Source organism: Bradyrhizobium sp. ISRA436 (assembly GCF_029910015.1).
GTDB lineage: Bacteria > Pseudomonadota > Alphaproteobacteria > Rhizobiales > Xanthobacteraceae > Bradyrhizobium.
The window spans coordinates 6,898,371-7,011,418 of the sequence record NZ_CP094519.1 but is presented as its reverse complement, the minus strand read 5'-3'; the positions used below and the strand labels follow the sequence as shown (position 1 = coordinate 7,011,418).

General features: G+C 64.2%; 105 protein-coding genes and 7 pseudogenes (2 of these 112 cut by a window edge). 67 read left to right on the top strand and 45 right to left on the bottom strand.

Annotation, left to right across the window (positions count from 1 at the left end; genetic code table 11):
- Positions 1-398, top strand: partial view of an FMN-binding glutamate synthase family protein gene (locus tag MTX23_RS32600; protein WP_280974178.1) — the final stretch only. 1,234 nt of this gene lie to the left of the window's left edge; 398 of the gene's 1,632 nt are visible here — the last part of the coding sequence; its start codon lies off the left edge, out of view; its stop codon occupies positions 396-398.
- 5 nt (positions 399-403) lie between these two features.
- Here MTX23_RS32600 and MTX23_RS36505 read toward each other — a convergent pair.
- The 4 genes and pseudogenes from MTX23_RS36505 to MTX23_RS32585 all read right to left on the bottom strand — a co-directional run.
- Positions 404-520: pseudogene (locus MTX23_RS36505) on the bottom strand (hypothetical protein); the annotation flags it as partial.
- 70 nt (positions 521-590) lie between these two features.
- The gene (locus MTX23_RS32595; RefSeq protein WP_280974177.1) at positions 591-2,579 is read right to left on the bottom strand and encodes a carbohydrate porin; all 1,989 of its coding nucleotides are present in this window, start codon (positions 2,577-2,579) and stop codon (positions 591-593) included.
- 297 nt (positions 2,580-2,876) lie between these two features.
- Complete coding sequence (locus MTX23_RS32590; protein ID WP_280974176.1) at positions 2,877-4,550, bottom strand: NRAMP family divalent metal transporter; 1,674 nt, start codon at positions 4,548-4,550, stop codon at positions 2,877-2,879.
- A gap of 481 nt (positions 4,551-5,031) precedes the next feature.
- The gene (locus MTX23_RS32585; RefSeq protein ID WP_280974175.1) at positions 5,032-5,337 is read right to left on the bottom strand and encodes a hypothetical protein; all 306 of its coding nucleotides are present in this window, start codon (positions 5,335-5,337) and stop codon (positions 5,032-5,034) included.
- A 330-nt stretch (positions 5,338-5,667) separates the two neighbouring features.
- Between MTX23_RS32585 and MTX23_RS32580 the strand changes: the two genes are divergently transcribed.
- Positions 5,668-5,937, top strand: a complete 270-nt coding sequence (locus MTX23_RS32580; RefSeq protein WP_280974174.1) for a metal-sensing transcriptional repressor — start codon at positions 5,668-5,670, stop codon at positions 5,935-5,937.
- A 74-nt stretch (positions 5,938-6,011) separates the two neighbouring features.
- On the opposite strand, the gene MTX23_RS32575 is transcribed toward MTX23_RS32580, so the two are convergent.
- Positions 6,012-6,836, bottom strand: a complete 825-nt coding sequence (locus MTX23_RS32575) for a creatininase family protein (RefSeq protein ID WP_280974173.1) — start codon at positions 6,834-6,836, stop codon at positions 6,012-6,014.
- A 172-nt stretch (positions 6,837-7,008) separates the two neighbouring features.
- On the opposite strand from MTX23_RS32575, the gene MTX23_RS32570 reads away from it, so the two are divergent.
- The 8 genes and pseudogenes from MTX23_RS32570 to MTX23_RS32535 all read left to right on the top strand — a co-directional run bounded on the left by MTX23_RS32570 (position 7,009) and on the right by MTX23_RS32535 (position 15,690).
- Positions 7,009-8,028, top strand: a complete 1,020-nt coding sequence (locus MTX23_RS32570) for an ABC transporter substrate-binding protein (RefSeq protein WP_280974172.1) — start codon at positions 7,009-7,011, stop codon at positions 8,026-8,028.
- A gap of 227 nt (positions 8,029-8,255) precedes the next feature.
- Positions 8,256-9,065 carry an ABC transporter ATP-binding protein gene (locus MTX23_RS32565; RefSeq protein ID WP_280978295.1) on the top strand — a complete coding sequence of 270 codons (810 nt, stop codon included), beginning with the start codon at positions 8,256-8,258 and terminating at the stop codon, positions 9,063-9,065.
- Complete coding sequence (locus MTX23_RS32560) at positions 9,062-9,850, top strand: ABC transporter permease (protein ID WP_280974171.1); 789 nt, start codon at positions 9,062-9,064, stop codon at positions 9,848-9,850. The genes MTX23_RS32565 and MTX23_RS32560 overlap by 4 nt, the downstream gene beginning before the upstream one ends.
- Positions 9,850-10,833 (top strand): 2-hydroxyacid dehydrogenase, encoded by a 984-nt coding sequence (locus MTX23_RS32555; protein ID WP_280974170.1) that lies wholly within the window; start codon positions 9,850-9,852, stop codon positions 10,831-10,833. The genes MTX23_RS32560 and MTX23_RS32555 overlap by 1 nt, the downstream gene beginning before the upstream one ends.
- The gene (locus MTX23_RS32550; protein WP_280974169.1) at positions 10,833-11,528 is read left to right on the top strand and encodes an AprI/Inh family metalloprotease inhibitor; all 696 of its coding nucleotides are present in this window, start codon (positions 10,833-10,835) and stop codon (positions 11,526-11,528) included. The genes MTX23_RS32555 and MTX23_RS32550 overlap by 1 nt, the downstream gene beginning before the upstream one ends.
- A 244-nt stretch (positions 11,529-11,772) precedes the next feature.
- Positions 11,773-12,168, top strand: coding sequence for a YciI family protein (locus MTX23_RS32545; RefSeq protein ID WP_280974168.1), 396 nt, complete (start codon positions 11,773-11,775; stop codon positions 12,166-12,168).
- Positions 12,169-12,199: 31 nt separating this feature from the next.
- Positions 12,200-13,483, top strand: a pseudogene (locus MTX23_RS32540) (RNA polymerase sigma factor).
- A 353-nt stretch (positions 13,484-13,836) separates the two neighbouring features.
- Positions 13,837-15,690, top strand: a complete 1,854-nt coding sequence (locus MTX23_RS32535; protein WP_280974167.1) for a methyltransferase domain-containing protein — start codon at positions 13,837-13,839, stop codon at positions 15,688-15,690.
- Between the two features lie 119 nt (positions 15,691-15,809).
- Here MTX23_RS32535 and MTX23_RS32530 read toward each other — a convergent pair whose 3' ends face one another.
- The gene (locus MTX23_RS32530) at positions 15,810-16,760 is read right to left on the bottom strand and encodes an oxygenase MpaB family protein (protein WP_280974166.1); all 951 of its coding nucleotides are present in this window, start codon (positions 16,758-16,760) and stop codon (positions 15,810-15,812) included.
- A 337-nt stretch (positions 16,761-17,097) separates the two neighbouring features.
- Here MTX23_RS32530 and MTX23_RS32525 point away from each other — a divergent pair, with 337 nt between their 5' ends.
- Positions 17,098-18,696, top strand: a complete 1,599-nt coding sequence (locus MTX23_RS32525; protein ID WP_280974165.1) for an FAD-binding oxidoreductase — start codon at positions 17,098-17,100, stop codon at positions 18,694-18,696.
- A gap of 238 nt (positions 18,697-18,934) precedes the next feature.
- Here MTX23_RS32525 and MTX23_RS32520 read toward each other — a convergent pair whose 3' ends face one another.
- The gene (locus tag MTX23_RS32520; RefSeq protein ID WP_280974164.1) at positions 18,935-19,090 is read right to left on the bottom strand and encodes a hypothetical protein; all 156 of its coding nucleotides are present in this window, start codon (positions 19,088-19,090) and stop codon (positions 18,935-18,937) included.
- A 1,134-nt stretch (positions 19,091-20,224) separates the two neighbouring features.
- On the opposite strand from MTX23_RS32520, the gene MTX23_RS32515 reads away from it, so the two are divergent.
- Genes MTX23_RS32515 through MTX23_RS32505 form a run of 3 tightly spaced genes read left to right on the top strand, consistent with a single transcriptional unit; the run spans position 20,225 to position 23,326 of the window.
- The gene (locus tag MTX23_RS32515) at positions 20,225-21,520 is read left to right on the top strand and encodes an ABC transporter substrate-binding protein (RefSeq protein WP_280974163.1); all 1,296 of its coding nucleotides are present in this window, start codon (positions 20,225-20,227) and stop codon (positions 21,518-21,520) included.
- A gap of 55 nt (positions 21,521-21,575) precedes the next feature.
- Positions 21,576-22,481, top strand: a complete 906-nt coding sequence (locus MTX23_RS32510; protein ID WP_280974162.1) for a sugar ABC transporter permease — start codon at positions 21,576-21,578, stop codon at positions 22,479-22,481.
- Positions 22,481-23,326, top strand: coding sequence for a carbohydrate ABC transporter permease (locus MTX23_RS32505; protein ID WP_280974161.1), 846 nt, complete (start codon positions 22,481-22,483; stop codon positions 23,324-23,326). The genes MTX23_RS32510 and MTX23_RS32505 overlap by 1 nt, the downstream gene beginning before the upstream one ends.
- 42 nt (positions 23,327-23,368) lie before the next feature.
- Here the strand turns inward: MTX23_RS32505 and MTX23_RS32500 are convergent.
- Positions 23,369-24,123, bottom strand: a pseudogene (locus MTX23_RS32500) (IS5 family transposase).
- A 246-nt stretch (positions 24,124-24,369) separates the two neighbouring features.
- Between MTX23_RS32500 and MTX23_RS32495 the strand changes: the two are divergent.
- Entirely contained in the window at positions 24,370-24,549 is a 180-nt protein-coding gene (locus MTX23_RS32495) for a hypothetical protein (RefSeq protein WP_280974160.1), read from the top strand.
- 628 nt (positions 24,550-25,177) lie between these two features.
- Complete coding sequence (locus MTX23_RS32490; protein WP_280972113.1) at positions 25,178-26,146, top strand: IS481 family transposase; 969 nt, start codon at positions 25,178-25,180, stop codon at positions 26,144-26,146.
- A 656-nt stretch (positions 26,147-26,802) separates the two neighbouring features.
- On the opposite strand, the gene MTX23_RS32485 is transcribed toward MTX23_RS32490, so the two are convergent.
- Positions 26,803-27,021 (bottom strand): hypothetical protein, encoded by a 219-nt coding sequence (locus MTX23_RS32485; RefSeq protein WP_280974159.1) that lies wholly within the window; start codon positions 27,019-27,021, stop codon positions 26,803-26,805.
- A gap of 110 nt (positions 27,022-27,131) precedes the next feature.
- On the opposite strand from MTX23_RS32485, the gene MTX23_RS32480 reads away from it, so the two are divergent.
- Complete coding sequence (locus MTX23_RS32480; RefSeq protein WP_280974158.1) at positions 27,132-27,260, top strand: hypothetical protein; 129 nt, start codon at positions 27,132-27,134, stop codon at positions 27,258-27,260.
- 68 nt (positions 27,261-27,328) lie between these two features.
- Here the strand turns inward: MTX23_RS32480 and MTX23_RS32475 are convergent, their stop codons facing one another.
- Positions 27,329-28,084 (bottom strand): GntR family transcriptional regulator, encoded by a 756-nt coding sequence (locus tag MTX23_RS32475; protein ID WP_280974157.1) that lies wholly within the window; start codon positions 28,082-28,084, stop codon positions 27,329-27,331.
- Positions 28,077-28,400: a hypothetical protein gene (locus tag MTX23_RS32470; RefSeq protein ID WP_280974156.1), complete on the bottom strand. Its 324-nt coding sequence runs from the start codon at positions 28,398-28,400 to the stop codon at positions 28,077-28,079. Before MTX23_RS32470 ends, MTX23_RS32475 begins: the two co-directional genes overlap by 8 nt.
- Before the next feature lie 110 nt (positions 28,401-28,510).
- Here MTX23_RS32470 and MTX23_RS32465 point away from each other — a divergent pair, with 110 nt between their 5' ends.
- Complete coding sequence (locus tag MTX23_RS32465; protein ID WP_280974155.1) at positions 28,511-29,872, top strand: adenylosuccinate lyase family protein; 1,362 nt, start codon at positions 28,511-28,513, stop codon at positions 29,870-29,872.
- A 117-nt stretch (positions 29,873-29,989) separates the two neighbouring features.
- Entirely contained in the window at positions 29,990-31,246 is a 1,257-nt protein-coding gene (locus MTX23_RS32460) for an aminopeptidase (RefSeq protein ID WP_280974154.1), read from the top strand.
- A 108-nt stretch (positions 31,247-31,354) separates the two neighbouring features.
- Here MTX23_RS32460 and MTX23_RS32455 read toward each other — a convergent pair whose 3' ends face one another.
- The 3 genes from MTX23_RS32455 to MTX23_RS32445 all read right to left on the bottom strand — a co-directional run bounded on the left by MTX23_RS32455 (position 31,355) and on the right by MTX23_RS32445 (position 34,626).
- The gene (locus MTX23_RS32455) at positions 31,355-32,287 is read right to left on the bottom strand and encodes a GNAT family N-acetyltransferase (protein WP_280974153.1); all 933 of its coding nucleotides are present in this window, start codon (positions 32,285-32,287) and stop codon (positions 31,355-31,357) included.
- Between the two features lie 11 nt (positions 32,288-32,298).
- On the bottom strand, positions 32,299-33,348 hold the full coding sequence (locus tag MTX23_RS32450) for an amidohydrolase family protein (protein ID WP_280974152.1): 1,050 nt from the start codon (positions 33,346-33,348) through the stop codon (positions 32,299-32,301).
- A gap of 462 nt (positions 33,349-33,810) precedes the next feature.
- On the bottom strand, positions 33,811-34,626 hold the full coding sequence (locus MTX23_RS32445) for an MBL fold metallo-hydrolase (RefSeq protein WP_280974151.1): 816 nt from the start codon (positions 34,624-34,626) through the stop codon (positions 33,811-33,813).
- A 48-nt stretch (positions 34,627-34,674) separates the two neighbouring features.
- On the opposite strand from MTX23_RS32445, the gene MTX23_RS32440 reads away from it, so the two are divergent.
- Positions 34,675-34,845, top strand: coding sequence for a hypothetical protein (locus MTX23_RS32440; RefSeq protein ID WP_280974150.1), 171 nt, complete (start codon positions 34,675-34,677; stop codon positions 34,843-34,845).
- Here the strand turns inward: MTX23_RS32440 and MTX23_RS32435 are convergent.
- Positions 34,826-36,346, bottom strand: coding sequence for a permease (locus MTX23_RS32435; protein WP_280974149.1), 1,521 nt, complete (start codon positions 36,344-36,346; stop codon positions 34,826-34,828). The two genes, MTX23_RS32440 and MTX23_RS32435, sit on opposite strands and share 20 nt — an antisense overlap.
- Positions 36,343-37,095 carry an ABC transporter ATP-binding protein gene (locus tag MTX23_RS32430; protein WP_280974148.1) on the bottom strand — a complete coding sequence of 251 codons (753 nt, stop codon included), beginning with the start codon at positions 37,093-37,095 and terminating at the stop codon, positions 36,343-36,345. The genes MTX23_RS32435 and MTX23_RS32430 overlap by 4 nt, the downstream gene beginning before the upstream one ends.
- 292 nt (positions 37,096-37,387) lie before the next feature.
- Between MTX23_RS32430 and MTX23_RS32425 the strand changes: the two genes are divergently transcribed.
- The 6 genes from MTX23_RS32425 to MTX23_RS32400 all read left to right on the top strand — a co-directional run bounded on the left by MTX23_RS32425 (position 37,388) and on the right by MTX23_RS32400 (position 44,251).
- Positions 37,388-38,263 (top strand): branched-chain amino acid ABC transporter permease, encoded by an 876-nt coding sequence (locus MTX23_RS32425; protein ID WP_280974147.1) that lies wholly within the window; start codon positions 37,388-37,390, stop codon positions 38,261-38,263.
- Positions 38,264-38,273: 10 nt separating this feature from the next.
- Positions 38,274-39,425: a branched-chain amino acid ABC transporter permease gene (locus MTX23_RS32420; protein WP_280974146.1), complete on the top strand. Its 1,152-nt coding sequence runs from the start codon at positions 38,274-38,276 to the stop codon at positions 39,423-39,425.
- Positions 39,422-40,180, top strand: a complete 759-nt coding sequence (locus tag MTX23_RS32415; RefSeq protein ID WP_280974145.1) for an ABC transporter ATP-binding protein — start codon at positions 39,422-39,424, stop codon at positions 40,178-40,180. Before MTX23_RS32420 ends, MTX23_RS32415 begins: the two co-directional genes overlap by 4 nt.
- A gap of 10 nt (positions 40,181-40,190) precedes the next feature.
- Complete coding sequence (locus tag MTX23_RS32410; protein WP_280974144.1) at positions 40,191-40,970, top strand: ABC transporter ATP-binding protein; 780 nt, start codon at positions 40,191-40,193, stop codon at positions 40,968-40,970.
- Between the two features lie 108 nt (positions 40,971-41,078).
- Positions 41,079-42,917: an AMP-dependent synthetase/ligase gene (locus tag MTX23_RS32405; protein ID WP_280974143.1), complete on the top strand. Its 1,839-nt coding sequence runs from the start codon at positions 41,079-41,081 to the stop codon at positions 42,915-42,917.
- 134 nt (positions 42,918-43,051) lie between these two features.
- Positions 43,052-44,251 (top strand): ABC transporter substrate-binding protein, encoded by a 1,200-nt coding sequence (locus MTX23_RS32400; RefSeq protein WP_280974142.1) that lies wholly within the window; start codon positions 43,052-43,054, stop codon positions 44,249-44,251.
- 105 nt (positions 44,252-44,356) lie between these two features.
- Here MTX23_RS32400 and MTX23_RS32395 read toward each other — a convergent pair whose 3' ends face one another.
- The gene (locus MTX23_RS32395; protein ID WP_280974141.1) at positions 44,357-45,106 is read right to left on the bottom strand and encodes a transglutaminase-like cysteine peptidase; all 750 of its coding nucleotides are present in this window, start codon (positions 45,104-45,106) and stop codon (positions 44,357-44,359) included.
- Between the two features lie 604 nt (positions 45,107-45,710).
- On the opposite strand from MTX23_RS32395, the gene MTX23_RS32390 reads away from it, so the two are divergent.
- The 9 genes and pseudogenes from MTX23_RS32390 (at position 45,711) to MTX23_RS32350 (ending at position 58,772) form a co-directional block, all read left to right on the top strand.
- On the top strand, positions 45,711-49,859 hold the full coding sequence (locus MTX23_RS32390) for a VCBS domain-containing protein (protein WP_280974140.1): 4,149 nt from the start codon (positions 45,711-45,713) through the stop codon (positions 49,857-49,859).
- A gap of 100 nt (positions 49,860-49,959) precedes the next feature.
- A complete protein-coding gene (locus MTX23_RS32385; protein ID WP_280974139.1) occupies positions 49,960-52,188 on the top strand; it encodes an adenylate/guanylate cyclase domain-containing protein in 2,229 nt (742 codons plus the stop codon).
- A gap of 104 nt (positions 52,189-52,292) precedes the next feature.
- A pseudogene (locus MTX23_RS32380) lies at positions 52,293-52,667 on the top strand (ABC transporter ATP-binding protein); the annotation flags it as partial.
- Positions 52,664-52,861 (top strand): hypothetical protein, encoded by a 198-nt coding sequence (locus MTX23_RS32375; protein WP_280974138.1) that lies wholly within the window; start codon positions 52,664-52,666, stop codon positions 52,859-52,861. The pseudogene MTX23_RS32380 and the gene MTX23_RS32375, both read left to right, overlap by 4 nt.
- Positions 52,858-54,270 (top strand): amidase, encoded by a 1,413-nt coding sequence (locus MTX23_RS32370; RefSeq protein ID WP_280974137.1) that lies wholly within the window; start codon positions 52,858-52,860, stop codon positions 54,268-54,270. The genes MTX23_RS32375 and MTX23_RS32370 overlap by 4 nt, the downstream gene beginning before the upstream one ends.
- Positions 54,267-55,244: pseudogene (locus MTX23_RS32365) on the top strand (ABC transporter ATP-binding protein). Before MTX23_RS32370 ends, MTX23_RS32365 begins: the two are co-directional and overlap by 4 nt.
- 110 nt (positions 55,245-55,354) lie before the next feature.
- A complete protein-coding gene (locus MTX23_RS32360; RefSeq protein ID WP_280974136.1) occupies positions 55,355-55,621 on the top strand; it encodes a hypothetical protein in 267 nt (88 codons plus the stop codon).
- A 98-nt stretch (positions 55,622-55,719) separates the two neighbouring features.
- A complete protein-coding gene (locus MTX23_RS32355; protein WP_280974135.1) occupies positions 55,720-57,465 on the top strand; it encodes a type I secretion system permease/ATPase in 1,746 nt (581 codons plus the stop codon).
- Entirely contained in the window at positions 57,462-58,772 is a 1,311-nt protein-coding gene (locus tag MTX23_RS32350) for an HlyD family type I secretion periplasmic adaptor subunit (protein ID WP_280974134.1), read from the top strand. The genes MTX23_RS32355 and MTX23_RS32350 overlap by 4 nt, the downstream gene beginning before the upstream one ends.
- A 108-nt stretch (positions 58,773-58,880) precedes the next feature.
- On the opposite strand, the gene MTX23_RS32345 is transcribed toward MTX23_RS32350, so the two are convergent.
- Positions 58,881-59,363: a CinA family protein gene (locus tag MTX23_RS32345; RefSeq protein ID WP_280974133.1), complete on the bottom strand. Its 483-nt coding sequence runs from the start codon at positions 59,361-59,363 to the stop codon at positions 58,881-58,883.
- A 159-nt stretch (positions 59,364-59,522) separates the two neighbouring features.
- Here MTX23_RS32345 and MTX23_RS32340 point away from each other — a divergent pair, with 159 nt between their 5' ends.
- The 3 genes from MTX23_RS32340 to MTX23_RS32330 all read left to right on the top strand — a co-directional run bounded on the left by MTX23_RS32340 (position 59,523) and on the right by MTX23_RS32330 (position 62,197).
- Positions 59,523-60,599 (top strand): amidohydrolase family protein, encoded by a 1,077-nt coding sequence (locus tag MTX23_RS32340; RefSeq protein ID WP_280974132.1) that lies wholly within the window; start codon positions 59,523-59,525, stop codon positions 60,597-60,599.
- The gene (locus MTX23_RS32335; RefSeq protein WP_280974131.1) at positions 60,596-61,705 is read left to right on the top strand and encodes an amidohydrolase family protein; all 1,110 of its coding nucleotides are present in this window, start codon (positions 60,596-60,598) and stop codon (positions 61,703-61,705) included. Before MTX23_RS32340 ends, MTX23_RS32335 begins: the two co-directional genes overlap by 4 nt.
- Before the next feature lie 78 nt (positions 61,706-61,783).
- On the top strand, positions 61,784-62,197 hold the full coding sequence (locus MTX23_RS32330; protein WP_280974130.1) for a Rieske (2Fe-2S) protein: 414 nt from the start codon (positions 61,784-61,786) through the stop codon (positions 62,195-62,197).
- A 243-nt stretch (positions 62,198-62,440) separates the two neighbouring features.
- Here MTX23_RS32330 and tcuB read toward each other — a convergent pair whose 3' ends face one another.
- The 4 genes from tcuB to MTX23_RS32310 all read right to left on the bottom strand — a co-directional run bounded on the left by tcuB (position 62,441) and on the right by MTX23_RS32310 (position 67,442).
- Positions 62,441-63,556, bottom strand: coding sequence for a tricarballylate utilization 4Fe-4S protein TcuB (gene tcuB / locus MTX23_RS32325; protein WP_280978294.1), 1,116 nt, complete (start codon positions 63,554-63,556; stop codon positions 62,441-62,443).
- 16 nt (positions 63,557-63,572) lie between these two features.
- The gene (gene tcuA / locus MTX23_RS32320) at positions 63,573-64,964 is read right to left on the bottom strand and encodes an FAD-dependent tricarballylate dehydrogenase TcuA (protein WP_280978293.1); all 1,392 of its coding nucleotides are present in this window, start codon (positions 64,962-64,964) and stop codon (positions 63,573-63,575) included.
- 88 nt (positions 64,965-65,052) lie between these two features.
- Positions 65,053-66,366, bottom strand: a complete 1,314-nt coding sequence (locus MTX23_RS32315) for an MFS transporter (RefSeq protein WP_280974129.1) — start codon at positions 66,364-66,366, stop codon at positions 65,053-65,055.
- A gap of 176 nt (positions 66,367-66,542) precedes the next feature.
- Positions 66,543-67,442, bottom strand: a complete 900-nt coding sequence (locus tag MTX23_RS32310; protein ID WP_280974128.1) for a transcriptional regulator GcvA — start codon at positions 67,440-67,442, stop codon at positions 66,543-66,545.
- A gap of 117 nt (positions 67,443-67,559) precedes the next feature.
- Between MTX23_RS32310 and MTX23_RS32305 the strand changes: the two genes are divergently transcribed.
- Positions 67,560-67,763: a DUF1127 domain-containing protein gene (locus MTX23_RS32305; RefSeq protein ID WP_280974127.1), complete on the top strand. Its 204-nt coding sequence runs from the start codon at positions 67,560-67,562 to the stop codon at positions 67,761-67,763.
- 72 nt (positions 67,764-67,835) lie between these two features.
- Positions 67,836-68,459 (top strand): GNAT family N-acetyltransferase, encoded by a 624-nt coding sequence (locus MTX23_RS32300; RefSeq protein WP_280974126.1) that lies wholly within the window; start codon positions 67,836-67,838, stop codon positions 68,457-68,459.
- A gap of 160 nt (positions 68,460-68,619) precedes the next feature.
- Here the strand turns inward: MTX23_RS32300 and MTX23_RS32295 are convergent, their stop codons facing one another.
- The gene (locus tag MTX23_RS32295) at positions 68,620-69,456 is read right to left on the bottom strand and encodes an oxidoreductase (RefSeq protein ID WP_280974125.1); all 837 of its coding nucleotides are present in this window, start codon (positions 69,454-69,456) and stop codon (positions 68,620-68,622) included.
- Between the two features lie 117 nt (positions 69,457-69,573).
- Here MTX23_RS32295 and MTX23_RS32290 point away from each other — a divergent pair, with 117 nt between their 5' ends.
- Complete coding sequence (locus MTX23_RS32290) at positions 69,574-70,464, top strand: LysR family transcriptional regulator (RefSeq protein WP_280974124.1); 891 nt, start codon at positions 69,574-69,576, stop codon at positions 70,462-70,464.
- Between the two features lie 192 nt (positions 70,465-70,656).
- Here MTX23_RS32290 and MTX23_RS32285 read toward each other — a convergent pair whose 3' ends face one another.
- Together MTX23_RS32285 and MTX23_RS32280 are read right to left on the bottom strand one after the other, a co-directional pair.
- Positions 70,657-71,487: an enoyl-CoA hydratase gene (locus tag MTX23_RS32285; protein ID WP_280974123.1), complete on the bottom strand. Its 831-nt coding sequence runs from the start codon at positions 71,485-71,487 to the stop codon at positions 70,657-70,659.
- 199 nt (positions 71,488-71,686) lie between these two features.
- Complete coding sequence (locus MTX23_RS32280; protein ID WP_280974122.1) at positions 71,687-72,388, bottom strand: SDR family NAD(P)-dependent oxidoreductase; 702 nt, start codon at positions 72,386-72,388, stop codon at positions 71,687-71,689.
- Between the two features lie 70 nt (positions 72,389-72,458).
- On the opposite strand from MTX23_RS32280, the gene MTX23_RS32275 reads away from it, so the two are divergent.
- Positions 72,459-74,240: an acyl-CoA dehydrogenase family protein gene (locus MTX23_RS32275; protein ID WP_280978292.1), complete on the top strand. Its 1,782-nt coding sequence runs from the start codon at positions 72,459-72,461 to the stop codon at positions 74,238-74,240.
- Between the two features lie 187 nt (positions 74,241-74,427).
- Complete coding sequence (locus MTX23_RS32270) at positions 74,428-75,516, top strand: Zn-dependent alcohol dehydrogenase (protein ID WP_280974121.1); 1,089 nt, start codon at positions 74,428-74,430, stop codon at positions 75,514-75,516.
- Between the two features lie 141 nt (positions 75,517-75,657).
- Here the strand turns inward: MTX23_RS32270 and MTX23_RS32265 are convergent, their stop codons facing one another.
- The 7 genes from MTX23_RS32265 to MTX23_RS32235 form a co-directional block, all read right to left on the bottom strand.
- Positions 75,658-76,011 (bottom strand): nuclear transport factor 2 family protein, encoded by a 354-nt coding sequence (locus MTX23_RS32265; RefSeq protein WP_280974120.1) that lies wholly within the window; start codon positions 76,009-76,011, stop codon positions 75,658-75,660.
- A 182-nt stretch (positions 76,012-76,193) separates the two neighbouring features.
- The gene (locus MTX23_RS32260) at positions 76,194-77,666 is read right to left on the bottom strand and encodes an amidase (RefSeq protein ID WP_280974119.1); all 1,473 of its coding nucleotides are present in this window, start codon (positions 77,664-77,666) and stop codon (positions 76,194-76,196) included.
- Positions 77,667-77,854: 188 nt separating this feature from the next.
- Positions 77,855-78,382 (bottom strand): cytochrome b/b6 domain-containing protein, encoded by a 528-nt coding sequence (locus tag MTX23_RS32255; protein WP_280974118.1) that lies wholly within the window; start codon positions 78,380-78,382, stop codon positions 77,855-77,857.
- Positions 78,379-78,870 (bottom strand): hypothetical protein, encoded by a 492-nt coding sequence (locus tag MTX23_RS32250; protein ID WP_280974117.1) that lies wholly within the window; start codon positions 78,868-78,870, stop codon positions 78,379-78,381. The genes MTX23_RS32255 and MTX23_RS32250 overlap by 4 nt, the downstream gene beginning before the upstream one ends.
- Positions 78,806-79,285, bottom strand: a complete 480-nt coding sequence (locus MTX23_RS32245; RefSeq protein WP_280974116.1) for a hypothetical protein — start codon at positions 79,283-79,285, stop codon at positions 78,806-78,808. The genes MTX23_RS32250 and MTX23_RS32245 overlap by 65 nt, the downstream gene beginning before the upstream one ends.
- 12 nt (positions 79,286-79,297) lie before the next feature.
- Positions 79,298-80,269 carry an iron exporter MbfA gene (mbfA, locus tag MTX23_RS32240; RefSeq protein WP_280974115.1) on the bottom strand — a complete coding sequence of 324 codons (972 nt, stop codon included), beginning with the start codon at positions 80,267-80,269 and terminating at the stop codon, positions 79,298-79,300.
- A 156-nt stretch (positions 80,270-80,425) separates the two neighbouring features.
- On the bottom strand, positions 80,426-81,580 hold the full coding sequence (locus MTX23_RS32235) for an alpha/beta hydrolase (protein WP_280978291.1): 1,155 nt from the start codon (positions 81,578-81,580) through the stop codon (positions 80,426-80,428).
- 209 nt (positions 81,581-81,789) lie between these two features.
- Between MTX23_RS32235 and MTX23_RS32230 the strand changes: the two genes are divergently transcribed.
- Positions 81,790-82,242: a hypothetical protein gene (locus MTX23_RS32230; RefSeq protein ID WP_280974114.1), complete on the top strand. Its 453-nt coding sequence runs from the start codon at positions 81,790-81,792 to the stop codon at positions 82,240-82,242.
- 134 nt (positions 82,243-82,376) lie between these two features.
- On the opposite strand, the gene MTX23_RS32225 is transcribed toward MTX23_RS32230, so the two are convergent.
- Positions 82,377-83,921 carry an acyl-CoA synthetase gene (locus MTX23_RS32225; protein ID WP_280974113.1) on the bottom strand — a complete coding sequence of 515 codons (1,545 nt, stop codon included), beginning with the start codon at positions 83,919-83,921 and terminating at the stop codon, positions 82,377-82,379.
- 86 nt (positions 83,922-84,007) lie between these two features.
- Positions 84,008-85,180: an acetyl-CoA C-acetyltransferase gene (locus tag MTX23_RS32220; RefSeq protein WP_280974112.1), complete on the bottom strand. Its 1,173-nt coding sequence runs from the start codon at positions 85,178-85,180 to the stop codon at positions 84,008-84,010.
- A gap of 162 nt (positions 85,181-85,342) precedes the next feature.
- Here MTX23_RS32220 and MTX23_RS32215 point away from each other — a divergent pair, with 162 nt between their 5' ends.
- The 8 genes from MTX23_RS32215 to MTX23_RS32180 all read left to right on the top strand — a co-directional run bounded on the left by MTX23_RS32215 (position 85,343) and on the right by MTX23_RS32180 (position 94,476).
- Complete coding sequence (locus MTX23_RS32215; RefSeq protein WP_280974111.1) at positions 85,343-86,005, top strand: TetR family transcriptional regulator; 663 nt, start codon at positions 85,343-85,345, stop codon at positions 86,003-86,005.
- Positions 86,006-86,109: 104 nt separating this feature from the next.
- Positions 86,110-86,868 carry an SDR family NAD(P)-dependent oxidoreductase gene (locus MTX23_RS32210; protein WP_280974110.1) on the top strand — a complete coding sequence of 253 codons (759 nt, stop codon included), beginning with the start codon at positions 86,110-86,112 and terminating at the stop codon, positions 86,866-86,868.
- 186 nt (positions 86,869-87,054) lie between these two features.
- On the top strand, positions 87,055-87,861 hold the full coding sequence (locus MTX23_RS32205; protein ID WP_280974109.1) for an enoyl-CoA hydratase/isomerase family protein: 807 nt from the start codon (positions 87,055-87,057) through the stop codon (positions 87,859-87,861).
- Between the two features lie 41 nt (positions 87,862-87,902).
- On the top strand, positions 87,903-89,774 hold the full coding sequence (locus tag MTX23_RS32200) for an AMP-binding protein (protein WP_280974108.1): 1,872 nt from the start codon (positions 87,903-87,905) through the stop codon (positions 89,772-89,774).
- A gap of 118 nt (positions 89,775-89,892) precedes the next feature.
- Complete coding sequence (locus tag MTX23_RS32195) at positions 89,893-91,020, top strand: acyl-CoA dehydrogenase family protein (RefSeq protein ID WP_280974107.1); 1,128 nt, start codon at positions 89,893-89,895, stop codon at positions 91,018-91,020.
- 114 nt (positions 91,021-91,134) lie between these two features.
- Entirely contained in the window at positions 91,135-92,382 is a 1,248-nt protein-coding gene (locus MTX23_RS32190; protein WP_280974106.1) for an acyl-CoA dehydrogenase, read from the top strand.
- 136 nt (positions 92,383-92,518) lie between these two features.
- Positions 92,519-93,763, top strand: a complete 1,245-nt coding sequence (locus tag MTX23_RS32185) for an acyl-CoA dehydrogenase (protein WP_280974105.1) — start codon at positions 92,519-92,521, stop codon at positions 93,761-93,763.
- 2 nt (positions 93,764-93,765) lie between these two features.
- Positions 93,766-94,476, top strand: a complete 711-nt coding sequence (locus MTX23_RS32180) for a nitroreductase (protein WP_280974104.1) — start codon at positions 93,766-93,768, stop codon at positions 94,474-94,476.
- 5 nt (positions 94,477-94,481) lie between these two features.
- Here MTX23_RS32180 and MTX23_RS32175 read toward each other — a convergent pair whose 3' ends face one another.
- Positions 94,482-95,486, bottom strand: coding sequence for a YafY family protein (locus MTX23_RS32175; RefSeq protein ID WP_280974103.1), 1,005 nt, complete (start codon positions 95,484-95,486; stop codon positions 94,482-94,484).
- Positions 95,487-95,567: 81 nt separating this feature from the next.
- On the opposite strand from MTX23_RS32175, the gene MTX23_RS32170 reads away from it, so the two are divergent.
- On the top strand, positions 95,568-96,221 hold the full coding sequence (locus MTX23_RS32170; RefSeq protein ID WP_280974102.1) for a glutathione S-transferase family protein: 654 nt from the start codon (positions 95,568-95,570) through the stop codon (positions 96,219-96,221).
- Between the two features lie 12 nt (positions 96,222-96,233).
- Complete coding sequence (locus MTX23_RS32165) at positions 96,234-96,668, top strand: DUF6157 family protein (protein ID WP_280974101.1); 435 nt, start codon at positions 96,234-96,236, stop codon at positions 96,666-96,668.
- 192 nt (positions 96,669-96,860) lie between these two features.
- On the opposite strand, the gene MTX23_RS32160 is transcribed toward MTX23_RS32165, so the two are convergent.
- Both MTX23_RS32160 and MTX23_RS32155 read right to left on the bottom strand, forming a co-directional pair.
- The gene (locus tag MTX23_RS32160; protein ID WP_280974100.1) at positions 96,861-97,646 is read right to left on the bottom strand and encodes an enoyl-CoA hydratase/isomerase family protein; all 786 of its coding nucleotides are present in this window, start codon (positions 97,644-97,646) and stop codon (positions 96,861-96,863) included.
- A 14-nt stretch (positions 97,647-97,660) separates the two neighbouring features.
- Entirely contained in the window at positions 97,661-98,773 is a 1,113-nt protein-coding gene (locus tag MTX23_RS32155) for a cyclic nucleotide-gated ion channel (protein WP_280974099.1), read from the bottom strand.
- 314 nt (positions 98,774-99,087) lie between these two features.
- Between MTX23_RS32155 and MTX23_RS32150 the strand changes: the two genes are divergently transcribed.
- Positions 99,088-99,756, top strand: a complete 669-nt coding sequence (locus MTX23_RS32150) for a Crp/Fnr family transcriptional regulator (protein ID WP_280974098.1) — start codon at positions 99,088-99,090, stop codon at positions 99,754-99,756.
- A gap of 31 nt (positions 99,757-99,787) precedes the next feature.
- Positions 99,788-100,666, top strand: a complete 879-nt coding sequence (locus MTX23_RS32145; RefSeq protein WP_280978290.1) for a DUF6537 domain-containing protein — start codon at positions 99,788-99,790, stop codon at positions 100,664-100,666.
- 232 nt (positions 100,667-100,898) lie between these two features.
- On the opposite strand, the gene MTX23_RS32140 is transcribed toward MTX23_RS32145, so the two are convergent.
- Positions 100,899-101,120, bottom strand: a complete 222-nt coding sequence (locus tag MTX23_RS32140) for a hypothetical protein (RefSeq protein WP_280974097.1) — start codon at positions 101,118-101,120, stop codon at positions 100,899-100,901.
- Positions 101,121-101,161: 41 nt separating this feature from the next.
- On the opposite strand from MTX23_RS32140, the gene MTX23_RS32135 reads away from it, so the two are divergent.
- Complete coding sequence (locus tag MTX23_RS32135) at positions 101,162-101,365, top strand: hypothetical protein (protein ID WP_280974096.1); 204 nt, start codon at positions 101,162-101,164, stop codon at positions 101,363-101,365.
- A gap of 54 nt (positions 101,366-101,419) precedes the next feature.
- Here MTX23_RS32135 and MTX23_RS32130 read toward each other — a convergent pair whose 3' ends face one another.
- Complete coding sequence (locus MTX23_RS32130) at positions 101,420-101,608, bottom strand: hypothetical protein (protein WP_280974095.1); 189 nt, start codon at positions 101,606-101,608, stop codon at positions 101,420-101,422.
- 314 nt (positions 101,609-101,922) lie between these two features.
- Between MTX23_RS32130 and MTX23_RS32125 the strand changes: the two are divergent.
- The 3 genes and pseudogenes from MTX23_RS32125 (at position 101,923) to MTX23_RS32115 (ending at position 104,212) form a co-directional block, all read left to right on the top strand.
- Positions 101,923-102,265 (top strand): annotated as a pseudogene (locus MTX23_RS32125) (PRC-barrel domain-containing protein).
- A gap of 138 nt (positions 102,266-102,403) precedes the next feature.
- Positions 102,404-103,148: pseudogene (locus MTX23_RS32120) on the top strand (Crp/Fnr family transcriptional regulator).
- A gap of 365 nt (positions 103,149-103,513) precedes the next feature.
- Positions 103,514-104,212: an ABC transporter permease gene (locus tag MTX23_RS32115; RefSeq protein WP_280974094.1), complete on the top strand. Its 699-nt coding sequence runs from the start codon at positions 103,514-103,516 to the stop codon at positions 104,210-104,212.
- Here MTX23_RS32115 and MTX23_RS32110 read toward each other — a convergent pair.
- The 3 genes from MTX23_RS32110 to arsC form a co-directional block, all read right to left on the bottom strand.
- Positions 104,186-105,001 carry a substrate-binding domain-containing protein gene (locus MTX23_RS32110; protein WP_280974093.1) on the bottom strand — a complete coding sequence of 272 codons (816 nt, stop codon included), beginning with the start codon at positions 104,999-105,001 and terminating at the stop codon, positions 104,186-104,188. The two genes, MTX23_RS32115 and MTX23_RS32110, sit on opposite strands and share 27 nt — an antisense overlap.
- Positions 105,002-105,163: 162 nt before the next feature.
- The gene (locus tag MTX23_RS32105) at positions 105,164-105,388 is read right to left on the bottom strand and encodes a hypothetical protein (RefSeq protein ID WP_280974092.1); all 225 of its coding nucleotides are present in this window, start codon (positions 105,386-105,388) and stop codon (positions 105,164-105,166) included.
- Entirely contained in the window at positions 105,388-105,798 is a 411-nt protein-coding gene (gene arsC, locus MTX23_RS32100; protein ID WP_280974091.1) for an arsenate reductase (glutaredoxin), read from the bottom strand. The genes MTX23_RS32105 and arsC overlap by 1 nt, the downstream gene beginning before the upstream one ends.
- 342 nt (positions 105,799-106,140) lie before the next feature.
- Between arsC and chrA the strand changes: the two genes are divergently transcribed.
- The 4 genes from chrA (at position 106,141) to MTX23_RS32080 (ending at position 109,997) form a co-directional block, all read left to right on the top strand.
- Positions 106,141-107,337, top strand: a complete 1,197-nt coding sequence (chrA, locus tag MTX23_RS32095) for a chromate efflux transporter (protein ID WP_280974090.1) — start codon at positions 106,141-106,143, stop codon at positions 107,335-107,337.
- A gap of 352 nt (positions 107,338-107,689) precedes the next feature.
- A protein-coding gene (locus tag MTX23_RS32090) for an IS5 family transposase (protein ID WP_280972604.1) occupies positions 107,690-108,444 on the top strand; the annotation gives its coding sequence in 2 pieces (ribosomal slippage) (positions 107,690-108,023 and positions 108,023-108,444; 756 coding nt in all).
- Between the two features lie 618 nt (positions 108,445-109,062).
- A complete protein-coding gene (locus MTX23_RS32085; protein ID WP_280974089.1) occupies positions 109,063-109,416 on the top strand; it encodes a DUF3307 domain-containing protein in 354 nt (117 codons plus the stop codon).
- A 173-nt stretch (positions 109,417-109,589) separates the two neighbouring features.
- The gene (locus MTX23_RS32080) at positions 109,590-109,997 is read left to right on the top strand and encodes a hypothetical protein (protein WP_280974088.1); all 408 of its coding nucleotides are present in this window, start codon (positions 109,590-109,592) and stop codon (positions 109,995-109,997) included.
- A gap of 20 nt (positions 109,998-110,017) precedes the next feature.
- Here the strand turns inward: MTX23_RS32080 and MTX23_RS32075 are convergent, their stop codons facing one another.
- Both MTX23_RS32075 and MTX23_RS32070 read right to left on the bottom strand, forming a co-directional pair.
- Entirely contained in the window at positions 110,018-110,335 is a 318-nt protein-coding gene (locus tag MTX23_RS32075; protein ID WP_280974087.1) for a YkgJ family cysteine cluster protein, read from the bottom strand.
- The gene (locus MTX23_RS32070; RefSeq protein WP_280974086.1) at positions 110,335-111,033 is read right to left on the bottom strand and encodes a YafY family protein; all 699 of its coding nucleotides are present in this window, start codon (positions 111,031-111,033) and stop codon (positions 110,335-110,337) included. Before MTX23_RS32070 ends, MTX23_RS32075 begins: the two co-directional genes overlap by 1 nt.
- Before the next feature lie 154 nt (positions 111,034-111,187).
- Between MTX23_RS32070 and MTX23_RS32065 the strand changes: the two genes are divergently transcribed.
- Both MTX23_RS32065 and MTX23_RS32060 read left to right on the top strand, forming a co-directional pair.
- A complete protein-coding gene (locus MTX23_RS32065) occupies positions 111,188-111,421 on the top strand; it encodes a hypothetical protein (protein ID WP_280974085.1) in 234 nt (77 codons plus the stop codon).
- Between the two features lie 64 nt (positions 111,422-111,485).
- The gene (locus MTX23_RS32060) at positions 111,486-112,214 is read left to right on the top strand and encodes a glutathione S-transferase family protein (protein WP_280974084.1); all 729 of its coding nucleotides are present in this window, start codon (positions 111,486-111,488) and stop codon (positions 112,212-112,214) included.
- On the opposite strand, the gene MTX23_RS32055 is transcribed toward MTX23_RS32060, so the two are convergent.
- The gene (locus MTX23_RS32055) at positions 112,211-112,846 is read right to left on the bottom strand and encodes a pyridoxamine 5'-phosphate oxidase family protein (RefSeq protein WP_280974083.1); all 636 of its coding nucleotides are present in this window, start codon (positions 112,844-112,846) and stop codon (positions 112,211-112,213) included. The two genes, MTX23_RS32060 and MTX23_RS32055, sit on opposite strands and share 4 nt — an antisense overlap.
- Before the next feature lie 118 nt (positions 112,847-112,964).
- Here MTX23_RS32055 and MTX23_RS32050 point away from each other — a divergent pair, with 118 nt between their 5' ends.
- Positions 112,965-113,048, top strand: the beginning of a protein-coding gene (locus tag MTX23_RS32050) for a LysR family transcriptional regulator (protein ID WP_280974082.1). The gene runs 810 nt beyond the window's last position; 84 of the gene's 894 nt are visible here — the first part of the coding sequence; it begins with the start codon at positions 112,965-112,967; its stop codon lies beyond the right edge, outside the window.

The following is a 113,048-nucleotide window of genomic DNA, read 5'->3' as shown; positions in this document are numbered from 1 at the left end:
GGGCGGACTGGTGCAATTCGGCGCGCGGCTTCATGTTCGCGCTCGGCTGCATCCAGTCCTTGAGCTGTCACACCGACCGTTGCCCGACCGGCGTCACCTCGCAGGATCCGATCCGCAACCGCGCGCTGTACGTGCCGGACAAGATCGAGCGCGTGTACAATTATCATCACTCGACCCTGCACGCGCTGACCGAGCTGCTCGCCGCCGCCGGCCTCGAACATACCCAGGAGCTGCGGCCGATCCACTTCTCGCAGCGGAGCTCGACCACCGAGGTCTGCTCCTTTGCCGAGCTTTATCCGGCGCTGCGGCCCGGCGAGTTGCTGGAAGGCACGCAGGACCGCCGCTTCCGCGACGCCTGGGCGATGGCGCGCGCGGATTCGTTCCAGCCGGCGGGCTAGCTGCGCTATGCCGCGACAGGCGCGCCGAACCATCTGGTCAGCGCGTCTCTGAGTCCCGGCTGGGCCGGGCCTCCGGCCCAGGCGACATCCCCGTCAGGCCGGATCAGCACGGCGGTGGGAGCGACTCGGTCACGCGTGCGGGTAAAGGAAAGGCTCCGGATTTCGCTGCGCTTCATCCGGGCTACGTCAGCATCAGAACTCGCCGTGCACCCGGCCCGAGAAGATGTGCACCGGGCCGCGGTCGGCGTTGTAGGCGGGATTGGCGATGAACTGGTAGTCCGCGGTCAGCGTCAGGTGCTTGTTCACCGAGTAGGCGTAATAGCTCTCGAAGATGCCTTCGTTGCGGTAGCTGAGCGCGCCGTCGCCGATCAGCAGGCCGAGGCCGCCGGCGGCGAGGAAGTCGCGATGCGAGGCGGAGAGTCCGTTGATCGCGCCGCCGATGCCGATCGTGTCGTCCGGCCGTCCCCAGTAGCTGCCCTTCACGGACACGCCGCCCGAAAGGCTGCGGTCGACATCGGTGAATGAGAGGATCTCGTTCCGGCCGTCGTTCCAGCTCAGGCGGCCGAACAGGCCGACATCCTTGGCGATCTGCTGCTCGGCATTGACGTAGAAGCCGTATTTCAGATTGTCCTTGCGGATACCGGCCATCACGCTGTTGATGTCGAGCGCCGGGTCGATGGCTTCGATCGCGAGCGCCTGGCTGTAATTGCCGGTGCTGCCGCGGTTGCCGAACACGCCGACGCGTAGCTTGCCCGGCTGGTCGAAGATCGAGTAGCGCCCCTCGAACTCGACGACGGCGCCGCCGGTCTTGAAGGTCAGGATGTCGCTGTTCGGCGCATCCGGCACCTGGAACAGGCCGGCGCGCACCGCCCAATCCTTGCGGTTGAGTTCGGCCACGGCACCGCGTGTATAGCCGGGCAGGTCGGCGGGGAAATCATAGGCGGCGGATGCCCACATCGCCCAATTCATGAAATCGGCGCGCGGATCCTTGGCATAGGAGTTGCCGTCGAAGAAGTCACCGACCGCGAAGCGGCCGACGATCAGCGTCAGGCGATCAATGTCGCGCTTGCCCGCGATCTGGTTGGGGCCATCAGGGACGTCTTCCTGCTCGCCGCCGAAGCCGAAGGTCTGCTTGATGTAGTAGCGCTGCGGCCGGATCCTCGGATACGCGGCGCCGGCCTTCTGGGCTTCGCCGTTCGAGAAGCCGGCAAGGCCGAGCGTGCCGTTGAGGCCAAAGCCCTGTGCGGTTTCCGGGTTGAAGTAGAGCTCGCCGCCCTCCCAGAGCCGCACGCCGAGGAACGCCGTCGTGGTCCAGGTCTGCTGCACCTGTCCGCCCGGCGGCAAGCTGTTGGTGCCGCTATAGGCGGCGCGGAACGCGGGGTAGCCTTGTCCGATCAGCGTCGTCTGCGCATGGACCGACCAATTGTCCGATTCCGGCAACCGGGGTTGGGTCGGTGTTGCCGACCAGGGCGTGTCGCCCAACTGATAGTTCAGGCCGAACTTCAAGAGATGGAGGCGCGGGTCGATGGTGACGCCGGGCATGCCGAAGTCGGCAAGACCAAGGGTCCGGCGCGACAGGTCGATATAGTCGTATTCGACCTTGGCGGTCCAATTGCCGCTCAACGCAAACTCGGCGCCGGTGCCGACGGTCCACCCGGTCAGGTACTGGCCCGGCTCGGACACGACCTCGCCCGCCGCGTCGTTCACCCTGGCCTGGGTGCGTCCCCAGGCGAAGCCGCCGGTGACATAAGGCATCCAGCCGCCGAAGGCGTAACCGATGCGGCCGCGCGCGGTGCCGACATAGTCGATCGAGCTGTTGAAGGGGCCCGGCGTCCGCCGTGGCAGGTCGGGAGGACTCACGAAAGTCGCGTCGGCCTCGACGCCGAGCACGAAGTGGTTGGCGAACTCGTGATTGTATCCGACCTGGAAGCCGCCGATCCCGCCGGTGATCGTGTGCGGAAAGAACACGCCCTGCAGCGCGAGCGGATTGGTGCCGGGACCGAGACTGCCATCGCCATAGCCGACATGGCCGCCCACGTAAAAACCGGTCCAGGTGTAAACCGCGCTCATGGCCGGCGACTTGACGGCCATGTCGGCTGCGGCCGCAGGCGTGCCGAAAGCGGCAGCGCCGAGCGCTGCGCTGGCGGCGATCTGGACACGGAAGAGGCGGACGCAGGTCATGACGCGGCGTTGCCCCGCGAGCGGTAGGAGGTATCGCCTGCCATCACTGCAGATTTGGCAGCCGCTCGCCACCCGAGATTTGAAGTCATCGCCCGCCGTCCCCGGTCCGATCTGTGTTGGTCCGAGCAAAGCCAGACCGGTCATCTTGACACCAGCCTTATTGCAAATGGTTCGCAATTGCAATTGAGGGCCGCCAACTACCTACCCGATTTGCACGGCACTATGACGGCCATGCAACAGCGGAAGGCCAGCAGCGCGACCGCACCCATCGCCGGCTGCGGCCTAAGAGCGTCCCGGTCACGCCCCGACCGTGGCCAGCTGGACAATGCGAATCAGCACGAGGCCAGCGGCGACGACCAGATAGCCACGCAGTACGATCATCCAGATCCGGCTCAGCGCACCGAGACGGGCCTTCGGAAGCTGATCGAGCGGCGGCATCCGCCAGCTGTCGCGGCTAAGCTGTAGCTGGTACGGCTTGAAGCGGAACACCGCGTTGCGGCGCGACGACATCTCGTACAGCTTGACGGCTGCGGTGAGTGCCAGGGCCAACAGGCTTCCGCCGATCAGGATTCCCATGATCCACTCCTCGCCGACGCCGGGGAACAGCACCGCGGCCGTCATGATCACCGACAGCATCACCAGCGCGGCGACCACCGCCCCCGTGAACAGGTTCAATCGGGTCGAATTGACCCAGGGCCCCAGGATGTGGCGATCGTTGCAGAGCAGCAGCAAGAACACCGTCGCGCTCGGCAGCAGCACGCCGGCCAGCGTCTGCACCGCGTTGGTGAGCAACCCGAGCGGCGTGCCCGGCGTCAGCACCAGCACGGCGGCGAGCACGATCAGGCCGCAATAGACGCCGTAGAAGCCTTTGGCGTCCCACGGCTTGCGATGCAGCGAATGCTTGACCGCGAACACGTCGCCGATCGCGTATGCGGTTGCGAGGGAGACCGCCGCCGCGCCGATGATGCAGGCGTCGAGCAGCGCGAGGGCAAACAGCACCGCCGGAAGCCTGCCGACATATTTCTCGAGCCCGCTCGCGGTCCCCAGCGCGTCGGTGTAGTTGCCGAACTCGGGCTGCCCCGCGAAGATCTCGGCGCAGAACGAGATCATCGCGACCGCCCCAACAACGACAAGCACGATGCCGATGCAGAGGTCCATCCGCTCGTAGCGGATGAAGCGCGGCGTGATCCGCTTGTCGACGATGTAGCTCTGCTGGAAGAACAATTGCCACGGCGCCACCGTGGTGCCGACGATGGCGACGATCAGCAGCATCACCTCGCTGAGCTTGGCGCCTTCGGGCATCCTCGGAACCAGGAAGTCGGTCGCGATCTGCCCGATTGGCGGATGCACCATCAACACCACCGGCACCAGCAGAAGGCTGCCCGCGACCAGCACGATGCCGAAGCGCTCGAAGCGGCGGAAGTTTCCGGTCGAGACCGCAATCATCACGATCGCCGCCGATGCCAGCACGCCCCAGAACTGCGACAAGCCAAGATAGCTCAGCGCGAGCGTGATGCCGATGAACTCGGTGACGATCGTCAACGCGTTCAACAGCAGCAGGTCGATGACGCTGAAGGCGCCCCAGAACTTGCCGAAGCGCTCGAATATCAGCCGCGCATGGCCGACGCCGGTGACGGCGCCGAGCCGCACCACCATCTCCTGGTTGACGTAGAGCACCGGGATCAGGAGCATCAACGTCCACAACAGGGTGGTGCCGTAGTTCTGCCCGGCCTGGGTGTAGGTGCCGAACGCGCCGGCGTCGTTGTCGCCGACCATGACGATCAGGCCGGGGCCGACGATCGCCAGCAGTGTCTTCAGCCGTGCGAGGAAGGTCGCGCGCGGCGCAACGTCGTCCCTGGCGATGCTGCCGAGCGCGCCGTGGATGTCGCCGAGATGGGCCTGGTCCAGGACGGCGGTCCGGATCGCCGGTGTTCTGGTTTCGCGGTTGTTCAAGTCATTGACGACGGCCATGACTCATTCCCTGTTTATTCGCGTGGTTTGGTATTTCGCAGGGCCGGAAAGCCGATGACGTTGTCTGTGTTCGGCGCGGGCAGGGGCATTGCGGCAGCTGACGACGCGCCCGGCCTGTCGTGGGGACGTCCTCCGGCCTGCCGGAGGAGGCGTCTCTGTCGACGGGATAATAGATCTGTCTCGAAGTGTCTGGGGCCTCTCTCATGCCTGCTCCAACCGTCTCCGCGCTGCCCGTCGGGCACGGCGCGAGGACGCGGAGCGGCTTTAAGCGCGCACGCAACCTCCGCTGCCGTGAGCAGCGGCTAGTCCAAACGTGATGTCGTTCCCCGAAGGGAGTCCCGTTGCCGCGCCGGGATGGCGCGCAACGGGACAACTAGGTCCTTCGTCCATGTCTGTCTCTTCGTTTGAGCATGATCTCCGCGCAAACGCGTTCCGCGCTTGTCGCGACGGAAAACCGGTCTCCGCTTTTCCGGATCATGCTCTAGGCACTCGCCGTTGTCTTCAACGCGGCGGGGGGCGCGATTGTTGCGCGCGGGCCGTAACCCAAGCCCGCGCGTCGCTGATGATCGAGATCATCGATGAATGAGCCGATGGTGTCTTCGACGGTCCATCGGCATTCCAGGCGGCCGTCGATCAGGACCCAATAACATGCCGGCGCCGAGGTTGGACGGCGGCGCTGGCCCTCCGGGCGGCGAAAACCCGGGAGGTTGTCATTGGCATAGGGAGCCGTCCACGGCGTCATCTGCCGCGGCTCGAATGGCCGAAATTTTGCGAGCTTTTCGAACATCGCTCACCTCCACATCCGCTGGTCGTGCGGCAGGCCGGTGAGGAGCGGGCGGTCAGCTAAGGCGCGACCACCTATCCACGCAGCGGGAGCCTGCGCGATCAGTCTTGCTGTCGTGCGGCGGCAGGAGTCCCGTCATCGTCGGGGTACTGTCGCCTGAGTTGCTACTGCCCATTTGCCTTCTTTGCTGGCTCGTGGTCGGGACGAATGCCCCGGTGCGGAACGGCTGTTCCGACAATCCGCCACTACGCCCCATGCAGCGGGCTGTCAAGCCGACTTCTCTATCCTCCGGGGAGGATCGTGATTATCCTTCGGGGAGGATAGGAGAACCGCATGTCCGACGACCACCCGCACGCCGCAATTGCCCGGCGCCTGAAGCGCGCCAACGGCCATCTCGAGACCATCGTCGAGATGATCGAGCAGGGCCGCCCGTGCGCGCAGATCGCCCAGCAATTGCAGGCCGTGGAGAGCGCGATCGAGAGCGCCAAGAAGGCGCTGATCCACGATCATATCGGCCACAGCCTCGAAGACACCCTGAAGGCCGCGGGCCCGAAGGGCCGCGCCGTGCTGAAGGATTTCAAGCTGATTGCGAAGTATCTCTGACCGTCCGCGTGCGGAGGTCGGCGCAAAGTGGCTGCCTGCGGCGGCTGGTTCCGTCCGATCGCCGGCCGGTCGCGCTACAGGGCCGGCCAGCGGGGCACGGCGGCCAGCGCGCTCATGTCGAATTTATCGACGTCTTCCAGCAGCTCGCAGAACGCGCGCGCGCCGTGGTCGAGCAGCGCCTCGCCCTTCTCGGCGGAGGCCTTGGTGGCATCGCCGATCGCGCCGCTCGGATGCAGGTCCTGCGCCTGCCAGGCGAACGGCGCCGGCCGCTGCGTGGACAGATGGCGGTGATCCTTTTCGATTCGTAAGCTCGCAGGATGGAAGTCCGCGATCGCATCCGTCCGCACATGCTGCGGATATCGGGCGAGCATGATCGAGGTCTCGACCGCCCCGCCATGGATGCCGTGACGCAGCTCGCTGGCCTCGAACAATCCGTCTGGCACGCCGAAGCGCGACCAGCTCGTGGTGACCGCGAGCATCCCGTGCCGTGCGCGCAGATCCTGCGCCACCAGCGACATCGCGGCGGAATTACCGCCATGGCTGGTCACCATCACGAGCTTTTTTAGGCCGGCGCGCGCCACGCTCTCGCCGAGCGCCGTCCAGGTGCTAAGCGCGACCTCGTTCGACAGCGTCAGCGTTGCCGGAAAATCGATGTGCTCGGTCGAGATGCCGACCGGCTGAAGCGGCAGGAACGTCACCGGCGCGGCCGCCGGCAACAGCTCGCGGACCCGCGCAAGGTAGGCCTCGCCGATCATGACGTCGGTTCCAACAGGCAGATGCGGCCCGTGCTGTTCGGTCGCGGCCAGCGGCAGCACCGCGATCCAGCGCGAAGGCGCTGATTTGCCGATGTCGGGCCAGTGGATGGCGGTCCAGTCGCGGGGCGGAAGTTGAGAAGTCATCAAGCGAAGCGTTTCATTGGATGAATTTGCAGGGTAGTTTGTCCATCTTTCGCGGGGATGCGAACCATGCCTCCGGGGCGTTCTACGCGCCTCGGGCGCGGCTCGATCCCTGGGGCGCGGTCCACGTCCTTCACCCTCCATCATGGGCCAGAATGATCGACGGAGTCCAACCATGAACCCGGCCTTTTTGCCGCGAGCGTTAACTATAGGCCTGCTTGCCGTCCTCGCGGCGCTCACCCCGGCCCGCGCACAGACCCTGGACAAGGTTTCGTTCGGCACCAACTGGGTCGCCGAGGGCGAGCATGGCGGGTTCTTCCAGGCGGTGGCCGACGGCACCTACAAGAAATATGGCCTCGACGTCACCATCGTGCCCGGCGGCCCCAACGAGAACAACCGCATGCTCTTGATCGCGGGCAAGCTCGACTTCTTCATGAGCGCGAACTCGCTGCAGACCTTCGACGCCGTCACCAACAAGGTGCCGCTGGTCGCGGTCGCCGCCATCTTCCAGAAGGACCCGCAGGTCTTCCTGACCCATCCCGAGGCCAAGGTCAGCAAGATCGAGGACCTGAAGCCGCTGACGCTGCTGGTCTCGAAGGAGGGCATCGCCAGCTATTTCCAATGGATGAAATCCAAATACGGCTTCAGCGAAAGCAAGGTGAAGCCCTATACCTCCAACGCGCAGCCCTTCCTCGTCAACAAGCAGGTCGCGATGGAAGGCTACGTCACCTCGGAGCCCTATGCGGTGGAGAAGACGGCCGGCTTCAAGCCGAACGTCCTGCTGATCGCCGATTACGGCTTCAGCGCCTATTCGACCCTGATCGAGACCCGCCGCGACCTCGTCGACAAGAAGCCGGACCTCGTGCAGCGCTTCGTCGATGCCTCGATCGTCGGCTGGTATCATTATCTCTACGGCGACAACTCGGCCGGCAATGCGATGATCAAGAAGCTCAATCCGGAAATGACCGATGAGCTGCTGGCCTATTCGGTTGCCCAGATGAAGGAGCACGGCATCGTCGATTCCGGCGACACCTTGAAGAACGGCATCGGCGCCATGACCGACGAGCGGATGGCGAGCTTCTTCGAGGCGATGGCCGCCGCCGGCGTGGTCAAGAGCACGATCGACTATCGCCAGGGCTACACGCTGCGCTTCGTCAACAAGGCGGTCGGCGTCGAGCTCAGGCCGAAGAACTGAGCGGGCCGGACGCGAGTGGTGCGATTGGCTCGAGATAGCGCCGCATCGGCAGCCCACCTCTCCCCACCCAGGAGAGGTCGTGCCAGAGGCGCGGGTGAAGGGGCACTGGTCGCACGAGAGAGCATAACCCCTCAACCGGATCGCATCTTGCGATGCGATCCGACCTCCCCCACAAGGGGAGAGGTGGTGTTCGCGGCACGGCCGCGCGCATCATCGCCGAATTGCGGATGGTAGAGAGCATGGCCGCGCCAAAAACGGATGCGTCGGGCCCCGCCGTTCGCCTGCGCGGCGTCACCAAGACCTATGACAGCGGCGTGACGGCGCTCGGACCGCTCGATCTCGATGTCCAGCGCGGCGAGTTCGTCTCGCTGCTTGGGCCCTCGGGTTGCGGCAAATCCACCGCGCTGCGCTTGATCGCGGGGCTATCAGCGCCCAGCGCGGGCACGGTCGAGCTGTCGCATCGGGGCGCCGGGCGGCGCGGCAGTCACCCGATCGGCTTCGTGTTCCAGGAGCCGACGCTGATGCCCTGGGCCACGGTGCGCGACAATGTCCGCCTGCCGCTGAAGCTTGCACATGCGGCGAGCGCCGATGCCGAGGCGCGCGTCAATCAGGCGCTCGCGCAGGTAGGGCTTTCGGAATTCGCTGATGCCTATCCGCGCGAATTGTCCGGCGGCATGAAGATGCGGGTGTCGCTGGCGCGCGCGCTGGTGACCGATCCGGACATCCTGCTGATGGACGAGCCGTTCGCAGCGCTGGACGAGATCACGCGCTTCCGCCTCAACAACGACCTGTTGTCGCTGTGGCGCAATCTGCACAAGACCGTCGTCTTCGTGACGCATTCGGTGTTCGAGTCGGTCTATCTCTCGCAGCGCGTGATCGTGATGACGGCGCGTCCCGGCCGCATCGGCGCGGAGTTTCGCATCGCTGCAGCGGAGCCGCGCGGCGAGGAGTTCCGCACCTCGGCCGAATATGCCGCCTTCTGCCGCGAGGTCTCGAAGGCGCTGGCGCCGTCTTATGCAGGGCAGGCGGGCGCATGAAATCTCCGCAAGACATCGTGCGCTTCCTGTTGCCTGCCGTGGTGTTCGCCGCTGGCCTCGTGCTCTGGGAGGTGATCGTCCGCGTCAACGATATCCAGCCCTATGTCCTGCCGAGCCCGCTATTGGTGCTGAAGACGCTGGTCAGCGACTGGCCGATCCTGTCGCAATCGCTCGGCGTCACGCTGCTTACCACGCTCGAAGGCTTCATCGCGGCCGCGATCGGCGGCGTCGCGCTGGCGCTGCTGTTCAACCAGTCGAAATGGCTGGAATATTCGCTGTTTCCCTATGCGGTCATCCTGCAGGTCACGCCGGTCATCGCGATCGCGCCGCTGCTCTTGATCTATCTGCAGCAGCAGACCGCGGTGATCGTCTGCGCCTGGATCGTTGCGTTCTTTCCGGTGCTGTCGAACACCACGCTTGGGCTGAACTCGGTCGATCGCAACCTCGCCGGCCTGTTTCAGCTCTATGGCGCGTCACGACTGCAGACGCTCATGTTCCTGCAGCTGCCCGCGGCGCTGCCCTATATCCTCGGCGGCTTACGCATCGCGGGTGGGCTGTCGCTGATCGGCGCCGTGGTCGCCGAGATCGCGGCCGGCAGCGCCGGCGCCGGTTCGGGCCTCGCGTTCCGCATCGCTGAGTCAAGTTACCGCCTGAATATTCCCCGCATGTTCGCAGCACTGCTGCTGCTGTCGCTGGCCGGGATTGTCATCTATGGGTTGCTGGCGTTAATTTCATACCTCTTGCTGCGACGCTGGCACGAAAGTGCGCTTGGAAAGGAAAGCTGATGGCCCCGATGTCTTCCGAAAAGATCGATCTGCTGGTTTATGGACCGATCCGGCCAATCCTCGAGAACGGCTTTCCCGATAAATATGTGCTGCATCGGGCGGAAAGTCGCGGCGATCTCGAGCGGCTGACGCCTGAGGTCGCGGGCAATATCCGCGGCATCGCCGTCACCTATCACACGATGGCGACCGACAAGACCGCGATTGCGCGCTTCCCCAAGCTCGAGATCGTGGCGAGCTTCGGCGTCGGCTACGATCACGTCGATTCCGCCTATGCGCGCGATCACAATGTCGTGGTCACCAACACGCCTGACGTGCTGACCGAGGAGGTCGCCGACGTCGCGATGGGCCTGCTGATCGCGACCTTGCGCGAATTCGTCAAGGCCGACCGCTACGTGCGCTCCGGACTGTGGCAGACCCAGAACTATCCGCTCAGTGTCGGCTCGCTGCGCGACCGCAAGGTCGGCATCGTCGGCATGGGCCGGATCGGTCAGGCGGTCGCCCGCCGGCTCGAAGCCTCGCGCGTGCCGGTGTCCTATCATTCGCGCAAACCCGCCGCCGACGTCTCCTACACGCATTATCCCGACCTGATCGAGATGGCGAAGGCGGTCGACACGTTGATCGTGATCGTGCCCGGCGGCGCCGCGACGGCAAAGATGATCAACGCCGATGTGCTCAACGCGCTCGGGCCCCGCGGCGTGCTGATCAACGTCGCGCGCGGCTCCGTGGTCGACGAGCCGGCGCTGGTCGCGGCGCTGAAATCGGGCACCATCCTCGCCGCCGGCCTCGACGTGTTCGCGGCCGAGCCGAACGTGCCGGACGAGCTGAAGGCGATGCAGAATGTCGTGCTGCTGCCGCACATCGGCTCGGCCTCCGTGGTCACGCGCAACGCGATGGATCAGCTCGTGGTCGACAACATCAAGAACTGGTTCGCCGGCAAGCCGCCGCTGACGCCGGTGGCCGAAACCCCGGTGAAGGGCCGCTGATGTCGCTGGTCCGCTTCAGTGTCGTGCTCGTCCTGCTGCTGGCCGGAATCCTGCCGGCGCGGGCGCAGGACGTCACGACCTTGAAGAAGGACATGATCGGGCAGTGGGAGCTTGCCACCACCGACCGCAGCAAGACCTGCGTGGTGACGCTGAAGAGCGATACGACACCGCAAGGCTTCAAGCTCGAGCTCGAGCCGTCCTGCCCCGCGGCGCTGCCCTTCACCAAGGACATCGTCGGCTGGAGCATCAAGGGCCTCGGCGACATCGTGCGGCTGCAGAACGCAACCGGCGAAGCCGTGATCGATTTCTCCGAGGTCGAGACCGGCATTTTCGAGGGGCTGCGCACCAATGAGGGCGTCTACATCCTGCAGAACCTCGCCGCCGCCCGCTCGCTCGCCAAGTCGATGGACCAGATGATCGGCGACTGGTCGATGGTCCGCGGCAATGGCCAGGCGATCTGCGGCCTGACGCTGACCAACAACGATGCCGGCAACGACAATTTCCAGGTCTTCCTGAAGCCGAAATGCGATTCCGCGGTCGCGGCCTTCAACCCGACGCAGTGGCGGCTCGACCACGGTCAGATCATCCTGATGTCGGCCAAGGGCGAGACCTGGCAGTTCGAGGCCGACGACAACGCGCAATGGCGCCGGGTTCCCGACAGCGCCGATCCGCTGATCATGCTGCGGGAGCAGTAGGCCTTTCGGCACGGCGTGCTGCACCTCTCCCCGTCGGGGAGAGGTCGGATTGCGTTCGGCGATGCGAAGCATCGTCCGATGCAATCCGGGTGAGGAGCTTTGCGCTCCCGAAATCCCATTATGCTTTAGGCCCAAAAAATAATTCCCTGCCCATGTCGATCCTGTCCATCCCGGATCGTCGTCCCCTGTAGCGAGCCGGTCTTGCGGCGATCATCGCCGCTTCTCGCCCAACAGGAGTTTTCCGATGCGCTTCATGTATATCGTCACCTCCTCGCAGCCCCCTCGGCCGCCGACGCCGGCCTTGATGGAGGCGATGGGCAAGCTCGCCGAGCGGGAAATCAAGGCCGGCCGCATGATCGACAACGGCGGTCTGTTGCCGGTTGCGCTGGGCGCCCAGGTGCGCATCACGGACGGCAAGCTCAACGTCATCGACGGGCCTTTCGTGGAGACCAAGGAGATGATCGGCGGCTACGCGATCTTCGAGCTCCGCAACAAGGAGGAGGCGGTCGCGGCGGCCGTGGAGTTCATGCAGCTTCACAAGGAGCATATGCCGGGCTGGGACGGGACCTGCGAGGTTCGTCCGTTTGCGACCATGGGCGCCGACGGCGGCTGTCAGATCGACGCGCCAGCCTGCGCTTGATGCGCACCGCGATGTTCTCAGGTCGACGGCGATGACGGCCGCCGACATCCAGGCCACCATCCTCGCCGTGTGGCGCATCGAGCAGCCGCGGCTGATCACCAGCCTGTCGCGGATGCTGCGCGACGTGCCGCTCGCCGAGGATCTGACCCAGGAAGCGTTGATCACGGCGCTCGAGCACTGGTCGGCCAGTGGCGTCCCGGAAAAGCCGGGCGCCTGGCTGATGACGACCGCGAAGCGGCGCGCGCTCGATCATTTGCGTCACGTCAGCACGCTCACCCAGAAGCACGGCATGCTGGCGCACGATCTGGCGCGGGAGCAGGAAGCCATGCCCGATTTCGATGCCGCGCTCGATGACGACATCGGCGACGAGTTGCTGCGGCTGATCTTCACCGCCTGCCATCCCCTGCTGTCGCGCGAGGCCCGTGCGGCGCTGGCGCTGCGGATGATCTGCGGCCTCACCACCGAAGAGATCGCGCGCGCGTTCCTGCAGACCGAAACGGCCATCGCCCAGCGCATCGTGCGTGCCAAGCGCACGTTGTCGGACTCCGGCCTCGGCTATGAGACGCCGCGCGGCGAGGCGCTGTCCGAGCGGCTCGCCTCCGTGCTCGAGGTGGTCTACCTGATCTTCAACTAGGGCTATGCGGCCGCGCGCGGCGACGAATGGCTGCGGCCGCAGCTCTGCAACGAGGCGCTGCGCCTGGGCCGCGTGCTGACCGCGATCGCGCCGCGGGAGCCGGAGACGCACGGGCTGCTCGGGCTGATGGAGCTCAACGCCTCGCGGATGGCGGCGCGCACCGATGCGGCCGGCGATCCGATCCTCTTGATGGAGCAGAACCGCACGTTATGGGACCGCCTGCAGATTCGCCGCGGGCAATTGGCGCTGGCGCGCGCCCGCGAGCTCGGCGGCGCCGGCGGCTTCTATGCGCTGCAGGCCGCGATCGTCGCCTGTCATGCCGAAGCCGATACGCCCGAGGCGACCGACTGGCCGCGCATCGCTGCGCTCTACGGCGATCTCGCCGCGTTGGTGCGGTCGCCCGTGATCGAGCTCAATCGCGCGGTCGCGATCGGCATGGCGGAAGGGCCGCAGGCCGCGCTTGCAATCGTCGACGATCTCGCCCGTGAGCCGGCGCTGAAATCCTATCACCTGCTGCCGAGCGTGCGCGGCGACCTGCTGCAGAAGCTCGGCCGCCACGACGAGGCGCGCGCGGCGTTCGAAGCGGCCGCCCGCCTTGCCGGCAACGCGCGCGAGCGCGATCTCCTGCAGCGTCGCGCGGCGGTCGCGGCGCGCGCCGCGCGGGATCGCGCCGGCCATTGAGCGTTCGCGATTTCAATTCAATGCGGTCGCATGCTCGGTCACGGATCATCGAACCCGGAGCAGCGATCATGCATCGGCTCGCCCCGGATGCCCATATCTGCTTCAACACCAACCCGGCCGACAGCGCAGCCGCCGTGCAGCGCTGGGTCAAGCCGTCCGGTGTGACCCCATAAAGGCTGATGATGCGCCGGAGGCGTCCGCCGTCCAACAATGATGCGGCAGATTATCCTTGGCTGTAGGCGCGATCAGCTCTATGTCTGCCGGGCGTGGTTTGGTTGATGCGCCGCTTAAAACCGCCGCCTCTGCGGTGCGCTGTTTGGCGGCGTTTTGCAGTTTGGACCAGTTGACGGGACATGAACCGGAAAGAGCGACGTGCGGCCAACAAGCGACGCGACGAGGCCGGAAAGAGGCCAAAGGCGCTTGCCTTCGGCTCGGCGGTCGTCGGCATTGCCGACCTCGCGGCTGAGGCAAGCCGTTTGCGCGGCATGGGCCGCGTCAACGAAGCGCAGGAGATCTGCCGTCAAATTCTCGCGCGCGAGCCGGCGCATGTGCAGGGCCTGAACCTTCTCGGCCTGATGGCGCAGGCCTCCGGCGACCATCGGGCCGCAGTGAAGATGTTCGCGAAAGCGATCGCTGCGGACGAGCTGAACGCCGCGTGCCATTACAATGCCGGCAACTCGTACCAGGCGTTGGGCAGTCATGCCAAGGCGGTCGCGCATTTCAGCAAGGCGCTGGCGCTCGGCATGGACGCGAAGGCCGTCGGCTTCATCCTGCAGAGCCCTGTCATCGCCACCTATGGTGCGCGGATCGCCGGCAAGTGGCCGCTGGCGGTCACGAACGTCGAATTGTTCGGCACTGAGGGCCTCACTCCGCTTGCAAACGACCTTTTCCTCCGCTGTGCGATGGAAGCGACGACGCTGGCAAGTGTGCAACTTGAGCTGTTGCTGGGCCATGCCCGCGCCGAGCTGCTGCGGCTTGCGGGCGAGCAGGGCGACGACGATAGCGAGATCGACGACGATATCGTCGCCTTCGCCTGCGCGCTCGCCCGGCAGTGCTTCATCAGCGAATATGTCTATGATCAGGCCGAAGCAGAGAGCGCACTTGCGAGCGTCCTGCGCGATCGATTGCTGCAGAACCTGGCATCGGGAGCCGCCATAACGCCGCTCGCGCTGGCGGTGGTTGCGGCCTATGTCCCGCTGCATGCCATGCCGATGGCGGACGCGCTGCTGCGGCGGGACTGGCCTGCCACCGTGGCCGGCCTGTTACAGGTGCAGCTCCGCCAGCCGCTCGAGGAAGCAGGCGAGCGCACCACCATTGCGACGCTCACCCCTGTCAAGGACAGCGTATCGATAGAGGTGATGCGTCAATACGAGGAAAATCCCTATCCGCGCTGGACCATCAATCCGCTGCACGCATTCGCGGCGGATCAGGCGCAGGGAAGGATCGTCCCGACGGCGGAACGGCAGGCCAAACTGGATATTCTGATCGCGGGTTGCGGTACCGGCTCGCACGCGATTCAGATCGCGCAAGTCCATCCCAACGCCCGTTTGCTCGCAGTCGACGTCAGCCGGCCCAGTCTCGCCTACGCGCGCCGAAAGACACGGGAACTCGGCTTGCGCAACATCGAGTATGCGCAGGCGGATATTCTGGAATTGGGTGCGATCGATCGCACGTTCGATCATATCGAGTCGGTCGGTGTGCTGCATCATCTTGCCGAGCCGACGGCCGGGTGGCGCGTGCTGGTGTCGCTGCTGCGGCCGGGCGGCAGGATTCGCATCGGCTTGTACAGCAATCTGGCGCGCCGCGTCATCGTGGAGGCCCGCGCCCGCATCGCGGCGCGCGGTTATCGCGCGACCGCCGACGATATCAGAAGGTGTCGCCAGGACATCATCCGCGAGGCGGACGACTGGAAGCCGCTGATCGGCGCGAAGGATTTCTACAGCATGAGCGGCTGTCGCGATTTGCTGTTCAACGTCATGGAGCATCGCTTCACCATCCCCGAGATCGCGGCATTCCTGAACGACAACGGTCTGTCCTTCCTGGGCTTCGAACCGTTTGACGATCCGACGGTGATCGAAAGATTTCGCAAGCAGTTTCCGGGCGCGGCTGATGAGTCCAATCTGGATCAGTGGCACCGCTTCGAAGCCGAGCATCCGGAGACGTTTTGGGACATGTATGTCTTCATGGTGGGCAAGAACGCGCGGTGAAGCTTTGGAAAGCTCTCGCGGTTCTGTTGCGGGAGGTGACAACATAAGGCGGGTGGCGCAGCGTCGGCGGCAGGCGGCGGTCGGCCGCATCCGAACGTCAGCGGCTGTCCGGGACAGCTTCACCTGTTCCAGCGGTCATCCAGCTGGGGTCGTCCTATCCAGGCCCTGTTCAGGCACCGGGTTGTCCAGCCCAGCCGCGGCGTTCCCTGCAGTCGCGCTTGAGCTTCCTGGTAGGGGCCGACGTAGCGAAGCTGGGTCGGTATTTTGGGATAGATGCGTCGTATCCTCGCAAGGGCACGCTCTGCGGCCTTCCTGTCGCGTTCGTCAAAGGCAAATCCGAAGCCGGTGCGCAATCGGTCCGGCAGCAGCTCGGCACTCAGGGTTTGATACCAGCGCGGCGGCCGCAACCATGGTCGTCCACCGGCGAAGATCTTTCGAGCCACCTCGCGCGCGGCGGTGCTGACGGACAATGTATCCGATTGCATCATCGCCGTGGTGTAGGCCAAGAATGAATCCCAATCCGCCGGCAAGTCGCTCGGCGTCAGCCCGAACAATGCCCCAAACAGCCGGCTTTCGGCCCAATAGCGCTCGCGCTCTTCGACCGAGAACGGAGGCAGGATCAGGTCGTGGACGGCCAGAGCGGTGTCGACGAGGGTCGCGTGAACCCAGCGTAACGCTGCGACCTCGTTGGCGCGGTAGGGCGTGCCGCTCTCGAACGGACCGATTGCTTCGGGCAGGCGGCCGACGATCATGGTATGGCGGTGGTGCAGGTGCCGGGCCGCGGCAAGGGCCGCATCGAGCGAGCCGAACACCGTCGTAAACACAACGTCAAAGGTTCGATGGAAGCGACCGATCGGATCCACGAAGGTCCGCGAGCGCTCGGCCACGGCGGCGGCGACCCAGGGATGCGCCAGCTGAAGCAGCAAGGCACGACCGGCGCCCAAAAAGGTGATGGCTTCTCGGTCGATCCGCCAGGTCATCGAGCCTGGACCAAAAATGCCCTCGACCGGTCCGGCGGCCCGAGCCCGGACGAAATCAAGAGCAAGCTCGAGGTCGCTTTCAGAGACCAAATGCGCACCTTCCGAAGCAGACGGGGTATTCCACTCGTCTGTGCAGTCTATCGCAATTCAGCAGGCCAAAGCTCTCTCAACGTTGTCGCATAATGTCCACTCGCGCGGAATACGGCGGCCTGACATTTGGTCGTACCCCATGGGGGTAAGACTGAGCCGGGTGCAGCGGCTGCTGCGGCGCCGTTTGCTGAAGAAACTGCCCCGCCGCCGCCGTCTTTCATGCTCCCTTTCGAAAGCGTATTGTTTCGATCGAACGAGCTCACTCTGCAGCGCTGTCGTTCAGAGTATCTTGTTCTTCGATTCAAAAAACTTTCGAAACGGAACACGGGGAACGCTCATGACCGGCACAAGGCTGAAACATTACGGCTGGGGACGGGAAGGCGAAGGCATGAGCGCGGAAGAGCGGGCGTTTGTCCTCGGCCGCTACCATGCCAAGTTTGGCGCCGGCGAATTCGACACGGTCGCTGTTCCCGGCCTTGAAGAGCTGTCCTTGCGCAAGCCGCGTGTGGTGCCGCCAGCTTCGCTCACGCCGTTCTGCACGACCGAACGCTACGACCGCGCCGCGCACACTTACGGCAAGTCCTATCCGGATTACGTCAGGGCCATGCTCGGCGATTACGATTGCGCGCCCGATGTCGTGGCCTATCCACGCAACGAGTCGGAGATATTGGCTGTCATGGACTGGGCGGGGTCCGTCGGCGCTTCGCTGACGCCGTTCGGAGGCGGATCGAGCGTGTGCGGTGGCGTCGAGCCGCAGGCCGATGGCATCAGGCACAAGGCGGCTGTCACGCTCGACCTGCGCAATCTCTCCAAGGTCGTCGAAGTCGATCCGGTCTCGCGCGCCGCATTGATCGACGCCGGCACCTACGGTCCATCGCTGGAAAACCAGCTCAAGCCGCACGGCGTCACGTTGCGGCATTTTCCGCAGAGTTTTGAATATTCGACCCTGGGCGGCTGGATCGCGACGCGATCGGGCGGCCACTTCGCCAGTCTCTACACCCATATCGACGATTTCGTCGAAAGCCTGCGTGTCGTGACGCCGGTTGGCGTCGTGGAGACGCGCCGGCTTCCCGGTTCGGGTGCGGGGCCGAGCCCCGATCGCATGTTCATCGGCTCGGAAGGAATTTTAGGCGTGATCTCGCGCGCATGGATGCGATTGCAGCCGCGTCCAAAATTCCGCGCCGGCGCATCGGTTCGCTTTCCCACGTTCTTCGATGCCGCGCGCGCGGTGCGTGCGGTCGCGCAAGCCGGCCTCTATCCCTCCAATTGCCGTATCCTGGACCCGCAGGAGGCGTTCAACACCGGTGCGGCCGACGGCAGCTCCGCCATCATGGTGCTGGCATTCGAATCGGGCGATCATCCCCTGGACGCCTGGTTTGAGCGTGCGCTCGAATGCTGCGCCGACCACCGCGGGACACCGGAGCCCGCAGAGGCCGGCGACGCGCATCTCGAAGGCGCGGCAGGCATCTGGCGCAACGCGTTCATTCGCATGCCCTATGCGCGCGAATTCTTGACGCCCGCTGCTATCATCAACGATACGTTCGAGACCGCCATCACCTGGGATCGGTTCGAAAGCTTTCACGATCAGGTCAAGGCGGCAACCGAACGCGCGATTCTGCAAGCGACCGGGGTGAAGGGTGAAGTCACCTGTCGCTTCACCCACGTCTACCCGGACGGGCCGGCGCCCTACTTCTCCTTCCACGCGCGCGGTCGGCACGGTGCGCTGCTCGCGCAGTGGCAGGCCATCAAGGACGCGGCGAGCGACGCGCTGATCGCGGCAGGCGGCACCATCACGCATCACCATGCCGTCGGCCGCGATCACCGGCCCTGGTACGACCGGCAGCGGCCACACCTTTTTGCCGCCGCGTTGCGGGCCGCCAAGCGCGAACTGGATCCCCGCGGCATGCTCAACCCGGGCGTCCTGATCGATCCCTAGGCGCGTGCCGTTGATGCACGTGTGGTGATCCCAAGTTCAGGGTGGAGACCCGTGGCGAGAGAATTGGAAGGCAAAATTGCCGCCGTTTGCGCGGAAATCATGCTCAAGCAAGAAGCTAAAGCGCGATGATGATTGATCCCAATCTCATCGCGCTTTAGGGGCATCCGCATTCGGAAGGCGCGGGGAGGAGGCGCACCCTCGCAGCTGCGGGCCATGATCGCCGTCTCTCATGCGAGAGTCAGTCGCGTTCGAAGATCTTGGCGCCGGGATAGACACGCCTGGCGTAAGCAACAACCAACTCCCGATCCTGGGTCTCAAGGAATGGTGTTCGGATCTTGCACGACCCGACGATGAGGTGCCACAGGCCGTTGAGCTTCTGAATGAAGACATTCATGTGAGTGTTCCTCGAAGATCCCGCATTCCAGCAATACTTGTTTGACGCGACCGTCGTGCGATTCGTTCATCGGAGCAGTGATCCTGATCACAGAGCTCGGAACCTGGCTCGCGCTTCCTGCGGACGTTTGCGCGTCCGGCCGGAGTAGCAGCAAACATAACAATCCCCCGCGGTCGCTCAATTGTACGAGCGTAAGCCCAGGCCATGAAAAGGGATGAAAGGAGCTATACGAAGGTATGGCGATGTCTATGCCGGAGGTGCAGCGCGTTGCGCGCAGGAAGCGCTGATCGTCACGACTGCGAGACCACAGGGACATCCCATCGGCCCTCATGGACTTCCGAGGGGACCCCAAAGCAGACATTGGGGCTGACAACGAGGGTTGCCTAAAGGCGACAAGCGGAAAACTGGCTGACTTTTCCGGTGTCGATTCCAGATATTTCCGGAATTTTACACTCTCTGTTTCGAGCCGTGGCGATAAACGTTCGTTAGGCCTACGGGCTGATGTTTGTGGCGATCGGGCAGCAGGCTTGTCATGCGTCACGGAGGCATTTTTATCGAGAGCCGCCATGTTCTTGCTCGACGACACCCAGTTCGCGACCCTGTACACGCTCCCATTTCTTGTCGGCCTCGCACTGCCGGGGTGACGTTCGCTTATCATTACGGGCTGCGCCGCTCTCGCCTTCGCGACATACGCGGATGCGACGGCAGGCGGCGGGCTCGCGTCGCTCTTCGGCCTGCACTTCGTCTTCACCGCTGTCGGGGGCCTATGCTGCGGACTGCTCACGCGCGCAGCGACGCTCTGGATAGCGCCGTTGAGCCGGCATCCTTTTCGGTTCATGGCAGTCGCCGCGGTCGGCTTTACACGGCTAAGACCCAAAGGCGACCTCAGGTTCAACGTGTCCGCAATCGCACTTCCGTCAGCAATGTTGTCCTTCTTGCGAGTGCGGTGCGTGGAGCTTTATCAAGCTTACTCAGCTAGTTCAAAACCGTCCGATACTCGAAGTAGGTAAGGACGCGCGACTCGGCCGCGATTCTTGACTGTGCCAGACCCGATCTTGATGTAGTGTTACGCTCCAACATCCAAAGAAGCGGGTAGTCAAACCCCCCAGGGTATCAACTCAGGGAGGACGCGGTATGACAGAGCCGGCAGCCTATCCGACAACGCGGCGGGGATTTCTCAAGCTCGCGGCCGCGGGCACCGCTGCGGCGCTGAGCCGGCCCCTACCGGCGGGCGCTGCAGAGAAGACCATCACGATCCTGCACGAAAGCTCGTTCATCAAGCCGTTTGACGACTATGTGGCGAACACGCTCGCCCCAGCTTACGAGAAAGAGACCGGCATCAAGATCAATTACGAGGTGACCAGTGTCGGCAGCTTGCCGACACGGATCAGCACGATTGCCGAGACCGGGTCGGGCGCCGACATCACGATGAATGGCCTGCTCCAGGTGATCCAGTTCGGCGACAAATATCTCGACGTTGGCGACATTGCCGAGGACATCGGTAAGGCGCAGGGCGGCTGGTACGACGCCGGTAGGGAGGCCGTTCTGGTTGAGGGCAAATGGAAGGCAATCCCCTTCGCCAATATCGGCCAATTGATGAACTGGCGCACCGACTGGTTCGCCGAGGTCGGAGTCAAGAAGTTCCCGGAGACCTGGGAAGAGCTCTACGAGGTCGGCAAGAAGCTGAAAGCCAAGGACCATCCCTTCGGCTTCGAGCTCGGCCACGGCTTCGGCGACAACCACGGCTGGCTCTACCCGTTGCTGTGGTCCTACGGCGGCGCCGAGGTGGCGCCTGACGGCAAGACAGTGGTCATCGATTCGGATGAGACCGCGCACGCCGTGGATTTCAGCCGCAAGTTCTTCAAGGACACGATGCTCGACGACGTGCTCGGCTGGACCGACGTGAGCAACAACAAGGCGTGGATGGCGGAGCAGATCTCCTGCACCAACAATGCCGAAAGCATCCTGTGGTTCGCCAAGCGCGAGTTTCCCGAAATCGGCAAGGTCACTGACCAGGCGATGAACCCCGCGGGGCCAAAGGGGCGCTTCCACCTGCTCGACTCGATCAGCCATTCGATCTTCAGCTTCTCACCGGTCCGGGAGGAGGCGCGCGCCTTTATGCGCTGGCTGATGACGCCGAAGCAGCTGGGTGGCTGGTACGCGATCGCGGATTCCTATTACCAGCCGCTGCTGCACGGCTACGACAATGCGCCGATGTGGAGCGTCGAGCCTCGCAACTTGCCCTACCGCGATTCGCTCGGAAGCGCCCATCTGCCGGGTTGGCCTGCTCCGGCGAGCCGGCATATGGCCGAAAGCGTCGCCAAATACGTGGTCGTCGACATGTTTGCGAAGGCATGTGCCGGAACGTCGACCAAGGAGGTCATAAAAGATGCAGAGGCCCAGCTGAAGGGAATCTATCGCGCGGCCTGAGAAAGGAATCTATCGCTCGGCCTGACACATGACGATTGCGTCTGAGCGTCTCCCTGTGCTTGCCAAAGCGGCGCGCCGGCGCGCGCCGCCATCGGCTCTGCTCGACCGCCAAAGCGTATTCAGTTGGTTGATGATGGCCCTGCCGCTCGCCTTCCTCGCGGCGCTCGTGGGTTATCCGTTCGTCTACGGCATCCTGTTGAGCCTGGAGGATCGGCCGGTCGCGCACGCCGGTACCTTCATCGGGCTGAAGAATTTCGTAACCGACCTGCATGATGCGATCTTCTGGCAGGTGGCGATCAACACGTTCGTCTATACCGGCGCCGCGACGCTATTGAAGATGGCCGGCGGGCTCGGCCTGGCGCTGGCCATGAACCAGCACTTCCGCATGAAGAACATGGTGCGGGCGCTATTGCTCTTGCCGTTCATCGTTCCGACCGTACTGAGCACCGTCGCCTGGCTGTGGATGCTCGACCCGGCCTTCAGTGTCGTCAACCGGCTGCTGGTAGCTCTGGGCTGGCCCAAGCCGGGCCCATCGTGGCTCGGCGATCCGACGCTCGCGATGGTTTCGATCATCATCATCAACACCTGGCGCGGGCTGCCCTTCTACGGAATCACATTGCTCGCCGGCCTTCAGACGGTGCCCTCCGAACTTTACGAGGCGGCCGCCATCGATGGCGCAGGCGGTTGGGAGCGGTTCCGCTTTATTACCTTGCCGCTGCTGAGGCCTATCATCCTGATCGTCACCCTGTTCTCGGTCATCTTCACGTTCGCCGATTTCCAGCTCGTCTACGTGCTGACCCACGGCGGGCCGCAGAACGCCACGCAACTGTTTGCGACCTACGCGTTCGATATCGCGATGGGCGCAGGCCAGCTGGGGCTTGGAGCCTCGGTGGCGCTGGCGATGTTGCCGGCACTGGCATTGCTAATCGTGGCGCTGACCATCTACCTGAGGAGGGAGTGATGGTAACCGGCCATGGACGCATCGAGCAGGCGTTGCGGGTGTGGGTGCCGGTCGGCTTCTTTCTCGTGGTCGCGCTATTTCCGTTCTATTGGATGGCGATCACGTCGATCAAGCCGAACGCCGAGCTCTACAACAAGAGCGTGATGCCGTTGATCGTGCATGCGCCCACGCTCAAGCACTACATCGACCTTTTGACCAAGTCGAGCTTCCTGTTATGGACGTGGAACACAATGCTGGTGGCGGTTGTGGCGACGGCGATCTCGCTGATCCTCGGCACCATGCTCGCCTATCCGCTGGCGCGCATGCGCTTTGCGGGCGCGTCGCTGATCGCGATGACCATTGCGGCGATCTATCTCGTGCCACAGCCCCTGCTGTTCATCCCGCTCGCCGACGTGATCAACCGGCTCGACCTCGGCAACACGCTCACCTCGGTGATCCTGACTTACCCCACCATGCTGGTGCCGTTCTGCGCCTGGCTGTTGCTCGGTTATTTCAAGGCCGTTCCGAAGGAGCTCGAGGAGGCGGCCCGAATCGACGGCGCCAGCCGGCTTCAGACGATGTGGAAGATCTTCCTGCCGCTGTGCACGCCGGGGTTCATCTCCGCTGGCATCTTCGCTTTCACGCTCTCGCAGAACGAGTTTCTCTACGCCTTGATCTTTCTGACCAAGACTTCGGTGCGCACCGTGCCGGTCGGCGTCATCGCCGAGTTGATCCGCGGCGACGTGTTCTACTGGGGCCAGCTGATGGCCGGCGCCCTGCTCGGGTCGATCCCGGTGGCGCTGATCTACTCGTTCTTCGTCGAGCACTACGTCGCTGGCCTCACCGCCGGTTCGGTCAAGGCATGAACGGGCAGATCTCTCTGATTGCTGACTAAGGTCCGGACTCAATCAGGTCCACCAAATGATAGCGGCAGCAAGATTGACGGCCGAGAGGAAGTTTCTGGCGAGCTTGTCATAGCGGGTTGCAATGCGCCGCCAGTCCTTGAGCCTGCAAAACATGCGCTCGACGAGGTTGCGCCGCTTGTATGCGGCGCGGTCGAACGGATGGAAGCGTTTTCGGGTGGGATTGTTTGGGATGACCGGGGTTGTTCCCCGTTCGATGAGGAATTGCCGCAGTTCGTTCGCGTCATAGGCCGTGTCGGCCGCACAGCAACGCGGTGGTGGCAGAGAGCTGAGCAGGGGCAGCGCCGCGCGGATGTCACCACGCTGACCTGGCGTTACTTCGAGCGCGATGGCGCGTCCGAGACTGTCGCAGACGGCGTGGATCTTGGTGGTCCTGCCACCGCGGGAACGACCGATGGCCTGAGCCTCCGCCCCCCTTTTCCACCGGCCGCCGCACGGTGCGCCTTGGCGGTCGTGGAATCGATGGCCTGGAAGTCGTCATCGGGCGACAGGCCCCGAAGTGCTTCGAACAGATTGCGCCAGACCTCGCGCCGCGACCAGCGGTTCCAGCGATTGTAGACGGTCGTGTAAGGGCCGAACACTGCCGGGCAATCGCGCCAGCGGCAGCCGGACTTCAACACATGGATGATGCCACTGATCACGCGGCGATCATCGACTCGACGAGCGCCGGGCTGATTTTGCGGCAGCAAGGGCTCGATTGCTGCCCACTGCCGATCATTCAACCAAAACTCGCCCGCCATGATCCAAGCCCCGCAAATGCAGAGCTTGAATCATATCTCCACGTAAAATTATACATCTGATTGAGTACAAACCTTAAAGTCTCCACTGAAGCAACTAATCGCTCATCGGCGTGCAGAAGCAATCCGTCTAAAAAAACACCTTAGCTTCGCGAGCTCAGATCTTGTAGTCTCATTGAGTTATCTGGTTGTAACCCAACTCGGAAAAGAGGGGTAAAATCCTTAGTGTCACATCCTAGGAGGAGCAACATGAGCCCACACCTCCCCGAGGAACTTTCCACCAAGATCGACCGGAGTCCCTTCACGATCGTAGGCAACACGATGCCGCCCCGAGATCCTGATGAAGAGGACGAGGACGCGGAGGAAGAGGACGAAGAAGAGAGCGGCGACGACGAACCGCCGGTCGTGCGCGAGCCGGACGAAGCCTAAGCAACATGCTTTTGGCATTGGCATAGCTCGAATTTCGGAAATAGTTGGCGCATTCGGCGGGCGTAAATTCTCGGAGGATTTAGCCAGGCCAAGCTTGTGGTGCAGTGAACCTTGGCTAAATGCGAGCCTATCTCCCAAAAGTAGAGCTGGTGCTCTGCTAAACCCGACGCGAATAGACTCCCGCGCAGTGGCTTTGCGCAACAAGAACGTCCGGAATTGGGCCCAAAGCCGACATGCTTCCATGTCGGCTTCAACGTCACCGCTCGAGGGTACAGCAGACGTGCGCGCCCGTTTCCTGCCCTCGTCGGCACCGCGAGCTGCCAAAAGGCCCAATCACTGATTTGCCCGACGGCGCAAGCCCTCGCGCGAAAAATATTTCTGTTTTTCGGAAGCGCAACTCAGTGTATGAATAGCCCGTCTCACCCGCCTGAGGGGCGCTTCGCGATCGTCACGAGTGTTGCGGTGAGATGCGGTGGACGCCGAGCGTGTGACTGACGAGCATGCGTGAGGCGGACGGTGAAGTCGTGCAGGCCTGACGCCCTAGTTGTGAGCTTTCAGGAGGTTGTCCATCTGGTCTGAACCGAGGAAGCTGAGGCTGCGACGCTTCAGGGTTCCCCGGAGAGACCAGATGAACATCCACAAGAATGCGCCTTTGACGCCAAAAGGTCGAGCGGCGATGGCGCGGAGCGTGATCGAGAGCGGCCTGACGAAGGCCGCCGCCGCGCGCCAATTCAATGTTACGGCGAAGACAGTCGCCAAATGGGTCAAGCGCTTCCGCGCAGAAGGCGTCGATGGTTTGCAGGATCGGTCCTCACGGCCGCATTCCTTGCCAAGCCAAACCCCGGCCGCCACATGCGCCGCTGTCGAGACGTTCCGCCGGCAGCGCCACACCGGCAAGCAGATCGCGCGCGAGGTCGGGGTCTCAGCAGCAACCGTCAGCCGGATCCTGCGCCGGCTCGGTTTGAACCGGCTGGCTGCGCTGGAGCCGGCTGAGCCGATCCGGCGCTATGAGCGCCAGCATCCTGGTGAGCTGATCCACATCGACATCAAAAAGCTCGGCAAGTTCAATCGGATCGGCCATCGGATCACCGGCGATCGACGTGGGGCGAGCAACCTGCGTTCTCGCCGTCAAGGACCAGGTTGGGAATACGTCCATGTTTGCATCGACGATGCGTCGCGGATCGCCTTCAGCCAGGTCATGAAGAACGCGCGAAAGGGCTGTGCCGTCGCCTTCCTCAAGGCGGCGGTGGCCTACTACGTGAGCCTGGGCGTGAAGGTCGAGCGCGTCATGACCGACAACGGCGCGTGCTACAAATCCGCCGCCTTCCGAAAGGCATGTCAGCGCCTCGGCCTCAAGCACATCCGCACCAAGCCCTATACGCCCAAAACCAATGGCAAGGCCGAACGCTTCATTCAGACCAGCCTGCGAGAATGGGCCTACGCGCAGGCCTACAACACCTCAACAGAAAGAGCCGCGGAGCTGCCACGATGGCTTCACCGCTACAACTGGCATCGTCCTCATGGCAGTATCGGCTCAAAGCCGCCGATCAGCAGGCTCGGATTAACCGGGAACAACCTCTTGAGGCTCCACACCTAGTGGCAGGTGTCTCCTTGCAAAGCGCGAAGCGCTTTTGCGAAGACGGTGACAACAAAGCCCAGTCTCGCCGGGGCGAGCACGTATAAGCCGTAAACCATCGCGCAGGGAAAGCCGGAGTGTTTTCCGGTTTCACCTGTGGTCCTACCTCCCGAGCTTTCCATTTGCTCGGGACCCATGGGTGCGATCGGCACCCGGCTTTCCCTGCGCCCTCTGCGAATTGAGAGGGCGGAACGAGATGCAAAGCTCGGACGGGTTCACGTCGCGAGATCGCGGACGCATATCCTTTCTGCTGTTTGAAAATTGAGTATGGAACCGATTCCATCGCGTCCTGACGGCGCACGTCAACACGTGCGCCCGTCGTACGGACGTACTAATCAGCGGAAATATGAAAATCGCGCCGTATACGACCAAAGGCTTGGGTACTAACAAAGGCTTGGGCGTGCGACGCTAGGCTGGAGGCGACCGGCTAGTCTTGCACCCTCGGCGCTGCGACTCCGATATCGAGGCCGAGTTGCCGCGCACGGTCTTGGCGTTCCTCGGTCAACAGCCTCAGTTCACGTTCGAGCGACCGCGCAACCTCCTCCTGCGATGACTTGGAAGCGGCGCGCCGGGCGCCCTTGGCGTCTTCAGGGTGAGCGGTCACAGGGGAACCCTTGTCATCGTACTGTCAAACCGGCTCTTCGCACGACTTGAGTCAGCCCGACAATCAAAAAGAATTTAGGATCAAAGTCTTGGAAAATTCCATGCGCCGCTGACTTGAAATTAGGCAGAAGATTCTTTGTTGGGCACGCCGCCTGGATCAGGTTTGCTCCATTTGCAGCCAATACGGAAGGGATGCCGCCCATCAGACCTATGTCCCATTGCTGCGAAATCATTTCTGCATTCCGATGAAGCTGTCCTGAAACGGACACGCTCTTGCGCTAGGTGATTCGCAGACGGGCCGACGTGCGGAGAGGCCCGATTGTCCTGAGGGGTGATGTTACTGATGAAGCCGCCAAAAGCCATGCCGTATATGTGGGCGGCCGCCTTGCTCGCAGTCGCGATCTGGGGCGCGGTCGGATCGCCGCAGATGGCACACACCTTGGCCAGGCAGCATTACGCCGGCACCCGCTAGCCGATCCGGTATCGGCGCAAGGTCGACGCCTCGCGCGAGGGCAATGCGCCGGGTTCGATCAGTTTGCGCTAAAGCCGCGGTCGCAGCGAGCGCTGCATGTCCATCGTGTAGGTGTAGCGCCCTTCCGGGTGCGTGGTGATGGTGACCTCGAACAGTTCCTCGCGCAGCCCATAATAGCGGCGCACCACCGTCAGCGCAGGCGAGCCGGTCTTGACGCCGAGGGCCTTGGCGATCAGCGTCGGCATGCCGCGCACGAAGATCTCCATCTGCGCGTGCTCGGTGACCTGGCCGTAGCTCTTGGCGATCTGCTCGTGCACCGGCGTGCGGCCGTGGTCGCTGCGCTTCACGACGTCGGCGAACTTGCGCAGCACGTAGATCTCGGTCCAGCCGAGCGGCGCGGCGAACTGGTCGGAGCGGCGGACCGCCTCGATCAGGAACCAGCTCTTGCCGGGCTCGCATTTCAACAGCGCGGCGAGCTTGCGGTCGGCGACGATATCGCCGCTGCGCACCACGTCGCGATAGGTCTCGTTGGAATAGCGCAGCCACTCGCCGAGCGACTTGACGCTGTGGGTGAACAGCACCGGCGGCTCGTCCGCGATCACCACCGAGCCGAGGCCGGCGCGGCGCACGATCAGGCCCTGGTCGATCAGGATGCGCAGCGCCTCGCGCACGGTCTGGCGGCTTGCCTTGTAGCTCGCCATCAACTCGGTCTCGGTCGGGAGCAGATTGCCGACCGCGTAGGTGCCGAGCCGGATGTCCTTCTGCAGCTCGGTGGCGATGTCGCGGTAACGGGACGATCTCGCGCGGGGCGGTTTGTCAGCCATGGCGGATCGTCGCCGGTGTCTCGCCCGACCTCCACAGCACCATCGTCACCTCGTCGAGCACCTCGGCCGATCCCTTCGTCCCGAACACGTGAACCAGCCAATAGAACGGCGTCGCGCGCACCGTCGCAAGTGTGGCGCTGACGCCATTCACAAATTCGATCGCGGGAGGGGCGGTGTCGAGCGCCGGCGGCCCGGCCTCGCGCGCGTTGAGGCGGGCGCGCGGGGCCGAGCAGGCACATGCAGGCCGGCGCCGGTCAGCCCGCCGCTTGGCGATTCCTCGGGCGAGAGCGGTCCCGGCCGCGACCGAAACCAGCACGATCGCGGCGAAGGTATTCGGATTCGGCGCGGTGCGTGCGGAGGGTTAGGGCATCCGCACCGGGCATGATAGGGACGTGACCGAGCTGCGATCGACAACAGGATACGCCCATGCCCGCCTTCCCGACCTCGACCACCGTTCTCGATTCCGTGCTGTTCCGCGATGCCTTCGGCACGCGTGAGATGCGCGAGGTGTTTTCGGATCTGCGGCTGATCTCTCGTTATGCCGAGGTCGAGGTCGCATTGGCAAAGGCCGAAGCGCGCTGCGGCGTGATCCCGGCGGAGGCGGCTGACGAGATCGCGAAACGCACCGATGTCGCCGCACTCGATTTCGACCTGTTGCGACGGGAAACCGACATTGTCGGCTACCCGATCCTGCCGCTGGTGCACCAGATGGCAAAGCAATGCGGCGATGCCGGCCGTTACGTCCATTGGGGCGCGACCACGCAGGACATCATGGATACCGCCCTGGTGCTGCAGCTGCGCGACGGGCTCAAGGTCATCGAGGACGACATCGCCGCGCTGCGCGGCATCCTCGCCGGTCTGTCGAAGCGCTATCGCGACACGCCGATGGCGGGCCGCACCCATCTGCAACAGGCGCTGCCGGTGACCTTCGGCTACAAGACCGCGATCTGGCTGGCGGCGTTCGATCGCCATGCCGAACGGCTGGCGCAACTCAAGCCGCGCGTCCTGGTCGGCCAGTTCGCCGGCGCCGCCGGCACGCTGGCCTCGCTCGGCGACAAGGGATTCGACGTGCAGCAGGCGCTGTGCGAGGAGCTCGGCCTCGGCGTCCCGGTCTCGACCTGGCATGTCGCGCGCGACGGCCTGGCGGAGGTGGTGAACTTCCTCGCGCTGGCCACGGGATCGCTCGGCAAGATCGCGCTCGATATCATGATCATGGCCTCGACCGAGTTCGCCGAAGTCTATGAGCCCTTCGTGAAGGGGCGCGGCGCCTCCTCGACCATGCCGCAAAAGCGCAATCCGATCTCGTCCGAGTTGATGTTGGCTGCCGCGAAGGCCGTACGCCAGCATGCCGGCCTGATGCTGGACGCGATGGTGCAGGATTTCGAGCGCGCCACGGGTCCGTGGCACGCCGAATGGATGGCGATCCCCGAGAGCTTCGTGCTGACCGCGGGCGCGCTGCATCAGGCGAAGTTCGCGCTTGGCGGCCTGATCGTCGACGAGACAAGGATGGCCGACAATCTCGACATCAGCCGCGGGCTGATCGTTGCCGAAGCCGTGATGATGGGGCTGGCGCCCGCGATCGGCCGGCAGGAGGCGCATGACGTCGTTTACGACGCCTGCCGCGCCGCCAATGACAAGGGGCTATCGCTGGCCGACGCGCTGGCGGCGGATCCGCGCGTGGCGAGCCGTATCGATCGGGCGACGATCGACCGCCTCACCGCGCCGAAGAACTATCTCGGGCTCGCGCCTGAGATGGTCGACCGGGTGCTGGCTTCAGTAAAGCGGTAGATTTCGGCGCATTCGCTCGCTGTCGCGTGATTGGCGGCAAGCGCAGGAACCTTGCGGATGCGGATCGAATTGGACTACGAATCTGTAAAATCCTCAACCGACAGCGCCGGACGTTTCATGACTGCACATCAACGCAACCTTTCCGCCTCGATCGATCCCGTGAAGCTTGATCGGCTCGCCGAAGTCGCGGTGAAGGTCGGCCTGCAGCTGCAGCCGGGACAGGATCTCCTGCTGACGGCACCGGCGGTGGCGATGCCGCTGGTGCGACGGCTCGCCGAGCACGCCTACAAGGCCGGCGCCGGCCTGGTGACGCCGTTCTTCTCGGACGAGGAGCTCACGCTCGCCCGTTACCGCTACGCCAATGACGCGAGCTTCGATCGGGCCGCGAACTGGCTCTACGAGGGTATGGCCAAGGCCTTTGGCGCCAACACCGCGCGGCTGGCGATCGTCGGCGACAATCCGATGCTGCTGTCGGGCGAAGACCCGACCAAGGTCGCGCGCGCCAGCAAGGCCAATTCGGTGGCCTATCAGCCGGCGCTGGAGAAGATCGTCAATTTCGACACCAACTGGAACATCATCGCCTATCCCAGCGTATCCTGGGCGAAGCAGGTGTTCCCCGATGATGCCGAGGACGTCGCGGTCGCCAAGCTCGCTGACGCGATTTTCTCAGCATCGCGGGTCGATCAGGACGGCGCCGTCGCCGCCTGGGAGAAGCACAATGCCAAGCTGCGCGAGCGCACCGAATGGCTGAACGGCCAACGCTTCCACGCGCTGAAATATTCCGGCCCCGGAATGGATCTGACGATCGGGCTGGCCGACGGCCATGAATGGGAAGGCGGCGCCTCGACGGCCAAGAACGGCATCGTCTGCAACGCCAACATCCCGACTGAGGAGGTCTTCACCACGCCACATTGCCGGCGCGTCAGCGGCCGTGTCGTCAGCTCCAAGCCGCTGTCCTACCAGGGCACGCTGATCGACAACATTGCCGTGAAGTTCGAGGACGGCCGCATCGTCGAGGCCAAGGCCTCGCGCGGCGAGGAGGTGTTGAAGAAGGTGCTCGACACCGACGAGGGCGCGCGCCGGCTCGGCGAGGTGGCGCTGGTGCCGCATTCCTCGCCGATCTCCAAGAGCGGGCTGTTGTTCTTCAACACGCTGTTCGACGAGAACGCCGCCTCGCACATCGCGCTCGGCCAGTGCTACTCGAAATGCTTCGTCAACGGCGACAAGCTGACGCCGCAACAGATCGCCGAGCAGGGCGGCAACAAGAGCCTGATCCACATCGACTGGATGATCGGCTCGGCTCACACCGACATCGATGGCATCCACGCCGACGGCCGCAGCGTGCCGGTGTTCCGGAAAGGTGAGTGGGCGTAAGACGCCGCCAGAGCATGATCCGGAAAAGTGTGAAGCGGTTTTCCGAAAAGATCATGCTCAAACAGGAGGCTAAAGCGCGATGACGATTCAACCCAATCTCATCGCGCTTTAGTGGAACCGGCGGTCGCGTGAGGCGATCAGCTCGCCTCTCGTGGCGCTGAAGCGGCAGGTTTCGTACTGCGGCCGGAAGCCGAGGCGGCGATAGATCTTTAGCGCCGCGGCATTCTGGCTCGAGACATTCAGCCAGCAGGGATGCTCGACCGAGACCTCGTGAGCGGTCAGCACATGATAGACCAGGACCTGGCCGAGCCCGCGGCCCTGGCGCGCCGGGTCGACGGCCACCGACTCGATCCACATCGAGTTCTGTTCAGATTCGGTCAGGCAAAAACCCGACATCTGTCCGTCTTCAGATGCCACCCAGACTTCGCTCTCGGTCAGCACCTGCGCCATCTCCTCCGGCGAGTACAGGCGGAACGCGGCGTCCGAGGCGTAGGCGGCATTGTGGATGCGCGCGACTTCGGCGGCGCAGGCTGTCACGTCGCCGGCTCGTTCGATGGCGGCGCGCGCGGCTGCAAGCGTGCGGGCCGGCTGCAGCGGTTCCACGCACTTCATCCCGATCTCGGACCCGACATGAACGAAATCGAACGCGGACACGAACGCCATTCCCGCCGGCCAATCGCGGCTCACCAGCGTCTGCACCGTGAGATCCGCGCCAGCATCGATCGCGAGCACGTCGTTGAACAGGGCGAAACCGATCCGGCGGCGCCGCATTTCAGGCGCCACGACGATCTTGAGGAACCGGGAATGCTGCGCGCCCTGATCGCGCAGGGAGGATTCGGCGAGGCCGATGAGCTGGCCGTTCCGCTCGGCTATACGAAAGTCGCGTCCGCCGCGATTCTGCGGCAGCTTGAGGAATTGGTCCCATTGCGGCAGCGTGACCGGGCCCAGCCGCGGTTCCACCGCCGCGGCCTTGCTGTAGAGTGCTACCACCGCTTCCGCATCAGCTTCTCGGAGCGGCCGGATGGTGATGCCGTCATCCATGAGTCATGAGTTTACCCGATCTCGAGGCGATAGACATCCCTTGCCGTCTTCGAGAACAACGCGGTCTTCTCGACTTCGCTATATTGTGAAGCCAGTCGTTTGAACGCGTTGAAGATCACCTGATAGCTGCATTGACCCTTATCAGGTGGGAAGTTGCTTTCGAACATGCAACGGCTTGGACCAAAGGCCTCAATGCAGGCTTCTATGTAAGGCCGCCAAGCGGCCGCAAGTTCCTTCGATGATGGCGGCTTCGGACGGAGGTGGAAGTCGTAGCCGAGCAGGCACATCGCCAGCCCGCCGAGCTTGACGACGACGTTTGGACACTTGGCGAGCTCCTGGATCGACGCCTTCCAGACCGGGAAGGTCTCGCTGCGCTTGCCGGCGAAGCGGCCGATACCGACCGGGCCGCCGCAATGGTCGAGCACGATCCGGGTGTCGGGAAAGGCGCGGGCGAGGTCGGCTAGCTCGCCGATCTGCGGATGGAACAGCCAGGCATCGAAGCTGAGGCCGAGCGGCGCCAGGCAGGCAAAGCCCCTCCGGAAGGTGGTATCCAGCAACAGGCCCTTCGGGCGGTTCGCGTACATGTGGGCGACGTTGGGGTCCTCGTCCCAGGCCGAGGAGTGGCGGATGCCGCGAAACCGGCCATTGCCGGCGGCGATTTCCGCCTCCAGCACGGCCTTGGCCTGGTCGCCGATCAAAAGGTTAACGTGGCTAACGATCCCGGCGCAGATCGCGGCTTTGCCGTAGCCGCCGCTTGCCGACATCGCGGCAACGCCGTTTGCGAACTCGACCTCCCCGACGGGACGGAACGTTTCCGGGCCATCGGCGCGGTACATCGAGCGGCAATCGACATAGACGGTTGCGACGATGTTGTGGCCGGAGGCGATGTCGTCACACATCTCCTCGATCAGATAGCGCAATCCGCCGCGATCCCAGAGATGGTGATGCGGATCGACAATCGGCCGGCCCGGATCGATGATCTCCTCGGTATATTGTGCGAGCCACTCTTCGCGTGGATTGGCATAGAGCCCGCTCGCGGAGGCGGGCAGAGTGCTGGCCATGGATGATGCTCCCCGTTCTTGCTCTTGTCGGCCGCCGATACGATGTCGGCTTTGGGAAGGATAACGAGGCGAGCGAGCAGGTCAAACGAGTGCGGGCTGCATTCTCTCGCGCATCACCATCCATGCCACGCCCATGAAGTGAACGAGACTGCCTGCAACTATCGACAACAACAGACCGCGCATCGCCGCCGGCCGCGGCATAGCACGCGCCCAGCACCGCGACCCCGATGGTGGCGCCGCTGATGCGGGCGACATTGATGAGTGCAGCGGCGGTGCCGGCGCGCGGGGGTGACGTGGCCGGCGGCCGTTGCCGAGAGCGGTCTTGCCGCGAGGCCGAGCCCAAGGCCGCTCCGGCCCTGGTCGCCGGCCTGCGCCGGGTAGTCCCGAGCGAGCATGCTAGAGCACACTCCAGGTCAAGCGCGAAAATGGTGGCGCACGAAATCGTGTCAGGGACAGTCTGCTTCAGACCCCGTCGAGGATGATCACGGTCGGCGTGGCCGGCAGCGTATCTCGCGAAATCCTCAAAGTGCGCTCGCCGCCGCGCCGGTCGATCTCGAACTGCTTGCCGATCAAGTGCATGAATTCGTCGAGCGGGGTCGCGAAGCGGTGCATCGGCAACACCACGGAGGCGCGCAGCCGCCTAGTGATCTCGGAGATGCCGTCGAGCGACATCGTATACGTGCCGTCGATCGGCACCATCACGATGTCGAGCCGGCCGATCGCGGCAAACTGGCTGTCGTCGAGCTTGACGTGGAGGTGGCCGAGATGGCCAATGCAGAGGCCTGCAACCTCGAAGATGAAGATCGAGTTGCCGTCCTTGATCATCTCGCCGCCGGGACCTTCGCCCCAGTAGCGGCGGATGTCGGTGGTGACGTTGCGGATGTAGACGTCGCCGATCCGTTCCGCGTAGTGCGCGGCCTGGCCGTTCTCGCCCCAGCCATGCAGCACGTGGGGAATCCGGGGGTCGGGGAACAGCGTGTAATGTGTCGAATGCGCCCGGTTCATGGTGACGATGTCGGGCAACCGTCCGGTCTGATAGGCGCCGCTATAGTCGGTCGCGATGCGAATGCCGCCGGGCGTGTCGATGTAATAGGTGGAATGGCCGGCATAGGTGATCGCGACCTCGTCGGCCTTTGCCGCCGTGCGCCGGAGGCTGACCGGCGTCGCCCGCGGCGGCGCATTCGCCATCGCCAGGCATTCGCTGCGCTGGGCCTCCTGGGCTTCGGCGCGAGCGACGAAGGCTCCGAACAGCATGAGCACCGCGAGCAGTCTCAGCATGGCGTGTTCCGTCTGTGACGACGTCCCAGGCACAACAGTATCGCCGAATTGATCTTCCGTCATGATGATGACGGCGCATCGCTCCTTGGCGCGCGCTGCAACACGATTCCTGCGATTAATCCGGCCGGAAGCTACCATGCCGTTGATGCCGTCAAGCTTCTGGAGCCCGCTGTGATCGACGAGAGCTGGATAGCGCGCGTCACGCGCGTTTCGGGCTGATCTTCCAGGCGATGGCGAGCGTCATCAGCGTCAGAACTCCGCTGACGATCGCGGCCGCCGGAATCGTCAACGCCAGCGCCGCGGTCGCGGCCCAGCCGATCGAGCAGAACGCTTCCGCGAAGGTCGCGACGCGCGAGGAGGTCTGGCGCCGGCGGAACTGGCTGCGCTTGGCTTGCGCGCGGAACCAGAGCTGGACCGCTGCGGCTGATCCGGTGGCCACAATGACCGCAATAGTGGTCACCGCGGCCTGCCGTGGCGAAACAAATGCAAGAGCTCCGACCAGCGGCGCGAAGATACTGGCGATCGCGATCAGCACCACTTCGATCTTGGCGCGGACCACGCGCGACGGCGGCAGCGGCGCCGTCGCCACCAGATCGGCGGCGTCCTCGCCTGAGATCGTCAGCCAGGCCAACCCGCCGGCGAGCTGGCCCGCGGCCATCACCACGACCGGCGTTATCAGAACGATCGCAGTCGATGAATCGGAGAAGCTCCGCCACAGCATCAGCGCCGGCGGCACCAGGTAGAGCATCTGCATCAGGCTCTGCGAGAGGAGCCACGGGTCGCGGCGCAGCAGCAGGAATTCCTTCCGGCGCAGCGCCTGCTGCCGCGAGCCGACCCGGAATGACCGATCGCGCCTGCGCGTGGCCGCCGCGGGATTGGCCGCCACGCTGGTGACGGTATCGGCAAACCGCGGCGCGAACACTGCCATGACGACGCCGAGCATGATTAGCGCGCCGGCGACCAGCAGCATCATCACTTCAAGGTCGCCTAGCGCAGCGCGTGCCGGCCACCAGACGAGGCTGTTCAGGCCGGGGGCAATGCGCGCCGCGGTGTCCGAGGTCAGCACGGCAAAGCGCGACAGCGTGCCGTAGGACAGGATCGCCACGATCTGCAGCGCGATCACGAAGCCCGCACCGATGATGGCGGACACGATCTGCGCCATCAGTCGCGTCCGGCTCGGCCCGATCAGGCGGAACAGCAGCACCGCGATGGCGATCGCGGCCGCCGCCGCCGTCAGGCCGATTGCGACGACGACGCCGAAGCCCGCAAGCCAATGCGCGCCGCCGAGGATGACCAGCACGTCCACGAACGGCGCCGACAGCAGCAGCGCCATGCCGGTCACCGACATCCCGATCGCAGCGATACGGACGGAGAAGATATTGGTGAGCTTCGCCGGCGACGACATGATCAGGTCGAGGTCGGCGCGGGCATAGAACACGCGCGTCACCGATTCGATCGCCTGCGACAGCATCAGCGCCCAGGACAGGAAGATCGTCGCGGTCAGCACGATCAGCGACGAGGGATCGAGCGGAAACTGCAGGTCGGCAAAGCGGCCGACCACCGCATAGGCCGGCAGGTGCAGGATCGCGGCGACGATCAGGAGCCCGATCACCGCGCGGTTACGCCGGCGCCGGCCGCCGGTCATCATCGCCAGCCATTCGCGCCAGGCGAGGCGGAATTCGTGGCGCACGAACCAGGAAAGGTGAGCGGCCGAGCTCACGCGGCCGCCGCTTCGGTATCGACCAGCGCGATGAACATGTCTTCCAGGCTGGTGTCGTTGCGTCCGTTCTGCTGGCGCAATTCCGCGAGCGTGCCTTCGGCGATCAATTTGCCGGCTGCGATCACGCCGATCCGGTCGGCCATGCGCTCGGCGACCTCGAGAATGTGGGTCGTCATGATCACGGTGCAGCCGGTGCGCACGCGCTCCTGCAGCAGGCCCTTCACATGGCGCGCCGACAGCGCATCGAGGCCGGTGAGCGGCTCGTCGAGAATGATCAGGCGGGGATCGTGCACCAGCGCGCCGGCGAGCGCTACCTTCTGGCGCATGCCCTTGGAGAATCCCTCGCAGCGTTCGTGCAGATGCGGCTCGAGCCCGAGCGACACCAGGAGATCGCGCGCCGACGTCTCGGACTGCCTGGGATCGACGCCCCACAGGCCGGCGACGAATTCGAGGTACTCCAGCGGGGTCAGCTTGTCGTAGATCATCGGCTCGTCCGACACCCAGGCCATCACCTGCTTGGCGGCGACCGGATCTGAGAGCGCATCGATGCCGAGCACCGACACCGAGCCGGAGTCGGGCCGCAGCAGGCCCGCGACCATGCGCAGGGTCGTGGTCTTGCCGGCGCCGTTCGGCCCGAGCAGCGCGTAGAACTCGCCGACACGCACGGTGAGATCGAGCGCATCGACCGCCGGGCGGTCAAAACGCTTCCTTAACCCTCGCACCTCGAGTGCGGATAGTCCTGCGGTCATGATGTGTGGCGATCCCGGAGTTCGCTCTTCGGTTGCGCACCTTGGGCAAAAACTGTTTCGGCGCGGTGAATCGTCTCAGGCAAATCGAACGCGTTATGAACAAAACTCCGCGCCGCGGCATATCTCGGCAATTGTGATAATACCCGACGATCCGGGCTTTGTTGACAGGGATCGGGGCTTTTGGCTCAATTGGGTGGGACATAGGCGGCTTTCAGCGCTCCCGACACAGGGCGCGAAGGCGGGATGCACAAAGGCGATCGTCACGAATCGCCAGTGCATCGGGGAGGGAACGATGCTGGACTTTGTTCAGCAGCTCGTCAGCGGCATCGCGCTTGGCTGCGTTTACGGCCTGATCGCGCTTGGCTTCGTGCTGGTCTACAAGGCAACCGAGGTCGTCAATTTCGCGCAAGGCGATTTGATGATGCTGGGCGGCTTCTTCGCCTTCACCTTCATCGGCATGCTCGGGCTGAACTACTGGGTCGGCTTTGCCGGCGCGGTGATCTGCATGGCGCTGTTCGGCATGCTGGCCGAGCGGCTGGTGGTGCGGCCGATCCTCGGCTACCCGCAATTCTCCATCATCATGGCGACGATCGGGCTCGGCTATTTCCTGCGCTCGGTCGCCGGCATGATCTGGGGCACCGACGACTTCAAGATCGACACGCCGTTCAGCCAGGGCGTGTTGCGGATCGGCAGCCTGGTGCTCGCCTATGACAAGCTCTCGGTGATCGCGGCGACCGTCATCCTGTGCGCGCTGCTCTATCTGTTCTTCAACCGCACCACGCTCGGCACCGCGATGCGCGCGAGTTCCGAGAACATGCTGGCTGCCTATTATATGGGCATTCCGGTCAAGCGCGTGGTGTCGATCGTCTGGGCGATCTCGGCGGCGGTCGCGACCTGCGCTGGCGTGCTGCTGGCGCCGATCACCTTCATCCATTCCAATGTCGGTCTGGTGCTGGGGTTGAAGGCGTTTCCGGCCGCGGTGCTCGGCGGCTTCGGTTCGATCCCCGGCGCCGTGGTCGGCGGCGTCCTGATCGGCGTGATCGAGAGCATGGCCGGCTTCTACCTGCCGCAGGGGTGGAAGGACGTCGCGCCCTACATCGTGCTGCTGGCAGTGCTGCTGCTCAAGCCGGAGGGCTTGTTCGGCGTCCACGCCCGCAAGAAGGTCTGAGGAGCTACGCATGCGCTTTCTCTTCAAGACCGATTACGACGACGACATCAGACTGCTTCCGCATTCGGGTTATGTCTATTCCTACGGCCTGTTGCTGGCCGCGCTGCTGATCGCGCCTTACGTCCTCTCCAGTTATCTGATGAGTCAGCTCGTCTTCGTCTGCATCTATGCGACCGTCGGCGTCGGGCTCATGATCCTGACCGGCTTCACCGGGCAGGCCTCGCTCGGCCACGCCGCCTTCCTCGCCATCGGCGCCTACACCGCGGCCTATCTGCAGCAATTCAACGTGCCGTTCCCCGTCTACTTCCTCGCGGCGGGGCTGTTGACCGGCGTGGTCGGCGCGCTGGTCGGGTTTCCGGCACTGCGGCTGCAGGGCATCTACCTCGTGATCGCGACGATCTCCTTTGCCTTCATCGTCGAGGAGATTATGGCGCGCTGGGAAAGCGTGACCAATGGCAATGAGGGCATGCGGGTCAAGACCATCCAGTTGCTCGGCACCACGGTGTCGCGCGACGGCCCGACCTTCTATTATCTCTGTCTTGCGGTGCTGGTGCTGACCATCGTCGGCACGCTCAACCTGTTGCGTTCCCCGACCGGGCGCGCCTTCGTCGCGATCCGCGACAGCGAGACGGCCGCGCGCAGCATGGGCATCAACGTCTCGCTCTACAAGGTGAAGTCGTTCGCGATCTCGGCCGCCATCACCGGCTTTGCCGGCGTGCTGTTCGCGCACAAGCTCTCCTTCATCTCGCCGGAGATGTTCACGCTGCAGCTCTCGATCGAGTTCATCATCGTGATCCTGATCGGCGGCATCTTCAGCCTGCACGGCGCGGTGCTGGGCGCGATCTTCCTCGTCATGATCGATCCGTTCCTGACCTATCTAAAGGACGACATGCCCGGTGTGATCGCCGGCGCTGCGGCGACGCTGGGCGCAGGACCGGAGCGCGCAGGCCATATCCAGGATGCCGTCTCCGCCATTGCTTCCGCCAACGGGCTGAAGGGTGCGATTTACGGCATCATCATCGTGGTGTTCGTGCTGTTCGAGCCGCTCGGGCTCTACGGCCGCTGGCTGAAGATCAAATTGTTCTTCCAGCTCTTCCCGCTCTACAAGCGTGCGACGTTCAAGCGGCAGAAGATCTACGTGAAATCGGAGCGGAACCGATGAGCTATTTCCGCGCCGAGAACCTGTCCCTGCATTTTGGCGGCCTGAAAGCTGTCGACGCCGTCAGCTTCGCAGTTGAGAGAGGCGAGATCCTCTCGATCATCGGGCCAAACGGAGCCGGGAAAAGCTCGATCTTCAACCTGATCTCGCGGATCTATCCGCCGACCTCGGGCAGGATCTTCTTCGAGGATCAGGACATCACGCAGCAGCCGGCCTACGATATCGCCGGGCTCGGCATCGCGCGGACCTTCCAGAACATCGAGCTGTTCGAAAACGCGACTGTGCTGAGCAATCTCCTGGTCGGTCGCCATCGCCATTCAACCACCCGGCTCTGGCAGGAGCTGTTGTTCCTGCCGAGCGTGCGCGCCAACGAGAAGATGCATCGCCACCGGGTCGAACAGGTCATCGAATTCCTCGATCTGGAGCCCTACCGCGACAAGCTGATCTCGGGCCTGCCCTATGGCGTGCGCAAGGTGATCGAGCTGGCGCGAGCGCTGTGCTCCGAGCCGAAGCTGATCCTGCTCGACGAGCCGTCATCGGGTCTCAATGTCGAGGAGACCGACGACATGTCGTTCTGGATCCGCGACATGAAGAGTGAGCTCGGCATCACCGTGCTGATGGTCGAGCACGACATGACGCTGGTCAACCGCGTCTCCGACCGCGTGATCGCGCTGAACTACGGCCGCGTGCTGGCGATGGGGTCACCATCGGAGGTGCAGCATCATCCCGACGTCGTCGCGGCCTATCTCGGTGCATGAGGATGATGCCATGAGCACGCCCGACATCATCCTGAAGCTCAGCAACATCGAAAGCTATTACGGACCGATCATGGCGATCCGCGGCATCAGCCTCGAGGTGCCGCGCGGCCGGATCGTGACGTTGCTCGGCGCCAATGGCGCCGGCAAGACCACGGTCCTGAAGACCATCTCCGGTATCCTCGATCCGCAGAAGGGCACGATCGAGTTCTTGGGCAAGCCGATCCAGCGCATGGAAGCCGACAAGATCGTGCGGCTCGGCTTGAGCCATGTGCCCGAGGGACGGGAGGTGTTTCCGTTCCTGTCGGTGCGCGAGAACCTCATGATGGGCGCCTATCCGCGCCACGATCGCGACGGCGTGGCTGATGACCTCGATCGCGTCTACGGCTATTTTCCGCGGCTGAAGGAGCGGCTTGACCAGCCGGCAGGGCAGCTTTCCGGCGGCGAGCAGCAGATGCTCGCGATCGGACGCGCGCTGATGAACCGCCCGACGCTGCTGCTGCTCGACGAGCCGTCGTTGGGCTTGTCGCCGATCCTGGTGAAGGAGATCTTCACCATCATCCGCCGCGTGAACGAGGAGCAGGGCATGTCGATCCTGCTGGTCGAGCAGAATGCCAAGATCGCGCTGGAGACGGCGCATTACGGCTATGTGCTGGAGATCGGCCGCGCCGTCATGAACGACAGCTGCGAGCGGCTGATGAATTCACCCGACATCCAGGAGTTCTATCTCGGCGCCAAGGAGGCCGGCGCGCGGGGCGAGCGGCGCTGGAAAAAGAAGAAGACGTGGCGTTGAGCAAGACTTGGCGTTGAGCGGTACTTGGAGCTAGATTTCAGGCTCGTTTCGCGAACAAGACCGGCGATGATCCGGCGCGCGGGGCAGGCGGCAGAGGAGGGAACGCGCATGGCCGGACCGGCGGTGCTGACGGTCGCCGACACGATCGCGAAGAGTTTTCTGCTCGCGGTGGAGACGCGTGGCGACAGGCCTGCGATCCGCGAGAAGAAGTTCGGCATCTGGCAGCCGACCAGCTGGCGCGAATGGCTGCAGATCTCCAAGGACATCGCCTACGGCCTGCATGCGACAGGCTTCCGCCCCGGCGACGTCGCCTCGATCATCGCCAACGCGGTGCCGGAATGGGTTTATGCCGACATGGGTATCCTCTGCGCCGGCGGTGTCTCGTCCGGCATCTACCCGACCGACTCGCCGACGCAGGTCGAGTATCTGATCAACGATTCCCGTACGAGAATTGTGTTCGTCGAGGATGAGGAGCAACTCGACAAGGTGCTGGCCTGCCGCGCGCGCTGTCCGACGCTGGAGAAGATTGTCGTCTTCGACATGGAGGGATTAAGCGGCTTCTCCGATCCGATGGTGCTGTCGCTCGCCGAATTCATGGCGCTCGGCCGCAACCATTCGCAGGGCAACGACGCCTTGTGGGAGGAAATGACCGGCAGCCGCACCGCCTCCGATCTCGCGATCCTCGTCTACACCTCGGGCACGACCGGCCCGCCCAAGGGCGCGATGCATTCCAACCGCAGCGTGACGCACCAGATGCGCCACGCCAACGACCTGTTTCCATCCACAGACAGCGAGGAGCGGCTGGTGTTCCTGCCACTCTGCCATGTCGCCGAGCGGGTCGGCGGCTACTACATCTCGGTTGCACTCGGCTCCGTCATGAACTTTGCCGAGAGTCCGGAGACGGTGCCCGACAATCTGCGCGAGGTGCAGCCGACCGCGTTCCTGGCGGTGCCCCGGATCTGGGAGAAGTTCTATTCGGGTATCACCATCGCGCTGAAGGATGCGACCCCGTTCCAGAACTGGATGTATGCCCGCGCGCTTGCGATCGGCAATCGCATGGCCGAGTGCCGCCTTAAGGGCGCGACGCCGCCATTGTCGCTCAGGCTCTTGAGCCGCGCAGCCTACTGGCTGGTGTTCCGCAACATCCGCCGCATGCTCGGGCTCGACCGCTGCCGGATCGCCTTCACCGGCGCGGCGCCGATCTCCCCGGACCTGATCCGCTGGTATCTCGCGCTCGGCATCGACATGCGCGAGGTCTACGGCCAGACCGAGAATTGCGGCGTCGCCACCATGATGCCGGCGGACCGTATCAAGCTCGGCTCGGTCGGCAAGGCGGCGCCATGGGGCGAGGTGATGATCTGCCCGAAGGGAGAGATCCTGATCAGGGGCGACTTTCTGTTCACGGGCTATCTCAACCAGCCGGAAAAGACCGCGGAGACGATCGACGCCAAGGGCTGGCTGCACACCGGCGACGTCGGCTCGATCGACAATGAAGGCTATGTGAAGATCACCGACCGGATGAAGGACATCATCATCACCTCGGGCGGCAAGAACATCACGCCGTCGGAGATCGAGAACCAGCTCAAATTCTCGCCTTACGTCTCGGACGCGGTCGTGATCGGCGACAAGCGGCCCTATCTGACCTGCCTGATCATGATCGACCAGGAGAATGTCGAGAAATACGCCCAGGATCACGATATCCCCTTCACCAACTACGCGAGCCTGTGCCGCGCGCGCGAAATCCAGGATCTGATCCAGCGCGAGGTGGAGACGGTGAACGCCAGTTTCGCGCGCGTCGAGACCATCAAGAAGTTCTACCTGATCGAACGCCAGCTCACGCCGGAAGACGAGGAGCTGACGCCGACCATGAAGCTGAAGCGAAGTTTCGTAAACAAGCGCTACGCGGCCGAGATCGATGCGATGTATGGCGAGCGCGCGGTGGCTTAGAGCATGATCCAGAAAAGTGTGAGGCGGTTTTCCGAAAAGATCATGCTCAAACAAGGCGCGACCAGGCAAATGGCGAAGGCGTGAGTAAGGCCCAGCCCTTCGCTCAACACGGGCCATCGAAGGAGGAGACTGCAATGTCGAAATCGCTGAAAGCGCTGGGCCTTGCGGTGAGCGCCCTGGCGCTGACCTGTCTGCCGGCGGCGGCCCAAACCAAGGTCACCAACGAGGGCATCTCGCCGACCGAGATCGTGATCGGGACGCATCAGGACCTCTCGGGCCCGATCAAGGTTTGGGGCGTTCCGGTGTCCAACGGCATGAAGATGGCGGTGGAGGAGATCAATGCGAGCGGCGGCATCAACGGCCGCAAGCTCAAGATGATCCTGGAAGACAACGGCTATGATCCGAAGAAGGCCGTGCTGGCCTCGCAGAAAATGGTCGAACGCGACAAGATCTTCGCCATGATCGGCGCGATGGGTTCGCCGACCGTGCTCGCCGCACAGGATATCCTGTTCGACGCCGGCGTGCTGCAACTGTTCCCGCTCACCGCGGCTGAGTTCACCTTCAAGTTTGATCCGAACAAGCCGCAGGAGCGGCTCAAGTTCAACAATTTGCTGCCCTATGTGGAGAGCACGCGCGCCGCGCTCAAATACATGATGGAGTGGAAGAACTTCAAGAAGCCCTGCATCATGCATCAGGACGACGAGTACGGCAAAAACGTGCTCGACGGCTTCAACCAGCAGCTCGCAGCGATGAAGGTGCAGCCGGCCTCGATCACGAGCTACAAGCGCGGCGCCTCCGACTTCTCGGCGCAGGTCGCCAAGATGAAGTCCGACGGCTGCGATCTCGTCGTGCTCGGCACCGTGATCCGCGAGACCATCGGCGCGATGAGCGAGGCCAGGAAGCTCGGCTGGGATGTGACCTTCCTCGGCGCCACGCCCACCAACGTGCTCGAAGTGCCGACGCTCGGCAAGGAGGCGGTGGAAGGGCTCTATGCGGCCTCAGGCTTCGAAATCCCCTATGAAGACACCGCCAAGGGCAAGGTGAAGGATTGGCTCGTCAACTACAAGAAGATGTTCGGCACCGAGGCCAACACGCAGGCGATCATCGGCTACAACGCGGTGATGACCTTCGCGTTCTACGCGCAGAAGGCGGGCAAGGACCTGACCGGCCAGAAGATGCTCGATTCGCTTGAGTCAGGTGACAAGTTCCTCGACATCTTCAACTCGCCGCCGACCAAGTTCTCCAAGACCGATCACCTCGCCAACACCATCACCCAGGTGCAGCAGGTGAAGAACGGTCGCTGGGTCCTGGTGAAGGACAATCTGATGTTCTGAGCCGTCGCTCAGGACTCAAACCATACCGTGATCGCGAGCGAAGCAATCCATCTCCCAAGCAGGAGAACTGGATTGCTTCCGCTTTCGCGTGCGTGAGCGACCTGATCAGTTCACGTGTGCCGGCCGCACCGCGGCTTCAACGACGGGCGGCGCGTCGATATACTTGCTGACGCCGTGCTGGTCGATCACGAAGGTGGGCCGGAAATTCCTGACGTCGGAATCCTCGATCATCGCCATCCGGCGGTTGTCGAGCGTGAGCCAGCGGCCGTCGAGCCGCGCCGCGACGACGGCATGGTCCTCGCCGCCGAGCAGGTCATGCATGATGACGATCCGCAAATCATCAGGGGCGACGCCGGCCTCTCGCAGCGCCACGAATTTCGCGATGGCATAGTCCTCGCAGTCGCCGGCGCCCTTGGCGAAGGTGGCGAGCGGCGAGGTCCAGACGTCGATCTCGCCGTACAGCGCAAGATCGCTGCCCGGGCGGATCGCAAGATTGACGGCGCGGTTGATCGTGCCAAGCCGGGCACGGCCGTCACGCGCCCGTCCGGCATCGATGATCGCCAGGAAACGCAGCGCCTCCGGCGACCCGCAGCCCTCGCGATCGCCGTCGCAGTGCGCAAGCTGAACAAGTTCATCGGCAAGCTGGCGCTGCACCCCGAGCCATTTGCTGTGCAGCCCGCCATCGGCGAGCAGGGCGGTCGGAAACCCGAACGGCTCGGTTGATTTCCTGATCAGCTCCGCCGGACCGGGCGTCAACAGCGACGCGGCGTTCAGCTCGGCAGCCGGCGTGAGCCAGACCAGGCTGCAGACAAGCATGACGCCGCGCAGTGCGCGCGACTGAAGCGAGTCCGTCATGGGACACCCCCGTCCGGGCATCGGTGGGGTGATTGTACACCCTGGCGTGACCGGATCGTTTCATACGTCAGGGTGGGACACGATGTTTTGAATCTGCTTAAAGGCCCGTCGAATCGGGCCCGGATGCGCAAAAGACGCTGAAGGGCGCCTCGTCAGCGTCCCGAAAACTTTATCGGTTTTGTGAACGCGTCCGGCGAACCTTTCACCGTCTGCCGGCGCCTTATCCTTGCTTTCTGGTTTAATCCGCCAGGGCTGTACGGAATTGTGCGATTTGTAAGCCAATTCACAGCCTTAGCCGGGAACTTGGACTCAAATCCGGTCGGGAATTTGAGGGAAAATAGAGGAAAGTAGAAAAATGGTAGTCAATACCACGAATACGTGGACCAATACCTACACAGCTCAAAACTTACCTCAGATTACCCGGAATCAAGCTCAAACCAGACGAGACTCGGCAGTAAGAGCCGCGGTCAACCTGTTCGAAACGCGCGACGGGATGGCCTTTGCGTAAGCACAGGCCGGTTTCGCCGGGTTCCATCAGATGATATGCAAGCATAGTCGTTTGCATATTCCATAAATATTTCCCCCTTACGTGCGGTGATCCGCGGTGAACTTTGTCGATAAATTTGACGGCTTCTTGCCGAGCCTGGACGCTCACGCCCGTGGGCAGGTCCATGTCGACAGCGTTTCGGGAAATGCGCTGCCCGGCGCGATCATCGTTGACGACGCCCAACTGCTCTTCACCGGCGATTTCAAACGTTCCGGCCTCGATCTGGTCCTGTCGAAGGATGATCGCGAGCTGGTCCTGCACGACTACTTCAGGGGTGAAAAACGCGCGCCCCTGGCCTCGCCCGACGGCGCGCATCTGACCGGCGACATCGTCAACGCGCTCACCGGTTACACGCAATTTGCCCAGGCCGGCGGCGCTGTCGAGCCGCCGAAAGTCATTGGTCACGTCAGCAAGCTTGTCGGCAGCGCTACCGTTGTTCGCAACGGCGTCGCGGTTGTGCTGAACCAGGGCGACAATGTCTATAAGGGCGACGTGGTCCAGTCCGGCGCCGGTTCGACGCTTGGCATCACCTTCATCGACGGCACCGTGTTCGGTCTCGGGCCGAACGCGAAAATGGTGCTGAACGAAATGATCTACGACCCGAACGGGTCGAACAATTCATCGCTGCTGAGCCTGGTCCAGGGCACGATCTCGTTCGTCGCCGGCGCGACCGCCAAGCATGGCGACATGAAGGTCGATACGCCGGTCGCGACCATGGGCATTCGCGGCACGGCGGTGCTGGTCGAAATCGACTTCGACGTGCAGGGAACAGGCGGCGTGCCGCCGGCCAAATTCCAGGTGCTGGTCGAGCCGGACGGCACCACCGGCTCCTACATCCTGTTCGACAAGACCACGCTCAATCCGATCGCGACCGTCGATCGGGCCGGTACGCAAACCATCGTCAATGGCGCGGGCAGCGTCAGCTTCCTGTCGTCGGCGCAACTGTCGACCGATGCGCAGAAGCTCATCTCCGACGTCTTCGCGCTGAAGTTCACCGACAATACCAACCCCAACACCAAGCTCACATCGAACTTCACCGACTCGATCGTCCCGACCACGACAGGCTTCAAGCTCGTTGGTGGCGATATCGTCGCGCCAACGATCTTCCTGCTGACCTTTGTCAACGGCCCGGCGCAGAATGTCGCGACCAAGGGCCACGACCACGTCGCCGGGGCGCCCGAGACCGTGACGTTCAATGCCGCGTTTACCGAGCAGCCCGGGCTGACCCAAAGCGCGTCCCCTGACACGGTTTCGAGCGTGATCAGATGGGTTGACGTCAACCTCGGCGATATACCGAGTGCAACGGCGAGCTTTACGTCGTTCACCTACCAGGACGCCCAGCACAACGACCTCACCGCTTCGCTGACGGCCCAGCAGCTCGCGGCCATCAAGGCGGTCGAGATCCCGCTGCTCGTTGAGCAAAACCCTCGCAACACCAACATCGGTTCCGCGACCTGGACTTACAGCCTGCCGGATAGCGCCTTCGATTTCCTGGGGGCCGGCGAGACGCTGACGCTGACCTACACGGCGCGCGTCGACAACAATTACGCGCTTCTCAACGAGACCGCGTTCAAGACCTTCACCATCACGATCACCGGCACCAACGATGCGCCGATCGTGACGTCGTTGGCGCAGGCGGCCACGATCACCGAGTTGCCGTGGACGACGCATTCCGCCGTGCCGGATACGGCGCGTGGGACGGTCACCTTCACCGATCCGGACCTAACCGACACCCATACTGTCACCATCACTGGCGTCACCGAGTCAGGCGTTACCACCGGCCTCGCCGACCAGGCGACCGTGCTGAGCTGGTTGTCGCTCGGGGCGCTCACCGATTCGACCGATGGCGTGACGGGATCGCGCTCCTGGACGTTCTCGGCCGCCGACAAGGATTTCGACTACCTCGCCGCCGGCGAGACGCTCACGCTCACCTACACGGTTCAGATCGACGACCACAATGGCGGTGTGGTCACGCTGCCCGTCACGATCACGATCGTCGGCACTGACGACAAGCCGGTGATCACGTCGCCGACGCAGGCCGCTGCGATCGCTGAAGCCCCGGGGGTAACCGGCTCGCTGAAGCCCGACACCGCGTCCGGCACGGTGACCTTCGCCGACGTTGATCTCAGCGACAGCCATAGCGTGACTGTCGCTGATGTGACCGAGTCCGGTGTCACCACCGGTCTTGCCGACCGGGCGACCGTGCTGAGTTGGCTGTCGCTGGGAGCACTCACCGATTCGACCAATGGCGTGACGGGATCGCGCTCGTGGACGTTCTCGGCTGCCGACAAGAATTTCGACTATCTGGCCGTCGGCGAGACGCTGATGTTCGTCTACAGCATCCAGGTCGATGACCATCACGGCGGAGTCGTCACTCAGCCCGTCACGATTACGGTCACCGGCACCAACGACGTGCCCGTCGTCACATCCGCCCCGCAGACGGCTGCGATCACCGAGATGCCGGATACGACCGATTCGTTGAATCCGGGTACGGCCTCGGGCGCGGTGACCTTCACCGATGTCGACCTCAGCGATACCCACACCGTGAGCATCACCGGCGTGACCAAGTCCGGCGTCACCACCGGCCTGGCCGACCAGGAATCGGTGCTGAACTGGTTGTCGCTGGGCACGCTGGGCGATTCGACCAACGGTGTGACCGGATCGAGTTCCTGGACGTTCTCCGCGGCCGACAAGAATTTCGACTATCTCGCCGCCGGCGAGACGCTGACGCTCACTTACACGGTCCAGATCGACGACCATCACGGCGGGGTGGTCACCCAGCCGGTGACGATCACGGTCACCGGCACCAACGACGCACCTGTCGTCACGTCGGCCCCGCAGACCGTAGCCATCACCGAGGTGCCGGACACGACCGGCTCGTCCGCACCGGACACTGCTAAAGGCACGATCACCTTTACCGATCCCGATCTCAGCGACACGCACAAAGTGTCCATCGCTGGCGTGACCGAGACCGGGGCGACTTCGGGCCTGCCCGACCAGAGCGTCGTGATGAGCTGGTTGTCCCTGGGCACGCTAGCGGATTCGACCAACGGTGTGACCGGATCGAGCGCGTGGACGTTCTCCGCAGCCGACAGCAATTTCGACAATCTCGCCGCCGGCGAGACGCTGACGCTCGCCTACACGATCCAGGTCGAGGACGCTCACGGCGTGGTCGATCAGCCGGCCACCATCACCATCACCGGCACCAACGACGCGCCGACGCTCGCCGACCTTGGCACGGTCCTCGCTCCCGCCGCCGACGGCAGCTTCGGCGCGATGGCAGGAACGCTCCATGGGTACGATGTCGATCACGGAGAGACCGCAACGCTGACCTATGGTGCGCTCGATGCATCGCATCAGGCGACGAACACGGCGATCAAGGGCCTTTACGGCTCCCTGACGGTGAACGCCAACGGCACCTACACCTATGTTCCCGATGCGACCGCAATCAAGGCGCTCCCCGCAGGCGCATACACCGACACGTTCGGCATCGAGACCTCCGATGTTCACGGCGCCACGGGTACGGCCACGCTGACGATCGATATCCTCGGCACCGGTGCCGTTCCGGTGCTCAATGTCGACAACCTCACCGTGACGCACGATGCCGTCAATGGCACGGACACGATTTCAGGCCTGACCGTCGCGGATGCGGGCGCCAGCGCCAACGAGACCTTCACCCTGACCGCCGCGACGGCCAACCGGGGCAGCAGCACCGTTACTCCGCCGTCCGATACAGGGCATCTGACCGACATCAATGCGACGCTGGCGTCCGGCCTCACCTATCACGAGGGTGGCGAAGCGCCGACGGACATGGTCACGATCTCCGTGGCCGACAGCCATGGCGCGAGCGATACGGTCAATCTGATCTTCGACGTCCAGCAGAATTCGACCGAACCGGTGACATTGACGGGTACCACCGCCAGGGATGTGCTGTTCGGCATGCCGGGTCATCAGGACCAGTTCGTGTTCGCGCCGAATTTCAATCACGACACGATCATGAATTTCACGCCCGGCCAGGACCATATCGACCTGTCCGCAGTCGTATCGACCGCCGACGCGATCACCTGGTTCAACCAGCACGTTGCAGTCTCGCCGACGAATTCGGCCGATACGCTGATCACGGTCGATGCCACCGACACGATTACGCTGCACGGGGTCACCAAGGCGAGCCTGTCGCAGAACGACTTCATCCTTCATATCGCCTGACCGGCGTGCGGCGCCTGGGGGCGGCGTCGATCGTAAGCTGCCCGCCTTGTGTGCGTCGTGCCCGATTGGAACAAGCTCCCGTGCATGATATCCAGATCGCATGAAACGGCTAAGGGCGATACAGAGATCGTTCGCGCGACGCTTCGGCTATGCGCGGCTGGCGTGCGTGGTGCTGCTGATCGGCATCGCCGCGCTGCGCATCGTGGATCCGGCGCCGGTCGAGGAATTGAGGGTCCGGGTCTTCGACTCGTTCCAGCGCATCGATCCCCGCAAGAAATCGATCCGTCCAGTCACCATTGTCGACATAGACGAGAAAAGCCTGGCCAAGCTCGGCCAGTGGCCATGGCCGCGAACGACCATCGCCGACATCATCATCAATCTGACCAGTCTCGGCGCAGCCGCGATCGGCTTCGACGTGGTTTTCTCGGAGCCGGACCGTCTCAACCCCGACAGGGTCGCGGGTCAGATGCGGTTCATCGACGAGGTCACCAGGAAGCGACTGCGGGAGTTGCCGACCAACGACCAAATCCTGTCCGATGCAATCCGCCGGTCGCGCGTGGTGCTGGGCGAGACGGGGCTCGCGCAAGTGAGGTCGGAGCTCGACGAAACCCTGCCGACGACGGCGTTTGCGACGCTCGGCGAGGAAGCCGAGCCTTTTCTGTACCAGTTTGCCGGCTTGCTGCGAAACGTGCCTGTGCTGGAGCGCGCCGCCGCCGGGCGCGGCCTGTTCACGATCAAGACCGAGCGGGACGGCATCGTCCGGCGGGTGCCGATGGTGATGCGGGCGCAGGGCATGCTGATGCCATCGCTCAGTCTCGAAATATTGCGGATCGTCTCCGGCACGCCGACGGTGCTGATCAAGACCGACAAGGCCGGCGTCAAGAGCATCAATCTGCGAGGGCTTGAGATCCCCACTGATCGCAACGGAGAGCTCTGGGTGCATTTCGCGCGTCAGGATCCGTCGATCTATGTGTCCGCATCCGATGTTCTCGACGGAAATGTGCCGGTCAACAAGATATCCGGCAAGCTGGTGCTGATCGGTACCTCGGCGGTCGGATTGAACGACATCAAGACGACGCCGGCGTCGGCGGCGATGCCGGGCGTGGAGATTCATGCCCAGCTCCTGGAGAGTGCGCTGACCGGGGCTGTGGTGCAGCAGCCGAGCTACGGCATTGCGCTCGAGTTCTTTGGTGCGATGATCGTGGGTCTTCTGGTCATCGCTTTTGCGCCGAAATTCGGACCGGTGACGCTGGTCGCGGTCGGCGGGTTGTTCGCGTCGGTGCTGGTGGGCACATCCTGGTATTTCTACAGCCAGCACCGGCTGCTGATCGATTTCACCTATCCGCTGATGTCGACCACGGCGATCTACCTCACGCTGATCTTCTCCGCCTTCGTGCGCGAGCAGCAGCAGCGCCGGCAGATCCGGACGCAATTCGTGCAGTACATGTCGCCCGCGCTGGTCGAGCAGCTCGCGCAGTCGCCGGAGAAGCTTGTGCTCGGCGGCGAGGAGCGCGAGATGACCATCATGTTCTCCGACATGCGCGGCTTCACCTCGATCTCGGAGACCTACAAGCGCGATCCGCAGGGCCTCACGGCGCTGATGAATCGCTTTCTCACGCCGCTCTCGAATGCGATTCTCGCCCGCAAAGGCACGATCGACAAATATATGGGCGACGCCATCATGGCGTTCTGGAACGCGCCGCTCGACGACAAGGAACACCAGATCAACGCCTGCGAAGCCGCGCTCGACATGCTGGAGAGGGTCGACGAGCTGAATCAGGCGCGCGAGCGGGAGGCGCGCGAAGGCGGTCACATCTACGTGCCTCTCAACATCGGCGTCGGCCTCAACACCGGTACCTGCGTGGTCGGCAACATGGGCTCCGACGTGCGGTTCGACTATTCGGTGTTCGGCGACAGCGTCAATCTGGCGTCGCGCCTGGAGGGGCAATCCAAGGAGTACGGCTTCCCGATCATCGTGGGATCGCAGACCGCGCTCGCGGTGAAGGACAAATTCGCGATCCTCGAGCTCGACTTCATCATGGTGAAGGGCAAGAAGGAGCCCGAGGTGATCTATGCGATCGCCGGCCGCGAGGAGGTGGCGAATTCCGGCCGTTTCCAGCGGTTGCGCAACCTGACCATCGAAATGCTCGCCTGCTACCGCGGCCGCGACTGGGACGGCGCGCTCGCCGCGATTGAGCGCGGGCGCAAGACCGACGAGGCGCAGGCGCTGCAACAGCTCTACAGCCTCTACGAGGCGCGCATCCGCACCTTCCAAAAGGCCCCGCCGCCTGACGACTGGAATGGCGCATTCGCGCTGCTGACGAAGTGACGGGTAAAAACTCGTCATGCGCGGGCGAGAGAAGCGGCCGAAGAGGCTCCATCATTGTGAGCCAATGGTCCGCGCGAACGCGCGCCCGATGACAGGCTCCCGCGGTGCGCGCATTGGCCTCCGACCGCGTGCTGGTGATGTATCTCGGCGAGGTCGTCGAGCTCGGGCCGGTCGATGCGGTCTGGGATGCGCCGGCGCATCCCTATACCCGCGCGCTGCTGGCGGCGATGCCGTCATCGGATCCGGACCGGCGTACCGAGGTGCCGCCGATCTCGGGCGATCCGCCCAACCCGATCGATCCGCCTTCGGGCTGCCGGTTTCACACCCGTTGTCCGTTTGCGGAGCCGCTCTGCGCAATCGGCACGCCAAAACTCAGCGATCTCGATACAATGGGCCATCAAGCGGCGTGCTACAAGGCCATTCCCGGCTCGGGGCACAGCCGCGCGCCGGCAAAAGCACAAGGAGAAAACGCGGCATGACCAGACTCACGCCTAAGGACGTCAAGGTGATCGCGCACGTGGCCGACGTGCCCGCCGATGACGAGGTGGCCAACCGCATCGCCAATTCGATCGGGCCCGCATTCGACGGTTTTGCGCCGATCTCCGGCACGCTGCCCTTCGACCTCGAACCCGCGAGCTTCCTGCTGGCCCAGATCGCACAGGTGTCGAAATGAGCACCGATCCCGCCTTGATGACCCTGACCGCAGTCGCCAAGGCGATTGCCGAGAAGAACGTCTCGTCGCATGAGGTGACGCGCGCCGTGCTGCATCGGATCGCAGAGTGGCAACCACGTCTCAACGCCTATATGGCGATCGAATCGGAACAGGCGCTCGCTGCGGCCACTGAGGCCGACGCTGAGCTGGCGAAGGGCAACAGCCGCGGCGTGCTGCACGGCGTGCCGATGGCGCACAAGGACATGTATTACGAGGCCGGCAGGGTCGTGACCTGCGGCTCGCTGATCCGCCGCGACTTCGTGCCGAAGACGACCGCGACCGCGCTGCAGCGGCTGAAGGATGCCGGCTCGATCCGGCTCGGCTCGCTGCAGATGGTCGAGTTCGCCTACGGCCCGACCGGTCACAATGTGCACTACGGCCCGGTGCACAATCCCTGGAATGTCGATCACATCACCGGCGGCTCGTCGTCAGGCTCCGGCGCGGCGGTCGCGGCGCGCCTGACCTTTGCGGCGCTCGGCTCCGACACCGGCGGCTCGGTGCGCATGCCCGCGCATTTCTGCGGCGTTACCGGCCTGAAGACAACGGTCGGACGCGTCAGCCGCGCCGGCGCGATGCCGCTGTCGCAGTCGCTCGACACCGTCGGTCCCCTGGCGCAGACGGCGGAGGACTGCGCCTTGCTGCTCGGCCTGATGGCCGGCGCTGATACCGAGGATCTCACGGCCTCGAACCAGCCGGTGCCGGATTACATGGCTGCGACAAAGCAGTCGCTGAAGGGTCTCAAGATCGGCGTGCCGACGGCGTTCTATGTCGACGACCTCGATTCCGAGGTAGCGCGCATCCTCGATGAGACCATCGCGACGCTGACGAAGGAAGGCGCCGAAATCGTCAAGGTCGAGCTGCCGGACCAGCGCCAGCTCAGCTCGGCGTCGCAACTGGTGCTCGCAGTCGAAGCCGCCGCCTTCCACAAGCGCTGGATGATCGAGCGGCCGCAGGATTACGGCCCGCAGGTGTTGATGCGGCTGCAGAACGGTCTCACGATTCCGGCGGTCACCTATCTCGAGGCGATGCGCTGGCGCGGTCCTGCGCTGGCCGCGCACAACGCGGCGGTCAGCGGCGTCGATGCGGTGATTGCGCCGTCGTCCCCGGTGCCGGCACCGACGATTGTCGAGAGCGATGTCGGCAATGGTCCGGGTGCCGACGCGGTGCTGCAGCGGCTGACGCGGTTCACCCGTCCGGTCAACTATCTCGGCCTGCCGTCGCTCTCGATCCCTTCGGGCTTCACGAAAGCGGGCTTGCCGGTCGGCATGCAGTTGATCGGCCGCTCCTTCGAGGAGGCCACGCTGCTTCGGATCGGCGCCGCCTTCCAGCGCGCGACCGATTATCACGCAAGGGTGCCGAAACTCGCATGATGGACCTCGTCGAGATCAACAACCTCAACATCCGCTTCACCGGCGATCGCACGGTCCATGCCGTGAACGATCTCATCCTGTCGCTTGGCGAGGGCGAGGTGTTGGGGCTGCTCGGCGAGTCCGGCTCGGGCAAGAGCGTGACGCTGCGGGCGCTGATGCGGCTGTTGCCGAAGAAGCGCACGCAGATGTCCGGCAGCGTCAAGGTGCTGGGCCGGGAAGTGCTGGCGATGGACGACGAGGCGCTGTCTACATTCCGCGGACAGACCGTCTCGATGATCTTCCAGGAGCCGGCGCTCGCGCTCGATCCGGTCTACACGATCGGGCGGCAGATTGCCGAAACCGTGATGCGGCATGAAGGCAAAGCGAACGCGAGGCGATGGCGCGCGCGCTCGAGATGCTGGAAGTGGTACGGATCCCCTCCGCCAAGAGGCGGCTGGAGTCCTATCCGCACGAGATGTCAGGCGGCATGCGGCAGCGCGCGATGATCGCGCTGGCGCTCGCCTGCAAGCCGAAGATCCTGCTCGCGGACGAGCCGACCACCGCGCTCGACGCCACCGTGCAGATCCAGGTCCTGCTCCTGCTGCGCGAGCTACAGCGCAAGCTCGGCATGTCTGTCATTTTCGTCACCCACGACATTCGGCGTCGCCATCGAGATCTGCGACCGTGTCGCGGTGATGTATGCCGGCCAGATCGTCGAGCAGGGCGCGTTGCGCGACATTGTGCGCTCGCCGGTCCACCCCTACGCCAAGGGCCTGTTGGTCTCGACTGTTCATGGCGCGAAGCGCGGGGAGCGGCTGGAGACCATCCCATGCACGCCGCCCGCGCTCGATGCCGCGCCGGCCAGCTGCTCGTTCGCGCCCCGCTGCAGCCTCGCCCAGCCGCGCTGCAGCGAAAGCCTGCCGCCCAACGTGCAGATCGCGCCCGGACGTCTGGCGCGTTGCGTTCTGGCCGAGCCGGCGGTAGCCGCGGTTTAGCTCGCGCGGGCGACGGCGTCGGCGATCCAGCGCCGCACCGCGGGGCGCGCAACTGGGGAACGGCGATCTCGGCGGCGGCGTGGTTCCTCAGGCGCCCGGTCCGGAACATTGTGGCGGACCCCAATCCGAACCTGACCGTCCAATTGTTCCGGCAACCACAGGGCGAGCGGATCGGCGTCCGGGTCGAGGCCCGTTGGCGCCCGGAGGCCGGGCTTGGCGTCGGCAGCGGCGTGTTGCTGGACGTTTATGGCGAGATCGGCCGGGTCTCGATGCCGGTCATTCTCGTGCCTTTTTCCAAGAACAGGGCTCGGTTCGGCGACAAACTAGCCATCATTCCTTCAACTCCCCGTGCCATCACGGACATGCGGTCCGGTTAACGCGACTTAAATGGTGGATGGTCACAAAAATGGACGACGGCCACAAACGTCGGTACAACGTGGCTTTCACATAACCCCTTTTGCAGAGACTGGAATTTATGGCAGCCGTTCCCGCCGTCCGGCGTTCCGAACTCGGTGACGCGCTGCGCGCATGTCGCAGTGCCTTCATTGGCGTTGGTCTCATGAGTTGCATGATCAACCTGTTGTACCTGACAGGTTCGATGTTCATGCTGCAGGTCTACGACCGGGTGCTGCCGAGCCGAAGTGTTCCAACCCTGGTCGGCCTCGTGGTTATCGCCGCCGGCCTTTATATCGCCCAAGGGGTGCTCGATCTCCTGCGCGGCCGGATCCTCGGCCGCATCGGAACCTCACTCGACGAAGCCCTCAACGCACGGGTGTTCGATACCATCATCCGGCTGCCGCTCATGGTCGGCAATCGCACCGAGGGTTTGCAGCCGCTGCGCGACCTCGACAATGTGCGCTCTTTCCTCGGCAGCATGGGGCCCGGCGCATTCTTCGATCTGCCCTGGCTGCCGTTCTACATGGCGATCTGCTTCGCGTTCCATTGGCTGCTCGGCGTCACCGCGCTGGTCGGCGCCGTTATTCTCGTGACGCTGACACTGATCACCGAATACATGTCGCGCACGCCCGCCAAGGATGCGTTGACGCTTGCGGCGCGACGCAACGATATCGCGGCCTCCAGCCGCCGCAATGCCGAGGTGCTCGTCGCGATGGGCATGGCCGGGCGGATGAACAAGCGCTGGAACGAGGCCAACGAGGACTATCTGGCCGGCAACCAGCGCGCGAGCGACGTCACCGGCGGGCTGGGTGCGGTCGCCAAGGTGCTGCGCATGATGCTGCAGTCGTCCGTGCTCGCAGTCGGCGCCTATCTGGTGATCCACCAGGAGGCGACCGGCGGCATCATCATCGCCGGCTCGATCCTGAGCGCGCGGGCGCTGGCGCCGGTCGATCTGGCGATCGCGCACTGGAAAGGTTTTGTCGCCGCGCGTCAGAGCTGGCACCGGCTCAACCGGCTGCTGCAGCAGATGCCGGCGCGGCCCGAGCAAACCCTGTTGCAGCCGCCGACGAAGAAGCTGGCAGTCGAGGGCGTGACCATGGTCGCACCGGGAGACCAGCGCGTGATCGTGCAGGATGTCAGTTTTGCGGTCGAAGCCGGCAGCGGCGTCGGCGTGATCGGCCCGAGCGGCTCCGGCAAGTCGTCGCTGATCCGGGCGCTGGTCGGGGTCTGGACGCCGGTCCGCGGCAAGGTGCGGCTCGACGGCGCCGCGCTCGACCAGTGGTCGTCGGACGTGCTCGGACGCTATGTCGGCTATCTGCCGCAGGACGTCGAATTGTTCGGCGGCTCGATCGCGCAGAACATCTGCCGCTTCGATCCCGACGCCAAGTCCAACGGCATCATCGCCGCGGCCAAGGAGGCCGGCGTCCACGAGATGATCATCAAGATGCGCGAGGGCTATGACACCCAGGTCGGCGAGCAGGGCAGTGCGCTCTCGGCCGGCCAGGCGCAGCGCGTCGCGCTGGCGCGCGCGCTTTACGGCAATCCGTTCCTGGTCGTACTCGACGAGCCGAATTCCAATCTCGACAGCGAGGGCGACGAAGCGCTGACCCGCGCGGTACGCGCGGCGCGGGAGCGCGGCGCGATCGTCGTCGTGGTCGCGCATCGGCCGATCGGCATCGAAGGCGTGGATCAGCTCCTGGTGTTGAAGGATGGCCGCATGCAGACCTTCGGGCCGAAAGATGTCGTGCTCGGGCAGGTGTTGCAGCGTGTTGCGCCGCCCACGCCGGTCAGGATCGTCGCCGATGCGGGGGCAGCCAAGTCATGACCGATCTCCCGCGCAACGCACATCAGTCGATCAAGAAGCATCTGATCGTCGGCCTGGCTGTGGTGCTGGTTCTGGCCGGCGGCGTCGGCGGCTGGGCCTCGACGGTGCCGATCTCGGGCGCGCTGATCGCGCCGGGCTCGGTGGTCGTCGATAGCAACGTCAAGAAGGTGCAGCATCCGACCGGCGGCGTGGTCGGCGAGATCCTGGCGCGTGACGGCGACACGGTGAAGGCTGGCGACGTCGTGGTGCGGCTCGACGAGACCGTCGTGAAGGCAAGCCTTGCGATCGTGGTCAAGACCTTGAACGGCCTTTATGCGCGCGCCGCCCGCCTCGAGGCCGAGCAGCAGGGCCGTGACAAGATCGTGTTTCCGCCTCAGCTCACTGAGCAGGCCAACGATCCCGACGTTCGCGACGTCATGGCGAGCGAGACCAAGCTGTTCGAGGTCCGGGTGAATGGCCGTACTGGCCAGAAGGCGCAGCTGCGCGAGCGCGTCGTCCAGCTCAATGAGGAGATCGCGGGGCTCGAGGCCCAGGAGCAGGCTAAGGACAAGGAAATTGCCCTAGTGCAGCAGGAACTGGTCGGCGTCCGCCAGCTCTATGAGCAGCACCTGGTGCAGCTCACCCGCCTGACCACGCTGGAACGCGACGCCGCCCGGCTCGCCGGCGAGCGTGCCCAGTACATCGCCTCGCGGGCGCAGGCCAAGGGCAAGATCACCGAGACCGAGCTGCAGATTATCCAGGTCGACAAGGACATGCTTGCCGAGGTCTCCAAGGATCTGCGCGAGGCCAACGACAAGATCGGCGAGTATGTCGAGCGCAAGGTCACCGCGGAAGACCAGCTCCGCCGCGTCGATATCCGCGCGCCGCAGGACGGCGTCGTGCTGCAGTCGACGGTGCATACGGTCGGCGGCGTCATCACCGCGGGCGACGCCATCATGATGATCGTGCCGAAAGCCGACGCACTTTCGGTCGAAGCCAAGGTCAACCCGCAGGACATCGACAAGCTGCAGATCGGCCAGAAAACGCTGCTGCGGCTCTCCGCCTTCAACCAGCGCACCACGCCTGAGCTGAACGGCGTCGTCACCCGCGTCTCCGCCGACACCACCACGGATCAGCGCACCGGGCAGGCCTATTACACCATCCGCGTTTCGATGCCGCCGGAGGAGGTCGCCCGCCTCGGCAGCGAGGTCAAGATCATCCCGGGCATGCCGGTGGAAGCCTTCGTCCAGACCGGCGACCGCACCATGCTGTCCTATCTGATGAAGCCGCTGAGCGATCAGTTCATGCGCTCGTTCCGCGAGAAGTGAGTCTTCCAATCCTCGTAGCCCGGATGGAGCGCAGCGAAATCCGGGAACACTCGCGCCGTAGATGGAGCTGCCCCGGATTGCGCTTCGCTCCGGGCTACGGGGCTGAAGTCAGCGCATGAGATTCTTCAGCAGCAATTCCAGCGCCGCCTTGGCGAATGCCTGCATGTTCGCCTGGCGGTCGCCGCTCGCGGTCTCGAGCGTGATCACCTCGTGCTGCGGGCCGGTGATCGCCATGCAGCTATGGCCGGCGGCGTCGCCGTAGCGGTTGCCAGTCGGGCCGGCTGCGCCGGTTTCCGACGGTCCCCAATCGGTCGAGAGGCGCTCGCGGATCTGGCGCGCGAGCAGTTGCGCGTAGGGCTCGGACGCCGAGCGGATGCCACGCATGGCGTCGTTGGGAATGTCCATCAGCACGCGCCGCGCGTCGCGGGTGTAGATCACGCCGCCGCCGATGAAATAGGCCGATGCCCCGGGTACCGCGAGCAGCGATGCCGAGATCAATCCTCCGGTCGAGGATTCCGCGACGGCGATCGTCTGCTTCTTTTCGATCAGTTTTGCAGCGATCTGCTCGGCGATGGATACCAGCTCAGTCATCGGCGGCCTTTCTGTTGTGCCATGAAAATTCTCCGGGGCGTCCTGCCGTCCTAGCACACCACATCGCCCTCTGCCGAGTTGCCCGCCATCGGCAGGCCTGCTTGAATGCCGTCCAAACAAGTAGGCGTCGCGACGGGCGCGCCGATCAGAGGAAACATCATGACGTCGCCGATCGCGGGCGGGGTAGATTGCGATCTGCATCCCGCCGTGCCTCATCTCACCAGCCTGCTGCCCTATATGAACGACTACTGGCGCGACCAGGTGACGACGCGCGGCATGACGGACCTGATCTCGCAGTCCTATCCGCTCAATTCGCCGATCTCGTCGCGGCCGGACTGGCGGCCGGCGCAGGGCAAGCCGGGCTCGAGCTTGGCCGACATGCAGCGCCAGGCGCTCGACAAGTTCGGCACCGCCTACGGCATCTGCAATCCGCTCTACGGCGTGCAGATGGTGTTCTCCGAGGACATGGCGAACGCGTTCTGCCGCGCGCTGAACGACTGGCTGGCGAAGGAATGGCTCGACAAGGATGATCGCCTGCGCGGCTCGATCGTGATTCCGGTGCAAAGCATCGAGAAGGCGGTCGCCGAGATCGAGCGTTGCGCGCAGGATAAGCGCTTCGTGCAGGTGCTGATGCTGGTCATGGGCGACATGCCGCTCGGCAAGCGCCATTATTGGCCGATCTACGCGGCGGCCGAGCGCCTCGGCCTGCCGATCGGGATCCATGCCGGCAGCGCCTATCACAATCCGCCGACCTCGGTGGGCTGGGGCTCCTATCACATCGAGGATTATGTCGCACAGGCGCAGGCATTCCAGACCCAGCTCACCAGCCTGATCGTCGAGGGCGTGTTCGCGCGCCATCCGAACCTGAAGATGGTGATGCTGGAATCGGGTTTCACCTGGCTGCCGCCGTTCCTGTGGCGACTGCACAAGTTCTGGCGCGGCGTGCGCATGGAAACGCCGTGGGTCGACCGCGCGCCGCTGGAGATTGTGCGCAGCAACATCCGATTCTCGCTGCAGCCGGTCGACGCGCCGCCGGAACCCGATACGCTGAACCGGCTGTTCGACCATATGCAGTCGGACGAATTGCTCCTATTCTCGACCGACTATCCGCATTGGCAGTTCGACGGCGATGACGTGCTGCCGGAGGGATTATCGCCGGATCTCGTGCGCAAGATCATGGTCGACAATCCGCACGCGACCTATACGCGCTTGAAAGTCAAGGAGACGACGCCATGAACGTCCAGCTTCGCGAACCTCCGCAAGCCGCATCGTCCACCGCCATCAAGACCGCGATTGCCGATTGCGACATCCATCCGGCGCGCGCGACGGCGGACGAGCTGTATCCGTTCCTGGCAAAGCGCTGGCACGCGCATCTCGAAACCTTCGGCGTCCATGCCTATCAGGGCATGATGGGCGGACCGCCCTATCCGAAGGCGCAGCCCAACGCCTCGCGCCGGGACGCCTATCCGCCGGAGGGCGGGCCGCAGGGCTCCTCGCTGTCCTTCATGCAGAAGCAGCATCTCGACCCCAACAACGTCGCGCTCGGGGTGCTCAATCCGCTCAACACCGGGCAGGGCATTCGCAACCAGGATCTCGCCGGCGCGATCTGCTCGGCGATCAACGACTGGCAGATCGAGAAATGGACCAGCAAGGATTCGCGGCTGAAGGGCTCGGTGGTCGTCGCCAACGAGGACGGCGTCTTAGCGGCCGCTGAAATCCGCAAGCGCGCGGGCGACAACAACTTCGTCCAGGTCCTCCTGCTCAGCCGCAACGTCGAGCCGCTCGGTCAGCGCCGCTACTGGCCGATCTACCAGGCTGCCGAAGAGGCCGGGCTTCCAATCGGTGTGCATGCCTTCGGCTTTGGCGGAAACCCGATCACCGCGTCGGGCTGGCCGAGCTATTACATCGAAGAGATGGTCGGCCATTCGCAGTGCCAGCAGACAGCACTGGCGAGCTTGGTGCTCGAAGGGGTGTTCGAGCGCTTCCCGAAATTGAAGATGGTGATGGTCGAGGCCGGCTTCGGCTGGGCGCCGTCGCTGGCCTGGCGTCTCGACAAGGTGTTCGAGCGGCTGCACGCCGAGGTGCCGTATCTGAAGCGCAAGCCATCGGACTATATCCGCGACCACATCTGGTGGACGACGCAGCCGATGGAGGATCCGGAAAGCCGCGATCATCTGTTCCAGACCATCGAATGGATCGGCTGGGACAAGCTGTTGTTCGCGACCGACTATCCGCACTGGGATTACGACGAGCCGTCGCGCGTGCTGCCGGCCGGCGTCAGCGACGCCAACAAGCAGGCGTTCTATCTCGACAATGCGAAGAAACTGTACGGTATCGCCTAACATGATCCGGACCCGAAGGGCCGCGCCAGCGCAAAGTGGGAACCGGTTTTCAGAAGAGATCATGGATGAGAGAGACTAATGGCGCGTCATGTGGTTGCCTCGGTGGATGAGCTGCCGCCGGGTTCGCGAAAATCCATCGAGGTCGACGGACGGCCGATCGTGGTCTTCAACGTCAAGGGCGAGTTCTTCGGTCTCTTGAATCGCTGTCCGCATCAGGGCGCCGCGCTGTGCGAGGGCCCGCTGATTGGCTTGGCGTCGTCATCCGATCCCGGCGAGATCGAATATACCAAGCTTGGCGAGATCCTGCGCTGCCCGTGGCACGGCTGGGAATTCGACATCCGCACCGGCCAGTCCTATTGCGACCCTCGCCGCTTCCGCGCGCGCGCCTATCCGGTCAATGTCGAGGCGGGCACGAACCTCGTGAAGGGGCCATATGTCGCCGAGACCATCAAGGTCGCGATCGAGAGCAACTACGTCGTGGTGGAGCTCTGACCGTTCCCGTCATTGCGAGGAGCCAACGGGTCGCGCTAAAGCGCGCCCGATGACACGCTCCGCGACGAGGCAATCCATCATTCCGCATACGCCGAAGCATGGATTGCTTCGCTTCGCTCGCAATGACGAGGACGGAGCTTGCCATGCAGCAGATACCGTAGGGTGAGTTAGCGTAGTATCACCCACCATTTCTCGCGTCGAATGGGAAAGAGGTGGGTTACGCTTCGCTAACCCACCTAAATTCTATTGCCGCACGCCGCTCATCATGGCCTGCCGATCTCGCGCGTAGCGTACCAGCGCGACGAAGCGATAGATGCCGTGCACGAACTTGCCATAGGGCATGGTGATGAACAGCGCGAACACCACGCCGAGATGCAGCGCCAAGAGCGGGCCCATCGCGCCCGTCTCGCGCCAGAGCAGCAGCGCAAGGCCGGTGATGCTGGTCAGGAACAGCATCACGATGAACGCGGTGTCCATGCCCATCCTCTGCTCGTCGACCAGCACGCGGTCGCGCTTCCATTTCTCTGATAGCAGGCCGATCGGGCCGATCACCAGGCCGATGCCGCCGAGCGTGCCCAGCACGACGGGCAGGTCCCACCACGCATACGGCGCCTCGCGTGCCATCAGATAGTGATACAGCGTTCCGACGCAGGTCGCGGCGAAGCAGAGAGCAAAGCCGTAGAAGGTGAAATGGTGAAACAGCTTGCGGCGGTCGGTCGGGCGGTCGTCCTCGTTGAAGCAACCGACCCCTCCGCCGTCGAGATAGCGCAGCTCGCCGGCGTCGCGGATGGCCTGCAGCAGCGCCTTGCTGTCGGTCGTCATGCCGACGGGCTCACCGATGTCGCGCCAGAACGCGCGCACGCCCATCACCAGCGCGAGGATCGCGTAAAGAAAGGCCAGGCCGAACAACAGCGCCATCGCGTTGTGCGGCATCAGCCGGTAGAACGCGCCGGAGCCGGTGTGGATGCCATAGAGCACGCTCGGGTCATTGGCCGCAGCGAAGCCGAAGATGAATGCGGCCACGCTCAGCGCGGCGATCAGGCTGATGACGAGGCCGTTGCGCGCGAATGCGCCGGCGAAGACGCGCGGCCAGGCATAGGCGGCATAGGATTCGGCGCGCGCAATCGCGAGCGTCTTCGGTACATTGACGTTGAATTCGTGCGGCGGCGAGAACTGGCAGTCGGTGTAGCAGGCGCCGCAGGCATGGCAGAGATTGGCGAGGTAGTTGAGGTCGCCGTCGGAGAACGCGCGGCGCATCTCCATCGCGGGAAACACCGCGCACAGGCCCTCGCAGTAGCGGCAGGAATTGCACACCGTCATCAGACGGTCGGCTTCCTGCAAGATCCTCGTCCCGTGCATCTCGCGAGCCTTGTCCTCAGTTCCGCGCATTCTTTGCCGCTTCCCGGCCGGCGACGCGGCCGAACACGCTGCCGATGGTCATGCCGATACCGGCGGCGTAACCCTTGCCCAGCACGTTGCCGGCCATGATCTCGCCGGCGGCGAACATGTTGGCGGAGGGCTTGCCGTCCTTCATCAGCATCCGTGCTTGCTTGTTCACGCGGGTGCCGAGATAGGTGAAGGTGATGCCGGGCCGGACCGGATAGGCGAGGTAGGGCGGCGTCTCGATCTTGCGCGCCCAGTGCGTCTTCGGCGGCGTGATGCCCTCGGTGCGGCAGTCGTCGAGAATGGTGTGGTCGAAGGTGCCGGGCTGTACCGCGGCGTTGAATTCGGTGATGGTCTTTTCCAATGCCGACGGATCGAGCTCGAGCTTGCCGGCGAGCTCGGCAATGGTTTGTCCCGCGATCGGCGGAAACAGTGTCGGCATGAAGCTGGTCACGACGGTCGAATCGAAGATGATGTAGGCGATCTGTTCGGGTTGCGCCGCGACCAGGCGTCCCCAGATTGCATAGCGCTTCGGCCAGATGTCCTCGCCCTCGTCATAGAAGCGCTGGGCGTGCTTGTTGACGACGATGCCGAACACGACCGAATCGTGGCGCGTGATGATGCCGCCGTCGAATTTGGGGGCGCGCGCGTCGATCGCCACCGCATGGCACTGCGTGGGATCGCCGATCTCCTGTACGCCCCTGGCGAGCAGCATCTTCAGGATTGAACCGCGGTTATAGGGCGTGCCGCGGATCAGGAAATTGTCGGCGGCCTCGCCCCAATGTTCCTTCAGCCATTCGATGTTGGCCTCGAAGCCGCCGGCCGCCGCCACCAGGGCGGAGGCGCGCACCTCGGTCTTGCCGTTGACCGGCTGCTTCAACTGAGCCGAGAGGAACATGCCGTCCTCGATCCTGAGATCGGTGACCTCGGCATTGTAGAGGATGTCGACGCCGAGCTGCTCGGCCGTGTGATACAGCGCATTCAGCATGGCGCGGCCGCCGCCGAGGAAGAACGAGTTGGTGCGGCCGAGGCTCAGCGTGCCGCCGAGCGAGGGTTGCCAGCGCACGCCCTGTTCGACGATCCAGTTCAGGATGTCCTTGGACTCGTGGATCATGAAGCGGGCCAGTTCCTCGTCGGTCTGGCCGCCGGTCACCAGCAGCAAATCCTTCCAGAATTCCTCCTCGGTGTAGGGGCCGGTGAGGATCTCGGTCGCCGCGTCATGGGCGCAGCGCATGTTGCGGGTGTGGCGGGTGTTGCCGCCGCGGTAGAACTTCGGCGCGCCTTCCAGCACCAGCACGGAGGCGCCCGCCCGCCTGGCGCTGATTGCAGCACAGAGGGCGGCGTTGCCGCCCCCGATCACCAGCACGTCGAACCTGCGCGTCAGATCAACCATGCACTCTTGTTATCGTTGTCGGCATGGAAAGCAACACGGTCGGGCGGATACCTGATCCGCCCGACCATGCTGCGGAATATCAGGCCGCAACGGTCTCGCGCTGCGCGACGGTCCGGCGGCCGCCCCGATAGACGATCAGCGCGGCGACGATGCCGAGCGCCGCCGCGCACATCAGCCAGAAGCCCGGCGAGGCCTTGTCGCCGGTATGCTGGATCAGCCAGGTCGAGGCAAACGGCGTGAACGTGCCGAACAGCCCCGCCGCCAGCGCAAAGGCCAGCGAGAAGCAGGTGGTGCGGACGTGCGCCGGCACGATCTCGACCAGGCAGCCGAGCATGGTGCCGCTGTAGACGCCGAAATAGAACGAGAACATCATCTCGACCGCCAGCATCTTGCCGAACGTCGGATCGGTGACGAGCCAGTGCAATGCCGGATAGGCGGTCACGAAGGACAGACCTGCGATCGCGAGCAGCACCGGCTTGCGGCCGAGCCGGTCGGAGACCGCGCCGCCGACCGGATTCCAGATGAAGTTGGTCACCGCGACCAGCAGCGTAACCAAGAGCGCATCCCGGGTCGTCAGCTTCAGCACGCTCTTGCCGAAGGTCGGCGTATAGACCGTGACGAAGTAGAAGATGGTGGTGGTCAGCACCGCGATCATCATGCCCAGCACGACGATGCGCCAGTTCGCGATCGCCGATGCGAACACCTCGCTTGCCGTCGGATGCTTCTTCATCGCCAGGAATGCGGGGGTTTCTTCCAGCGTCCGGCGCAGGAAGAAGATCACCGGAATGATCAGGCAGCCTACGAAGAACGGGATGCGCCAGCCCCAGGCAGCGACGGTGTCGGCCGGCATGCTCTCGTGGAGCAGATAGCCGAGAATCGAAGCGACGAAGATCGCCACCTGCTGGCTCGCCGACTGGAACGAGGTGTAGAAACCGCGGTTGCCGGGCGTGGCAATCTCCGCGAGATAGACCGAGACGCCGCCGAGCTCGACACCGGCGGAGAAGCCCTGCAGCAGTCGGGCGATCAGGACGATGATCGGCGCGGCAATGCCGATCGTCGCATAGCTCGGGCAGAACGCGATCACGATGGTGCCGACGGCCATGATCGAGAGCGTCACGATCAGGCCCTGGCGGCGGCCGATACGATCGATATAGGCGCCGAGCACGACCGCGCCGACCGGGCGCATCAGGGCGCCGAGCCAGAACACTCCGAACGCGTGGAGCAGCGCCGCAGTCTCGTTCCCGGAGGGGAAGAAGGCCTTTGCAATCGCCGGCGCATAGAAGCCGAACAGGAAGAAATCGAATTGCTCGAGGAAATTGCCGCTGGTCGCACGCAGGATGGCCCCGATGCGCGACTTGATCTGCGGTGATTGCGATGGATTCGACTGCGACATAACGCCCTTTCCTCCCCGTGGCAGAAGGGCTGACGAAAATTGTCCCGCCAGCCAAGGCAGTTAGCCGCCTTATGCGACAATTTGGCACGCCTGTCCGGCGCGACCAACCCGAAAACGCGTCCGAACCATCGAAAAAGAGCCGTAGTGGAAAACGCCTCGACGCAGCGTGCGCGGCATCAGGCCGTGGCGCGCGCGGTCGCGCTGAGCCAGTTCCGGAATGCCGCGAGCTTGGGCGTATCCGCCCGTCCCTGCGGGGAGACCAGATAGAAGCCGGCGTCTGCCGGCAGCGTGATCTTGAAGGGAACCACGAGGCGGCCCTTGGCGATGTCGTCCTTCACATAGGAGGTTCGGCCCATCGCGACGCCGATCCCGTCGATCGCGGCCTGGACCGTGACAAAGGTGAGGTCGAAGGTAATGCCCGGCTGCTTCGATATGTCGGTCGGCAGTCCGGCCGCGGTCAGCCACAGCCGCCAGTCGTCGCTGTTGGTGTTGCTGGTGTGCAGCAGCACGTGATCCCGGAGGTCCTCCGGACATTTCAGCGGCTTGCTTCCCTGCAGCAAGGACGGGCTGCACACCGGAAACAGTTCGTCCGCCATCAGCCACTCGGCGCGCAGGCCGGACCATTGGCCACGGCCATAGCGGATCGCGGCGTCGACCTTGTCACGCTGGAAATCGACCAGGCTGGTCGAGGTGGTGATGCGGACGTCGATGCCGGGATGCGCCTCCTGGAATGCGGAGAGCCGCGGCAGCAGCCATTTTGCGGCAAGCGAGGCGAGGGTGGAGACGGTCAGTACGTGGCCGTCGTCCCTGCGCAACAGCCGGTCGGTCGCAAGCCGCAGGTCGTTGAAGGCGGCGCGCACACCGGGAAGGTATTCGGCGGCTTCCGGCGTCAGGCTGAGCGAACGGTTCTGCCGGACGAACAGGCGGACGCCGAGCTCTTCCTCGAGCCGCCGGATCTGATGGCTGATCGCGGTCTGCGTCACGTTCAGCTCCGATGCCGCGATCGTGAAGCTCATGTGCCGCGCGGCGGCCTCGAAAGCGCGCAGCCCGTTCAGCGAAGGCAGTCGGCTGGTCATTCCGGGATGGCTCCCAAAGCATGACTTTAATTCATGCGAAACGGTACAAAGTGTCGTTTGTGGAAAGCTGCGACTCCACCAATATTACCGCCAACAGGTTACCGATAGGAGCCGTGAATGTCCATTTTTACCAATGAATCGATGACAAATCATCATGCCCATGGCTTTTTGGACCAGGTCAACGAGACCCTTCATGTGTGGTGGGACCGCTACGAGCGCCGGCGCGAGCTGGCCCAGTGGTCGGACCGCGACCTTCACGACATCGGCGTATCCCGGAGCGACGTGGCTTTCGAAACCGAAAAGCCGTTCTGGCGGGCCTAACAAGGACGCCTTCGCCGGCGTCGCCTCCGATGAGGGGCGCCGGCCAATTTCTTCACCCCCGAGGAGCGTGTCATGGCTGCGCTGCGTCTCGACGATCTCAAGCAATATTCCGACGTGCTGCGTGCGAAGGACGGTCGCGAGATCAAGGTGCGCTTCGTCGAGCCGCGCGATCGCGAGGAGCTGCAGAGCTACATCCGTTCGCTCTCCGCGAGGGCGCGCTACAACCGCTTCCTGGGCGCGATGAGAGAGCTGCCGAAGATGGAGCTCGAGCGTTTCATCCACGTCGGCGAGGCCGACCGGTTCACGGTGGTCGCGACGATGGTGGTCGACGGCTTCGAAACCATCGTCGGTGAAGCCCGCTACGCCTTCCATGCTGACAGGTCGAGCGTCGAGTTCGGCCTGTCAATCGACGACCGGTGGCAGGGCCACGGCATCGGCAAGGCGCTCTTGAAAAATCTCGAATGCCGCGCGGCGTCCTTCGGAGCCGGGCGCATCTTCGGCGACATTCTGCGTTCCAACGCGACCATGATTGGGCTTGCCCGCAAGTCCGGTTACGCCTTCACGAACAGCCCCGGCAACTGGAAGCTGGTGCGCTTCCAGAAGGATATCCACGTCAAACCACAAGAAAGTCCCTGTGCCAGCTGGCGGCTCGCCGCCGCTTCCCGCATGGCCGCGACGTCCTCGCTTGCGGTTTGATACACTGCGCCCGGTTCTGGCCCCTCCAGAACCGGGCCTTTTTTTGTAGCCAACCTGTTGCCGTAACCTCTGCTCGTCAAGCGCGGGCCTGACCCGCGCATCCATCTAAAGAAGGCGCATCTTGCGCGATAGATTGCGGGGTCAAGCCCGGCAACGACGGTCAGGCGTCCTTCGCAAAGTCAGTCGAGGTCGCCACGGTGCGCCATTCCGTCAGCTCCTTCGCGACAAGCGCGTTCTTGGCCTCGATGCGCTCCACCGTGTCGCTACCGAGCGGCAGCCGCAGCGGCGGCTTTTCGGCGTTGACGAGCCGAAGCATCGCGCCGGCGAGCTTGCGCGGGTCGCCGCGCTGGCCGTGGTTGAAGTCGGCGGCAAGCGCGCGGGTTCTGCCGACGCTCGCATGATAATCATCGATCTGTTGCGCGGTGCGCGACAGCGAGCTCTCATCCAGGAAGTCGGTGCGGAAGAAGCCGGGTTCGACCACCGTCACCTTGATGCCGAGCGGAGCGACTTCGCCGGCCAGCGCCTCGCTGATGCCTTCAACCGCGAACTTGGTCGCGCCGTAGACGCCCCATCCGGGATAGCCGGCGTAGCCGCCGACCGACGAGATGTTGATGACATGGCCGGACCGCTGCCGGCGCATATGCGGCAGCACCGCGCGCGTGACGTCGAGCAGGCCGAACACATTGGTGCCGAACAGTCGCTGGGTTTCCGCCGCGCTCGCCTCCTCGATCGCGCCGAGCAGGCCATAGCCGGCATTATTGATCAGGATATCGATGCGGCCGAATCGCTTGACCGCTTCGCCGGCGGCGGCATGGGCCTCGGCCTCTTTGGTGACGTCGAGCCTGACGGCCAGCAGCCGCTCATGCTGGCCGAGGCGGGCGGTGACGGTTGCGGGATCGCGCGCGGTGGCAACCACCGCATCGCCTGCCTTGAGCGCCGCTTCGGCGATCAAGGCGCCAAAACCCCGGGAAGCTCCTGTGATGAACCAGACACGCATGATCTTGCCCTTTCCTTTGGTGGCCGGCGCGATGCCGGCCTGGGCAAAGGGATAGCGCCTGGTCAGTGATGAGATAATCAGATATATATTCGTAAGGCTGATGAGGAAAATTCATTAATGCGGATCAATCCCTCCGACCTCGCCACCTTTCTCGCCATCGCCCGCCACAAGAGCTTTCGCGCGGCGGCGACCGAGCTTGGCGTGTCCGCGTCGGCCCTCTCGCACGCGCTGCGCAACATCGAGGAGCGGCTCGATCTGCGCCTGATCAACCGCACCACCCGCAGCGTGGCACTGACCGAAGCCGGCGAGCGGCTGTTCGCGCGGATCAGTCCAGCGTTTCGCGACATCGACGATGCGCTGGAGGACCTCAACAATTTCCGTGGTCGCCCGGTGGGCACGCTGCGCTTCACCGCGGCGCGCCAGTCGGCACAGCTGGTGCTGCTGCCGATCGTCACGCGCTTCCTGAAGGCGTTTCCCGATGTCAGTGTCGAGGTCATGATCAACGACGCGTTGATCGACATGGTCGCTGCCGGCTTCGATGCCGGCGTGCGTTTCGGCGAGACGATTGCTGCCGACATGATCGCCGTCCCGATCGGTCCGCGGCATCGCTTTGCCGTGGTCGGCTCACCCGCTTATTTTAGGACGCACAAGCCGCCGATCACGCCGTACGACCTGAAAGGTCTGCCCTGCATCCGCTACCGCTTCACCAGCGGCGTGGTTTATCGCTGGGAGTTCGAGCGCGGCGGCATCGAGGTGGATATCGACGTCGCGGGACCGCTGACGCTGAACGACCAGGACCTGATGGTCGACGCGGCGCTCGACGGGGCAGGGCTCGCCTACGTGTTCGAGGCGCAGATCGACGCGCTGATTACGAAACGCAAGCTGGTGCGCGTGCTCGCCGACTGGTGCCCGGCCTATCCCGGCTTCTTCCTCTATTACCCGAGCCGCCGTCAGCTGCCGGCCGCGCTGCGCGCCTTCGTGGATTTCGCGCGCTCTCCGAATCCGTAGCCCGGATGGAGCGAAGCGCGATCGGGGATCAGTCTCTCTTGGGGGGAGCCCTGTCCCGAATTTCGCTGCGCTCCATCCGGGCTACGCGCTCCTCATACGCGGGCTCGACCCGCGCATCCATCGAACAAAAGCGTCTCTTTGCGAGGGATTGCCGGGTCCAAGCCCGGCAATGACGGGTGACCAAGCGGCCACTCAGTTGCCCCGAAACACCGGCTTGCGCTTGTCGATGAAGGCCTGCACCGCTTCCTTGTGATCGGCCGTCGTGGTCAGCCGGATCAGCCGTTCGGCCTCATGATCGCGCGCGGTGGCGAAATCGAACAGCAGCGCTTCATCCAGATTGTCCTTCATGTAGCGCAGCGCCAGCGTCGGGCCCTCGGCCATCGCCTTGGCGAGTGCGAAGGCTTCCTCCTGCAGCGTCTCGTCCGGCACCACGCGGTTGACGAGGCCGATCTGCTCGCATCTGGCGGCATCGACCTTCCCGGCCGTGAACATCAGCTCGCGGGCGCGTGCAGTGCCGACTAGGCGCGTGAGCAGCCAGGCGATGCCGTAATCGCCGCTCAGCGCCACGCGCAGATAGCCGGTCGACACGAAGGCCGATTGCGCGGCGATGCGGAGGTCGCAGGCCATCGCGAGCGCGAGCCCGGCGCCGACCGCGGGGCCGGGCAGCGCGGCAATGGTCGGCTTGCGCACCGAGGCGAGCGCACCGGTGAGCAGGCGCTGGCGTTCCTGCAGATCGGCGACCTTGTCCTCATAGGACATGTCGAGCTTCTTCGGGTCGCGATGCGCGCCCATGCCCTTGACGTTGCCGCCGGCGCAGAACGCCTTGCCGGCGCCGGTGAGCAGCAGCACGCCGACCTCGGGGTTCTCGCCGCAGGTCCTGATCATCGTGCGCAGCGCCGGCGTCAGATTGTCCGACATCGCATTGCGCACCTCGGGGCGGTTCAGCGTGATGACGGCGACGCGGTCGCGGATCACGCAGAGCAGTTCGTCGGTGCCGGTCTCGATCTTGATTTCGCTGGTCATGTTTCCTTCCCGAGGGCTGATCGTTGCCGTCATCGCAAGGAGCCAACGGGTCGCGCGAATGCGCGCCCGATGACAGGCCCCGCGACGAAGCAATCCACTCCTCAGCTTGTGGCGATATGGATTGCTTCGCTCCGCTCGCAATGACGGATGCGGCGGATCGTTTCGCGGACGTTACGCTAGTTACATGACTTCCGTCATCTCAAAACTTCTCAACCCAGGGCCGCAATTCGAGCTCCCAGCTCCAGGCGCTGCGCGGTTGCTGCAGCACGCTCCAGTAACTCAATGCAATCGCGTCGGGATCGAGCATGGAGTCCGGCCGGTCGGCGGGCTCGGCGCGAGCCGCGCTGCGGATGCCGCCATCGATCACGAAATGCGCGACATGGATGCCTTGCGGCGACAATTCGCGCGCCATGCTCTGCGCCAGGCCGCGCAACGCGAACTTGCCCATCGCGAACGGCACCGATTGCGCGTAGCCCTTCACGCTGGCGGACGCACCGGTGAACAGGATCGCGCCCTTCTTGTTCGGCAGCATGCGTTTCGCAGCTTCCTGCGCCACCAGGAAGCCGCCGAAGGCGGAGACCGCGATCGCCCGCTCGACCTCTGATGGCACCAATTCGACGAATGGACCGCGCATGCGGCCGGAGGCGTTGTAGACCACGAGATCGGGCGTCCCGATCTCGCGCTCGACGAGGCCGAACAGCCGTTCCACGTCCTCGACCTTGGTGGCATCGCAGGCATAGGCGCGCGCGCCGGTCTCGGTGCAGAGCGCGCCGAGCTTCTCGATGCTGCGCGCGGCCAGCGCCACGCGAATTCCCTCCCGCGAAAATAGCCGTGCGAGCGAGGCGCTGAGCCCCTCGCCGGCGCCGACGATCAGGGCGATCTTGTACTTTGGCATGTCCATTGGGCTTTCCTTTGCTCTGCCGGAAGAGGATAGTCTGCCTGAAGAGATGAGCAACAAAGCCGGGAATTCAATGCAGCCGCTCAAGCAGGACCTTAAGCCGTCATACGCCAGCCAGCCGGGGCTCCTGGCTCCCGATACCACAGGCATGAACTTCTACCGGGCCGACCCCGCGCTGACTGATCTGCTGAAACTGCATTTGCCCGATGCGCTGTTCCGTCACATCGAGCCGCATCTCGACCGGCTCGGCGAACTCGCCGGCGGCTATCTCGATGAATGCGCGAGGCTCGCCGACAGGCATACGCCGGTGCTGCACCAGCGCGACAAATTCGGCCGCGACGTGCAGCACATTGAGTACCACCCGGCCTATCGCGAGATCGAGAAAGTTGCCTTCGGCGAGTTCGGCATTCACGCGCTGTCGATCCGCAAGGGCATCATGGGCTGGCCGGACAAGTATCCCGTCGTTGCCAAGCATGCCTTCACCTTCCTGTTCAACCAGACCGAATTCGGCATGGGCTGCCCGATCAACGTCACCGATGGCTGCGCCAAGCTCTTGGCGAAGTTCGGCAGCGAGGCGTTGAAGGCGAAATATCTCGACGGCCTGACGCAAACCGACATGAGCACGCTGACGCAGGGCGGCCAGTTCATGACCGAGAAGGAGGGCGGCTCCGATGTCGGCACGCTGGCGACGCGGGCCGTGCAGGAGGGCGATCACTGGCGGCTTTATGGCGAGAAATGGTTTTGCTCGAATGCCGATGCCAAGGTGGTGATGTTGCTGGCACGCCCCGAGGGCGCAGGGCCGGGCACGCGCGGTGTCGGCCTGTTCCTGATGCCGCGTTTCCTCGACGACGGCTCGCAGAACCACTACCGGATCGTGCGCCTGAAGGACAAGCTCGGCACCCGCTCGATGGCCTCGGGCGAGATCAAGTTCGATGGCGCGATCGCCTATGCCGTCGGCAAGCTCGATCGCGGCTTCGTGCAGATGGCCGAGATGGTGAACTCGTCGCGGCTTTCCAACGGCGTCAAATCCACCGCGCTGATGCGCCGCGCTTGGCACGATGCCATCACGGTCGCGAGGGGACGCGTGGTATTCGGAAGCCGCATCATCGACCTGCCGCTGGCGCGGCGGCAGTTGATGAAGATCATGCTGCCGACCGAGCAGGCGCTCTCGATGAGCTTCCTGACTGCGGACGCGCTCGACCGCGCCGAGGCCGGCAGCCAGGACGCCGCGACGCTGCTCCGTATCCTCACGCCGACCTTGAAATTCCGCGCCACCCGCGACGCCCGAAAGATCTGCGGCGATGCGATGGAGATGCGCGGCGGCATCGGCTACATTGAGGAGTTCGTCACGCCACGGCTGTTGCGCGACGCGCATCTCGGCTCGATCTGGGAGGGCACCGGCAATATCGTCGCGATCGATGCGCTAAAGCGCGCGGTCGGACGCCATGGTGCGGACAGTGCGCTCGCGGCCGATTTGCACGCACGGTTGGACGACAGCCCCGATATCCCGCAGGCCTGGCGCAACAGGCTGCGCGATCTCAGCGACCGCGCCGTCGTGTTTGCGCGCGAGGTCGCAAGTCGCATGGACAACGAGGGCGATGCGCGTCGTGCCACCAGCCTGCTCTATCATGTCGCAAGCGCGGTTGCGCTGGCGTGGGAGGGCGGACGCATTCACGAGATGCGCGGCGATGCGCGCCGGCTCCTGCTGTCGCGGATGGTGATCGACCACCGCGTGATGCCGGGCGATCCGTTCCGGCTAACGGAAAATACCGTTCAGCGCACGATGACCGAGCACCTGCTCGGCGATCGCGCTGTCGGCATGGCCGAGGTTGGCGAATTGCTCGTCGCAGCGTAGGCTCACCCGTGGCCGCAGTTCACCTCTCCCATCGGGAGAGGTCGGATCGCGCTAGCGATCCGGGTGAGGGGTATCGCTCTCTCGATAGTTCAACCCCTCACCCGGACCGCATCTTCGATGCGCTCCGACCTCTCCCAATCGGAGAGGTGGAGAGCGTACGCAACGATAAACACGAGAGGAAATTCCGATGAAGGCCGCCGTCCTGCATGAAGTCAACAAGCCGCTGGTGATCGAAGACGTCAGCGTGCCCAATCCGGGGCCGCGCGAGGTCCTGATCCGCACCGCGGTCGCCGGCCTCTGCCACTCCGACCTGCACTTCATGGAAGGACTGTATCCGCATCCGCTGCCGGCCGTGCTCGGTCATGAATCGGCCGGCGTGGTCGAGAAGGTCGGCTCCGACGTCAACTACGTGAAGCCGGGCGATCACGTTGTCACCTGCCTGTCGGTGTTCTGCGGCACCTGCGACAACTGCACCACCGGCCGCACCGTGCTGTGCACCGATACCACGGTGAAGATGCTGCCCGGCGCATCCAATCGCCTGCAGTGGAACAGGCCGGAGAAGCTCAACCAGTTCCTCAATCTCTCGTCCTTCGCCGAGCAGATGCTGGTGCACGAGAATGCCATCGTAAAGATCAAGAAGGAGATGCCGCTCGATCTCGCAGCGCTGATCGGTTGCGGCGTCATCACCGGCTATGGCGCCGTGGTGAACACCGCGAAGGTGACCGCCGGCGAGACGGTGGCGGTGATCGGCTGCGGCGGCGTCGGCATGGCCGCGATCAACGGCGCGCAGATCGCGGGCGCCGGCCGCATCATCGCGATCGACACCAATCCGGCCAAGCTGCAACTCGCGACCAAGCTAGGGGCCACCGATATCGTCGATCCCGCGAACGGCGACGTCGTGCAGCAGGTGCGCGAGCTGACCGGCGGCGGCGTGCATCATTCCTTCGAGGTGCTCGGCCGCAAGGACACCGCCGAGCAGGCGTTCGGCATGCTCGCTGCCGGCGGCACCGCGACCATCGTCGGCATGATCCCGTTTGGCCAGAAGATCGAGCTGCACGGCTTTGACTTCCTGCGCGAACGCCGGATCCAGGGTTCGTCGATGGGCTCCAACCACTTCCGCGTCGACATGCCGCGTCTCGTCGATTTCTACATGCGCGGCAAGCTGCATCTGGAGGACTGGATCTCGGCCAAGCTGAAGCTCTCGGAAATCAACGAAGGCTTCGCCAACATGAAGGCCGGCAAGACGCTGCGCAGCGTGATCGTGTTCGACAGTTAGGGAATTTGTCGTCGCCCGGCTCGACCGGGCGCCCCAGTACGCCGCGGCGGAAGTTGTGTGAATCAACTGCGGCCGCGGAGTACTGGATGCCCCGCATGAAGCGGGGCATGACGGCGGAGCGTGTCGCTGCGAGCGTGGCCCTTACCGCGCTACGTGCGCCGATACCGCAAGCCACTTTCCGTTCTGTCTGGCCCAGCAATCGGTGTAACGGCCATGCGCGGGCTGGCCGTCCGCGCCGATGTAGCTCGTTTGCGCGTGGATGATGGCGAAATCGCCGAGGATGCGAATCTTGACGTCCTCGGCCTTCAGGCCCTTGATCTTCACCGGGATCGCCGTCTGCTTCAGGAAGGCAGCGCGATCGACAAGGCTCTTGTCGGGATTGGTGCAGTAGAAATCCTCCGCCAGGATCTCGTCGAAGCGTTTGACGTCGCAGTTCTGAACGGAGTCGACGTAGTCCTTGTTGAGCTTCGTCAGCTCCTCGATGTCGTTGTTCATTATTGGTCCTCCCGGTTCATGCCACCGTCATTGCGAGGAGCTCGCGACAAAATTGCAAGGCAATTTTGCGCTGAAGCGACGAAGCAATCCGCCTATGCGGAGAGATGAATTGCTTCGCGGAGCCTGTCATCGGGCGCGCATTCGCGCGACCCGTTGGCTCGCAAATGACGGCGCGGCCTTGGTCAATCGTCGAACATCTTCGGCGGCACGAACCCGCCGAAGTCGCGCTCGATCAGTTCGGCGAGCTTCAGGGGTGTGCGGTCTTCCAGCCAGGGGCCGACGATCTGCACGCCGATCGGCAAGCCGTCGGGCGCGAAGCCGGTCGGGATTGCGGTCGAGGGCAGACCGGGCAGGGTCGCGATCCCGGGCCAGGCGAGCTGGTCGGTGTAGACCTGCGGTTCGCCGTCGATCATGATCCGCCGCTGCTCCTGGTCGGGCGAATGATCGTGCGGATAGGCCGGGGTCGGCATGATTGGGCAGATCACCGCGTCGAACGGCTTGAACAGCTCGCGCCATTGCGCGCGCAGGCGAGCGCGGGCGCCGTCGGCGATCACCCAGTCGCGATGGCTGAGCGCGATGCCGCGCAGGCGCTCGGCCTGCAGGCTGGTGTTGCTGGCCGGCAGCGCCGCCGCTGCCGCGCATGCACCGGCATACACTTCCGGGGGGAAGGTTGCGCCGAGGAACGACAGCAGCATGCGCATATAGAGACGCGAGGAGGCCGCGAAATCCGGCAGCAACGGGCTCGAGCGCGAGACCTTGGCGCCGGCCTTGTCGAGGTTGCTGGCGAGCTTGTCGATCATGCCGCGGATCGTTTTGTCGGTCGGCAGCACCGGATCGGTGTCGATCACGAGAATACGGAAATCCTTCAGCGACGCATGCCGCGCAGCCGGCAGCTCGAGGCGGTAAGCCTTGCCCGCCTCCAGCGGATCGGGGCCGGCCATCACGTCAAGCAACAGCGAGAGGTCGGCGGCGCCGCGCGCCATCGGGCCGATCACCGAGAGATCACGGTCGAACGGCAGCGGCGGCAAAGGCGGCGGCGTGTGGCCGCGCGAGGGCAACAGCGCGAAGGTCGGCTTGTGCGCATAGATGCCGCAATGGAAGCCGGGCACGCGCAGCGAGCCGCCGATGTCAGAGCCGAGCGACAGCGCACCGTAACCTGTGGCCAGCGCCGCCGACGATCCGCCGGACGAGCCGCCCGGCGTACGGCCGAGATCGTAGGGATTGTTGGTGGTGCCGTAGACATCGTTGTAGCTCTGCCAGTCGGCGAGGTTGAGCGGTACGTTGGTTTTGCCGAGGATCACGCCACCGGCATCTTTCACCCGCGTGATCGAGAGCGCGTCTTCGACCGGGGTGAAATCCTTCTGTGCGGGATTGCCCCAGGTCGTCGGCAATCCTGCGACATTGAAGGATTCCTTCACGGTCATCGGGATGCCGAGCAGCGGCCGGTGCTCACCGCGCGCGATCGCGGCGTCGGCGGCGCGGGCCGCAGCAAGGCCGCGCTCGAAATCGCGCACGCAAATCGCGTTGATCTTGGTGTCATGGCGTTCGATGCGGCTGATCGCGTCCTCGGCCAGTTCGACGGCTGACACTTGCTTTGCCTTCAGCGCCGCCGACAGTTCGACGGCGGTCTTGAAACTCCATTGCGATTTGGCCATGGTGCGCTCCATTGTTCGGGCGTGATCATGCTCAGAATGGAGCAGGCGAGCAAGGCCAGCTTGATCGCAATTGCGCGGCCGGTCGAGAGCGTTTTCGGTTCTGATTGAATCAGAACCGAAGCTCAAGATTCTTGCTTTGACGCGTTTTCTTCACGCGAACCGGCATCCACTTCGCTCGAAAAAGCGCTCTAGTTTGGGAGCATGCGGTGCATGACGCGATCGCGGTAGATCAAGAGATGCGCCAGCGCCGCCGCGACGTGGAGGCCGATCAGAACCAGCAGAGACCATTCCGCGACCTGGTGCAGCCCGTCGATGGCCTTGTCGGCCGCGGCGTTGTCCGAGGCGAGCATCGGCAGCGGCAACATGTAGAAGAACGACACTGACCAGCCCCGGAACGATGCGAACAGCCAGCCGGTTACGGTCGTCGCCAGTACAAGCAGATAGAGCATCCAGTGCGCGACCCAAGCACCGATCCGCTGCCACGCTGGAAGCGACGGCTCGGCGAGGACCGGGTGTGTCAAGCGCCAGATCAATCGTAGCGCGATCAGGGCGAGGATCAGGATGCCGAACGAGATGTGGAACGTCATCGCGGCTCCTGGGGTCTGACCGCGATGGATGTCCGGCATCAGCCAGCCGATCGGATACTGCACGGCCAACAAGCCCACGATGGTCCAGTGGAAGAGCTTTGCGGTGGTGTCGTAGGACAGGCGGCTCATGGGTATTCCAGACGTGGAGGATTGGACCGATCCGAATAGGGCGTGGTACGTGCCGAAAGATACGCCATCGGATTGATCGGGCCGTTCGCGCTTGTGCGCTCTCCCGAACTCTCCCTGGCTCCGGGTACCGGAAACGCATAGCCGATAATGGTCTTGACGACGAATCGGTCAGAGGCCGGCGTGAGGCCGTAGCCGATGCCGAAATCGACGTCGACATCGCCGAGCTTGAAATCGGTCACCGCGAACAGCGTATGCTGTTGCTTGGCGAGCGGACTGAAGTCGCCGATCTTGCCGAAGTAGGCGTAATATTCGAGGCCGACATACACATCGTCCTTCAGCTTGCGCGCCACGCGGGCGGCCGGTGCGAAATCCGCCTCGCCATATTTGCCGAAGCCGACATCGATGATCGGGTTGACGATGAATTCATAGTCCTCGTTGCGCACGCCGATGATCGGCCGGATCTCGAGAACCCCAGCGAGTCTGCGCAAATTTCGGCATCTCGTAGCTGAGTTCGAAATTGACGCCGTAGAACAGGTTGCGCTTGTCGGCGTTCGGCGAGACGAACAGCGTGCGCAGCTTGAAGGCATCGGACAGGAACTGCCGGTCCTGCACGGAAAACGGCAGATAGAGTCCGACCTCCCACCAGTCGGTCATGCCATAGGCGAATTCCGGCGTGCCGTTGAGGCTGTGGTTGGAGCGAAAGCCGCCGCGGAAGGGTGGGTCCTTCTGCCCGATACCGACATAGTTGAGGTGCTGTTGGACGGTGAACTGGCCAGGCTCGGCGATGCCGGCATTGTAGACCTGGATCTCGTCGGTTGCCTTCGCACTACGGTTGCATCCGAGCGCGGCCAGCATGGTCAGCGCGGCGCCGGCCAGGAATCCGTGTTGGCTGAGACTGCACATCGGCAATCTTCTCTACGCCGCTCCGATCAATATGCCGACGGCCAGCACGATCGCGCCGCCGAGCACGATCTGGAACACCGCCTGCAGGAACGGCGTGTCCATGTAGCGTGCGCGGATGAAGGCAATCGCCCACAACTCGAAGAATACGACGATGCCGGAGATCGCGGTCGCGATCCAGAATGCATTCGGCCAGGAGTCGGGAACGAGATAGGGAATTGTGTGGCCCAATCCGCCGAACGTCGTCATCAGGCCGCAGGTGAGCCCACGCAGCCAGGGCGAGCCGCGCCCGGTCAGCGAGCCGTCGTCGGACAACGCTTCCGCAAAGCCCATGCTGATGCCGGCGCCGATCGAGGCGGCAAGGCCGACCAGAAAGGTCTGGAAGTTGTGATGCGTGGCGAAGGCGGCGGCGAACAGCGGCGCCAATGTCGAGACCGAGCCGTCCATCAATCCGGCGAGGCCCGGCTGCACATATTGCAGCACGAACATCCGCCGCCGTGTGCGATCTTCCGCCGCGCGCACGTCGGGCTTGAGGATCTCGCCGGTCAATTGGACCGCGAGCTTCTCGTGGCTCCTCTCTTCCTCGGCGAGATCGCCGAGCAGGCGGCGCACCCCGACATCCTCGGCCTTTTCGGCGGCCTTGGCGTAGAAGCGCTCGGCCTCCAGCTCCATGGTCTCGACTTCCTTGCGGATGGTGTCGAGCGGCAGGTTCTTGGTGAGCCAGATCGGTCGGCGACGCAGGAATCCCTTGACGTCCTCGCGCCGGATCGGCGGCAGGTGCGGGCCGAAGCGTTGCTCGTAGGTTTCGAGCAGCCGGTGGCGATGGCCGCGCTCCTCCTCCGCCATTTCCTCGAAAATCTTCGCCGTATCAGGGTAGCGGCCCGCGAGGTCCTCGGCGAATGTCATGTAGATGCGGCTGTCCTCCTCTTCGGAGGCAATTGCGACCGCCAACACCTCGCGCTCGGTCAAATCGGCGAAATTCTTCACGGTGGCGCTCTATAGATTAGAATTAGAATAATTCTAATCTATAGAGGGTTGCCACCGCCAGGTCAAATAAGGGCGATCGCCGCGGCGGCGCCGGTCCGCGGACAGATGCGAGCAAAGAACACACGCTAGGACAACGAGATAAGTCGGTCGGCGTCGTTATTCCGCTGTGCCGGCTTCTCGCAGGAATGTGAGCAGCAGGCGGCTCACCTCCTTGGGCTGCTCCTGCTGCACCCAATGGCCGGCGCCGTCGACGAGGTGGCAGCCGATCATCCGCGTGCAGGCTCTCGTCTGCATTGCCTCGTAGACGCCGGGCCGCTGATACGTGCCCCAATCCTGCCTGCCCGAGATGAACGCGGAGGGCACGTCGATGGTGCGTCCGCTCCACGTCTGCAATTCCGGCACGAATGCGCCCGAGGTGCCGCAGCGATACCATTGCAGCCCGCCCTGGAAGCCGGTGCGCCGATATTCGGCGCTGTAATAGGCAAGCTCGTGGTCCGGCAGCCATTTGTTGGCGGCGATCGCCTCGCGCGAGGGCATCTCCTCGGCGACCGTCGCCGCCATGTCCTTGGCGAGATCCATCACGTAGTAGGTCGGCAGCTTGGCGAGCTCGTCCGCCGACCATGATTCTAGCGGATAGGGTTTGTTGTCCGTCCAGTCCGCGCTCTTGTGGTGGTAGTAGGCGCGCAGGAAATCGTGCACGCCTTGCGGCGCGCGATGCATGTCGCCATTGGCCTCGCGCGTCGAATAGTACCATTGATAGTGCTTGCGCGGCCGCGGCAGGACCGCCAGCTCCCGGTGCACGGGATCCTCGCCCGCCAGCTTCGCCGGCGCGTTCGCAATGTTGAACGGCAGCGCCGGCGGTCCGGCAAACGGCGCGCTCATCATCACCACCGCGCGGAATACGTCGGGCCGGATCAATGCGCACCACGCCGCGACCGACGAGCCGAAATCGTGCCCGATCACGGCATCGACGCTCTTGTAGCCGAACGCGGCCACCAGCCCGAGCGCATCGCGCACCAGGTTCGGCAGCCGGAACGGCGCGAGATCGCCGTCGTAATCTGCACTCCAGCCCGTGGTGCGGCCATAGCCGCGCTGGTCCGGCGCGATCACGTGATAGCCGGCCGCGGCGAGCGCCGGCAGCACCTTGCGCCACGAGAAGGCGAGCTCGGGGAAACCGTGCAGCAGCAACAGGCACGGCCGGCCCGGCGTCTCGAAGCCGGCCTCCAGCACGTGCATGGTGAGGCCGTTGATGCCGTCGACATAACGCGAGCGGATCGTGGAGGGGAGCGGGACGTCGGGGAGTGCTTCCATCGTGCAGACCACCTTGATCAACATCGCCGCGGATGCAGCGCATGTGACTGTACGCCGGCGGCCATTGAATGCTACCTGTTTGCCTTGTAGCGGGCGAGGACGAGAAGTTCGAGCGATCGGCCTCTCAGGGCGAACGATAGCAACTCTGTTCAAGGGATGCATGCCGCATGCGTTGTGCAAGGAGCAGAAGTTTGTCCCGCCTCGTTGCGATGATCGTGGCCGCGAGCCTGTTGCTTGCGTCCGTCGCCCATGCAGCCGACCTCAAGGAGCTGACCGAAAAGCTGCCGCGCGCCTTTATCGGCGAGTTTCTTTGGGATGGCGACAAGACGGTGCAGAATGTCGTTTTCACCTTTGACAAGGTGCGGGCCCTGAACGAGCAAAATGCGGAGGCGAGCGGCTGCGGGGCGTATCAGGTTGGGCGCGAGGTGACGACGATCAAGATTCGCATGTTCGTCAGGTTGCCGGATCTGCAGGTCGAGATTTTCGAGCAGCCGCCGGAGGACGGCACGGCATTCGAGACCGGCGGCAGCCATCGCGGCAAGCTGTCCGACGACCTGCAAAGAATCGATGCGCAATGGACCACCACGGCGTCCGGCCAGCAGGGACAATTGCATCTGCACGCGGCGTCGTCCGCCGCCTGCGAGCCGGCGGCTTCGATTTAGGAAGGCGTCCCGGAGAGTCGCCATGACAACGGTGGCGCCTCAAGGGCGATGCGCCGCATCCTTCACCCTCCCCCGGTTCGCATTTGGCTTCGCTACATGCGAACCGGCCCCCCTTTCTGGGGAGGGCAGCGCAATCACGCCTTCACCGCCGGCTTCGGCCAATAGCGGTCGCGCAAGTGGCGCTTCACCAGCTTGCCGGTCGGCGTGCGCGGCAGCTCGGCCTCGAAGTCGATACTCTTCGGGCATTTGATCGGCGACAGATGCGTGCGGCAGAACGCGATCAGCTCGGCCTCCAGATCCTTGCCGGCCTTCGTCATGTCGTGCGGCTGCACCACCGCCTTGACCTCCTCGCCCATCTCCTCGTTCGGCACGCCGAACACCGCGACGTCGGAGACGGCGGGATGCGTGATCAGCACGTCCTCGGTCTCCTGCGGATAGATGTTCACGCCGCCGGAGATGATCATGTAGCTCTTGCGGTCAGTGAGATAGAGGAAGCCCTCGTCATCGAGGTAACCGACATCGCCGAGCGTCGACCAGCCCTTGGCGTTGTAGGCGCGCTTCGTCTTCTCGGAATCGTTGTGATAGGAGAACACCGGCGCGTCGGCGAAATAGACTTGGCCGATCTGGCCGGTCGGCGCTTCCTGATCGTTCTCGTCCAGGATCTTGACTTTGCCGACCACGGCGCGGCCGACCGTGCCGCGATGCGTCAGCCATTGCTGCGAGGTCGAGACCGTGACGCCGTTGCCTTCGGAACCAGCGTAATACTCGATCAGGATCGGGCCCCACCAGTTGATCATTCTCGCCTTCACATCGACCGGGCAGGGCGCCGCCGCGTGGATCGCGCCCTTCAGCGACGAGACGTTGTAGCGGGCGCGGACCTCGTCGGGCAGCTTCAGCATGCGCACGAACATGGTCGGCACCAGCTGCGACTGCGTGACCTTGTATTTCTCGACGAGCTTCAGGAATTCCTCGGCGTCGAAATGCTCCATGATCACGGAGGTGCCGCCGAGCACGATCGCCATCATGTTGAAGCGCAAGGGGGCCGCGTGATAGAGCGGCGCCGGCGACAGATAGATGCTGTCTGCATTCATGCCGCACATGTCGCCGCACAGAATGCGCAGGAACGGGTTCGGCACGTCGATCCGGTTGCCCTCGAACTCCTTCTTGATGCCCTTCGGGCGCCCGGTGGTGCCGGACGAATAGAGCATGTCGTAGCCCGCGACCTCGTCCGCGATCGGTGTGGTTGGCTGCGCGGCGGCCTCCTTGTCATAGGAGCGGAAGCCAGTCGCCGGCTCGTCCATCATGTAGAACAGCGGTTCGCCCGGCTCGCCCTTGATCAGGCCCTTGACCTTGTCGGCGCATTGCGGCGTGGTGATGAAGACCTTGGCGCCGCAATCCTTGATGATGTAGGCGATCTCCTCCTCGGTCAGGTAGCGGCTGATCGCGGTGTAATAGAGTCCGCTCCGCTGCGCCGCCCAGCACAGCTCCATGAAGGCGAGGCGGTTTTCCATCAACAGCGCGATATGGTCGCCAGCTTTCAGGCCGAGCGCGCGGAACAGATGCGCGCCCTGGTTCGAGAGTTCGTCGAGCTCGCGATAGGTGATCGCCTTGCCGGTGCCGGCCATCTGATAGGCGATCTTGTCAGGCGTGTTGCGTGCGTGGACAGACGGATGGGTCACAGACGTTTCCTCGTGTGTTCAACATGAAAATGGCGAGCAGGAAGCGCACTCCCTGCTCGCCAGTCGTCAATCGCTTCTTCTTGTTCTTAGAGACGCTCGACGATGGTGACGTTCGCCATGCCGCCGCCTTCGCACATGGTCTGCAGGCCCCAGCGCCTGTTGCGCTGCTTCAGCGCGTTGACCAGCGTCGTCATCAGCTTAGTGCCGCTGCCGCCGAGCGGATGGCCGAGCGCGATCGCGCCGCCATTAACGTTGAGCCGGGCCGGATCGGCGCCCGTCGTCTTCAGCCATGCGGTCGGCACCGAAGCGAACGCCTCGTTGACCTCGAACAGGTCGATGTCGTCGATCTTCATGCCGGCCTTCTTCAGTGCGCGCTCGGTGGCGGGCAGCGGCGCTTCCAGCATGATCACCGGGTCATGGCCGATCATGGTCATGTGGTGGATGCGCGCCATCGGCTTGACGCCGAGGGCCTTCAGGCCCTTCTCGTTGACGACCATCACGCCGGAGGCGCCGTCGCAGATCTGGCTGGCGCTGGCGGCGGTGAGCTTGCCGTTCTCGGCGATCAGCTTGACGCCCTTGATGCCCTCGAGGCTAACGTCGAAGCGGATGCCTTCGTCGATGTGATGGGTATCGGTCGAGCCGTCGGCGCGGGTGATCTTCACCGGCACGATCTCGTCCTTGAAGTGGCCGGCTTGGGTCGCCGCGATCGCGCGCTGATGGCTGTTGTAGGAATATTCGTCGAGCTCGTCCTTCGACAGGCCGTACTTCTCCGCCATCATTTCCGCGCCGGTGAACTGGCTGAAGACGATGTTGGGATACTTCGCTTCGATCCCTGGGCTCTTGTAGTGGCCGAAGCCGTTCTTGGCCGGCAGCGAGGAGGCGAGCCCCATCGGCACGCGGGTCATCGATTCCACGCCGGCGGCGATCACGCAATCCATGGTGCCGCTCATCACCGCCTGCGCCGCGAAGTGCAGCGCCTGCTGCGACGAACCGCACTGGCGGTCGATCGAGGTCGCGGGCACGCTTTCCGGCAGCTTCGAGGCCATCACCGCGTTGCGGGCGATGTTGTTGGACTGCTCGCCGGCCTGCATCACGCAGCCCATGATCACGTCCTCGACCTGCACGGGGTCGACGCCGGTGCGCTCGACGAGCGAGTCCAGCACGGTGGCGGCCAGATCGGCCGGATGCCAGCCGGCAAGACGCCCTCCCTTGCGGCCGCCGGCGGTGCGGGCGGCGGCGACGATATATGCCTCGGCCATGTCTGATCTCCCTGATGTTCTGGATTGGCGTGGTTCAAAGATGGGCCGGATTTAATGGGCGGTCCCGCATTTAGTCAATCAATCAATTAACTCTTGAGTGCAGCCCCGCCATGGGCTTATGTGCGGCCTCGACGTGCCGACAGCCCCAGGACCAGAGCGCAGTTGAATACCAGCATACCGACGAGACTTCCGGCCGGCAGAAATGCCACTGCCGACAAGCTATTGGTCGCAGCCAGCGAGCTGATGATCGAGCGCGCGTCGATCGATGTCTCGTTGTCCGACATCGCGCAGAAGTCCGGCGTCAACGCCGCGCTCGTGAAGTATCATTTCGGCAACAAGGACGGGCTGTTGCTGGCGCTGCTGGCCCGCGACGCCGCGACCGAAATGTCGCAGCTTGAATATCTGCTAGCTCAGCCCATCACGCCGACCGCGAAGCTGCGCCTGCACATCGGCGGCATCATCCGCGCCTATCACCAGTTCCCCTACATGAACCGGCTGATCCACTATCTGCTGCACGAAAGCACGCCGCAGGCCGCCGACGAGGTGTCGAAATTCTTCGTCGCGCCGCTCTTGGATTTCCACCGCCGCCTGTTGGCCGAAGGCATCAAGGCCGGCGAGTTCCGCAAGATCGATCCGGTGCTGTTCTACACCAGCCTGATCGGCGCCTGCGATCACCTGTTCTTCGGCCGCCACGCGATGTCGCGTGCGGTCGGCGTCGGTCCGGTCACCGGCGAAGTCTGCCGCGATTACATCAAGCACATGGAAGCCTTGATCTTCGGCGGCGTGCTGAAAGAGAAGGAATTGCGAATGGCGAATAGCGAATAGCGAATAGCGAATGGAGTCAGGTCCTCCGTTCTACTCGCCATTGGCTACTCACCATTCGCCATAAGCAAGTCTAGAGAAGAAACGCTCAAGGAAAGGTTGTCCTCATGCAGTTGAAAGACGTTGCCGTTCTCATCACCGGCGGTGGCTCCGGTCTCGGTGCCGCGACCGCCCGCGCGATGGCCGCCAAGGGCGCCAAGATCGGCGTGATCGACCAGAACAAGGAGAATGCCGAGAAGGTCGCGGCGGAAGTGAAGGGCGTCGCCCTGCACGCCGACGTCACCGACGAAGAGGCGATCAAGGCAGCGATCGCCAAGGCCGAAGCCGCGCATGGCGTCGCACGTGTGCTGATGAATTGCGCCGGCATCGGCGGCTCGCAGCGCATCGTCGGCAAGGACGGCGTCTATCCGCTGGCGAAGTTCGTCCGCATCATCAACGTCAACCTGATCGGTACCTTCAACGTGCTCCGCCTGTTCGCCGAGCGCCTGGCGACCGAGGCGCCGATCGGCGAAGAGCGTGGCGTCGCGATCAACACCGCGTCCGTCGCCGCTTACGAGGGCCAGATCGGCCAGATTGCCTATTCGGCCTCGAAGGGCGGCGTCGTCGGCCTCACACTGCCGGCCGCGCGTGACCTCGCCAGCCTGAAGATCCGCGTCAATACCATCGCACCCGGCCTGTTCCTGACGCCGCTGCTGATGGGCCTCAACGAGGAAGCCCGCAAGAGCCTTGGCGCCCAGGTGCCGCATCCGGCCCGCCTCGGCGACGCCAGCGAATATGGCGCGCTCGCGGTGCACATCGTCGAGAACCCGATGCTCAACGGCGAAACCATCCGTCTCGACGGCGCCATCCGTATGGCTCCTCGATAGACGCGGACTCCGCTGCTTTGCCCTCCCCCTTGCGGAGGAGGGCGGCAGCGAAGGCTGCCGGGAGAGGGGTTCTCTCCGCGACCACCCGTCTCCGGAGTGAGCACGTGGCACGACCGCACATGCCCTCTCCCGCAAGGGGAGAGGGCGCATCAATTGGCACCGCATCCGCAGATGCAGGAGTAAGGCGTGTCTCAACCGCTGCTGATCGAACATCACGACGGGGTCGATTGGGTCACGCTCAATCGCCCGGAGAGCCTCAACGCGCTCGATCCTTCGCTGATCGATGCGCTCAACACTTACTTCCAGGGTCTGCAACGCAACCGTGATACGCGCGTCGTCGTGCTCAAGGGCGCCGGCGCCAATTTCTGCGCTGGGCTCGACCTCAAGCACGCGATGGCCCGCCGCGGTGGACAGGCCGAGCCGCCCGGCGTCACCGAATCGCTCGACTCGCAGCGCCGCATTGCCGACATCGTGATGCTGATGCGGCGCTGCCCGCAGCCGATCATCGCGCTGGTGCACGGCGCCGCGGCCGGCGGCGGCTTTGCGCTAGCGCTCGCCGCCGACATCCGCATCGTGGCCAAGAACGCGCGGATGAACTGCGCCTTCATCAAGCTCGGCTTAGGGGGCTGCGACATCGGCACCAGCTATTTCCTGCCGCGCCTCGTCGGCGTTTCCGTTGCCGCGGAATTGATCCTCACCGGACGCTTCATCCACGCCGATCGCGCGCTGGCCGTCGGCCTTGTGTCCGAAGTTGTCGACGTCGCCGATCTCGATACCGCCGCCAATTCTTATGTGGAGGCGATGATGACGGCGTCACCGGTGGGCCTGAGGCTGTCGAAGGAATGCCTCAACATGAGCGTCGATGCCGGCTCGATCGAGGCCGTGATTGCGATGGAGGATCGCAATCAGGTCCTGTGCAGCCGCTCGGAAGATTTCCAGGAGGGCATCAGGGCCTTTCTCGAGAAACGAAAGCCTGTCTATATCAGGCGCTGAGAACAGATCCTTCAAAGGACAAGAATTCCGGGAGACGCAAAATGGATGGGAGTGCGGCGGCGATGCTGACGAAGCCCGCCTTTCGCAAGGTGAACTGGCTGGCGCGAGACATCGCGGTCGAGCGACGCGACGACGGCACCGTCGTCCTGAAGTCGCGCATTCCGCTTCAGGCGTATGAGACGCATATTCCGGCCTATCTCGCCAAATGGGCGCAGCAGGCGCCGGAGCGGATTTGGCTCGCGCAGCGCGGCGGCCCTGACAGGCAGTGGCGCAAGATGTCCTATGGCGAGGCCAAGCGCACCGTCGATGCGCTGACGCAAGGGCTGCTCGATCTTGGCCTCGCGGAAGGCCGCCCGGTCGCGATCCTCTCAGGCAATTCGATCGAGCACGCGCTGATGACGCAGGCCGCGATGCAGGCGCGGCTGCCGGCGGCGCCGGTCTCGCCGGCCTACTCCCTGATGAGCCAGGATCACCTCAAGCTCAAATATCTGTTCAACCTGATCAAGCCCGCCGTCGTGATGGTGCAGGACGGACCCGCCTTCGAGAAGGCGCTGAAGGCGCTCGACCTCTCAGGCATCACCGTCGTCCACGTGCAGCGTCCCTGCGAGGGCATCAGGAGCGTGGCCTTTGCCGATCTTGCCGCGACGCCGGTAACGGCTGCGGTCGCGCAGTCGATCGCGATGATCACGCCTCAGACCGTCGGCAAGTTGTTGTTCACCTCCGGCTCGACCGGCATGCCCAAGGCCGTCATCAACACCCAGGAGATGATGTGCGCCAATGCGGCGATGATGATGCAGGTGCGTCCGCGTGAAGCCAATGGTCCGATCCCGACCATGCTCGACTGGATGCCGTGGAATCACACCATGGGCGGCAACGCCGCGTTCCATCCCATCCTCGTCGACGGCGGCACGCTCTATATCGACGACGGCCGGCCGATGCCGGGTCAGTTCGAGGAAACGATCAAGAACCTGCGCGAGGTGTCGCCGACCTATTACGCCAACGTGCCGGCCGGCTACGCCGCGCTGGCGACAGCGATGGAGAAGGACGACGCGCTGTGCCGCAGCTTCTTCAAGAACCTCTCGATCATGGCCTATGGCGGGGCGCGGCTGCCTGACGATCTCTATGATCGCATGCAGGCGCTCGCGGTGAAGACGACCGGCGAGCGCGTCGTGTTCTACACCGGCTGGGGCTCGACCGAGACCGCGCCGACCTCGACCGGCACCTACTGGGACACCGAGCGCGTCGGCCTGATCGGCCTGCCGTTCCCCGGCGTCGAATTGAAGATGGTGCCGTGCGGCTCGAAATATGAGCTACGGCTGCGCGGCGTCAACGTCACGCCCGGCTATTTCGGCCAGCCCGAGCTGACGAAGAAGATGTTCGACGACGAGGGCTTCTACTGCATCGGCGATGCCGGCGTGTTCGTCGATGCCGAGGATCCGCTGCAGGGCATCATCTTCGCCGGCCGCGTGGTCGAGGACTTCAAGCTGACGACCGGTACCTTCGTCCATGTCGGTTCGCTCCGCACCGATGCGATCGCGGCGGCGACGCCCGTGGTGCATGACGCACTGGTCACGGGCCAGGATCGTCCGTTCATCGGCTTGCTGTGCTGGCCGAACCTGCACGCGTGCCGCCAGCTTGTCGGCAACGCGGATGCGACCTTCGAGGATGTGATCCGGCATCCCGAGGTGATCGCGCGGCTCAAGACGGGGCTGCAGGCGCATAATTCCTCGACCACCGGCAGCAGCATGCGCGTCGCGCGCGCGATGCTGATGGTCGAGCCGCCGTCGATCGACGGCAATGAACTCACCGACAAGGGTTACATCAACCAGCGCGCCGGCCTCGAGCGCCGCGCCGCGCTGGTGGACAGGCTTTACGCCGACCAGCCCGGCGATGAGGTGATCATTTTGAACTGACCGTAGGATGGGTAGAGCGCAGCGAAACCCATCATCTCCAACCAAGATATCGATGGGTATCGCTTCGCTCCACCCATCCTACGAAGCCAAAGTAACAACAGCAACGCGGGTAAGCGCCATGAATTTCGATTTCTCCGACGAACAGAAGCAGATGCGCGACGAGGCGCGGAAATTCCTTTCCGAACAGTGCCCGCCCAAGGCTGTTCGCGAAGTGCTCGACGGCAAAGCGTCCTACGACAAGGCGCTCTGGAAGGGCCTCGCCGAGATGGGCTTCCTCGGCGTCGCGATTCCGGAGAAGTTCGGCGGCGCGGGGGCCGGCCATCTCGAGCTTTGCGTGATCGCCGAGGAAATGGGCCGCGCGCTGGCGCCGGTGCCGTTCTCATCCACGGTCTATCTCGCGGCCGAAGCGATCCTTATTGCAGGCTCGGATGCGCAGAAGCAGAAGTGGCTGCCGAAGATCGCGAGCGGTGAAGCCATTGGCACGCTGGCGCTGTTCGAGGGCAAGGGAAATCCGTCACCGAAGGCGATCAAGCTCACTGCCAATGGCGGCGCGCTCAACGGCGTCAAGAAGCCTGTACCCGATGGCGCGATCGCCGATTTTGCTGTGGTCGCCGCACGCACCGGATCGAGCGGTCGCGACTCCGACATCTCGCTGTTCATCGTCGATCTCAAGGCCGGCGGCGTCGAGGTCAAGCCGCTGACCAATATCGATCCGACCCGCGGCCAGGCCGAGATCACGTTCAAGGATGCAAAGGCCGAACCGCTTGGTGCTGCCGGCGAAGGCTGGGGCGTCATCACGCAGGTGCTCGACCGCGCCGCGGTGCTGATGGCCTTCGAGCAGGTCGGCGGCGCCGACCGCGCGCTGGAGATGGGCCGTGACTACGCGCTCGACCGTATCGCCTTCGGTCGCCCGATCGGCTCGTTCCAGGCGGTCAAGCACATGCTTGCGGACATGTATGTCTCGGCGACGCTGGCGCGCTCCAACTGCTACTACGGCGCCTGGGCGCTTTCGACCAATGCCGGCGAGCTGCCGGAAGCCGCCGCTGCCGCGCGCATCAGCGCGACGCAGGCGTTCCAGCACTGCGCCAAGAACAACATCCAGGTCCATGGCGGCATGGGCTTCACCTGGGAGTTCGACTGCCACATGTACTATCGCCGCGCCAACGCGGTGGCGCTCGGCCTTGGCAGCCTGTCCTATTGGGAAGACGCGCTGATCGATCGCATGCGCAAGAAGAACGCGGCGTAACCATACGAGTCGTCATTCCGGGATGCGCGAAGCGCAGACCCGGAATCCAGAGGTTTGGTTCGAGATTCCGGGTTCACGCTCCGCGTGCCCCGGAATGACGGGAAGAGAAGCGCCATGAATTTCGACGACACCCCGCAGGAGGCCGCGTTCCGCGCCGAGGCGAAAGCCTGGATCGCCGCCAATGCGCCGAAACAATATGAGGACGAGTTGCGCAAGGCCTCGCTCGGGCGCGTCCAGCTCAAGGGCGCCAACATTCTCGAGGTCGCGAAGGCCTGGCAGAAGAAGAAGGCCGAGGCCGGCTGGGCCTGCCTGCACTGGCCGAAGGAATATGGCGGCCGCGGCGCTTCCCCGATCGAGCGCGTGATCTGGCAGCAGGAGGAGGGCCCGTTCGGCCGCCTCAGCGCGATGTTCATCATCGGCCACGGCATGTGCGGCCCGACCATGATGGCGTTCGCGGGCGAGGAGCAGAAGCGCAAGTACCTGCCGCCGCTCGCTTCCGGCGAGAAGATCTGGTGCCAGTTGTTCTCCGAGCCCGCCGGCGGCTCCGACGTCGCAGGCCTGCGCACCCGCGCCGAGAAAGACGGCGACGAGTGGGTGATCAACGGTCAGAAGATCTGGACCTCGGGCGCGCACTATTCCGACTACGGCATCCTGCTCACCCGCACCGACCCGACCGTGCCGAAGCACAAGGGCCTCACCATGTTCTTCCTGGACATGAAGAGCCCGGGCGTCGAGGTCAGGCCGATCAAGCAGGCAAGCGGGGCGTCGGACTTCAACGAGGTCTATTTCACCGACGTCCGCATTCCCGACTCGCAGCGGCTCGGCAATGTCAATGACGGCTGGAACGTCTCGCTGACCACGCTGATGAACGAGCGCATGTCGATCGGCGCGGGCGTCGCGACCGGCTTCCCCGAGCTGTTCGACTTCTGCAGCAGCCTGATGCTGGAAGATGGTCCTGCGATCGAGAACCGCGCGGTGCGCTCCAAGCTTGCGAATTGGGCGGTGAAGGCCAGCGGGTTGAAATACACCAGCATGCGCGCGATCTCGGCGCTCTCCCGCGGCGAGCGTCCGGGGCCGGAGAACTCGATCGGCAAGCTGGTCGCCGGCTCGATGATCCAGGATGTCGCGGCTTACGCGCTCGACCTGCAGGGCGCCGCCGGCGCGCTGAACGGCCCGGAAGACGCCGAGGTCGCGGGCAAATTCCAGGCGATGCTGCTGCGCGCGCCCGGCACCCGCGTCGAGGGCGGCACCGACGAGATCATGCGCAACATCATCGCCGAGCGCGTGCTGGGCCTGCCCGGCGACATCAGGGTCGACAAGCACGTTCCCTTCAACAAGATCCCGACCAAGGGAAGACCTTAGAGACCCTCATCCTGAGGAGCCGCGAAGCGGCGTCTCGAAGGATGAGGCCACGGTCGGGCCTCATGGTTCGAGACGGCGCAAGCGCCTCCTCACCATGAGGAGAGAGTCACACAGGATTGGAAGCAAGAGGTTCGCCATGAATTTCGATGACACGCCGCAGGAAGCCGAGTTTCGCGCCACAGCCCGCAAGTGGATTGCGGCTAACGCGCCGAAGGAGTTCGAGGAAGAGCTCTCGAAGTCGTCGCTCGGCCGCATCAAGCTCGCCAAGCACGACATGGTCGAGGTCGGCAAGGCCTGGCAGAAGAAGAAGTCGGAGGGCGGCTGGGCCTGCCTGCACTGGCCGAAGGAATATGGCGGCCGTGGCGCGACCCCGATCGAGCGCGTGATCTGGCAGCAGGAGGAGGGCGTCTACGGCAAGCTGACGCAGCCGTTCCAGATCGGCGAGGGCATGTGCGGCCCGACCGTGATGGCCTGGGGCAGCGAGGAGGCCAAGCGCCGCTATCTGCCGAAGCTCGCGTCGGGCGAAGAGATCTGGTGCCAGCTGTTCTCCGAGCCGTCGGCCGGCTCCGACGTCGCAGGCCTTCGCACCCGCGCCGAGAAGAAAGGCGACAACTGGGTCGTCAACGGCCAGAAGATCTGGACCTCCGGCGCGCATTATTCCGACTACGGCCTGTTGATCGCGCGTACCGATCCCAATGTGCCCAAGCACAAGGGCCTCACGATGTTCTTCCTCGACATGAAGAGTCCCGGCGTCGAGGTCAGGCCGATCAAGCAGGCCAACGGCATGCAGGAGTTCAACGAGGTCTATTTCACCGACGTCGTGATATCAGACAGCCAACGGCTCGGGGCCGTTGGCGGAGGCTGGAGCGTGTCGCTGACCACGCTGATGAACGAGCGCATGTCGATCGGCGCGCGGCTTGCGACCGGCGTGCCTGAAATGTTCGAGTTCTGCTCCAACCTGATGCTGGAAGATGGGCTGGCGATCGACGACCCGGCGGTGCGCTCCAAGCTCGCGAGCTGGGCGGTGAAGGCGAGTGGGCTGAAATACACCAGCTACCGCGCGATCTCGGCGCTGTCGAAGGGCGAGCGTCCGGGACCGGAAAACTCGATCGGCAAGCTCGTCTCCGGCATGATGCTGCAGGATATCGCGACCTACGCGATGGACCTGGAGGGCGCGGCCGGCAGCCTCGCCGGCGACAGCGAGGAGCTGGCGCGCGGCCAGTTCCAGCAGATGCTGCTGTCGTCGCCCTCGATGCGCATCGCCGGCGGTACCGACGAGATCCTGCGCAACATCATCGCCGAGCGCGTGCTGGGGCTACCCGGCGACATCAGGGTCGACAAGGACGTGCCCTACAACAAGATCCCGACCAAGGGGCGCTGAGCATGGACGCCGCGACGAAGCCGCGTTACGCGACGGATGATCGCATCGGCGCGCTCGAGGAGCTGCTCAACGAGCGTTACTCGGTGCGCGCCTTCCTGCCGCGCGAGGTGCCGCGGGAGACGATCGAGCATGTGCTCAACGTGGCACAGCGCACCGCGTCCTGGTGCAACAGCCAGCCCTGGCAGGTGCTGATCGTCTCCGGCGAGGCCAAGGAGCGGTTCCGCAAGGCGATCTATGCGGAGGCGTCGCGCGGCCTCGGCGAGGACTACGATTTCACGCCGCCGCGTGAATATGTCGGGGTCTATCTGGAGCGCCGCCGCGAGAGCGGCTTCCAGCTCTACAATACGCTCGGCATTGCGCGCGGCGACAAGGCGGCCTATGCGAAGCAGGCGCTGGAGAATTACAATTTCTTCGGCGCGCCGCATGTCGCCGTGATCCACACCAACGAGCCGCTCGGCATCTATGGCGCGATCGATTGCGGCGGCTATGTCTCGAACTTCATGTTGGCGGCGCAGGCGCTCGGGCTCGGCACCATCCCGCAGGCGGCGCTGGCCCGTCACTCCGGCCTGATCCGCCGCCACTTCGATCTGCCCGACGATCGCCGCGTGGTTTGCGGCATTTCGTTCGGCTATGCTGACCATGCCCACAAGGTGAACAGCTATCGCACCTCGCGCGCCAAGGTGGCCGACACGGCGACATTCGTGGACAAGTAAGACGTTCAGGCTCGCCGAGCCTCGATCACCCGGCGCTGCGGCGCCGGTGCGTAGCGCGCGGCCATCGTCGCCGTCATCTCCGCCATCTTCTCGCGCAGCTCGGGCGGCTCGATCACCTCGGCCTCGGCGCCGAGGCGCAACAGCTCGGTGGCGGCATGCCACACGGTCTTGCCGACCGGCATGGTGGCGATCCGCCAGCCGTCCGCGTCGGCGGTCTCCGCAAGCTGCATCCGCGCCTTGACATAAGGATGGGCCAGCGCATCGAACAGCTTCAGGCCGAACGGCGACAGCCGCACCTTTGCCTGGTTCGGATGCAGCTCGGCCTCCAGCCGCTCGATCGAGGCGCGCCAGTAAGCGGCGAGGTCGAAGTCCGCCGGCCGCGTGAACGGGGTGTCCAGCGCAGTGCAATCCAGCACGCGCGCGACGCGATAGGTGCGCACATTGCCGTCGACCAGGCCGGCGAGATACCAGCTGCCGCCCTTCAGCACGAGGCCGAGCGGCGCCACGCGCCGGCGCTTCTCGGCCCTCCAGCTCTGGTAGCGGATCTCGATCAGGTTTTCGCGCAGCACCGCGCCAGCGATGGCGCGCAGATGCGTCGGCTCCTCGGTCTCGCCGAACCAGCCGGGCGCGTCGAGGTGGAAGCGCTGCTGCATCCCTCTGGCGTTGGGGCGCAGATGTTCCGGCAGCGCTGCCATCAGCTTGGTCTGTGCCGCCATCATCGCAGGCTCGAGGCCGAGCGCGGCCGCAGGCCCTGGCAGTCCCGCCATGAACAGCGCCTCGGCCTCGCCCTGCGACAGGCCGTTCAGCCGCACGCGATAGCCGTCGAGCAGCCGGTAGCCACCCTCGGCGCCGCGGTCGGCATAGACGGGGACGCCGGCGGCGGCGAGCGCGTCGATGTCGCGATAGATGGTGCGCACCGAGACCTCGCAGGCCTCGGCCAGCTCGGGCGCGGTGACCTGGCCCCGCGCCTGCAGGGTGGTGAGGATGGAAAACAGCCGGCTCGCACGCATGGCCGATCATACCTGACACAGGATGTCAGGTATAGGCGGGCATAACGGAGCCGCGACCCGAACGGCGCAAGGAGACTGCCCATGATCACCGCGACCACCACCGACCGCATCACGCTGTATTATTCGCCGCAGACCCGCGCCACCGGCGCGCGCGTGCTGCTTGAGGAACTCGGCGCGCCCTATGATCTCCACGTCCTCAACATGAAGGCGGGCGAGCAGCGCCAAAGTGCCTATCTTGCGATCAATCCGCTCGGCAAGGTGCCCGCGATCCGCCATGGCGGCGCGCTGGTCACCGAGCAGGTGGCGATCTTCATCTATCTCGCCGATCTGTTTCCGCAGGCCGGACTGACGCCCGCACTGAACGACCCGCGCCGCGGCTCTTATCTGCGCTGGATCGCCTATTACGGTTCGTCGTTCGAGCCGGCTTTGATCGACAAATTCATGAAGCGCGAGCCCGCGCCGGTCTCGCAGTCGCCCTATGCCGATTACGACACCATGCTGGGCGCGCTGGAATCGCAGCTTGCAAAAGGACCCTATCTGTTCGGCGAGGAGATCACCGCGGCCGACATCCTCTGGGGCATCGCCTTCAGCTGGACCATGATGTTCGGCCTCGTGCCGAAAAAGGACGTCTTCGTCCGCTACGCCGAGCGGATCACCGCGCGTCCGGCCTTCCAGCTGATATCGAAGGCCGACGACGAGATGGCCGCGCAGCACGCGGCGGCCGCGGGAGTGTGATAGAGCGTTGCGATGGCCAGGACGCTGCACACCACCAACTGCTTCAACACCTTCATCCGCGTCGCGGAGGATTGTCCGGCGCGCACCGGCGAGGAACCGCAGCCGCGCGGCGGCAATCCGACGGTCGCCACGCTGCAATATCGGATGATCGCAGGTGCGCCGTACAGATACACCTCCGACGACGTGGTGTTCGCGACGTCGGCGCCGGGCCGCGCGCTCGGCGCGAAGGCGACGAAGAGCGAGCGCAGCCTTGCCCGCGAGACGTTCTTCTCCAGGGGGCAGGCCTGCATGCGGGCTTCGCCGCTGGGCAAGCGTTTCGGCTGGGGCGTGCACGCCGATGCCGAGGGCCGCATCGCGATCTACGCCATCGACAGCAAGCGCTACCAGACGCTCGCCGCGGATACCAAGCTCACGCAGGTGCGGGCGATGCGATCCAAGCGGGCGTAGAAGGAGGCGGTTACGACCGTCATTGCGAGGAGCGATAGCGACGAAGCAATCCGTGCTTCCGCGTGTGTAGCACGATGGATTGCTTCCGCCTTCGCCAAAGGCTTCGGCGGACAAGTCGCTTCGCTCGCAATGACGGCGGAGCGCGTTCCGCGCTCCTCGGGGTGACGGTTCTGAGGGCGCGGAGGCGCCGAACTAAAACTTCGGCGGCCGCTTCTCGGCGAAGGCCTTGATGCCTTCCTTGATCTCGGGCCCACGCATGCTGTCGCGATGGCGGGCGTCGGCGGCGGCCTCGTCGAGCTCGCCGCGGGCGAACTCGTTGATGGCGCGCTTCATGCCGGCCATCGCCTTTGGCGCGTTGCCGGCCAGGATCGCCGCGAGCTTGTCGACCTCCTCATCCAAAAGCTCCACCGGCACCATCGCCGTGAGATAGCCGATCCGCAGCATCTCGGGCGCCGTGATCTTCTGCGCGGTCAGGAACAGCATCTTGGCGTTGTCGACGCCGAGCCGGGTCACGTAGCGCTTGATGCCGCTCCGGTAGTAGTGCAGCCCGAGCCGCGCCGCCGGCATGAACATCTCCGCGGTATCGACGCCGATCCGGAAATCGCAGGCGAGCGCGAGATCAGTCGAGCCGCCATAGACGCCGCCATTGAGCCGGCAGATCGTCGGCACGGTCAGATCCTCCAGCCGGTTGACCACGACCTCGAATGCCGAGCCCGCGCTCTGCTGCTCGTTCGCGCTCACGGCGCGCTCGGCCACCGAGTTGAGATCGTAACCGGCGGAGAAGGCGCGTCCCGTGCCGGTCAGCACCAGCACGCGGATTTTGGGATCAGCCTCGATCCGGTCGAACAGCTTGACGAGATCGCCGAGATCCTCGGCCTGCAGGCGGTTGAGGTGCCGTGGCCGGTTGAGGCGGATCGTGGCGCGCGCGCCCGCAATCTCGAGCACGGGTGAGCTGCCGGTCTCGGCCGCATCAGGCATGGTTGTCTCCATCACTATTGGTTCTCGAGTTCGCGCCGCTTTGCCTCGGCATCGATGGTCTCGGCGAGATCGGGATGTCGTGCCATCAACAGGCGGAAATCGACCAGGTCAAGCACCAACAGCCGCGAGACCTTGGTGGTCGTGACATCGGCGCCGCGCATGGTATTGCCGAGCAGCGCCATCTCGCCGAAGAACGTGCCTTCGCCGAGCTTCACCTTGCGGCCCGGCAGGTCGACCGCCACCTCGCCGGCGGCGACGAAATACATGCAGTCGCCGCTGGTCCCCTTGCGGATGATCGTCGTGCGCGGCGGCAGGTCGACGGTCCGCAGCATTTGGGTGACGTCGGCGATCGCCGCTGGCCCGAGGGTTGCGAAGAACGGCACCTTGCTGACGGTTTCCCAGGTTTTCAGAAAATTGTCGCGGCGCGTCTCCGCGGCGAAGCCGGTCGCCAGAATACCGGTCCACAGCCCGAACACGCCGAGGCCCGCGATCATGACCAGTGCCGCGACCATCCGGCCGAGCGGCGTGATCGGCACCACGTCGCCATAGCCGGTGGTGGTCAGCGTCACCACTGCCCACCACAGCGCGGCCGGCACGCTGCCGAAGGTCTGCGGCTGCACGTCGCGCTCCGCCAAATATTCGGCGACCGAGGCGAGGAATACCACCATCAGGAAGATCACGAGCACGCTGATCAGCGGCCCGGACTCCTGCACCAGCACGCGCCGAAGCTGCCGCAAGCCGGGAATCCCCGGCACCACCTTGAGCGCCCACAGGATCGCGAGCAGCCATGCCGTCTTCGGCTCGACACCGGCGAACAGGGCGATCGGCACGGCGAGCGCGCCGATCGCGTCGACCACTCCGGCGCCGGACAAGGCATAGAACCAGAACCGGCCCTGCCGTCCCATGTGGCGCAGCCGCACCAGCCACTCGAATACGAAATAGGCGAGGCAGACCCACAGCAGTGCGTCGACCCAGCGGGCGGCCGCGTCATAGGCCGGCTCCACCGTCAGCAGCGTCATCATGGCGACGCCGAGGGTCACCGCGACATAGGCGACCGTGGTCATGTTGCGGCCGGCGGTGGCAGACACGAATTGTGTCAAAACCGGAAAGGCGAGCCGCTTGAACATCGGACGTATGTTGCCTGTCGACGAACTGCTTGAAACGGGACCCTGCCGGAAGCCGGGGCCGAGGCCACAACCTGCCCTGTCCCGGGTGAGGCCGTCAACGCATGCGGGTCGACGCGCTGCCGCGGCCGACCTCCCATCTGTTCGACGAACGTCCGGCTATACTGTCCTGATTTTGCTTCCACAAATGTGAGAATCCCGACAAAACGTCGCTTTTTCCCGTATACCAGGGAAGCGGTTCGGATATGCGACCTCGACCGCCCTGGAGCGACTAATAGGGCGATTGTGTTCACTTCTTGAGAATTGGTTGGTTTCCGATGGATACCTCACATCTCGTGCAGCACGCCGGCGCCGCCGGCAGTTTCTTCGCATCGATCTTCGTGGTCGCCACGCTGTCGATGCGAACCATGATCCCGCTGCGCGTCTTCGCCATCCTGACCAACATCATCCTGATCGCGACCGCGGTCCCGACCCACAATTACGCGACGCTGATCCTGCATTCCGTGCTGTTGCCGGTGAACACCTACCGCCTGCACCAGATGCTGCAACTCGTCCGCAACGTGAAGAAATCCGTCAACAGCGATCTGTCGATGGATTGGCTCAGGCCGTTCACGACAGAGCGCAAATGCACCGCCGGCGAAGTGCTGTTTTACAAGGATGAGAGGGCCGACAGCATGTTCTACATCGTCAGCGGCCGCTTCCGCCTGGTCGAGTCGGGCATCGAGCTGCCGGTCGGCGCCATCGTCGGCGAGTTCGGCATGCTGTCGCCGTCGAATACGCGGACCCAGACGCTGGAATGCGTCGAGACTGGTACGGTGCTGTCGGTGACCTACGACCAGGTCGAGCAGCTTTACGTCCAGAATCCTGCGTTCGGCTTCTACTTCCTGCGGCTCGCCAGCGCGCGGCTGTTCCAGAACATCTCGACGCTCGAGCAGCGGCTCGCGCAGCACGCCACCCCGCAGGTTGCGGAGCCAAAACCTGCATGAGCCCGCTGTGACGAGTTCTGGAGACGCCGCAGTGCCGGACGACGACAGTCTCCTGGCTTCGCTCCGTTACCTGTTCGCCGACATTATCGGCGACGAGGACGACGGACCGCTAGTGCCACCGGATGCCTGCCCCGAGCAGCTCAGCCCGGTTGTCAGCGACGCCATTCATCTGCTGACCGAGTATCAGAGCGCCGGCTACGCCAGGCTCTATATCGAGCGGCTCGAGCGTTTCGTCGGCCGGCGCGGGGTCGACGACGCCATGCTCGCCGACATCGCGCGGCTGATGGCGCAGCGCATGGCCTATGAAGACCCGATCCGCATCGCGCAGCTCAAGCTACGCGAGGTCCACGCGGCCGGTGGCCGGGCGGCACGCTCCGCCGACGACGTGAAGAAATTCCGCCTCGACGAACTGATCGATGCCTTGCCGGCAGTGGTCGCCGACCCCGTGCTCGGCGCGCTCGATTGGCTCGGCTGGCGGCGGCGGAGGGTCTCGATCCGCTTCAGCGCCAATAGCCGCTTCAGTGTTCGCAGGCTCAGGATCGAAGCCGGGCTGAAACGCTGGCGGATGTTCTCGGTGCGCTATGCCAAGGAGCGCGTCTGGGTCGAGCGCTGGCTGCACATGATCGATCGCAGCCTGACCAAGCAGCCGAGCGCAACCGTGGCGGTCATCCAGACTGCGACCATGATCAACGGCTACGGCGATCCGTACCGCCAGGGCATTGCGGACTGGCATGCGATCATCGACGGCCTCGCCAAGCCTGTCTTCGACGGCACGCTCGCGCTCTCCGATCTCGCCGGCGCGATCGCGGAGGCGCGCGCTGCCATCATGCCCGACCCGCGCCAGGCCTCATTGAAGCGCAAGATCGCGGAGATCCGCGCGCACGTGCCGGCCAGCCGGCCGTTGCCTTGAGATTTGCAGGATGGCAAAGGCGCACTTGCGCCGCGCGTATTGGTCCCCGCGTTCCACCTATCACCGTCACCCCTGAGGAGGCCGCGAAGCGGCCGTCTCGAAGGGCGGCAGCCCGGCTGGTGGCCGTGCATCCTTCGAGACGCGCGCGAGAGCACGCACCTCACGCGACAAAGGCGAAGCCTTTGCGCGGGGATGACGGATCTGATGGCGTCGCGGTTGCTCTGTCGCGAACCTATCGCTTGATATGCGGAGGCTCGTCGTAACCGTGGCGGCTCGAATAGAACAGCAGGCCCATCAGACCGACGCCGACAACGGCCAGGACGACGACTCCGACGGTGAATGCGACGACACCATAGGTCGGCACCGGCGCATTGGGCACCATCAAGCCCTCATAGGCGTAAACGCCGACGGCGATCAGGAAGGCCAGCAGGACGATAATGATTGCGACGCGCATGCGTATCTGCCTCTGCTGAAGGCCGAGAGCAGCAGGCGCTAATGGGGGCGGCTATCCTGCCGAGCACCGAGCTTGACCACCGCCTGTTGTCCGGCTTCGGTCAGCTCTATGAGCGTCGTCCTGCCGCTCTTGGCGCATCTGATGATCTGTCTGGCAACGCGCTTGCGGGTGGCATGTTCCTCGCCGTGAAGAGCGTCGGCGCATACGTGGTCGAGAGCCGCGCTCATAGCGGCGAGCGTACGTGAATCAAATCTCTCCTCGATCATAGCAGCCCTCCCTGTAGGCCCGTTCGGGCACGGTTATTTGCGGAGCGTCAGCGAGTCGCTGACCTCCATGACAGTCTCGGTTTGCCTGGCTTTGCGCATCAGCGCTTCACGTTCCCGTCCCGGTGGCATCTTGCGGGCCGCGATGCGCGCGTTCTCGGCGAATTTCTGGAGGCGGTGCTCGAACGATCCGGCCGGTCGCGATTTGTTGCGTTTCTTTTTCATGCCGCCTCCGAGGTGGGGTCCCGAGGTGGAAACAGGATGCTAGGCGGGTTCCGAAGCACCGTCGTTAACCTATGACATTGGGCACATCGAAAAAATCGCCCCCAAGATCGCAGGAACGATCTCGCCGGCCATGCGTAGCACCCGTGCGTTCACTGCTTTGCTCCCCGAGGGCAGTGGACCACTCCGGTGACGGGCCTCGGCGAATTTCGTCGTCGGGGCCCGCGTGGTGACGTCATGCGCTGCAGCAATTGTCGCGGGAACGATGATTTTGCCCGGCCGTTGACGACGCGAGACACTTGATGGAGATCCGACAAATGGCGATGGATGAGAGGGAGAGCGGGAATCTCATCGGCAGCGACAAGGTGGAGGGCACCGCCGTTTACGGCGCCGACGATCGCAAGATCGGCTCAATCGAGCGCGTCATGATCGACAAAAAAAGCGGACGTATGTCCTATGCCGTGCTCGGCTTCGGCGGCATTCTCGGTCTTGGCAACAACCATTATCCGCTGCCCTGGGAGTCGCTGAAATACGATACGCGGCTGGGCGGCTATGTCACCGGCGTCACCGTGGACCAGCTTCGTGATGCGCCGAAATATGGTCGCGAGCGGGGACTGGAATTGGGCTGATATCGGCGCCACGCGCCGGGCGACGAAGTGAGTCGAGGTGTTCAATAAATCGCGCCTGTGCGCACTTGCGAACATTCGCCAATATCGCCAATATCCATGCAGCGCACATAATACGTTATTGGAATCAGCCCGGCGGTTACCCGATGAACATGCGGGGAGACCAATGTCGTTGGCATCGTTAGTCCGAAAATTGGAGCAATCCGTACGGCTCTCGCCGGTGGATCATGCTGTTCTCAATCGCGCGGCATCCGAACGGGTGCGCCACTTTGGCCCGCGGGTCGATATCGTGCGCGAGGGCGACACGCCGAAGGATGTGCATCTGATCCTGTCCGGCTGGGCCTGCCGCTACAAGCAGCTCGACGACGGCCGGCGGCAGGTGGTGTCGTTCTTCCTGCCCGGCGATATCTGCGACGTGAACGTCTTCATCCTGCGCGAGATGGATCATTCGATCGGCACCATCACGCCGGTGTCGATCGCCGATCTCTCGCGCGAATTCTTCGATGATATCGCCGCGCGGCATCCGCGCATCGTCACGGCATTCTGGTGGGAGACCCTCGTCAACGCGGCGATCCAGCGCGAATGGACGATGAATCTTGGCCAGCGCACGGCGCTCGAGCGGACTGCCCATCTGCTCTGCGAAGTTTGGCTGCGCCTGCGTCTGGCCGGGCTGACCAAAGGCGACAGTTGCGATTTTCCGCTGACCCAGGCCGATCTCGCCGACGCCACCGGCCTGTCCAAGGTCCATATCAACCGCACGTTGCAGGAGCTGCGTGCCGACGGACTCATCATCCTCAAGGGCAGGACCCTGTCCATTCCGGCTGATGCATGCCGGCCTGTTCAATCCGAACTATCTGCACATGGATCACGAGGGTCGGCAGCTCGATGCTGCGGTCACCGACGCTGCGGCCGGATGACGTGACGGGTCGTCACCAATCGCGGATTGTCTGGCTCCAGCGACGGAGGTCTTGACCTTTCACGGTCGAGTTGCGCTATGCTCCGCCGCAGCCGGTTGAGCAATGCTGCGCTATTGGTCGGTCAGGCCGCGACCGGGCCGCTGATCTGTCCCCATCGAACATAGCGGATTTCGGTGAATGAAACGCGTCCACGGCCTCGGTAGCCCCCATTCGCCAGAGGACATCTGCAGCCCCCAACGGACGGCGGGGGGCGTTGACGACATGCAGATCGGCATCCCAAGGCAAATCAGTGGCCCCGGATCGATCGTGGCGAGAGTGTCCCGCGTGCCTGAGGCCGCGCGCCGGGTGCTGCACCGCAGAAGCGGATGAACGACTTCGCACGATCGGTCAGCGCAGCCCTCACTTTGATTGGCGATGCTGATCCCGAACTGCTGGGCATCGTCGCGCTGTCATTGCGGGTCAGCCTGACGGCGAGCATTCTTGCCTTGTTGATCGGGGCCCCGATCGGCGCCTGGCTGGCGATTGTCCGCTTTCAAGGCCGGCACGTCATCATCGTGCTGACCAACGCGCTGCTTGGCCTGCCGCCGGTCGTCGTTGGCCTCGCGCTCTATCTGCTGCTGTCGCGATCGGGGCCCTTCGGGTCTGCCGGATTGTTGTTCACGCCGGCCGCCATGGTGATCGCCCAGACGCTGCTCGCAACGCCGATCGTGGTCGCGTTGGTGCATCGGCCGTCATCGCTGCTGTGGGTGGAATTCGGCGATCTTGCGCGCACCGACGGCCTGTCGCGGCTGCGCAGCATTGCCTTGCTGTTCGCGTTGGGCCGGGCATCCCTGTTGACCGCCTTTCTCGCCGCCTTCGGCCGGGCCATTGCCGAGGTCGGCGCCATCCTCATCGTGGGCGGCAATATTCGCGGCTATACGCGGACGATGACGACGGCGATTGCGCTCGAGACCAGCAAGGGTGATCTGGCGCTCGCGCTTGGACTCGGGCTGATCCTGCTGGCCCTGAGCGTCGCGGTCTCCACCGTGGCGTTTCTGTTAGTGGGACGCATTGGGGAAAAATAGCTGCTGCCCACCGACCTTGTAGCCGGCGATGGTTGTCTGCCCGGCCGGCGAGATCAGCCAGTCGATGAAGGCTTGCCCGTCCTGGGCCTTGACGTTCGGATGCTTCGCGGGATTGACCAGCATCACGCCGTACTGGTTGAACAGCCGCCTGTCTCCTTCGGTCAGGATCGTGAGGTCGCCCCGGTTCTTGAAGGACAACCACGTGCCGCGATCTGACAGCACATAGGCATTGGACGACGCCGCCATGTTGAGTGCCGGTCCCATTCCCTGACCGATCTCGCGGTACCAGCTACCCTTTGCCGCGGCAAGGTCGATGCCTGCGTCCTTCCAAAGCCGCAACTCGGCTTCGTAGGTGCCGGATCGATCGCCACGCGAGATGAAGGGAGCCTTCGCTGCCGCGATCTTTCTCAGGGCGTCGGCGACGTCCTTGTCACCGGCAATGTGAGCCGGATCGGCCTTCGGCCCGACGATGACGAAGTCGTTGTACATGACGTCGAAGCGCTTCACGCCTTGTCCTTCGGACATGAACTTGTCCTCGGCAGGCCTGTCATGAACGAAAACCACATCGGCATCGCCCCGTCTGCCGATATCGAGCGCCTGACCGGTGCCGACGGCGACGACCTTCACGCCAATTCCCGACGCTTTGGTGAATTGCGGCAGCAAATAGCCAAACAGGCCGGACTGTTCGGTCGACGTCGTTGAAGCGACGATGATGGTGCGGTCTTGTGCTCCGGCGGGCGAGCACCAGGCCAGCGTGGCTAAGAGGATGACGAAAAATTGCCGCATCATGTTTTTCCTCCGGGAGGCCGGCGCCAGTGCAACCCTCGCTCAGTCGGCCCCTGAACCTGCGCATGCTCTGCCGTACGGTCGCCATAGCCAGAGTGCAAGCGGAATTGCGAGCAACGCGCCAACTAAAGCGCGATGAGATTAGGTTTGAATCGTCATCGCGCTTTAGCTCTTTGTTTGAGCATGATCTTTTCGGAAAACCGCTTCACACTTTTCCGGATCATGCTCTAGCTGGGCGGCGACAAAGGGCACGACTCCATCTGGCGCGATGCCGGCGAAGGTGTTCGACAGCGAGCAGGCGATGGTCACCGTTGTGGAGCCGACGACGGCAGCAAGAAGGAAGGCCGTTCCAAGACACTCGGCGAAGGCGCGCCGCGCGAGGCTCGGCATCAGATCCCGCGGTCCAGCTTGACCCGTTCGCCGTCCTCTTTGACGAATTCGCCGCGCTGCGGCGGCAGGAGGTCGAGGACCATTTCGGACGGCCGGCAAAGCCGCACGCCGTTCGGCGTGACGACGATCGGCCTGTTGATCAGGATCGGATGCGCCAGCATCGCCTCCAGCAGGTCGTCATCCGTCAAGGCCGGGTTGCCCAACCCGAGTTCCGCGTACGGTGTGCCCTTCTCGCGCAGTAGGTCGCGCACCGAGAGTCCCATGCGCGCGACGAGCTGCTGCAGCAAGGCCCGCGCTGGCGGCGTCTTCAGATACTCGATGACGTGCGGCTCGATGCCCGCGTGGCGGATCATCGCGAGTGTATTTCGCGACGTGCCGCAATTCGGGTTATGGTAGATGATCACATCCATCGCGTTCGTCTCAGCAGCACGCGGACGAGGGCTTGCCGTCGGGACCGGCCTGCACCAGCAGCCTGAACACATCCAGCCGATTGTCCTGGGCCGATTGTCCCGGGCAAGCGCCGCGAGGGCCGCGACGGCATCTGTCCTTCTATATTTCAGCAAGTATTGAAATAATTGCCGTTGTCAATTGCAATTCGCAAAGCCGCGCGCAGAGACCGCTTTGCGGGTGACCGGGCCGATGACCATGCCGGTCGGCCGCTGAAGCCATTTCACATCTTCCGCGATATGATCATGCCGCAACGCTTGACCACCGCAGGGCGTTCGAACAGGAAATTTCGACGGTAGTGCACGATGAGTGACAAGCAACTTGAGGGCACTGCAGCCGAGGTTTTCGCCGCGTTCCTGAAACTTGGCTTGAGCTCGTTCGGCGGGCCGATCGCGCATATCGGCTACTTCCGGCATGAATTCGTCGAGCGCCGCAAATGGCTTGACGAACAAGCCTACGCAGACCTCGTGGCGCTGTGTCAATTCCTGCCCGGGCCGGCAAGCAGTCAGGTCGGCTTCTCGCTCGGTCTGATGCGCGCGGGCTATCCCGGCGCGCTGGCGGCGTGGACCGGATTCACGCTGCCGTCAGCCATTGCGCTGGTGCTGTTTGCCTATGGTGCCGGTGCGCTGAGCGGACCTGTCGGCACCGGCCTGGTGCACGGGCTGAAACTTGTGGCGGTCGCAATCGTCGCGCAAGCGGTCTGGGGCATGGCGCGGACGCTATGTCCCGATCGCGTGCGCGCGTCGATCGCGGTGGTCGCGGCGCTGCTCATTCTGTTCAGCACCTCGTCGATCGCCCAGATCGGCGCCATCCTGTTGGGCGGCATTGCCGGCCTTGCGCTGTGCCGGACCGGGCAGAGCAACGGGGGCGGTCACTTCGCCATGCCGGTGTCCCGCTCCATGGGGGCGGTCGCCCTGGCGGCGTTCTCGATTCTGCTGATCGGCCTGCCGGTGCTGGCGCGGCTGGCACCAGGCTCGGGCGTTGCGCTGTTCGAGGCCTTCTATCGCTCCGGCGCCTTGGTGTTCGGCGGCGGCCACGTGGTCCTGCCGCTGCTGCGCGAGGCCGTCGTCGCGCCCGGCTGGGTCAGCGACGACGCGTTCCTGACCGGCTATGGCGCCGCGCAGGCCGTGCCGGGCCCGCTCTTCACCTTCGCGGCCTATCTGGGCGCGGTGGTCAGGATCGAGCCGCATGGCGTCGGCGGCGCGATCGTCGGACTGCTTGGCATCTTCCTGCCGGGCGTCCTGATCTTGCTCGCCGCGCTGCCGTTCTGGGAGACGTTCCGGAAGCGGACCGATGCGCAGGCGATGATGCGCGGTGTCAACGCGGCGGTCGTCGGTATTCTCGGCGCGGCACTGTATCATCCGGTGTGGACGAGCACGGTTCTCGGTCCGCGCGATTTCGGTATCGCGCTGGTCGGATTCGTTCTGCTCATGGTCTGGCGCGCGCCGCCGCTTGTGGTTGTTGTCTTCAGTGCCATCGCCGGAATGGCGGCGGCGCTGTGAGGCCCCCCGGTCGACGGGTCATCTGTTCTCTTTGGCGTGCGCGCAGAGGCTAATTTCTTCAAATTTTTCAAGGCGATTTAGGCCGTCCAGTCCTCGCGCAAAAAATATTCCGCTTCCACCGTCGGGCAAATCAGTGGCACGAATCCGCCCGTCTCACCCGCTTGAGGGGCGCTTCGCGGTCGTCACGAGTGTTGGGTTGGGATGCGGTGGACGCCGATGTCACGGCTGACGAGCGTGGCAGATAGCGGACGGTGAAGTCGTGCAGGCCTGACGCCCTAAGGTTTGTACTCAATCAGATGTATAATTTTACGTGGAGATATGATTCAAGCTCTGCATTTGCGGGGCTTGGATCATGGCGGGCGAGTTTTGGTTGAATGATCGGCAGTGGGCAGCAATCGAGCCCTTGCTGCCGCAAAATCAGCCCGGCGCTCGTCGAGTCGATGATCGCCGCGTGATCAGTGGCATCATCCATGTGTTGAAGTCCGGCTGCCGCTGGCGCGATTGCCCGGCAGTGTTCGGCCCTTACACGACCGTCTACAATCGCTGGAACCGCTGGTCGCGGCGCGAGGTCTGGCGCAATCTGTTCGAAGCACTTCGGGGCCTGTCGCCCGATGACGACTTCCAGGCCATCGATTCCACGACCGCCAAGGCGCACCGTGCGGCGGCCGGTGGAAAAGGGGGGCGGAGGCTCAGGCCATCGGTCGTTCCCGCGGTGGCAGGACCACCAAGATCCACGCCGTCTGCGACAGTCTCGGACGCGCCATCGCGCTCGAAGTAACGCCAGGTCAGCGTGGTGACATCCGCGCGGCGCTGCCCCTGCTCAGCTCTCTGCCACCACCGCGTTGCTGTGCGGCCGACACGGCCTATGACGCGAACGAACTGCGGCAATTCCTCATCGAACGGGGAACAACCCCGGTCATCCCAAACAATCCCACCCGAAAACGCTTCCATCCGTTCGACCGCGCCGCATACAAGCGGCGCAACCTCGTCGAGCGCATGTTTTGCAGGCTCAAGGACTGGCGGCGCATTGCAACCCGCTATGACAAGCTCGCCAGAAACTTCCTCTCGGCCGTCAATCTTGCTGCCGCTATCATTTGGTGGACCTGATTGAGTCCGGACCTTAGTGGCAGGTGTCTCATCAGCAAGAGGCTATGCCTCTGCTGATGACGGTGACAACAAAGCCCAGTCTCGCCGGGGCGAGCACGTATAAGCCGTAAACCATCGCGCAGGGAAAGCCGGGACTGCTCCGGTTTCACCTGTGGTCCTACCTCCCGAGCTTTCCATTTGCTCGGGACCCATGGGTGCGATCGGCACCCGGCTTTCCCTGCGCCCTCTGCTCGGAAGGAGGGTGGAAAGTAACGCAAGACTCGGACGGCTCACGTCGCGAGAAGGCGCCTGCGCACCCCCATCGCTGTTTGCCGAGAAGCCGAGGCCGTGTCCCGATGCCGTCTGTGTGGCCCCGCTCGCATACCCTAACGGGAGCTGCGCCCGGATGCCGCATGACGATTGCCACTATCGTCAGAGGGGCACACCATATGATTTTGAGATGCCGGAGGTGCATTCCGGCGCGGGAGGTGTCATAAATGAGACACGCTTTGGTTTGCGGAATTGTGCTGACGGCCTGACCCGGATTTTCTTGCAATCACATTCATCCCAGTGAAGGGCGTCAGCTTGTTGTTTCCTTCCATGTCATCGTCGGTCGCGGTTGGGGCCCTGGTGGGATGGATGTTGCTTCTCACCGCGAAGCACATCATCGCCGACTTCATGTTGCAGAACGCCTGGATGGCGATCGGCAAGGACCAGAAGACCGGCTGGGCGATGCCGCTGCTCGCGCACTGCCTCGTGCACCTCGCCGTCGCACTGGTGCTGATCCTCGCCGTTGCGCCGCGCTTCTGGTACGTCGCCTTCGTGGACTTCGTCATCCACATCGCCGTCGACCGCGCCAAGGGAATCTGCGCCTCGCGTTTCGGCGTGACGCTGGAGTCGGGGCATCCCTGGTTCTGGACCTTGATCGGCGTCGACCAGGCGCTGCACCACCTCACCGGTTTCGTGCTGTCGATCTACATGGCCGCGAACTGAGCGGCCGGCGCCACCCGTCTCCTCAAGCCTGTCGGAATGCGAACCCCGCCGCTCGCCGCGCGCGAAAGTGATTCGCGTGCAACGGGCAAGGGGTCCCGATGACGACCCGGAGCCGTGGTTAACCTTTCGTTAGAGAATTGCGCGGCATCTTCGCGATCGAGGGGGATTTGCAAATGTTTTCAAGCCGCGACGCCTTCGAGAACGATGCCTGCCCGGTTGCGGACGACCTGCTTGGCCAGATGTACCGCGCCAATCCCAATGGCCTGTCGCTCCTGGTCGCCAACGTGTCGCCCGACGCGCGGGCGAGGCTGGCGCTGTTCTGCTATCGCCGCAGCCACCTGCACGCGCTGGCGCTGGCGATTGCCTCGCGCTGCACCGAGCGTGAGCTGATCCATTTCGGTGGCCGCGTCGGTTCGACCCTGTACGCGCTGTCGCGTGAGCCCGCGCGCACCACTGCGACCTCGCACGGCGGACGCAAGCCGATCACGCTGTCGACCAGGCCGCTGTCGACCTTCGCGCCGATCGTCGATGAAGAACTCGACGACGACGAAGAGGACGTCACCCAGACGGTGACCGCCTGAGGCCGGCCGCCGCTGTGGCCTCAGATCACCGGCAGCCCGTGGCGCCGGCGCGCCATTGCGCATTCGGCGTCGCCGGGCATGCAGGTCCGGCACACCTCCGGCCGCACCGCATAGACGTCGCAGCGCGTCGCCACCCCGATCTCGCCTGACAGTGCCGCGCAGCGGTCGCCCACGCAGCGCATGCCGGACAGCCGCGCATTGACGAACTGCTCCGGGATCAGGTCGAGCTGGTCGTCATCCTCGACGGTGAAGCGCGGCCAGTTCTCCGAATAGCTGCAGCAGGCGCCGCAGGACTGGCAAGGGCTGCTCTCCGCCGCCTTGGTAGCGTTCGCGGCCATCATGTGTCCTTCGGCGCTTCCCAGACCAGGCTGCGCCGCCAGCGCGCCCTGAGCAGGTCGCGCCGCTCCGGATATTTCTCGTCGTGATAGATCGCGGCAACCACGCGGTCGGTGCGGAAGCTGCGGAAATCCCTGCGCAGCTCGCACCAGGCCGCGAGCAGCCGCACCGCTTCGTGATAGCCGACCGCGATCGGCCAGATCGTGCGCTCGCTGTCGCGGCCATGCTCGTCGCGATAGTTCAGCGTGATCTTCTTGCCCTCGTGGATCTGGCTGCGCGTCTTGACCATGTCGATGCGGTCCGGCTCCCGGTTCCAGGCCGACCGCGCGCGGCTTGCCGGCTCGAGCACGAACGGCCGCAGCCGGTCGGGCACCGTCTCGGCGATCTTGGCCATCAGGTCTTCGGCCGCGCGCGCCAGTGCCGGATCGGCGTGACCGACGACCCATTGCGCGCCGAGCACACAGGCCTCGATCTCATCGGGTGTCAGCATCAGCGGCGGCAGGTCGAAACCCTTCTCCAAGATGTAGCCCATGCCGGCCTCGCCGCGGATCGGCACCCGCTGCTCGATCAGGGTCGCGATGTCGCGATAGATCGTGCGCTTGGATGTCTCGAGCTCGGCGGCGATCGCATCCGCGGTCAAGGGCTTTCGGGTGCGGCGGAGCACCTGGATGATCTGAAACAGCCGGTCGGCGCGTCTCATGGCAAGTCTCTTCGCAAGTCTCTTGTTCGCTGTTGGCGGATCTTGGGTCTCGGTCCGTCGCCGTTTTGCGCCCCCGTGTCACTGCTGCTGACAGCATGTTGGCAGCAGGTGGGAGCTATACCAAGACAACACCTCAAGTGAAGGGAATTTGTCCATGGCAAATCTAGATGAACTCGGTTTCCGGCGGGCGCAGACGTTCGCGCTGGAACAGCTTGTTACAGTCTACTCCACCTCCAGCGATCTGCGCTGGGCCCTGGTTGTGATGATTGCGCGATCAGTCGTTGCCGCCTGGTCCTACGGGCGGGCGCGGGTGGTCAAACGGGTTCGCGAGGCGGTTCGCCGTCTCGCTCCCGTTCGTCCGCTCGACAGTGAATATCACTGCTGCTGACACCATGGTGGCAGCAGGGGGGCGCTAGCCTCCATTCACGGCCACAGGCAATCGGGAGCTTCAGATGATTACGCTTTTTGGCTTCGGCACGGGGTTCGGCTTGCCGGAAATCAGCCCCTTCGTGACCAAGACCGAAGTCCAGCTCAAGATGGCCGGGCTCGATTATCGCAAAGAGAAGGCGACGCCGCCGGCATCTCCCAAAGGCCAACTGCCCTTCATCGCCGATGACGGCGAGACGATTGCCGACTCGACCTTCATCCGCGCCCATATCGAGGGCAAATACGGCTTTGATTTCGACGCGCCGCTGAGCCTGCAGGCGCGCGCACAGGCCTGGGCCTTCGAACGCATGATCGAGCATCACGTCTATTGGGCGCTGGTCGGCGCACGCTGGGTCGACGATACGAATTTCGCCAAGGGGCCGGCGCACTTCTTCGACGGCGCGCCCGATCACATGCGCGACAAGATGCGCGAGGACGCCCAGTTCCGCGTCGCCGAGAACTATCTGCTGAGCGGGCTTGGTCGCCACGCGCCGGAGGAGGATATCGATCTCGCGATGCGTTCGCTGTTCGCGCTCTCGGTGCAGCTCGGTGACAAGACCTACCTGATGGGCGATACGCCCTGCGGCACCGACGCCACGGCATTCGGCGCGCTTGCCGGAATCCTGACGCCATTCTTCGCATCACCGCTGCGCGAGCGCACCGAGAGGTTCGAGAATCTCACCGCCTATGTCGACCGGATGATGCAGCAATATTATCCGGAGTTCGGCTGGGCACCGCTGCAGCAGGCGGCTTAGCCGGCGGCCGCAGGAGCGGGCTGGCCTTTCAACGCGGCCAGCTCGGCCTCGAGTTCGGCGATGCGTTCATCGCGCGAGGCCAGCGCCGCCGCGACATCGGCCGCGTCGAATTTCTGCGGGATGTGCTGCGGGCAGTTGGTATCCCACGTCGCGATCTTGAACAGGATCACCTGCTCGGGCCGCGCCCGGTAGCCCTGCGGCATCAGCGCGTGCGTCAGTGCCCGATCGTCCTCCACCACGCGCGCCTCGCCCCAGATCTTGACGCGGCGACGATGCGCATAGTCCATCACGAAAATATACGCCTTCGCATTCTCCGACAGATTGCCCTGCGTGATGAACTGGCGGTTGCCGCTGAAGTCGGCGAACGCGAGCGTGCGCTTGTCGAGAACCTTGATGAAGCCCTTCGGCCCGCCGCGGTGCTGGATATAGGGCTGGCCGTCGGCGGAGGCGGTGGCAAAGTAGAAGCTGTTGGCATTGGCGAGGAAGGCGGCGAGGTTCTCGTCGATCTCGGTGCGCCAGCCGCCGCGTGCCTCGACCTGGGCGTAGGCCTCGCGCGAACCCTTGCGGCTCTGGATCGCCTTCACCGCCGGGCTGAATGCAACATCGCTGGAATAGGCGTGAACGTCTGACATCTGAGCCTCCCGTCGCGGGCGCCAAAGCGGTCGTCCTTGGTGGGAAAGATGGTCGTTTCATGGAAGTAAGTAATCTTGTGAGTTGACACTTCACTGTTGCGGATTATGCAATAGTGGTATGGATCGTCTCGACGCTATGCAGGCCTTCGTCGCCGTGGCTGACCTGGAGGGCTTCGCGCCTGCCGCCCGCAAGCTCGGCCTG

Coding starts and splice junctions, on each gene's coding strand:
- MTX23_RS32505 (WP_280974161.1), top strand. CDS start 22,481: ATGGTAACCGGCCATGGACGCATCGAGCAGGCGTTGCGGGTGTGGGTG.
- MTX23_RS32535 (WP_280974167.1), top strand. CDS start 13,837: ATGAACCGGAAAGAGCGACGTGCGGCCAACAAGCGACGCGACGAGGCC.
- MTX23_RS32520 (WP_280974164.1), bottom strand. CDS start 19,090: ATGAATGTCTTCATTCAGAAGCTCAACGGCCTGTGGCACCTCATCGTC.
- chrA (WP_280974090.1), top strand. CDS start 106,141: ATGAGTGACAAGCAACTTGAGGGCACTGCAGCCGAGGTTTTCGCCGCG.
- MTX23_RS32420 (WP_280974146.1), top strand. CDS start 38,274: ATGCGCTTTCTCTTCAAGACCGATTACGACGACGACATCAGACTGCTT.
- MTX23_RS32415 (WP_280974145.1), top strand. CDS start 39,422: ATGAGCTATTTCCGCGCCGAGAACCTGTCCCTGCATTTTGGCGGCCTG.
- MTX23_RS32075 (WP_280974087.1), bottom strand. CDS start 110,335: ATGGCCGCGAACGCTACCAAGGCGGCGGAGAGCAGCCCTTGCCAGTCC.
- MTX23_RS32265 (WP_280974120.1), bottom strand. CDS start 76,011: ATGAACAACGACATCGAGGAGCTGACGAAGCTCAACAAGGACTACGTC.
- MTX23_RS32475 (WP_280974157.1), bottom strand. CDS start 28,084: ATGGCTGACAAACCGCCCCGCGCGAGATCGTCCCGTTACCGCGACATC.
- MTX23_RS32430 (WP_280974148.1), bottom strand. CDS start 37,095: ATGACCGCAGGACTATCCGCACTCGAGGTGCGAGGGTTAAGGAAGCGT.
- MTX23_RS32590 (WP_280974176.1), bottom strand. CDS start 4,550: ATGGCCGTCGTCAATGACTTGAACAACCGCGAAACCAGAACACCGGCG.
- MTX23_RS32315 (WP_280974129.1), bottom strand. CDS start 66,366: ATGTCGCAGTCGAATCCATCGCAATCACCGCAGATCAAGTCGCGCATC.
- MTX23_RS32170 (WP_280974102.1), top strand. CDS start 95,568: ATGATCACCGCGACCACCACCGACCGCATCACGCTGTATTATTCGCCG.
- MTX23_RS32330 (WP_280974130.1), top strand. CDS start 61,784: ATGGCGCGTCATGTGGTTGCCTCGGTGGATGAGCTGCCGCCGGGTTCG.
- MTX23_RS32525 (WP_280974165.1), top strand. CDS start 17,098: ATGACCGGCACAAGGCTGAAACATTACGGCTGGGGACGGGAAGGCGAA.
- MTX23_RS32285 (WP_280974123.1), bottom strand. CDS start 71,487: ATGACCAGCGAAATCAAGATCGAGACCGGCACCGACGAACTGCTCTGC.
- MTX23_RS32255 (WP_280974118.1), bottom strand. CDS start 78,382: ATGAGCCGCCTGTCCTACGACACCACCGCAAAGCTCTTCCACTGGACC.
- MTX23_RS32485 (WP_280974159.1), bottom strand. CDS start 27,021: ATGATTTCGCAGCAATGGGACATAGGTCTGATGGGCGGCATCCCTTCC.
- MTX23_RS32130 (WP_280974095.1), bottom strand. CDS start 101,608: ATGAAAAAGAAACGCAACAAATCGCGACCGGCCGGATCGTTCGAGCAC.
- MTX23_RS32165 (WP_280974101.1), top strand. CDS start 96,234: ATGGCCAGGACGCTGCACACCACCAACTGCTTCAACACCTTCATCCGC.
- MTX23_RS32195 (WP_280974107.1), top strand. CDS start 89,893: ATGAATTTCGATTTCTCCGACGAACAGAAGCAGATGCGCGACGAGGCG.
- MTX23_RS32235 (WP_280978291.1), bottom strand. CDS start 81,580: ATGGAAGCACTCCCCGACGTCCCGCTCCCCTCCACGATCCGCTCGCGT.
- MTX23_RS32565 (WP_280978295.1), top strand. CDS start 8,256: ATGGTAGAGAGCATGGCCGCGCCAAAAACGGATGCGTCGGGCCCCGCC.
- MTX23_RS32200 (WP_280974108.1), top strand. CDS start 87,903: ATGGATGGGAGTGCGGCGGCGATGCTGACGAAGCCCGCCTTTCGCAAG.
- MTX23_RS32105 (WP_280974092.1), bottom strand. CDS start 105,388: ATGCCGAGCCTCGCGCGGCGCGCCTTCGCCGAGTGTCTTGGAACGGCC.
- MTX23_RS32370 (WP_280974137.1), top strand. CDS start 52,858: ATGAGCACCGATCCCGCCTTGATGACCCTGACCGCAGTCGCCAAGGCG.
- MTX23_RS32350 (WP_280974134.1), top strand. CDS start 57,462: ATGACCGATCTCCCGCGCAACGCACATCAGTCGATCAAGAAGCATCTG.
- MTX23_RS32140 (WP_280974097.1), bottom strand. CDS start 101,120: ATGCGCGTCGCAATCATTATCGTCCTGCTGGCCTTCCTGATCGCCGTC.
- MTX23_RS32460 (WP_280974154.1), top strand. CDS start 29,990: ATGACTGCACATCAACGCAACCTTTCCGCCTCGATCGATCCCGTGAAG.
- MTX23_RS32270 (WP_280974121.1), top strand. CDS start 74,428: ATGAAGGCCGCCGTCCTGCATGAAGTCAACAAGCCGCTGGTGATCGAA.
- MTX23_RS32355 (WP_280974135.1), top strand. CDS start 55,720: ATGGCAGCCGTTCCCGCCGTCCGGCGTTCCGAACTCGGTGACGCGCTG.
- MTX23_RS32545 (WP_280974168.1), top strand. CDS start 11,773: ATGCGCTTCATGTATATCGTCACCTCCTCGCAGCCCCCTCGGCCGCCG.
- MTX23_RS32085 (WP_280974089.1), top strand. CDS start 109,063: ATGTTGCTTCTCACCGCGAAGCACATCATCGCCGACTTCATGTTGCAG.
- MTX23_RS32495 (WP_280974160.1), top strand. CDS start 24,370: ATGAGCCCACACCTCCCCGAGGAACTTTCCACCAAGATCGACCGGAGT.
- MTX23_RS32465 (WP_280974155.1), top strand. CDS start 28,511: ATGCCCGCCTTCCCGACCTCGACCACCGTTCTCGATTCCGTGCTGTTC.
- MTX23_RS32060 (WP_280974084.1), top strand. CDS start 111,486: ATGATTACGCTTTTTGGCTTCGGCACGGGGTTCGGCTTGCCGGAAATC.
- MTX23_RS32410 (WP_280974144.1), top strand. CDS start 40,191: ATGAGCACGCCCGACATCATCCTGAAGCTCAGCAACATCGAAAGCTAT.
- MTX23_RS32570 (WP_280974172.1), top strand. CDS start 7,009: ATGAACCCGGCCTTTTTGCCGCGAGCGTTAACTATAGGCCTGCTTGCC.
- MTX23_RS32405 (WP_280974143.1), top strand. CDS start 41,079: ATGGCCGGACCGGCGGTGCTGACGGTCGCCGACACGATCGCGAAGAGT.
- MTX23_RS32135 (WP_280974096.1), top strand. CDS start 101,162: ATGGGGGCGGCTATCCTGCCGAGCACCGAGCTTGACCACCGCCTGTTG.
- MTX23_RS32310 (WP_280974128.1), bottom strand. CDS start 67,442: ATGACCAGCCGACTGCCTTCGCTGAACGGGCTGCGCGCTTTCGAGGCC.
- MTX23_RS32245 (WP_280974116.1), bottom strand. CDS start 79,285: ATGTGCAGTCTCAGCCAACACGGATTCCTGGCCGGCGCCGCGCTGACC.
- MTX23_RS32185 (WP_280974105.1), top strand. CDS start 92,519: ATGAATTTCGATGACACGCCGCAGGAAGCCGAGTTTCGCGCCACAGCC.
- MTX23_RS32445 (WP_280974151.1), bottom strand. CDS start 34,626: ATGCTGAGACTGCTCGCGGTGCTCATGCTGTTCGGAGCCTTCGTCGCT.
- MTX23_RS32160 (WP_280974100.1), bottom strand. CDS start 97,646: ATGCCTGATGCGGCCGAGACCGGCAGCTCACCCGTGCTCGAGATTGCG.
- MTX23_RS32455 (WP_280974153.1), bottom strand. CDS start 32,287: ATGGATGACGGCATCACCATCCGGCCGCTCCGAGAAGCTGATGCGGAA.
- MTX23_RS32595 (WP_280974177.1), bottom strand. CDS start 2,579: ATGACCTGCGTCCGCCTCTTCCGTGTCCAGATCGCCGCCAGCGCAGCG.
- MTX23_RS32400 (WP_280974142.1), top strand. CDS start 43,052: ATGTCGAAATCGCTGAAAGCGCTGGGCCTTGCGGTGAGCGCCCTGGCG.
- MTX23_RS32220 (WP_280974112.1), bottom strand. CDS start 85,180: ATGGCCGAGGCATATATCGTCGCCGCCGCCCGCACCGCCGGCGGCCGC.
- MTX23_RS32480 (WP_280974158.1), top strand. CDS start 27,132: ATGAAGCCGCCAAAAGCCATGCCGTATATGTGGGCGGCCGCCTTGCTC.
- MTX23_RS32555 (WP_280974170.1), top strand. CDS start 9,850: ATGGCCCCGATGTCTTCCGAAAAGATCGATCTGCTGGTTTATGGACCG.
- MTX23_RS32180 (WP_280974104.1), top strand. CDS start 93,766: ATGGACGCCGCGACGAAGCCGCGTTACGCGACGGATGATCGCATCGGC.
- MTX23_RS32300 (WP_280974126.1), top strand. CDS start 67,836: ATGGCTGCGCTGCGTCTCGACGATCTCAAGCAATATTCCGACGTGCTG.
- MTX23_RS32335 (WP_280974131.1), top strand. CDS start 60,596: ATGAACGTCCAGCTTCGCGAACCTCCGCAAGCCGCATCGTCCACCGCC.
- MTX23_RS32210 (WP_280974110.1), top strand. CDS start 86,110: ATGCAGTTGAAAGACGTTGCCGTTCTCATCACCGGCGGTGGCTCCGGT.
- MTX23_RS32290 (WP_280974124.1), top strand. CDS start 69,574: ATGCGGATCAATCCCTCCGACCTCGCCACCTTTCTCGCCATCGCCCGC.
- MTX23_RS32150 (WP_280974098.1), top strand. CDS start 99,088: ATGGATACCTCACATCTCGTGCAGCACGCCGGCGCCGCCGGCAGTTTC.
- MTX23_RS32070 (WP_280974086.1), bottom strand. CDS start 111,033: ATGAGACGCGCCGACCGGCTGTTTCAGATCATCCAGGTGCTCCGCCGC.
- MTX23_RS32375 (WP_280974138.1), top strand. CDS start 52,664: ATGACCAGACTCACGCCTAAGGACGTCAAGGTGATCGCGCACGTGGCC.
- MTX23_RS32175 (WP_280974103.1), bottom strand. CDS start 95,486: ATGCGTGCGAGCCGGCTGTTTTCCATCCTCACCACCCTGCAGGCGCGG.
- MTX23_RS32065 (WP_280974085.1), top strand. CDS start 111,188: ATGGCAAATCTAGATGAACTCGGTTTCCGGCGGGCGCAGACGTTCGCG.
- MTX23_RS32260 (WP_280974119.1), bottom strand. CDS start 77,666: ATGGCCAAATCGCAATGGAGTTTCAAGACCGCCGTCGAACTGTCGGCG.
- MTX23_RS32110 (WP_280974093.1), bottom strand. CDS start 105,001: ATGATGCGGCAATTTTTCGTCATCCTCTTAGCCACGCTGGCCTGGTGC.
- MTX23_RS32345 (WP_280974133.1), bottom strand. CDS start 59,363: ATGACTGAGCTGGTATCCATCGCCGAGCAGATCGCTGCAAAACTGATC.
- MTX23_RS32080 (WP_280974088.1), top strand. CDS start 109,590: ATGTTTTCAAGCCGCGACGCCTTCGAGAACGATGCCTGCCCGGTTGCG.
- MTX23_RS32385 (WP_280974139.1), top strand. CDS start 49,960: ATGAAACGGCTAAGGGCGATACAGAGATCGTTCGCGCGACGCTTCGGC.
- MTX23_RS32305 (WP_280974127.1), top strand. CDS start 67,560: ATGTCCATTTTTACCAATGAATCGATGACAAATCATCATGCCCATGGC.
- arsC (WP_280974091.1), bottom strand. CDS start 105,798: ATGGATGTGATCATCTACCATAACCCGAATTGCGGCACGTCGCGAAAT.
- MTX23_RS32560 (WP_280974171.1), top strand. CDS start 9,062: ATGAAATCTCCGCAAGACATCGTGCGCTTCCTGTTGCCTGCCGTGGTG.
- MTX23_RS32515 (WP_280974163.1), top strand. CDS start 20,225: ATGACAGAGCCGGCAGCCTATCCGACAACGCGGCGGGGATTTCTCAAG.
- MTX23_RS32585 (WP_280974175.1), bottom strand. CDS start 5,337: ATGTTCGAAAAGCTCGCAAAATTTCGGCCATTCGAGCCGCGGCAGATG.
- MTX23_RS32490 (WP_280972113.1), top strand. CDS start 25,178: ATGAACATCCACAAGAATGCGCCTTTGACGCCAAAAGGTCGAGCGGCG.
- MTX23_RS32450 (WP_280974152.1), bottom strand. CDS start 33,348: ATGGCCAGCACTCTGCCCGCCTCCGCGAGCGGGCTCTATGCCAATCCA.
- MTX23_RS32230 (WP_280974114.1), top strand. CDS start 81,790: ATGATCGTGGCCGCGAGCCTGTTGCTTGCGTCCGTCGCCCATGCAGCC.
- MTX23_RS32055 (WP_280974083.1), bottom strand. CDS start 112,846: ATGTCAGACGTTCACGCCTATTCCAGCGATGTTGCATTCAGCCCGGCG.
- MTX23_RS32575 (WP_280974173.1), bottom strand. CDS start 6,836: ATGACTTCTCAACTTCCGCCCCGCGACTGGACCGCCATCCACTGGCCC.
- MTX23_RS32280 (WP_280974122.1), bottom strand. CDS start 72,388: ATGGACATGCCAAAGTACAAGATCGCCCTGATCGTCGGCGCCGGCGAG.
- tcuB (WP_280978294.1), bottom strand. CDS start 63,556: ATGCACGGGACGAGGATCTTGCAGGAAGCCGACCGTCTGATGACGGTG.
- MTX23_RS32425 (WP_280974147.1), top strand. CDS start 37,388: ATGCTGGACTTTGTTCAGCAGCTCGTCAGCGGCATCGCGCTTGGCTGC.
- MTX23_RS32550 (WP_280974169.1), top strand. CDS start 10,833: ATGTCGCTGGTCCGCTTCAGTGTCGTGCTCGTCCTGCTGCTGGCCGGA.
- MTX23_RS32340 (WP_280974132.1), top strand. CDS start 59,523: ATGACGTCGCCGATCGCGGGCGGGGTAGATTGCGATCTGCATCCCGCC.
- MTX23_RS32155 (WP_280974099.1), bottom strand. CDS start 98,773: ATGTTCAAGCGGCTCGCCTTTCCGGTTTTGACACAATTCGTGTCTGCC.
- MTX23_RS32115 (WP_280974094.1), top strand. CDS start 103,514: ATGAACGACTTCGCACGATCGGTCAGCGCAGCCCTCACTTTGATTGGC.
- MTX23_RS32295 (WP_280974125.1), bottom strand. CDS start 69,456: ATGCGTGTCTGGTTCATCACAGGAGCTTCCCGGGGTTTTGGCGCCTTG.
- MTX23_RS32190 (WP_280974106.1), top strand. CDS start 91,135: ATGAATTTCGACGACACCCCGCAGGAGGCCGCGTTCCGCGCCGAGGCG.
- MTX23_RS32395 (WP_280974141.1), bottom strand. CDS start 45,106: ATGACGGACTCGCTTCAGTCGCGCGCACTGCGCGGCGTCATGCTTGTC.
- MTX23_RS32275 (WP_280978292.1), top strand. CDS start 72,459: ATGCAGCCGCTCAAGCAGGACCTTAAGCCGTCATACGCCAGCCAGCCG.
- MTX23_RS32580 (WP_280974174.1), top strand. CDS start 5,668: ATGTCCGACGACCACCCGCACGCCGCAATTGCCCGGCGCCTGAAGCGC.